This is a genomic window from Halobacillus sp. ABR2_026, assembly GCF_056158545.1.
Window position 1 is genome coordinate 173,015 of record NZ_JBSWTM010000001.1, and the last position, 115,343, is coordinate 288,357.

Below are 115,343 nucleotides of genomic sequence, written 5' to 3' on the forward strand. Positions count from 1 at the left end.
AGATTTTGGAATCAGTGACGGAGCCGTAAGTGCTATGCACGGAGTGGCGAATTCCGTCGATCACCGCTTATCGATCTTCGATTTAACGCATGATATACCCCCTTTCAATATATGGGAAGGCTCCTACAGGCTGTGGCAGACGATGGCTTATTGGGCAGAAGGGACCGTCTTCGTATCTGTCGTTGATCCCGGGGTCGGTTCAACAAGAAAAAGCGTCGGAGTCAGGACAGGCTGCGGCCATTTTGTTATCACCCCTGACAATGGAACCCTCACACATATCGCGCGCACGGAAGGAATTTTAGAAGTGAGGGAAATCGATGAAAACGTGAACCGTCTGCCAAGATCCGGTGAATCCTATACTTTTCACGGAAGGGACGTTTATGCATACACAGGCGCACGTCTCGCTGCCGGAGTCATTTCCTTTGAAGAAATCGGCCCCTCCCTCGACCCAGCGTCCATTGAACGAATGGCCGTAAAAGACCCGGAGGCAGAGGGATCTTCCGTTTCTGGGATGATTGATATCCTCGATATTCGCTTTGGTAACCTTTGGACGAACATTCCCCGCGACTTCTTCACGCAGCTGGATATACGGTACGGAGAGACACTGAATGTATCGATTCTGCACAACGGGGATGAAGTCTATCATAATTCCATGACCTTCGGCAGGTCGTTTGCCGACACCCATAAAGGAGAGCCGCTCGTATATGTAAACAGTCTGGACAACCTCGCTGTAGCTATCAACCAAGGATCTTTTGCACGAGCCTATAATATTCGAACAGGATCAAACTGGACCATCCATTTTGAAAAATAATCCAGTTGCGGTGAGCAGAATAAAAGCTTATCCCCAAACGCTGTGCTACACTTACCATTGTGAAACCTTGATAAGAAAAGGAGAATGATCAATGAAAACAGTTACACTACACAGCACTATTGAAATGCCTCAACTAGGCTTCGGTGTTTGGCAAGTGGAAGAGAAAGATGCGGTACCAGCCGTTACAAAGGCCATTGAAACCGGCTACCGCTCCATAGATACAGCCGCCATTTACGGGAACGAAAAACAGGTCGGTGAAGCAATCCGCCAGAGTGGTGTATCTCGTGACGAATTGTTCATTACGACGAAAGTTTGGAATACAGACCAAGGCTACGAGAACACATTGAAAGCCTTTGAAACGAGTCTAGATAAGCTGGGTCTCGATTATGTGGACCTTTACTTGATCCACTGGCCGACCCCGGAATATGATGATTATGTAGAAACATACAAAGCACTTGAACAGCTGCAAAAAGACGGAAAAGTCAAAGCGATCGGCGTATGTAACTTTGATATCGATCATCTGCAGCGTCTGCTAGATGAGTGTGAAGTGAAGCCTGCGGTCAACCAGGTCGAATGCCACCCTTATTTGGCACAAAATGAACTGAAAGACTTCTGCCGCGACAACGGCATTCTATTGGAAGCATGGAGCCCATTGATGCAGGGTGGCGAAGTATTGAAAAACGATACCATCCAGTCCATCGCTGAAAAACACGGCAAAACACCAGCGCAAGTGATCATTCGCTGGCACCTGCAAAACGACACGGTCGTCATTCCAAAGTCTATTACACCATCCCGCATCGAAGAGAACTTCGACGTGTTCGATTTCGATCTGACAGCTGATGACATGGCTGCCATTAACAAACTAGACCGCGGAGAGCGCAAAGGCCCGAAACCATCTGAAATGAACGTACGATAAATAAAGAAAGACTGCCCTGAGCGGCAGTCTTTTTTGGTGGGGAAAGGTAGAGCCGCGCCAAAGAGAACAGATTCACGCCAAAACGCAAGAGACCAGGGAACAAACCAACTCTTATGTTATTCAGATCAAATATGGGGAACATAAAGGTATCACTTTTTCGGTAAAGGAGCTTTTTTATGATCATCCGGTTCGGTTACGTATCGCATGCGCTTAATTTGTGGGAAGCAACGCCTGCGAAGACGATGACGTTTGCGCGATATAAGAAGTTGGGGCGTGAAGCGGCACTTGAGCAGCTGCATAACATTGCTGAAATGAACTTGCAGCGAACGATTCGGACCATCCATTACAACATTGCTAGAGAGATCCATTTGTACCGTTTCTCTTCTTCGCTCATTCCACTTGCAACGCACGATGAGGTGGAGTGGGATTACATTGAGCCTTTCCGGCACTTATATGAAGAGATTGGGGAACTGGTTCGGGCTCATAAGATGCGTACGAGTTTTCACCCCAACCAGTTTACGCTGTTTACGAGTGACCGTCCTCATGTAACGGCTAATGCGGTGCAGGATATGGAATATCACTATGCGATGCTTGAGGCAATGGGTCTTCATAATGAATCGCATATCAACCTCCACGTGGGCGGGGCTTATGGGGACAAGGAGGTGGCCATCGCACGCTTCCATGAGAATATCAAAGAGCTTCCTAAGCCGATCAAAAAGCAGATGACACTTGAAAATGATGATAAAACCTATACGACCTCTGAAACGCTGGATGTTTGTGAAAAAGAGGACATCCCCATGATGTTTGATTACCATCACTACATGGCCAATCACACCGACGATGAGCCGCTTCGAGACCTTCTTCCGCGTTTTTATAAAACGTGGGACCGGTTGGGGATGCCCCCTAAAATTCACGTTTCATCCCCAAAGTCTGAGGATGCTTACAGAAGTCATGCTGATTTTGTAGACGCGGATTTTATCCGGCCTCTTTTAAAAGAGTTGAAGGAGCTTGGTACGCCGGTGGATTTTATGATTGAAGCGAAAGAAAAAGATCGGGGGCTTTCGAAGCTTGTGGAAGATTTTGCAGGCATCCGAGGGGTCAAACGAGTGGGCGAGGCCACTTTAGACGTTTAGCTTTGCATGCTAGTCTCCCAATCACGTATATTGTTGGTAATGGAAGGGGTGGAACGATGGACAAACAGACCTTCTTATCCCAAGTGAATTTATTTGAAGAGCTGACAAAAGAAGAATTGATGGAAGTAGACGCCATCAGCCATATGAAAAAGGTGGGGAAGGGAGAAATCATTCTTTCTCCTGATCATCCAGCTGAACATTTATATGTTCTAAAAAAAGGGCAGGTTCGCCTTTATCGAACGAATCAAGAAGGGAAACAGTTTACGCTCGACATCCTTAAGGATGGGAACCTATTCGGTGAGACGTCCACTTTGACGTTAACGGGCTATGATATGTATGTGGAGACCATGACCGATACGTATATATGTTTGATGAGCAGGGAGGAATTTGAACAATTGATGGAAAGACATCCGAAAATTTCCTTCCGACTCATTCAACTACTATCTGCCAAGCTGAATGACTTTTACAGCATGAGTGAAAAAATTGCGCTCGGCGAAGTGCAGGAGAGGATCCTTTATTTACTGCTCATGCTCAGTGAAAAGACTGGTCGGCGTCATCAAGAATGGCAGACGATTGAAATGAAGCTTACCCATCAGGATATCGCGACCATGATTGGCGCGACGAGAGAGACGACGAGTGCGGAAATAAGCCGTTTGACGAAGGAAGGCTTTTTGAAGAGAAAACAAGGATTATCCATTCATGCAGAAAAATCAAAAACCCATCTCGGCTTAGTCGCAACGTAAGCCGGGATGGGTTTTATGTTAAGATTCGTTTTGCTTCCATGAACCGCTGAACACCCGTGAACAATTCTACAGCAAAGAAAAACAGGGTCGACCAGAGAAGGAAGTCGGGGAATAAGAGCATCACACTGAAAAGTAAAAAGCCTTCGGTGCGCTCGGCGAGTCCTGCCTGGTAATAAAAAGATTTGATACCCGCTTTCTCGGAAACAGCACCTACAACTAAGAAGATCGTCATGGAAACGACGATGGAAACGCTGAGGAGAAGCAGTGGCCATAAGACCTCCGGGTGTACATAGGCGATCGCCACGATCATTGCGATTTCAACGATTCGGTCAAAGGTAATATCCATCACCGTACCGAAGGGAGAAGATTTGGTATTTCGAGCCATCGTCCCATCGACAGCATCCAGGAAGCCGGATAACCATAAAAAGACTACGGCAAGAATCGGAAATCCTGCTACATAAAAAACACTGGTGGTAAGTCCTATGAATAACGCAAGGACTGTAATTTCATTGGCTGTGCGCCCCCTTTTTAAGAAGTAGGAAGCGGTTCGTTCTATGGAAGGTTGAACGATTTTCCGTGCGTGCGTATCGAGCATAAAAAACACCTGCTTTAACGAAAAATAACTACGTCTTGTTATCAATTTACCCTAATCCGTATCCCTTTAGACGATAGCATAGGCTGCGAGGGAAAAGAATTATTCTGCCTTAAATGTAATCCAGATTACATTGGCGAGCACATCACGTTTGTGTGAATAGGTGAGGGTGTATAGTAACCGTGTAAACATCAACGAGGAGGAATCAACGATGTCTCAACATAAAGTAGCGATTACTAGTAAATCCAAAGGAATGAAATCAGAAATTGAAGCAGGAAAGCATTCCTTGATGATCGATGAACCTAAACAAATGGGTGGCACGGACGAAGGTGCGGATCCACTAGCAACCATGCTCGGTTCCCTCGCAGGTTGTGAAACGGTAATTGCCAACATGGTGGCGAAGGAAATGGAATTCGACCTTCAAAGCATCGACTTTGATATTAATGGAACGCTTGATATGCGTGGCTTGATGGGGACCGCCGATGTAAAGCCATACTTTGATATGGTCAACATCACTGCCGATGTGAAAACATCTGAAACACAGGAGCGTGTGGAAGAATTGCAGACAACGGTCGATCAACGCTGCCCGGTTTTCACAACATTGAAGGCTGCAGGTGTGACCTTGAACGTAGAGTGGAAGAAAGCTTAAATCGAGAAGAGGTCCTGAATGGGCCTCTTTTTTTATACTGGAAACGTTGGAAAGAATTAATAATGAATCTCTTCAACTCCCTATGTTAACTTATTAGAGAACAAGATAAGGAGGTAGATGAAGAATGTTCAAAAAATTCTTGTTTTCAGGGATAGCCGTAGTAGGCTTGTTTGCTTTTTCCCTGCCTGTTGAAAGCTTTGCCAATGTAAGTACTCATACCGTCCAGAAGGGCGATTCCATTTATAAAATTGCTCAGAATCATGGGGTCTCTGCCCAGCAAGTGCAGGCCATGAATAATAAATCTGGTGCTGAGATCCATCCAGGAGAGCAGTTGAAGCTTCCTGCAGCCCTGAGTGAATCTGAAAAAGATCTTTTGGCGCGTCTTGTAGAAGCAGAAGCTAAAGGGGAGAGTTATGCCGGGAAAGTAGCTGTTGCTACGGTTGTCTTGAACCGTGTGGAAAGTGATCTTTTCCCTGATACCTTGAAAGGTGTCATTTATGATGGCATTCAATTCTCACCTGTATTGAACGGAACGATTAATCAGCCGGCTGGGGAAGAATCGAAACAAGCGGTCCATGAAGCCCTTGCTTACCAAGGATACGACCGTGAATCGCTATTTTTCTATAACCCTGATAAAGCTCAAAGCAGCTATTTGAGCAGTAAAGAAGTGACAACTGTCATCGGTGATCACGTATTTTTAAGATAAAATCATAAAAAGAGCAGCCACCTGGATAAAGGTGGCTGCTTTTTTTAGCTGGCATCTTCTTCTTCGTGAAACAGTTGTACCTTTCTTTTTTTCGTCTTTTTCTTGTATACCCGGTTGATGTAATCATCAGTGAGCGCTGCAATTTCTTTGTGAAGGAAAAGCAATGGAATGATGTTTGCCAAAAGGACAAAGGCTAACAGCAGATCAAGGAACTGCCAGACAAATTGCAGTCCGCCGAGAGCTCCGACGAATACGGCTGCAATATAAACGATCCGCATAATTTTTGCTGCCCGTAGGCTGAACAAGTATTCGGCTTGTTTTTCCCCGTAAAACACGAGAACCCCGATAGTCGTTATAACGAAAAACAGTAAAAATACAGTGATGAAACTACTGCCGAAGGCGTTTCCGAATTCTGATCCAATCGCTACGTTGATCATATTCGAAGCATCGCTTCCCCCGACTTCTCTCCAGGCGCCGGTGACGAGCACGGTCAATCCGGAAACTGTACAGATGACGATTGTATCAACGAACACGCTGAAGATTCCCCATAAGGCTTGACGGGAAGGGTGATCGGTCTTGGCGGCTGAGTGAGCGATTGAAGCTGTGCCGAGCCCGGCTTCGTTGGAATAAAGGCCGCGGGCAATCCCCCAGCGGAGGGCTTGAGCAACAGCAGCACCCGCAAATCCTCCCGTCGCGGAAACAGGTGTGAAGGCATGGGTGAAAATCAATCCGAACACGTGAGGAAGTTGATCAATGTTGGCGAAAATAACATACAAACAGACGGCTAGATAAATAAGAACCATCCCCGGGACCATTTTATCCGTCACTTTTGCAATCCGCTGAATTCCTCCGAACACGACAACAGCGATTGCCGCACACATGACCAGTCCGGTAATTTCAACCGGCCAGCCGAATGCGCCTTCTGTTTGAGTGGCAATGGAGTTGGATTGAACCATTGTACTTGGAATCAGCTCAATCATTAAGAAAAACGCAAAGGCTGTAGAAACCCACTTCCATCCGAGGGCTTTTTTTATGTAATATTGCGGTCCCCCGACCCAGATGTTTTTCTCATTGGTTTCCCTATATTTCATTCCGAGCAGGATTTCACTGTATTTGGTTGCCATACCGATCAAAGCGACAAGCCACATCCAAAATAATGCGCCAGGTCCGCCCAGGGAAATGGCAATAGGAACCCCTACGATATTTGTAGCCCCTGCCGTTGATGCCAAAGCTGAAGTGAAAGCCTGGAAGGGGGTGATCGTTCCGGTTTTCTTTGTTTTTTTGAAAATCTGCCCTATGGTTTGATGAAGGATGTGTCCAAAGAAGCGGAATTGAAAAAATTTAATGCGGAAAGTAAGGAAGATTCCGCCGAGAATTAAGATAATCGCAAGTGGATAGGTCCACAGGAAATCGGAAACTGTTGTAATTCCTTCTTTAAAAGTACTCCATAAATCTCCCAATGAATGATCTCCTTTCGTTGTGTGCGAGATACCCATATATTCCCTTTTTGTGAAATGTTAAACGTTTGCATCTGGAAGGAATGGGAAGTCATATAGGAGGATAACGCTTCTGAAAAACGAAGGGAGAGTAATTTTATGAAAATAGCAGAAGAAGATTTTTATCAGCACTCGATGAATAAGTTAATCAAAGGTGCTGTGGTTCCAAGACCAATTGCATGGGTATCAAGTGTGAGTGAGGAAGGTGTTCGCAACATCGCTCCCTTCAGCTTTTTCACTGTGGCCTCTATGAATCCGATTACTTTGTGCTTTTCTATGGGGCAGGGAGATCGTCGTGAAAAAGACACCCTGCGTAATATTAGAGAGACCAAGCAATTCATCATAAATGTGGTCTCTGAATCCCTCGCTAATCAGATGCATGAGAGCAGTAAAAGCTATGAACCGGGGGTTGATGAATTTGAGAGGGCAGGAATCGCATTTGAAGAAGGCGATTATGTGCCGGTTCCGCGAGCTATAAACTCCCCGGTCCATATGGAATGCGAACTCGATCAGGTAATGGAAATTGGTGAGGGGAACCTCGTGTTGGGAAGGCTGGTTGGATATCATATCGATGATGAAGTCTATGAAAAAAACGATAAAGTCGACCCCCTCAAACTAAATCCGATCGGACGAATGGCTGAAGACTACAGTTACATCCGCGAATTCTTCCCTCTCCCCAACAAGAACCTCCCAAAATAAACAGAAGCAGCCCGGAGCAGGCTGCTTTTTTTACATTTTCTGGCGTACCAGGTCATACATAAATTGGAAAATTACTCCACGCGTGGTTTGGTCGGGTCGCAGGTGGGATATTCTCCGTTTGTGGTTTCTGCCAGTTTGTAGAGATAGTAGCATTCCTCTCTAGCCATATGGTCCACCATGAGAGGAGATAGTGCATCAGGTGACAGTTCCATTTCTACCAACTCTTTGAGAAAGGTGTGGAAAATCTGCCTTTCCAGTTCGAACTCATTCGTGAATTTTCTTAAAGCCGGAAAAGCGTACCGGTGAGTGGTTACGTAATTTTTCATTTCGACAGCGTTTATGTAGAGCCGGTGGAAGTGTTCCTCGAATTCTGCACTTTTCTCTTTCCATATTTGTTCTGCTTCGTCGATGTCATGATGGATGGCGCCTGCATGCTCGGATGCATCCATCAACCACAGCAAATGATGATGGAGTTCATGGAAAAGAGGAGGGACATCTCCTTTTCCTAAAAATCCGAGGACGAGCAGATACTCTTCCACCTCCTCCATCATATGTTCCAAAAAAACAGGACTCAATGAGATCGTTCCCTCTCCGTTCATAGAAAGATTCATCAACTTTTGTGTAAACGTGCGAAATTCACGCGCTTTCTCTGCTACCCTCGTGGAAAATACGGCCATATCATCAACCGCTTCCTCTCTGACTGCCGTTAAAAGTTCATCCCATTCGCTAACATAACGATTCACCATACGTTCTGTCGACTTGTCGGAAGTGTTTAGAGCCTCACGTATAAACCGGGCATGATCACCGAGGATCTGCAGCCAGAAACGGTGTTCAAAGTTCGCTTGATTCAAATAATCGTTCACAATCATCCTCCTCTTTGTCGAGTCATCTTTTCCATTCTATTCCGGCTGTGTTTACGTCATGAGAAATCCTTAATCAGTGATTCATCTCCATCCGATTTGGAAAAAATTTCGAAAAAGGGCTTCTCAAATGGAAGATCCTCCTATATACTACTGTACTAGAAGTAATAATACAGTTAATACAGATAATACACACCTATGGAGGTGGACGGATGTTTGAATTGGACATCAGGAGCCGTAAGCCCATCTACGAACAGCTTGTGGAGAAGCTGAAGCAACTGATCATCAATGATGTGCTCAAGGAAGATGAAAAACTTCCTTCCGTGAGAGAACTTGCCCAGCAATTGACCATTAACCCGAATACGATTCAAAAAGCATACCGGGAACTTGAGTCCCAGGGGTACATCTATTCGTTGAAGGGGAAGGGGAGCTTTGTTCACCCTTCTGAGAAAGTCGACAATAAAGAGGAGCTGAAAAAAGTGAGGGAAGAGTTGAAAAAGCTGTTTGCAGAAGCGATTTATTTAGGAATGACTTCAGAAGAGATCGCAGCTCTTCTCCAAGAGGTTGAAGGAGGTCAGCAGGATGATTGAAGTCCATTCAGTAGATAAAGCTTTCGATCGCGCGAGGATTTTGAAGAATGTATCGTTCCGTGTAGACCAAGGGTCCATCTATGGTCTTTTAGGTTCCAACGGAGCTGGGAAGACGACGTTGATGAGAATTTTAGCGGGAATTCTCAGACAAAATAAAGGCGAGGTTCGTCTGTTGGAAGGGGATGTGTATGAAAATGAGTCCGTCAAACAACGAATGGTTTTCATTCCTGATACTTTGTACTTTCTCCCTCAGTACACGACTCGTCAAATGGCTGATTATCACCGCTCCATGTATGACCATTGGAACGAAGAGCGTTATCAGAAGTTGAAAAACGTTTTTCAACTGGATGAAAAAAAGAAAATCCATCAATTTTCCAAAGGGATGCAGCGTCAGGTCGCTTTTTGGCTGGCCATGTCAGCTATGCCGGATGTGTTGATTCTTGATGAACCTTTCGATGGATTGGATGCGGTCATGAGGCAGAAGGTAAGAAACTTGATCATCCAGGATGTCGCAGAGCGAGAGATGACCGTCCTGATCTCGTCTCACAATTTACGGGAAGTAGAGGACATCTGTGACCATGTCGGCATCCTACATAAAGGAGAGATCCTTCTTGAACGTGATTTAGACGATTTGAAGGCGGATGTTCACAAAATCCAGGTCGCTTTCAAGGATGATTCCTTTCGACCGGAAGATGCAGATCTGGACATTCTGCATAAAGAAAAACGGGGAAGTGTGTGGCTGTTGATTGTGCGTGGAAGAGAAGAGGGCCTTTCCGCGGAAATGGAGAAGCACCGCCCGCTCGTTTATGACAGGCTCCCTCTGACTCTGGAGGAAATATTCATTTATGAAATGGGAGGTGTAGGTTATGCGTTCGAAAACATCCTGGTTTAATAAAGAAATCATCAAACAGGATTTCCGGAATGTCGGGTGGATCAGCCTTGTGTACTTTCTTGGATTATTCTTTATCGTTCCGCTGCAATTGATGATGGAACTGAGCAGAAAAGAGCCGCGCATCATGAATGATCAAGGGTTGTTCGGCTATGTATTTACCTTTGAACTGCAACTCTTATTCCTGCTCATCATGCCTCTTTTGATGGCGGTATTCTTATTCCGTTATCTACATGTGAAAGGAGCATCCAATTTCGCCCACAGTTTCCCGATGAAACGGGCGAAGTTGTTTAATCACCATATACTATCCGGCATCATCCTTTTGGTCCTGCCGATTCTATTAAACTATTTCATTCTTTTAATCGCAGCAGGAATTACGGATGTAACCCCATACTATACGATGGGAAATGCCGGCTACTGGCTGTGGCTGTTTAGTACGATGTCTGTTCTTATTTTTGTAGCGGGTGTGTTTGTCGGGACGGTCACCGGTTTGTCCGCTGTCCAAGGAATACTCACGTATATTCTGTTGTTTTTACCAACAGGCTTGTATGGACTGATCGCTTTTCATTTGAGTTCCTACATTAATGGATATTCAAGTGACATCATATTGGAAAGTTCGTTTGAATACTTCTCACCAATCGCGGATCTCCTGCAGTATGGAAATAATACGGATGAAGAAATAATTCCTGTCAAAGGCATCGCCTTGCTCATTTACATCTTCGTCGCTGCCGCTTTTTATGCACTCGCTTTATGGATGTATAAGAAGCGCCCGCTCGAATCTGCCGGGCGCGCGCTCGCAGTTCGTGCATTGAATCCAGTCTTTACATTCGGTGTGACGTTCTGTTTTTCCTTATTCGGAGGCATGTACTTCAATGTCTCTCAAAATTCCTACGTCTGGATGACTGCCGGGTATATCATCGGCGGCACCTTCGGATTTGTTGTGGCATCGATGCTGCTTGAAAAAACATGGAGAGTATTCAAGTGGAAGAATGTGAAGCGGTGGGCCGGTTATGGTCTGGCGGCAGGAATTCTGCTCATCGTCATTCCTCTTCTTTGGAAAAATTACGAGTCTTATGTTCCTGCACAGGATGAAGTTGAGAAAGTTTATATCAGCGGTGGTTACTGGCAGTATAAAGAGCTTATGAATCAGGATGGCGAGGTTCCTTACATTACGTCGGAAAAAGCCATTCAATCCGCGCTCCACCTTCATGAACAACTCGTGGACGTCAGCCATCCATTGAGCCGTGGCGAAGAATCCTTCTTTGTGCTGTATGAGTTGAAGGATGGAAGTCAAGTCTCCCGTCAATATAGTGTAAATGAAGAGGCCGTTACGGAAGAGAAAAAGGCGGTCTATGAAACAGAAGAATATAAAAATATTAAGTATCCTGTACTGGGGCTCGACTCTACCGATATCAATGAGTTGATGATTCGCCGGTCATCCGGACCAGGGGGCGAAGAGTTGTATGACCCTCAACGAATTACAGGGTTACTGGAAGCAGTCCAACGGGACATTCAAGAAGTTTCCTACGAACAGATGACAGACCCGCACGGTCTGGGAGCAAGTCTATATTTCGTTGTTGAGGGCAACAGGGAAAATCCTTATCACCTGCAAATTTACTCAACTTTTGAAAACACCATGGAATGGTTAAAGGAAGAAGGTCTGCTCGATCAAGTCATGATCGATCCGGACGATATTGAACGAACAGAAGTCTATGAATGGCCGGAAGATCGGAATTTTCCGCACGAATATGTCGGCTATGTCTATGACCAGTTGAAGGATGAAGGGATCGAACCATTGGAAGTTGGCGATCACGACAAAGTGGAGGCCCTTCTCCAGGGGCGGGAAGGCCAGGAAGAAGGAAAGTACATCATAGCTTTCTATTTTGACGAAAGTAATACCAACAACTATGCGCTCTTAAGTTTCGATGAGGGAGAAGCACCGGATTTTGTTGAGGAACACTTCGAATAAAGGGGAGATACGGAAAGATGGACTTTTGTGAAATGTATGAACGGTATTATCACCGTGTCTATTATACGGCGTTGAAAGTGACGAAGTGCCCTAGTTCCGCTGAAGATATCCTGCAAGAAACGTTTATAAAAGCCTATGACAAACGGCGGGAAGTACGAGATGGTGAGAAGGTGGGGGCATGGCTCGCCACCATCGCCCATCGGAAAGCGATCGATTTTCTGCGCAAGGAAAGAAAAGCGGTCCATGTTCCCATCGAAGACTTGACGGTTTTACCTCCCGTCATGTCAGATGCCCCATCGGATGTCGAACGTATTTGTGAATGCCGGAACTTGGAGGAAAATATCAAAAAACGGATTAGTCTGTTATCTCCAAAGCTTCGTGTCGTTTTTCAGTTAAGTTATGATCGTGAATGGAAGGAGAAAGAAATTGCCCAGGTACTCGGAATCTCACAGGCCGCTGTCAAATCACGCCTGCACAGAGCCCGTCAGGAATTGAAAATGAAGATGCAGGTGGAAAAGCATCATTATTCGACAGCCTGAGGCAGCTGCAGAACCTTGAGTCAGAGGTTCTGCTTTTTTTATTGAATCATGGTATATTCTCTTGTAGGATTCGACTGAGAAAGGCGGTGATAGAATTGAAGAAAACCTTTAACATGTACATGCTGCTTTTGATGATATTCTTGACCGGATGCGCCGGGGGACAAAAGACGCTCCCTCTGCCTGAAAGAGAAGGGGACTTTCATTTCCAGGCCATTATAGAGAATGCTCCAAAAGAAGGGGAAGAAAACCCTGAATATGAGCGGATGTATGATCTTGTTGCCGAAATGCAGGCGAATGAAGCCATCGACCTTACGCAGGTGGATGTTCAGGTAAAGAAAGATACTCCGATTGTAGTGGAGGGCGAAGAAGTGGTTCAATTTCCGGTTTACTTCATTTTGGACCGGGAAGGAATTGTCCTCGAGACTACGAATTTGGATGATATAGCTAAATATATCAAACGTGCGGGGACAGGAGATTGATAACGGAAGGAAAGGGGAGAGAGAGATGACCATTTTAACTTTCCTTGCTGTATTAGCAGCGGGTGTAGCCGCTGGTTTCATCAATGTCATTGCAGGGGGCGGGTCTTTATTGACCCTGCCAATTCTCATCTTTTTCGGCCTGCCGTCCGCGGCAGCGAATGGAACGAACCGGATCGCTTTGATGGCGCAGAATCTTGTTGCTATTGCCGCATACCGCAAAGACGGCTATTTTGATGGGAAATTCAGTCTGCTTCTGGCTGTGCCGGCACTGATCGGCTCCATCGTCGGGGCTCAAATCGCAGTAAACATCCCTGAGGGTTTGTTTAATCGGATCTTGTCCATCGTGATGATTGTCGTTTTAATCATCATGATATGGAAGCCACATAAAAACTTATCGGCAGTGGCCCAACAAAATACGGGTGGAAAAAAGCTGCTGGTGGCAATCGTATTCTTTTTCATCGGTATTTATGGAGGGTTTATCCAGGCGGGTGTCGGATTTGTCATCATTGCAGCCTTAACCTTTATGACCGGCCTGTCATTGGTGAAGATAAATAGTATCAAAGTTTTCGTAGTGGCCGTGTATACGTTGACAGCTCTTATCATTTTTATTGTCAATGGCCAGGTCCATTGGGGGTACGGAATCACTTTGGCTATTGGTACTAGTCTCGGTGCTTATTTGGGAAGTAGATTTGCCGTGAAACACGGGGATAAATGGATCCAGAGAATCCTTATTGTGGCGGTCATCGCCATGGCGGTTAAACTCTTCTTTACATAGGGACCTCTCTGTTATTGGTTAAAAGGAGGATGAAAAAAGCGGCCGGATAAAATCCGGCCGCTTTCATACGTTTTAAAGGGATGGTGTCGGTGTTGGTTCTGCATAACCATTCTCGTACTGGGCATCAATTTCTTCGCGGATCTCTTCAATTGATTTGCCGTTCTGATAATCGACGATTGACTGGGCAGCAATTTCCATACATACGCCGCATTTCGTTCCATGGTCATCCCATACGAGGCTGCCATCTTCTTTCATTTCGTGGACAAAGCAGTCGTAATTATCACGGTGTCCGACACTTTCCCCGCATCCGCAATAACAAGGGATGTGTTCCAAAAGGTCTTTGCTCTTTGCAGCGGCCCTATAAATATCATGAACTTGTTCAGGTTTTTCTTCCATAAAGGAAGGGAGCGTGGCCACTGACGCCGTTTCTTCCCTGATATCTCCATTCACATGTTCGATGTGTGCTTCCTCTTCCGGCTCGGCTGAGCAGCCGGCAAGTGCCGTACCAATTACCAGCGTAAGGATAAGGAAAAATGACTTCTTCATAAACAAGGCACCCTCTTCTCATTGATAGTTTTATCATAAAGAGGGTGCCTTGAAGTTTCAATACTTTTCTAAAAAGTTCGTTCTTCTGTCACGACTATTTCCCAAAAGAGGAAAGGAATTTCACGCGATCGCCCATCGGCGGGACATTGTCATCGACGAGGGCCACTTCTAACACAGCGGGCCCCTTGGCATGGAAGACAGATGAAAGGTGTTCATCATTGAGGTCATCCATGGATTCAATCCGTGCATTAGGAACGCCGAGGGAATCAGCCATCCGTGAGATGTCGACAGCTTCTTGGCCGAAGCGTTTATGCGCCCGCTTGTATTGAAGGGTATGTCCGTGGTGGACCATGCCGAGTCTCGCATTGTTCATGACAATGAACAATACCGGGATGTCATATTCCTTTGCGGTAAGAAGTTCCATGCCGTGCATGAAGAAACAACCGTCACCGGTTATGCTGACTGTCGGCCGGTCCGGATCTGCAAGCCTGGCTCCAATCGCACTGCCAATTCCGCTTCCCATAGCACCGAAATGGACATTGATATCAAATGAATCTGCACTTTTCACTCCCATATAGTGGACGACATAAGCCATGAATTCACCAATATCGATGGTATAGCGCGTGTCCGCCGGGAGTTTTTCCTGTAGTGACCATAAGACGTTCTGGGAGTTGTACTCCTCCGAAATCTCAGGAAGCGGGCTTTTATGGATTTGACCTGGTTCACGCTTCACCCCTAACTGATTCAGTGCTGTAATCAAAGAGGAAACCGTCACATCAATATCTCCATGAAGTGGATAGTCAACGGGGTATTTTCTGTCGAACACCGTCGCGTCATAATCCATTTGAAGCAGGGTCCTGTTCTTAGCAAGGTTCGGGTTCCAATTGTTCGTAGCTGTTTCTCCCAGGCTTGATCCTAGAACCAGGATGGTCTCTTCTGGTCCGTGATTAATCAACTCAGAGGCTTCTTCGTGGCCGGCAAATCCGAAGATTCCGCGCTTCAATGGATGGTCATCCGGGATCAATCCCTTGGCCTGTGGAGTCGTTACGACCGGCCACTGAAGTGTTTCAGCCAGTTCAAGGACATCATCCACAGCTCCACGAATGCCTTGGCCGACAAATAGGAATCCACCGTCACTGGAAGCAAGTTGCCTGGCAGCTTCAAGGACAATTTCATCACTTGGGAGTAGAGGAATCCTTTGTGGGAAAGTCGGGATGGATGGTTCTGTAATATCTGTCAGTTGCACATCAATAGGCATAGCGATGTGTACAGGTCCAGGAACACCTGTCATAGCGATCTCCACCGCTTTATGGATTTCTGGAAGAAGATCCTCCGCGCGGTCCACCCTCTGACTGTATTTTGTGACCGATGTGTAGAGAGGATCCGCGTGAAGCTCCTGTGAAGCGTTCAAACCGACCGTTTCTACAGGGACAGCCCCTGTTAAAAACAGGACAGGAAGGTGCTCCCTCATAGCATTTGCTGCACCTGTGACAAGATTGGTCCCTCCAGGTCCGCTGCTCCCGATACATACACCAAGAGATTTGGAATATTTGGCATAAGCAGCTGCCATATAGGAGGCTGCTCCTTCGTGTTTAGTCACAATGGGTGTAATGGCTGGAGTGTCATACAACTCATCAAAAAAAGCATTCACTGAACCGGCCGGAATACCAAAAATGTAAGAAACATCACCTGCAACAAGATAATCCAATACCGCACGAACTGATTTCATGAACGTAACCCCTTTACTGAAGTGATTTTAAGTACTGCTTTTCAAACGCTTCCACTTGGAGTGGATGACTATAATAAAACCCTTGGATCCAATGACAGCCATGCTCTTCAAGGAAAGAGGCCTGGTCTGCTTCTTCCACGCCTTCTGCGATCACATGGAGCTGGAGGCTGTCTGCAAGGGTAATGATGGTCTTAGTAATCGCTGCATTGTTCCGGTTTGTCGTAACATCGTTGATGAAGGACTTGTCGATTTTCAAGGTGTCCACCGGGAAGTTTTTCAAGTACCCGAGAGACGAATAGCCGGTTCCGAAATCATCAATTGAAATTTGGATGCCAAGTTCTTTCAAGGAACTGATCGTTTTTAAAGTATGTTCTGTGTTATGGATGATCAGATTCTCGGTCAGTTCGAGTTCCAGGTGTTTCGCAGGCAGCCCGGTCTCTGTCAGGATTTCATCCACTGTACGTACGAGGTTCTGCTGGTTGAATTGCTGTGGCGATAAATTCGCAGAAACAATCCATTCTGTGTATCCATGATCCACCCATTTCTTCATTTGTCTGCAAGCGGCACGAATCACCCATTCCCCAAGACGGATGATCAAGCCGGTTTCCTCGGCAAGAGGAATAAACCGGCCCGGAGCAAGAGTGCCGAGTTTCGGGTGATTCCAGCGGATCAAGGCTTCCATTCCAATCACATCTTCTGTTCGTACATCGAATTTAGGTTGATAGTATAACTCGAATTCGTCTCCTTTCTCCAAGGCTTTGAATAAATCGTTTTCGAGTTCGATTTGTTCGATTGTACGGCTTTCGATTTCTGATGAAAAAAGCTGGAATTGATTGCCGGACAAATCTTTTGCTTTGTACATAGCCACATCGGCATGCTTAATCAATGTTTCCGCCGTCTCTCCATTTTCCGGGAAAAGGCTGATGCCGATACTTGTTTTGACTGCAATTTCCTGGCTACCTATCATAAAAGGGTCATGGAAAGCCTTAAGAATGGTTTCCGCGCATTTCACGGCCTCTTCCTGACGTTCAAGAGTAGGAAGGAGGATGATGAATTCATCTCCACCTTGCCGTGAGACCGTAGCCCCGCTCGGAACCGCTTTTTGCAAGCGTTCTGCCACTTCTGATAAAACCCTGTCTCCAAAGCTGTGCCCGAACGTGTCATTGATTTTTTTAAAGCGGTCAAGGTCAAGGAACAGAATCGCCAAAGGTTTGTTTGTCAGTTCGGCATACTGAAGAGCCTGATTGAGCCTGTCCTGAAACAGAACACGGTTCGGAATATTGGTCACGCTGTCATAATAAGCGTGATATTTAATCTTTTCTTCCATTTGCTTTCTTGAAGTGACATCTTTGAAGGTCACCACGTATCCGACGGTCTGTTTATTTTCTATTTTCGCTGTGATGACATATTCGACGGGGAAAGTGCTGCCGTCCTTTTTAAAGAACAAAAAATCTTTATCTGCATGATTTTCTTTCTGCTCATAATGCTCAAGGAATGTCATTTCATTATCGAATACTCGGGAATAAGGTGCTCCCTTAATTTCATTTTCACTTTCGTAGCCTAACAGCTCCGTGGCAGAGGGGTTGGCGAAGGTGATATGCCCAGTGAGATCAATGCCGAAAATACCTTCTCCTGCTGAGTTCAGGATCAGGTCTTTTTCGTGACTGATCTGGGTAAGTTCGGAGATGGCTTTTTCAAGTTCATCATTTTTTTCAATCAATTCAGACGTCCGGTCCTGGATGATGATTTCCTGTTTCTCCATGTATAACAAATTGAAGAGCACCGGTGCCGTCGTATCTACAATCGATTCAGCCAGCTGGCAGGAAGAATCAGGGTAGAGGTGGCCGGATTCTTTCAAGTTCACGATGGCGATCGCTCCGAGGACTTCCCCGAGCGAGACGAGGGGGATCATATACAGGCCTTTGATACCGAACTCCTCGCAAATTTTTTTGTTCGTCCGGTGATCTTCAAAAACGTCAGGGACCAAGATGGATGTTTTGGTATGAGTGACTTCCTGGAAGACGAGATCTTGACTAAGGTCGAACTGTGCTTTCTGGTGGGTTTCCTTCCAAGCTTCTTCCGTCCAATCACTTTCTTTACTTAAACTGGCAGGCTTCAACTTATGTTCAGCCACCGGATCGATGAAGTGGGCACCGATGTTGGGGTTGTCTAAGACTTCTCCGAGATAGTAGAAGCATTTGTCCAGAGCTTCCTGTAGGGAGGAACATAAAGAGAGGTCCCGGGTCACATTCAGCAGCAGTTGTTTTTCACTGATCAATTTTTCTTTTCGCTTCAGAATGTTTGCATTGCGGATCGCGACGGCCGCCATGTTGATGTACGCTTTGACGGATTCGATTTCTGATTCTGTTAAATTCATCGGAATGCCGTAATCAAACATGAAGACAAGGCCATATAATTCATCTTCATAAGAAATTGGAGCGACGAGAAGGGAATTGATTTTAAACGCTTGAATGGCCCGCTGATCCGGTCGATCATCTTTGGATGTGTCGGGGATGTAGATGGTTCTTCTCGTTTGAATAACCTCTTTGGCAAGCAGGTCATATTCCGGGTCGACGATATGCATATCAAGACTCATTCCATTGATCAAGGCCGGTTTTCCGACATAGCCTTGGTAGGTACCATCTTCGCGCGGCAGATAAATGCCGACCGAGTCGCACCGCATGATTTCTTCTGATATGGCTGTGACCACGTGTTCTAATACATCGCGTAAATCGTGCTCTGTATTGATGAGCTTCGTGATTTGAGCGAGACGAGAATATCTAGTTTGTTCTTCAGCCATTGAAAAACCTCCATAGTTGTCATATTTTGATAAAGTTCGACTATTATAATGAACTTCCTGCATCTGTAGTGGAATTTTTACAAAAAATCGAAGAAAAAAGGCGCAAAAGGAGGACTTTTGCGCTTTTTCTTACAATATATTCAAAATCGCACCCGCACCGACACCAATCAGTACAATCGCCCATGCAGGAACTTTGAAGAAGTGTAAGAGAGCGAAGAGGATGGCAGCAAGGGCAAAATCTGCGCCTTCCATGATCGAACTCTTCAAGACAGGGTCATAAAAAGCAGCAAGTAGAATTCCGACGACGCTTGCGTTGACTCCTGTAAGCACGCCTTGGAACGCAGGACGTTTTCTTAATTCATTCAAAAAGGGTAGTGCGGCCATCAAAAACAGGAAGGAAGGCAGGAAAATGCCTGCTGTGGCTACTAATGCGCCGCCGATTCCTTCGATCATGGTTCCGAGATAGCTCGCAAAAGTAAACAATGGTCCGGGGACGGCTTGAGCCATTCCATATCCAGCCAGAAACTCACCAGCATTCAACCATCCTGTCGGTACGACTTCACGTTCAAGCATAGGGAGAACAACGTGACCCCCACCAAAGACGAGAGATCCGACACGGAAGAACGTATCAAACAATTGGATGAGCATGTTTTCTGTATTCTTTGCAATCATCGGTAAAAAGGCAAGAAGCGCAAGCAGAACGCTAAGGGAAGCTACTCCGACTTTTTTTGAAAAGGTCACAGGGAACGGCTGGATCTTCGAATCCACCATACTCGAGAACATTTTCCAACCGAACAGGCCGGCCGCCAGTATGATCAATAACTGCATCCATGCGGATGGGTATAGCAGAAGAATGAGGGCGGATGTCAAGGCAATAGCAATCCGCGGGCGGTCAGGCGTCAGCTTTTTTCCGAGTCCGATCAAGGCATGAAGAACGACAGCCGCCGCCACGACCTTCAAGCTATGGATGAAGCTGGCATCCCCGAGGTCAAAAGATTGATAGAGTAGTGCGAAAAGCACTAAAACGATAATGGACGGTACCGTGAAACCGACCCAGGATATGAGTCCGCCAAGCAGTCCGCCGCGAAGCATTCCGATAGCGATTCCGACCTGACTGCTTGCTGGACCAGGAAGAAACTGACAGAGTGCAATGATGTCAGCATACGTTTTTTCATCCAGCCATTTTCTCCGGTCGATATACTCGTCTTTAAAATAAGCGAGATGGGCCACTGGTCCCCCGAATGAGGTGAGCCCAAGTTTAGTAGATGCTTTGAATATTTCTATGAGTGAACCTTTAGGTTTGCTCATCTTCCGGTTTCCTCCAATCTTTCCCTAAAATTTCTTCTGCAAGCTCGCGGACCTGTTTTCTTCCTTCTGCAAGTACTTGCTTTCCTTTATCCGTAATGACATAGTATTTTCTGATTTTACCCTCCACTTTTTCTTCATACTTCTCGAGCAGTTCATCTTGATGAAGTTGTTTCAGCGTAGGGTAGAGCGTGCCGGGGCTGATGTTATACCCATGGGAAGCAAGCTCTTCCATGAGGAATGCCCCATAAATGGGTTCAATGTTCGCATGATAGAGAATATGGATTTTGATCGACCCTAAGAAAAAGTCTCTCAGCACGACAAACACCTCCGATATCGAAGTTCGATATCAATATACGATACCGATGAGGGAAATTCAATAGATGACAGGTAACATTTACGAAGTCGATGCGTTTTTTTACATCGTGTTAATGTTTCATAAAGATGTTCGTGTGTAAGAAACTGTGGTAAGCTGATGATAACGATTATCAGTTAGGGTGGTTTAGCTTTCAAAAATAGGAAGACTGCCCTGATTTCAGGTAGTAAGGTTCGGATAAGGAGGAGTTCGTTCATATGGAAGAGTTGTATGACGTAACCGTAATCGGTGGCGGTACCACCGGTTTGTACGCGGCTTTTTATAGTGGAATGAGAGGATTGAAGACAAAGGTGATGGAATACCAGCCCGAGGTCGGAGGGAAAGTTTCCTTTTTCTATCCGGAAAAGAAGATTTATGATGTGGGAGGATTTCCAGGCATTACAGGAGAAGACCTGGTTACAAATGTGAAGGATCAAGCGGAAATGGTGGATCCTGCATTTGTTACAGGTGTGATGGTCACCTCTTTTGAACAGCGTGAAGATGGAACGATTGCTTTGAAAACGGAGGATGGATCTGTTCATTTGTCCAAAACGGTAATCGTGGCGTCAGGTCTTGGCACCTTCGACATGCAGCCGCTTCGAGTGAAAGGGAGTGAGGCGTTTGATGGAGCGAACATTCATTATACCATCCAGAATCTCGGACAGTACCGGGGACAGAAAATCGCGGTCATTTCACAAAACCGTGTGGGAATTGACTGGTCGCTCGCCCTGGAGGAGGTCGCTGAAGAGGTTCACCTGATCAATCGGAGCGCTGAATTCAAGGCTGTGTATGAACACGATATTGAAAAAGTAGAATCCTCTTCTGTACACATTCATAGAAATCAGACGATAGAAGAATTGCGCGGGGGAGAGCGCTTAGAAGAGGTCCTGCTGCAAGACGGTTCTGTGCTTGAGCTCGATCATATCCTTGTTTACGAAGGGCTGCAGATCAATAAAAGCCTTTATGACGAATGGGGGTTGGAGTCGGACAAGGGCAGGATCCCGGTTTCCACAGATATGCGTGCAAGTATGGATGGGGTGTTTGTAGCTGGGGACGCAGCCGTCTACCCGGCGAAGACGATGTTGATCGCTTCCGGTTTTAATGAAGCGATGGCTGCGGTTAACAGTGCAGCATCTTACTTGGATCCTAAAGCAAAATCACAAGTATACAGCACGGTCATCTATAAACATAAATGAATTAACCGGACTCAGCATCTGCTGGGTCCGGTTTTCTTTTTAGGAGAGGGTGGTGATAATAAATGTTTTGTATTCGCTAATAAAAGGTTACAAACCGCTAATAAAAATCTTGAAGTCGCTAATATACGCTCAAAAGCGCTGATAAAATCGGAAAACCTGCGAATATCGTCTTTTCCATCATTTAACCTTCGACTTGCAGATATTCATAAGATTCAAGATGGCTCAGTGCCTGGTGAAAATCATCCATCAAATCCTGAGGGTCCTCAAGCCCGACGGATAGACGGAGGAGTCCATCAGTGATTCCTCGCTTCTCCCGTTCCACTTCCGGCATGGAAGCATGGGACATGCGGGCGGGGTAGGAGAGAATCGATTCTACAGCCCCGAGGCTTACGGCGTAAACGGGAAGCTCCACATGATGGATAAACCTTCTTACCGCTTTTTCATCTCGCAAGCGGAAGGACAATACAGCCCCCGCTCCTTCTGCTTGATAGGTTTGCGTTGAATTTCCAGGGTGAGAGCGGAACCCAGGGTAGTAGACGTGTTCCACAAGCGGGTGTTCTTTTAATTTCTCTGCGATTTTGTAAGCTGAAGCTTGAGACTGTGTCATTCGGCAATGCAGGGTTTTCAAGCCGCGAAGCACGAGCCAGCAATCGTGTGCGCCAAGAATGGATCCGAATGAATTTTGCAAAAAGCTTAAACGCCCGGCGATCTCCTTATCTTTCGTAGCGGCCAGACCTGCGACGACATCACTGTGTCCGGCAATGAATTTCGTTGCACTATGAAGGACGAGGTCTGCCCCATTATCAAGGGGACGCTGAAGAGTGGGGGTCATGAACGTATTGTCGACAAAGGTCCAGCATTGGTTTGCTTTTGCCAGTTTTGTGACCGCCTGAATATCTGTAATTTCCAGGGTTGGATTGGACGGTGTTTCTATATAAATGAGTTTGGTATTCGACTGAATAGCGGTCGCCACAGCATGGAGGTCTGTCATATCGACGAACGTGTGGTCAATGCCAAACCGGGTAAGGACATCGTTGATCATCCGGAACGTCCCCCCATAAACATCTTGCGTAATGACGACGTGATCACCTTTGGAAAGAAGCATGAATGCGGTTGAAATGGCAGCCATTCCTGAAGCAAAAGCAAATCCGTCTGTTCCATTTTCAAGTCCGGCAATCGTGTCCTCTAAAGCTTTACGCGTCGGGTTACCAGAACGGCTGTAATCGTAAGTGCCCGGGTGGTCGAAATCCTGCTGGTGAAAGGTGGATGCCTGTTGAATAGGGACGCTGACAGCACCGGAATGGGGATCGAACTTATAATCATTGTGAAGCAGTCTCGTCTGCAAAGAATGGTCAGTCATAGTACAGATTCCTCCTTTGATAACTGGTTGAGGGTGAAATCCAAATCTTCAAGCAGGTCATCGATATGTTCGACTCCGACAGAGAAACGGAGCAGACGGTTGCAAACCCCGTAACGCGTGCGGTTTTCCTCAGGAATATCCGCATGGGTCTGGGTGGCGGGGTAAGTGATGAAACTTTCCACACCTCCGAGGCTCTCGGCGAAGCTAATGACATTCAACTTCCGTAGAAAAGGATCGACCCACGCTTCAGATTGCAATCGGAAAGACACCATACCTCCTTTGCCGGGATAAAAAGTGTCCGTGATGTGCGGATGATTTTCCAAATAGGACACGACAGCTTTTGCATTCGATTCGTGCTGGCGCATCCTTAGCGGAAGGGTCTTCATCCCGCGCATGACCAGCCAAGAATCAAAAGGAGAGAGCACAGCCCCGGTTGTGTTTTGATGAAAAGCAAGTTGTTTACTGATCGTTCTCCCTTTGCTCACCAGAAGACCGGCCAATACATCATTATGACCCGCCAAGTATTTCGTAGCACTGTGGATGACGATATCTGCTCCGTCCAAAATCGGCTGCTGAAGAACAGGTGTATAGAGCGTATTATCTACAAGAAGCAGGAGGTCGTGCGCTTTGGCGATGGCTGAGATTTCCTTGAGATCAGCCGTATGCATCAGTGGGTTGGTCGGTGTTTCGACGTATATCGCTTTCGTGTTTTCGTTCAAGTAGGAGGGAATCGATTCAAGGTTGCTGCTGTCCCAATAATGGAAACGAATCTCAAAGCGCTCCTCCATATGTTCAAATAAGCGGTAGGATCCTCCGTATAAATCTTCAGAAACGATGATTTCATCGCCTCTGTTGAAAAGAGACAATGCGGTTTGTACAGCTGCCATTCCGGAGCTGAAAGCGAACCCGGCTTCTCCGCCTTCAATGTCAGCGATCGAATTTTCAAGAATCTGCCGCGTCGGGTTACCGGTTCGCGCATAATCAAATCCGGTCGATTCCCCAAGTCCCGGATGCCGGTAGGGAGTGGAGAAATAGACGGGCGGGTTGATGGCTCCCGTCGGTTCATCCCGTTGGTTTCCAGTCTGAACGAATTTCGTCTCTGTGTGCGGACACATAACAACACATCCTTTATAGAAATAATCAGGGAAATAAAAAAAAGCCTTCTCTAAGAAGAAGACTTTTGTAGGCACGGTCCTTCTCCTTATCTTTCAAGTTGATGAAACAACTTGCTGGATTTAGCACCTTTCTGGTCGAACCAGTGGTTGCTGAGGCTTCGCAGGGCCAGTCCCTCTGCCTCTCTTGATAAGAAATTCAGTTGTATTTTTTTCTAATTGCTGATTACTCTACACTACTCAGAAAGTTTTGACAATATGATAACGAGAATTTTTCAAATACGTTCGGGGTAGAAGAGGGAGCCCTTCATGAAACAGGATTATAACACAGGGTTTTGAACTCCTGCCTCAATATAAGAACGGACGAGCTCCCAGTTTCCTTCACGTTTTTCAAAGGTATCGAAAAACAGGTTGGAGGTCGGCAAAAGTTCCCCATTCAGACGGACGGATACCCAAAAAGCAGCAAGGTAGCTCTTGTCACTGATTCTGGTAACCGAATGGTCGGTGTAGATCCAGGCCATTTCCTGGTCTTCAAAATGGTCAAAAGCTTGCTTCCATCCTTCAATGGATGCATCGTAAGAATAATCGACAGATTCTCCCTGGCGGATCTCACGGGCAATGAGATCCTTGGAAGTCACGGTCATCAAGTGATTCAAGTCATGCTGACAGGCTTTTTGTTTGTACTTTTCATAAAACGTATGAAAATCCATAACTATTCCTCCTCTGAAGAAATAGTTCAACAGTCGAGCTTGGAATCCTGTAAATTAATGACAAATGCCTAAGTTGTAGAGGATGGTTTTGATTTGCAGCGCAAGGATACCTATCCAGATCACGTGGTTGATCGTGACGATGCTGTATCCTAATGGTTTATTTTGGATCTGTGCTCGTTTTCTATAAAGAATTGCGGTTAAAGGGATGGTTACGAACGTAAAAATAGCGGTCAACCCAAGCAGGCCTTTATAGTCATGTATCCAGATGAAGTCATTGAAGATCGGGATGATAATCGTAGAAGTATATAGGACAGAAAGGAAGTAAACGCCTATGAACCACGAGGCGGTCATGAACAGAAGGTTAATAAGAAGTGGGTATGTTTTCACTAAAGCACTCCTCGTTCGATTAATCCGAGTTTAACACTCGGGTTAATGTTATCCTACGTTCATGGGAGAAGATTGTCAACGATTATCCAAATTGTTTTTGATGGGCTTTCTTTTTCTCCAGGTATTCTTCATCCTCCCGGACAGCGATCCACTTTTCTTCGAAAATCTGGGCGGATTGCGCCTTCTCCTCATCGATGTCCCGGTCATTCACTTCCCCGTCCTTATCATATTTTTTGCCCCCTTTGTAGTTGGCATATCTACGGGCGCGGGTATAGCCCATTTGAAGGAATTTCCTTGCCATATCCATACCGACAAAATCATCTGCTTCCTTGTAATCCAGGAACATCTGATAGATCTTATCAGAGGATTCTTTGGCGATTTCCGGTGTTTTAAATCGCCAGTGAGCAAGAATCTCGCTCTTATATGGCTCTACGAGTAATACCCCCTGCTCCCCCCGTCCTACTCGATATTTCTTCGGATTTTTGCGGAAATCAATGTTGTCGAAATCAAGATCATAATCAAACGCCATTTATATTCTTCCTTTCTGTGTTTTCCACACCAAACATGTTGAGGTGCAAATCCCGGGATAATTTCTTGATCAAAGCTCCGCCGGCCGTACTGTTTCCCTTCTCATCGATAGCTGGTCCGACAACCCCGATCCCCATCCGTCCTGGAGAAGAACCGATGATGCTACCGGAGACGCCGCTTTTACAAGGAAAACCTGCTTCTACGGCATAATGTCCTGATGAATTGTACATGCCGGATGTCATCATGATCGCCTTCACCGTTCGAAGGTGATGGGAGGGGATGAGTTTTTCACCGGTTTCAAGGTCGAGTCCACCTTTAGCTAAAAACAGTCCGACTCGCGCAAAGTCGTGGGTTGTCATCATGACAGAATTCATTCGGAAATAGAGGTCAAGTGCTTCTTCCACATCTGTGACGAGCGTACCGGTACTTTGCATGAAATAAGCGAGAGAACGGTTGCGGGCTCCATTTGCCTTTTCAGCTTCATATACTTCCTCACTCATTTCCAGCTGGTCGTTATTCGTGACTTTCCGTAAAAAATCCATGTAACGGGTGAAACGATTCTCGACATTCTGCCCTTTGATCAGAGCTGAAACGGCGATGGCTCCTGCGTTAATCATTGGGTTGAACGGCTTGCTCGTATCATAGGACTCCAGCTGGCTGATAGAATTGAAGAAGTCCCCCATCGGTTCCATGCCGACGGTCTGAAAAACGCGGTCTTTTCCAAAATCCTGTAGCGCGAGCATCAGCCCGAGAATTTTTGAAGTGCTTTGTATGGGAATGTAAGACCCTGTATCCCCTGCAGAAAAACAGTCTCCATCTGTCGTGATGATGGTAACGCCGAGCAAATCCTTAATCGTTTCGTCATATCCAGGAAGAATCATATTGACATTTCCGGCAGAAGCGTAAGGCCGGCTGTCTTCGATGGCTTCTTCAAGATAATCTTTCGTCAATTCCTTCATTCCACTCCTCCTTCCGTTAATCGAACTTCCTCTCTTTAGGACGTGCAGTTTTCGTAACATATCCCCTTCCTGATTTCTGAGATTCTCAAAAGGGTGAAATGAACTTTTTCCAGGAGCTCCTGAATGTATACAATCATGTCGATATGGAGTCTTTGTTAGTTTTAGCTTGTTTTTAACCTATTTACCTTTATTGAAGAGAGGGTAAACGATCGGATGTCCAATGAAAAAAGCATCCTGCGGCGAGGATGCTTTACGTTTATTCCTGTTTCAAATAGCGCCGGTCTTTAAGGAATAGACGCCAGAACAAGTAGAATGCGGGGATAAGAATGCCGAAACCGACGGCGTAAACGATCAGCATTTGGTAAAACGTATCCGGATTTGTAAAACCGTCTGCGATCGTAAGGTCCGGGTAAATCAAAAAAGGCAGATGAGCAGATCCGTAAGCATAAATGGCAACCGCATACTGCAGGCCGACCATGACGACAGCTGGACGGGCGAATCCGCGCCGGCCGTCTTTTTTTCGGATGAACAGGAAAGCATATCCAATAATGAAAAAGAGAAGGGAGAATCCGAAGGCCATCCAGTTTTCCTGGATATTATCAACAATCCAGGAGGCTTCTTCAGGAAAAGTGCCGATCGTCAACATGGCGATGGCAATACTGACAGGACCAAGCCATATGGAGTGCTTACGGAAAGTGTCGTAAGCATTCCAATCTTCAGCTTCCTTTGCATAGTCCATCAAAAAGATAGAGGAGATGAACAACTCCGTCGAGAGCCCGAACAAAATGTGCATGTACAAGGTAGGGTGCGTGAGAAGTTCTCCATACTGTAGACGCGGGTAGTCATCTTCAAAGCTGACGAACCCTCCCAGGGTAATAGGCAGGATACTGACGAGCAATGCTGGAATGACCAAGCCGGTGAAGCCGGAAGTCAGACGGAGCAAATCTCTGAAACGGTTGGCATGATGTTGGAAAACCATGAAAGTCGTACGGATGGTCAGTAATAAAATTCCCAGACCGACAGGGACGAGCAGAACGCTGCTGAGCAGAGTCGTAGCGAATGGGAAAAAGGTGACGACAGAAACAACGAAGATGACGAGAAAGACGTTGGTCACTTCCCATGTTGGAGAAAGAAAACGGTTCGCGATCTGGGAAGCACTCTTTTCTTCATTTTTTCCATAAATCATTCCCCAGAAACCGGCCCCGAAGTCGAGGGACCCGAGGATGGAATAGATGAAAAGCAGACTCCATAAAATCGTAATCGCTAAAGTTGATGCTTCCATAAGTTGTACGTCCTTTCCGGGATGTTGTTGGCTTATACTTCTCGAGTATTCAGATCTTTGCTCACCGGGTTTCGCTTAAAGTAATATCGCATGACGAAACCTGTTACGAAAAGCAGGGTGATATAAAGAGTCATGAACAAGTAGAAAAGGAAGCCCACACTCTTCGATTTAGTAGCAGCCTCTCCCGTCCGGAGTACGTCTGTAATCGTCCATGGCTGGCGTCCGATACAGCTGAAACACCAGCCTGCTTCAATGGCAAGCATGGCGAGGGGGCCGCTGACGACCAGTGTAGCCAGCAGCCATCCTGGCAGGTCTTTTTTTAGGACGTGTTTCCAGAATAGAGCGACGAACGCTACGATAATGAGAACAGAACCGATCCCTACCATGACATTGAACAGGATGTGGACATAGAGTGGGGGCCACAGTTCCTCAGGGAATTCGTTCAATCCTAAGACTTCCGTGTCCAACCGGTCACCTGCAAGGAAACTTAAAGCATAGGGAACTTCCACGGCATACTTTACACGCTGATCTTCTAATGATGTATATCCTCCGATCGATAAGGGGGCATAGCGCTGCGTTTCAAATAACCCTTCCGCAGCAGCAAGCTTTCTTGGATTATACTCGTGAAGCATTTGTGCCGTTTCATGACCATTAATAGCTGTCGCCAAAGACATAAGAGCCCCGAAGTATAGAGCAATCGTCAATGCTTTTTTATGATACGCACGTTCAGCTTTTGTGATGTGTCTCCGCATCAGCCTTAGGGCTGCAATAGACGCCACAAGGAAAGCCACTGTCATGTAAGCAGACAGGGTTACGTGGATGGCGGTGACGCCGAAGCTCGGGTTGAAAAAGGCTGCCCATGTATCCACGTCTGTCACTTCTCCGTCCGGCGTGATGTTGAACCCTGCCGGTGTATTCATCCACGCGTGGACATCTGTGATCAAGATGGCCGATGCCGTCGCACCAAGAGCCACGGAAATAATGCTGACAAGTCTCAGGGTGGGAGGTAGTCGGTCCGCTGCATACAGGTAGATGGACATGAACACCGCCTCGATCAGGAAGGCGAAAATCTCCATCTGGAACGGAAGGGCGATGACTTGGCCGACAATTTCCATGAAATCCGGGAACAATAGGGAGATCATGACGCCGACGATCGTACCAGAAGCAATGGAAACAGCCAACAGAATGGCGAACCCCTTCGTCCAGCGTTTCGCCATCAATGCGTAATCCGGGTCTTTCTTGATAAAGTGAAGGACTTCCGCGATGATGATCATCACGGGAAGTCCAACACCGATCGTTGCATAAATGATATGGAATCCGAGCGATGTACCGAATAACGCACGGGCCATGACGACGATATCCATTGATCTCCACCTCACATTTCAATACTTCGTTTATTTTTCCAATGTGATGGTGGAATATTCGTCAGGAGGAATGTTTTTCTACAACTACCATATACTCATCGATTTCGAAGGACTGGACATGTCCATTTTCTTCAAGAATGGAAAAGTGCTTTTTGGCTGCCGGGGGAGCTTGTTTGAATAGTTCTTCCACAGCTTCCTGTTCAGATTTCTCATCTAATGTGCGCTGAACCCAGCTCGGGAAGGGCATCGCTTTTTTTCGAGTGAGTTTTTTCTCAATGCTCATGTGGTTATTTTGGAATAGATGTTCCCATTCGCTGATTTTAAGAGCGCGGACGTGGCTGTAGTCCCGCGCCTTCTCAAAGCGGTTATAAAACAGGTCCAGCTCCTTGTCTTCGGGGGCCACGTTGTCGATCATTAAAAACCTGCCGCTCTCTTTTAATACTCGGGCCACTTCCTGGATGAAATCATGGGGGGAAGGGAAGTGGTGTGGTGCAATTCTGCATGTGACAAGATCAAAGCAATCATCCAGAAAAGGCAAGGACTCGGCATCTGCGACTACGAATTCGATGTTTTGCTGGGAAGTTAAGTGACGGGCTGTGTTTTGCAGCATGTCTTTTGTAAGGTCTGTAGCAAAAACAGTTCGGCAGTGGGGACTTAAAGCTTTCGCAACATGGCCGCCTCCTGTGGCGATATCCAATGCTTTGTGTGAAGGGTCGGGCTTCAGCCACTCAACAATCCCATCAAGGTCGGATTGTTTTTTATGTGTTGCACTATCGACATACGCTTGTTTGTTCTTTGAAAATACTTCCTGGACGTGACGCTTCACTTCATCTGACATACGTAATCCCTTCTTTCCTAATATTCCGTTTCTGTTAAATGTTTTGTGTTTGCATTTATTCAAGAATAAAGCTGTTTTCAAGAACCGGGAGTTTATCTTCAATAGTTAACAGGGCTTATTTTTATGGCTCTGTTAAAGTTCAGTGTTGATATTTGCATCAACGGAAATGGCAGGATTGTTGACTCCGTTTCGAGATGGTTCGGGGTTCGTTATTGTGTTGAGTGCCAGGGGTGTCTGGGAAGCTACTCGCTTTCTTGTGGGGGAGTGCCGAGCTTCCTCGGGCTTATCGCCTTGCGGGATCTCGCCGATCTCCTTTCTCCCACGGGAGTCTCGCAGCTTCCCAACCACCCCATTCGATCATGCGAGAAACGAACCCCTTTACCAACGTTGGATGGTCTTCCATTACCCCGGTTGTTGTAAGCATAAAACGCTATGTATCAAGCTTTTCGGGTTCGAGCCTCTCGGTTTGGGCGTATGATCCTTATCCTCTCACCAACTAGAATAGCTGATGATTCATGAAGGGGTTTCGAGACCCTGATCTAGCCAAGGGGCTGCGGGGGATGACTCGCTTTCCGCGGGAGCGCGGTGAGCCTCCTCAGGCTTACGCCTTGCGGGGTCTCACCCAGCACTCTTTTCCTCATAGATATCCGGTTTCTGCGCCTAGCGGCTAGTGAGACTTCCCTCGCTTCTGTACGATAAGTCAACATCGAATCCCTTCGTTCTTCGTGTTTCCTTTATCTCCTCCAGATCAGTCCAGTCCATACGCCGCTGAACGAGGCGCCCGCACACTTAAGATAGGAGTCTCGCCATTCCCCTCCGCCCCTTTGCCATATAAGTGTCTCGAAACCACTACTTAAAAAATCAGCTGTATGGGTAAGAGAAGGGAATGATATCATCTCTACCCCATGAACGTTTAGCATACGCAAATGCTTGATACTACGTATGATCTGCCCGTCTAGGGGAGAAGAATTGTACTAATCCATACAGATGTTCGAACCTCAACCATTCATGCTCACCCTTTTTAAAGTGGCTTCGAGACACTTATAAGGGAAAGGGGGCGGAGGGAAACGGTGGAGACTCCTATGGGACGTGTGGGACAGGTGAGACCCCGGAAGGCGTATCCTGAGGAGGCTCACCGCCCGCCCCATGGAAAGCGAACCTTTTCCCGGAGCCCCTAGAATCACACAAACATCTCGAAGCTGAGTCTTCAAGAAAAGGGAGCTTTCGTTGAATAAGCCAAATATAAAATTGGAATTTCCTTATTGCAGTAATATCAACACTAAACTTTAACAGAGCCATTTTTATTGTAAGCAAAACAAGTGTTTGGCGATAATATGGATTTTTTATAGGAAGCGATAAGATAAAGTGAACACGTATAAGCTTTTGAAAAATAGGCGAGGATGAAGGTAAGAAAGCTTTGACATACAAAAGATTACATTGTAGGATATGGAGAAGATACGTATAGTTTCGTTGACGAGAAGAGTAGGCTTTTATTTCTGTCTCAAGAGAGTCGCTGGCTGGTGTGAAGCGATGACAGGTAACAGCTGAAGATCATCTCTGAGAAGTTCTGCTGAAATGAGACAGAGTAAGTGGAACCGGCAGGCGGCCGTTATCCGTTTTGTGAACCGAGAGCCGTGCATGTATTGCGCGGAATATGGGTGGTACCGCGGAATCAAATCCGTCCCTGTGTATTCAGCAGGGGCGGATTTTTTTGTTCCTGTCGTCATTGTAAGTTCGTTATTATTTATCTATACAAAAAATCAAAGGGTAAGAGGTGGAAGAAATGCGCAGTGTCAATACGAAAGAAGCGGCTTTAGACCGCGAAAATCGTGTCAAAGATTACTGGAATAAAGAAAATGTCTTCCGTCGCTCCATGAATGAGCGCGAAGGTGCAGAAACATTCGTTTTTTATGAAGGGCCGCCGACAGCAAACGGCCTCCCTCACGCAGGGCATGTCCTTGGCCGGGTCATCAAGGACTTTGTCGGACGTTATAAAACGATGCAGGGCTATCAAGTCCTACGTAAGGGCGGCTGGGATACGCACGGTCTGCCGGTTGAGCTGGAAGTCGAGAAGCAGCTCGGCATCTCAGGAAAACAGCAAATCGAAGAGTACGGCGTAGAGAAGTTCATTGAGAAATGTAAGGAAAGTGTCTTTAATTATGAAAAAGAGTGGAGAGAGTTCACGGAATCCATCGGCTATTGGCTCGATATGGATGACCCTTATGTGACTCTTCAAGATCGTTATATCGAAAGTGTCTGGTACATCCTGAGTGACCTTCACAAGCGCAACCTGCTTTCTAAAGGTCACCGTGTAACGCCTTACTGCCCGAGCTGTCAGACGACATTGAGCTCCCACGAAGTGGCGCAGGGATATGAAGATGTCAAAGACCTTTCCGCAACGGCGAAGTTCAAAGTGAAAGGTTCTGAAAATGAATTTTTCCTTGGCTGGACGACAACACCTTGGACGCTTCCTGCCAACGTTACACTTGCCGTTCACTCGGATCTTGATTATATCAAGGCGAAGAAAGATGGCGAAGTGTACATCGTTGCGGAAGCTCTTGCCGAGAAGAACCTTGGGGAAGAGTACGAAGTCGTTTCCAAGCATAAAGGGAGCGAATTCAAAGATGTTGAATATCACCCGCCGTTCCCGTTCGTTAAGCCTGAACGTGGTCACTTCGTCGTCGAAGCAGATTTCGTAAACGCAGAAAGCGGTACAGGTGTCGTTCATATCGCACCTGCTTATGGTGAAGATGACTACAATTTGGTGAAGGGAAACAATTTGTCTTTCTTCAATGTTGTGGATGGTCAGGGTCGTTATACAGAGGATATCCCTCCATTTGAAGGTCGATTCGTTAAAGATTGTGACGTCGACATCGTGAAGTACCTTGCAAACGAAGGACTGCTTTTCCATAAAGAAAAATATGAGCACAGCTATCCACACTGCTGGCGTTGTGATTCTCCACTGCTATATTACGCAATCGAAAGCTGGTTTATCAAAACGACAGAACTGAAAGATCAGTTCATCAAGAATAACCAGGAAGTAACATGGCATCCGGACCACATCAAAGATGGCCGTTTTGGAAACTTCCTTGAAAACATGGTCGACTGGAACATCGGTCGTAACCGCTTCTGGGGAACCCCGCTGCCGATCTGGATGTGTGATTCCTGTGATCATCAATACGCCCCGCACAGCAAAGCGGACCTTCAGGAAAAAGCGATTGGTGATATCGGTGATGTTGAACTTCACAAGCCATACGTCGACCGCGTACAGGTAACGTGTGAAAAGTGTAATGGCACGATGAACCGCGTACCAGAAGTTATTGACGTTTGGTTCGATTCTGGTTCCATGCCATTTGCCCAGCAGCACTACCCGTTTGAAAACAAAGATCAGTTTGAGAAACAGTTCCCTGCAGACGTCATTTGTGAAGGGATCGACCAGACACGCGGATGGTTCTACAGCCTGCTCGCTGTCTCTACTTTGTTCACAGGTAAAGCTCCTTACAAGCGTGTCCTTTCCACTGGTCATATCCTTGATGAAGAAGGACGCAAGATGTCTAAGAGTAAGGGGAATGCTCTAAACCCTACAGATCTTGTTACAAAATTCGGTGCTGATGCTTTCCGTTGGGCGTTGCTTGCTGACAGTGCGCCGTGGAACAATAAACGTTTCTCGGAACGAGTGGTAATCGAAGCGAAATCTAAAGTCATTGATACGCTTGTAAACACGCACGGTTTCTACACCTTGTATGCCAACATCGATGGTTACACATTCAATAAGAATGAAGAAGGCGAAAAGACACTGCTTGACCGCTGGGTCCTTTCCCGGTTGAACAGTGTGACGGGTGTGGTAGAGGAAGCGTTGAATGACTACGACTTCACGAAAGCTGCAAAAGCTCTAGAGAAGTACATTGATGAACTAAGTAACTGGTATATCCGTCGTTCCCGCGACCGTTTCTGGGAATCAGGCATGACTGAATCCAAGAAAGCGGCTTACCATACACTTCATGAAGTGTTGGCACAGCTCAGTCAGCTCATGGCTCCGTACACGCCGTTCCTTGCTGATGACATCTATCAAAACCTGACGGGTGAAAGTGTGCACTTGGCGTACTTCCCGAAAGTGGACGATGCGGTGGTAAATACGCAGCTTGAAAAAGATATGGATGCTGTACTGCAAGTGGTTGAGCTAGCTCGTGGTGTCCGTAACACCGAATCGATCAAGACGAAGCAGCCTCTGTCAGAGCTTGTCGTCATCCCGGTCAACTCAGATCAAGGGAAGGCGCTTGAGGAATACAGCAGCATTATCCGTGATGAAATCAACGTCAAAGAAGTTGTCGTGAAGCAGTCCTCTGATGATCTCGTACGCTATGAAGTCAAACTGAACTTCCGTGCTGCAGGTCCTGTTCTTGGAAAGAATGTCGGGATTGTCAAAGGGTATCTCGAAAAACTTTCTGATGAAGAAGCAGCTAAAGTTGTTCAGGATGAAAAAGTCGTCGTGCCGACAGGAGACGGAGAGGTCGAGGTTACCCTGGACCTTCTGAACGTTGAACGTGTGGCAGATGCTGGATTGTCCATGGGATCCAATCAGGATTTCCATGTCATGCTGGATACGACGATCACAGAAGAGCTTCGTCTGGAAGGCCTTGCCCGCGAAGTCATCCGGGTGATCCAGGATGAACGTAAACAGCAGGATCTTCCAATCGATCTTCGCGTCGATATCGCTCTCGATGGAGATGCAGACGTTAAAGAAGCCATTCAACAGAATGAACAACTGATCCGTGAAAATGTTTTAGTTAACGATTTGACGGTCGGGGAAAAGGAAGCGATGAAAGAGTATACAGTCGGTGACCACCAACTGAAACTTGCGCTTCAACAATAAAGAACAGAGAACCGGAGCATAGTTTATGCTCCGGTTTTTCGCTTTGTCGATAGAGGATTTATAGATGTCATGTAGAAATAGTCAACGAATCCGAATATTCAGGAGGTCATGATATGTTCAAAAAAATGGCAAGTGATGCGTTAGGTTTAAGTGATATCGGAAAGATTATCCGGAAAGAAGATTTTGATAAAGCCCAGTCCGATGACTTTGTCCTGACAGAGGATGGAGAAAAGATTCATTTTCTAATCAAATCGAAAAGTGATGAATACTGTTTTACGAATCGTGCGCTCATTCACTTGGACGGCGAAAAAGCAACAAGCAGTAAACGCAACATCTATCGTTATGACTATTATCAGCATCCAATCAGAAGTGTATCAGTAGAAACAGCAGGGACAATTGATTTGGATTTAGAAATCAAATTCTACATCGGCGATCAATATATGAGCATCGATATTGCAAAGGACGAAGGAGAAGCGATTGCCGATTTGTATAAATCACTGGTAGCTATTTCTCATATTCAGGAAGAGAACCAGCGCCAGGCAGCTTTCGCTAAGGACAGTATCGGGGTGGCACAGGACATGATCCGTGATAACCGTTTCCATGACAATGACGTCTCCAAAGAATTCAGTGAAACGGCGATCTTTGCTTATGATTGGTTTACGAAGAAGTATGAGGAAAATACCCGCAAAGATTTTGATGATGTGTTTGAAAAGTACATTCAAAACTAGAGTTTGAAACAGGGAAAGACGCCTATTAAAGGAGAAATATCAAATATAACCCGGATCACAGCATATGATCCGGGTTTTTCAGGTTTATTCCTGCTCTTTCAATTCATATAACGGAACTTTTTGAACGATGTTCGGCTGATCTGTCGGGTGAATGCGTGCCATTTCATTGCGTTCAATAACTTCTTCAATGTAAATTTCACGGTCTTCATGCATGACCGATATCATATCCTCTGATTTAAATATTTCTTTTGCGCGTTCTTTGTTCATGTAAGCACCCTCCTTTTAAAAGTAATATTCGCAGGAATGGATGCGGATATTCTCCGCGCGGAGGTTCTTTTTCTTTGGCTCTGTTAAAGTTTAGTGTTGATATTACTGCAAAAAAAGGAACTTCCATAAAATTGGAAGTTCCTTTTTTATATTTGGCTTATTCAACGAAAGCTCCTGTTTGTGGAAGACTCAGTTTTGAGATGTTTGTGTGGGAGTTAGGGGCTGCGGGGGATGACTCGCTTTCCGCGGGAGCGCGGTGAGCCTCCTCAGGCTTACGCCTTGCGGGGTCTCACCCAGCACTCTTTTCCTCATAGATATCCGGTTTCTGCGCCTAGCGGCTAGTGAGACTTCCCTCGCTTCTGTACGATAAGTCAACATCGAATCCCTTCGTTCTTCGTGTTTCCTTTATCTCCTCCAGCTCAGTCCAGTCCATACGCCGCTGAACGAGGCGCCTGCACACTTAAGATAGGAGTCTCGCCATCCCCCTCCGCCCCTTGGCTAGATCAGGGTCTCGAAACCCCTTCATGAATCATCAGCTATTCTAGTTGGTGAGAGGATAAGGATCATATTCCCAAACCGAGGTGATCGAACCCGGAAAGCTTGATACATAGCGTTTTATGCTTACAACAACCGGGGGAATGGAAGACCATCCAACGTTGACAAAGGGGTTCGTTTCTCGCATGATCGAATGGGGTGGTTGGGAAGCTGCGAGACTCCCGTGGGAGAAAGGAGATCGGCGAGATCCCGCAGGGCGATAAGCCCGAGGAAGCTCGGCACTCCCCCACAGGAAAGCGAGTAGCTTCCCAGCCACCCCTGGCACTCAACACAATAACGAACCCCGAACCCTCTCGAAATCAAGTCTTCAACAATCCTGCCAGTTAGTGAAAGACTCCGTTTCGAAATAATAATCCAACAAGATTCAATGGTTACATCGTGAAAGTAGATCATCTAAAGGTTTCGACACTTGGAAATAAACTCCCTTTTATCATCCTATCATTCATGGTCACTTCCATCCGTTGATGCCAATATCAACACTGAACTTTAACAGTGCCTTTTCTTTAGTAGCTCCAACAGCTAAGCGGAATATAATCACACACGAGCCAACATCCTGTCCAGAGCTTTCTTCGCATTCACAGCGATGGAAGGGGGGACTTGGATTAGGTTTTGAGGATTACCCTCCATGACGGAATCGAGAGACCAGGCCAAATGGGGAAGGTCGATTCTGTTCATGGTCAGACATGGGCACATCCGCGGATTCAAGGAAATAATGTGTTGATCCGGATGTTCCTGGATGATGCGATTGACGAGATTCATTTCTGTGCCAATCGCCCACTCACTTCCTGGAGGAGCATGTTCAATCGCTTGGATGATTGCGTTCGTGGAACCGGACATATCAGACTTCTCTACAACTTCACGGCTGCACTCCGGGTGGACGATAATTTTCATGTTTGGATGCTCCGTACGAACTTGTTCGACATTGGAAACGGCGAAATTTTCATGAACGGAGCAGTGCCCTTTCCACAGAATTACTTGAATGTCTTCCAACGGTCCATCATAAAGAAGCTCTTCTATGATAGGATCCCAAACGGCCATGTGGTTGAGCGGGATGCCTAGATCGTATGCGGTATTTCTTCCCAAGTGCTGATCGGGGAGGAAGAGGATCCGCTCTTTTTTGGAGAAGGCCCACCTCAGCATATCGGCTGCATTGGAGGAAGTAACAGTCGCTCCGCCTTTTCTGCCTACAAATGACTTGATAGCTGCTGTAGAATTCACATAAGTAAGAGGCAGGATCGTATCGTCAAAAAGTTCCATTAGACGGGTCCATGACTCCTCTGTCTGTCGGATATTCGCCATATCAGCCATGGAACAGCCGGCTCTCATATCCGGGAGGTACACATGCTGATCTTCCCGAGTCAAGATATCTGCGGTTTCCGCCATAAAATGGACCCCGCAAAAAACGATCGCCTCCGCTTTATGTTGGCTCGCAGATATCTGAGCAAGCTTTAACGAATCCCCGCGGACGTCAGCAAATTGAATGACTTCATCTTTTTGATAATGGTGACCAGGAAGGAAGAGTCTTGCCCCCATGGATTTCTTTACGTTGAGAATTCTTTGCTCCAGTTCTGATGTTTCCATTGCCTTATACTTGTCAGGCAGCGTCGTTCTTTCAATCGTATCAAACAAATTCATTATACTTCCTCCTTTATGGTGATGGCACGGGCGCTTATATCCATGGCTTTCACAGAGTGGGTCAACATTCCGAGGGAAAGATAGTTGAGATCAAGCCCCTGGTAATCAGGCAGGGTTTCCAGAGTGATTCCTCCAGAAGCTTCGGTTGTGATCGAAGAGGGGACCAGTTGGGAAAGGTAGTGGATTTCATCTGGTGTGCGATTATCGAACATAATGATATCCGCTCCTGCTTCTACGGCTTCGAGGACTTGATCTTCTGTCTCTGTTTCGACTTCTATCTTCACAGTGTGGCCGATGGCTGCTTTTGTTCTGGTAATCGCTTCATGGACAGAGCCGAAGAATTCGATATGATTGTCTTTCAGCATGACCGCATCATAGAGGCCGAAGCGGTGGTTGTGTCCGCCACCGGTGCGGACGGCATACTTTTCAAAGGAACGAAGTCCGGGAGTCGTTTTCCTTGTGTCACAAATACGGATTTTTTCATCTCCTAAAGCTTCTACGGCACGTTTGGTCATGGTCGCAATCCCGCTCATACGCTGAACGAGATTAAGGATGACGCGTTCCCCTTTGAGAAGGTCACCAACAGGCCCTTGGGCTGTAGCTATGGCTTCTCCTGCGCTCACCTGATCTCCGTCATGGACATGAAGGTGGACGGCCACATCAGGATTCAGCACCTGGTAGCCATCTGAAATGATATCCGCCCCGCAGAAAATTCCTGCTTCTTTACAAGTAAAGGTCATCGTGCCCCTTAAATTCTTCGGGAATACAAAGTCTGAACTGTAATCATGCTCTCCGATATCTTCTATAAAAAAGGCTTCTAAGTGTTGTTTACGTCTCCAAAGGTTCATTGATTTCCCTCATTTCTGAAGTTCTGTGTCTGACGACCTGTTTGTTGAGCCAATCCATCTGCTCTTCAGGAAAATCGCTGCGATAATGCCCCCCGCGGCTCTCCTGCCGTTCCAGTGCCGATTTTGTGATGATCCAGCTTGTCTGCAGCATGAACATTCTCGTCATTTGTTCGAATGTGAGCATGCCTATGTCGTACCGTTCCCATTCCTCTGGAGGAGCGAAGGATTCCAACCACTTGCGGTGATCGTTTAATTTTTTTCCGTCTCTAACAATCCCGACGTTTGCCGTCATCCGCTCTTGAAGGATTTGCCTGGAAGGGATAACAGAAGGAGGATTCATCCGCTTGTGTCTTTTACTCCATGACGTTCTAGAGAGGCGAGGGGATGCATTCAGGTGAGCCGCGAGCCTTTTTCCGTAGACGAGTCCTTCAAGAAGGGAATTGCTGGCCAGGCGATTAGCTCCGTGAACGCCTGTACATGCCGCTTCGCCAATGGCATAAAGCCCATCGACCGTTGTTCTTCCATGGAGGTCGGTTTTAATGCCGCCCATTGAAAAGTGACAGCCAGGGGCTACAGGAATCCGCCCTTCGGTAATATCCACTTGGTACTGTGTGCAAAGGTTTGTAATATGCGGGAATCTCAGGTCAAAATTTTCTATCTTGCTTATATCAAGATAGATGTTGTCTCCGCTTTGCCTTCTTTGGTAAATCGTTTGTGAAACAATGTGTCTCGGAGCAAGGTCTTGAAGAGGGTGAATGTGTTCCATGACCGGCCGCCCGTTTTCATCGACCAGAAAGGCCCCCTCACCCCTGACAGCTTCAGAGATCAAACCTACAGCCTTATCTTTTATGTACAAAAGGGTAGGGTGGAACTGGATGAATTCCATGTCTACAAGCTCTGCTCCAGCCTGATAAGCGAGTGCCATGCCATCCCCGGTCACAGAGGGGGCGTTGGATGTGGACGCATATAACTGTCCGCATCCCCCGGTCGCGACCACGACATGAGGGGCCTGAAATTCGTGGGTGCCATAGGAATCCTTACTTTTGATTCCATAGCATTGATGGTTTTCATTCACCATCAGTTCGTATACATAGTGGTTTTCTATGATGTCGACATGAAGAGGGAGGGCTGCCGTCAAATGATTCATAAGAACTCTCCCTGTCTGATCCCCGCCCCCATGGATGATGCGGTGATGGCTATGGGCCCCCTCTTTTCCAAGTGCAAGGGTATCTCTGTCTTTATAATCAAAGGCACATCCTTCCGCTTCAAGTTCCCGAATGATTTGTGGAGCTTCCTGGGTCATCATCAGTGTGGAATGATGATAGTTCATCGATCGCCCGGCCAGGACAGAATCGACGAAATGATAAAAAGGATGATCTTCTTTTCCCAGGGCTGCAGCAATCCCACCTTGAGCTAATCGGGAATTCCCCTGACCGAGAATCGACTTTGTGATAATAATCACATTTCTATCCGTAGAAAGGTGACGGGCGAGCTGTAACGCTGCTGCTCCACTTCCGATGATGATGACATCTGCCGTCCTTATCATACTTCCACCCCTTTATATATACAAGTGTATTTACACTTATATTTACACACTGTTACACTATTGACAAGAGATTACTTAAAAAGGAGCGGGGAAATGTGGAGGGTTATTTTGATTTTGCAGCTGCATGTCCGATGGATGACGATGCCATGGAGGCTTATCTTCACGCAGCCAATCATTATTATGAGAATACACGGAGCTTGCACGATGGAGGTACAAAGGCGGCTGCCTTATTAGAGCACTGCAGGCAGACACTGGCGGACTTAATGGTTGTGGAGAAGGAAGGTCTGTATTTTACAAGCGGTGGATCAGAAAGTAATGAACGTGCGATCGAAGCCCTGTTAACAGCAAGGGAGGGCAAGCATATTGTCACCACTGACGCTGAACATTCCTCTGTTCGAAATATCATACGGAAATATGAAAGAGAAGGCTATAAGGTTACAAGGGTTCCCTTGACGGAGGAGGGACTTATAGAGGTAGAAGCTGTTGAAAAGGTGGTGGGTGAGGAGACCGTTCTTTTAGCTGTTCAACATGTCAATTCTGATATCGGAACGATCCAGCCTCTCCATCACTTATCCGCCATCTGCCGGAAGTACAACATTCTTCTGCATACCGATTGTGTCCAATCTTTCGGGAAGATTCGGTTAGATGAAATAGCTCCCTATGTAGACAGTCTTTCAGTGGCAGCCCATAAGCTATATGGTCCGAAGGGCGTGGGGGCTATGTATATTCGTCCTTCGCTTACGTGTACACCGCGTACGCCAGGCGGCGCTCATGAAAGAGGGATGAGGCCGGGGACCATCAATTTGCCTGGAATTGCCGCGTTCACTGTGTCCGCTGAAAAAATGGTGAAGGAAATAAGTGTTATTCAAAGGAGAATCATAACATTGAAGCAGGCTTTTCTTGATATGGGGGAGTGGCACGTGTTAGGAGATACGGTCGAAACCGCTGTTCCGATCCTTGGACTAATTCTCCCGGAAATAGAGGGGCAACTGGCTATGCTTGAAGGGAATCGGAACGGGTATTATTTTTCTACAGGAAGTGCCTGTCATGCAGATGATCAGAAACCAGCTGCGACATTACTTGCGATGGGATACAGTGCACAAGAAGCAAAATCCTTCATACGTCTTTCATTCAGTCATCACCACAAGGTTGAACAAGTGGTGAAACTCGCCGGATTTTTAAAAACGTTAAGAGGAAAAACCGTCGCTACCGGCCGTACCGGATACTGAAAATGTGTACCGGGTACCAGGTACGATCTGAGTTTTAATCCGTACCGGGTACCAAAAAGAGATCGATCCGTACCTGGTACCAGGTACGGATGATGTGGTGCCAGGTTTGAATTCATAGTTTGTCCCTTTCTTTCATAGGATGGTGAAGGAAGGGGGAGCATGATTTGGGGTTGTTACATGAATTCAAGCAATTCACCGTTCGTGGAAGTGCTGTGGACATGGGGGTTGGGATGGTTCTTGGTGCCGCCTTCAGTGGTTTCATCGATTCACTTGTCACGGATATTTTACTTCCGCCTGTTGGTGTTTTATATACGAAAATGAATTTTGAGAACATGTTCCTCAGTCTGGATGGAACTCTCTATCCTTCACTTACAGCGGCTAAAGAAGCCGGGGCGGCAACGATCAACTATGGTCTCTTCGTTACGGCCACCGTCCGGTTCCTGATTATTTTATTCGCCGTCTTCCTTGTCGTTCGTCAAATCAACCGCTGGAAAAAACCTCATCAGCATCCATTGCATGGGATGACCAAAAAGGAGTGTCCCTACTGTTGTATGCCGATACCGACCCAGGCTGTCATATGTCCAAATTGCTCTTCCTCTCTTGAAATTAAACCTTCTTCGCCACAGCAGGTGAAGACAAAATGGCGGATTAAATAAAAAGCTCCTTTCATACTTTTTGTAAGTGGGAGTGGCAGGAGCAGCATTCTGTGTGGAGCGCGTTAAGACTCCTGCGTGAACAGAGGGTTAGATCCCGAATCCCTAAACAAAAAAATCGTCACGGACCTTTTTACAACTTTGCCCTTTCCTTGAAACTTCGTGAGGTATCAATATTACCTGCAATCTTTAACCAAGGTAAAAAAAGGCGGATCCTTGAGTGGATCCGCCTTTTTTATAGTGTCGTGTATTATTCTTCTCCGCTGTCTTCACCTTCGCTATCACTTTGCTCCTGCTCTTCCGTCTGATCTTCTTCCATTTCACCGTCTTCTTCTCCACCACAAGCAGCAAGGGTCAAAACAGATACTAAACCTAAGGCCAACATCCATTTCTTCAACATATTAAAAATCCCCTTTCAAAGTGAGTTACGTGTAAAAGATACCCAAGCTTTGTAAAGAGAGAATGAATATTGTGTAAGTTTATGGTAATGAAAGGGTAAATGTACAAAAATAAGAATTTGGAACCATTCCAAAGGTGGTTCGTATTGGGGGAAGGAGTTTTATATGAATTAACATTGGGTATTCTTTTTTTTCGTTCGCTTTTAGTTACAATTTCGTTTCGTGGGGGGCGGCTTAGGGCTCACATCCTGCACGACGCCGATCGTCAAGGGCAAGAAATAGTGGGAAATCCGACGGTAATGGAGCAGGTCATGCCCGCGGTTGTATGGGTACTCCCTTTATTGCTGGCTGTTCTATTGACTACAGAATATTTGAAGATCCAGAAGAGAATCAGCAGGTATGGAAAGCGGGGGAGAGGGTCGAGGGCAAGATTTATCCAGATTTTTCTCCTAGTGTTTCAAATAGAACGGGGCATCCTACGTTTATGAAGACGTAGGAGGAATTGCCTTGGAAAACAAAGTCAGCCGGTGGTGTCTGGTCAGCATGGCGTCCATCCCTCTTGTCATGACCCTCGGAAACTCGATGCTGATTCCAGTATTGCCGATTTTCGAGAAAAAAGTAGGCATCACTTCTTTTCAGTCCAGTACAATCATTACCAGTTATTCGGTAGCGGCGATCTTTCTCATCCCGGTTGCCGGTTATTTGTCCGATCGCTTCGGGAGGAAACGAATTATCCTGCCGAGTTTGCTGTTGGCTTTTATCGGAGGGATTATCGCTGGTTTTTCCTCATGGAAATTGGAAGATCCATTCCTGTGGATTACGGTTGGCCGTATCCTTCAGGGAATGGGGGCAGCGGGAGCCACACCGATCATACTGCCTCTCGTCGGTGATTTATATAAGGATGATGATGAAAAAGCGAGCTCCTGTCTCGGAATCATTGAAACGTCAAACACCTTCGGAAAAGTATTAAGCCCGATTCTTGGTTCTTTATTTGCTGTGTTTTTATGGTTTCTGCCTTTCTTTTCAATTTCATTCTTCAGTTTAATATCCATCGTTCTCGTATTCTTTTTTATTAAAATTCCCAAAGGGGAGAAGGAAGAACCGAAACCGTTCAAACAGTTTTTGAAAAAGACAGCGGACATTTTCAAACAGGAGGGAAAATGGCTCTACCCAGTGTTTCTACTTGGAGCCTACGCGATGCTCATTTTGTTTGCTGTTTTGTTCTTTATGTCCGATATCCTTGAGAAAACGCATAACATTGAAGGGGTTAAAAAAGGCTTTGTGCTTGCTGTACCACTCTTCACTTTATGCCTGGCGGCGTTTATCACCGGTAAAACGATCAAGGGGAATACAACCGTTATGAAGTGGGTACTTGTCGTTGCTATGGGAATGGTATCTGCAAGTGTGATTTTTGTAGGGTATGTCAATGGAAAGCTGCTTCTTTTGTTAGTGGTAACAAGCATTCTTGGGACGGCCATTGGTGGAATGCTTCCGACATTAGATGCTCTTATAACCGAAGGGATCGAGAAAGAAGAGCGAGGGACGATTACCTCCTTTTATAGTTCATCCAGGTTCATAGGGGTAGCGGCCGGTCCACCATTGATGTCCCTGCTCATGAAAGAGTACTTGAATATCAGCTATATTACAGGTGGAGCTTTCGGAGCCATCCTCCTCATCGTGGTCCTCTTATTCATCAAACCTGAAAAAAATGAGAGTCAGACGAAAACCGCATGAAAAAACGCCTTCTATCACAGAAGGCGTTTTTTTTAACAGTATTGATCATAGGCATTTGTAAGGTTGGCAGTAATCTCTTCCACTTCATAATCTTCGATCTCCTCACGGGGGATGAAATGGAGAACTTGTCCATCCTTCATGAGTGCCATGGAAGGAGAGGAAGGTTCATAACCTTCTAAATAGTCACGCATACGGGATGTTGCCTCGCGATCCTGACCAGCAAAAACAGTGACAAGATGTTCAGGGTGTTTGTCGTGCTGGAGGGATACACGGGCAGAAGGACGCGCGAGCCCTGCTGCACATCCACAAACTGAATTGATCACAACCAGGGATGTCCCTTTTGTTTCACTGATGAATGTGTCGACCTCTTCTGGAGTCGTCAGTTCTGTAAAACCGGCGTTCGTTAGTTCATCACGCATCGGTTGAGAGATTTCTTTCATATATGCTTCATATGGGTTCATGGGTTGTAGCCTCCTATTGTTGTTTTTTTGTGGCTGCCTGAGTCATCTGGTGCCATACGGAACCTTTGGCTTCTTCGCCGCCTTCAATTCTTTCGATAGCCATGTTGATTTGCAGACGTACTTCGAATTCAGGGTCCTCGGCTGCCTCCTTCAAAGCGGGAAGCGCAGATTCGTCGCCGAGTTCGTATAAATACATGGCTGCGCGCCAGCGGACGAGTTTGTTGGAATCCGATAATGATTCAATCATACGCGGCATCGCTTCTTTAAACCCGAGATCAGATAAACAATCCCCAGCAGTACGGCGCACCGTGACCGATTTGTCACAGAGGGCTTTATATAAATACGGGAGCGTTTCAATCTCTTCAATCATTCCAAGATAAGCAGTCGCCAGGCGTCTGATGGAAGCTTTCTCATCATCCAATGCCTTATCAAGAACGCGGTAATCCTCTACCGTCGGATCCATTCGATCCAATGCCGCATAGCGGACTTTCCAATCCTCGTGGTCCAGAGTTTCTAAAGTGATGGATGCCTTTTCCTTTTGCGGCTCATCTCCTGCCGACTCTTGGTCAAACGCTTGTTTAACAAGCGTTTCGAGGCGCTCTGTGTCGTAACTTGCAGAAAGTTCTTCTTTCACTTGTTCACCGACCTCCGCTACGTCTCCGTACCGAGGGCTCTGTTCGACCCATTTCCTTTCCATGATCATGTTCGGTGAAGCAGGAGAAGCTTTCATAGCGGCTTCCATAAAACGTTCCGGAAGGCCGACCCGTGTTTCCTCGTCGCCTTCCTCCAGTTTCACCTGCATAGGCAGTCCCCGGAACATTTGGACAAATACTCTTACTTCTCCAAAGTGCTCATCCGGTTCTTCCTTTTCCGGAGAAGGGTATGCAGCCGTGTCTTCTGATCCGAAAACCTTTCTTACTTCAGGAAGAATCGCTTCCCAGGAGATACGGGCATTCCTTTCCAACGCGATGAAATCTGTGACGTGATATAAGCCTTTGACCCCTTCAATGGCAAAAAGATGTTGCACGAAATCGGGTGCATGACTATGATCATCTTCTTTTTTATAATTGTGAGTCTCTCCGTCAGACAACGTCTCATTCAAATTGACTTTCATTGAATTCGGACTGGGTGTCGGTTCAATGGATACGATTTTCACTCACTTCTACCCCCTTAACGAGCTGATGTTTCTTCTGATCCGATAGCGAGGGAATCTGCCCTCATTCCATGATTACATTTTATCAAAGATTCCCTAGTGCATCCACGAATGGAGTCCGTGTCCTGGGCGCCTCTTCCTGAAATAGCTTCGGGTGTGCGAAACAACTGTAAAAAATTTTCATAAAAAATGAAACCAGATTCATTTTTTGACGTACAGTAGGTGTGTTGAATTAAAGGAGGGTGGAGAATGACAGAGCCTGTCATGCAGTTGAAAAACGTAAAGAAAACTATTGGGAAGAAAACGATCATCAAGGGTTTGAATTTCAATATACAAGGCGGTGAAGTGTTCGGTTTTCTAGGGCCTAACGGCGCCGGTAAGACCACAACCATTCGTATGATGGTCGGATTGATGAAGATGACGGATGGGGACGTTATTATTCAGGGGGAAAGTGTCCGGCATAACTTCAAAGAGGCGATCCGCCATGTTGGAGGGATTGTTGAAAATCCTGAAATGTATCCATTCATGAGCGGTTGGAAAAACCTCATCCATTATGCAAGGATGATGCCGGAAGTTTCCCAAGAACGAATCGAAGAAGTGGCAAAGCTTGTCGGTCTTGAAAACCGCATGAAAGAAAAGGTAGGAAAGTATTCCCTTGGCATGCGCCAGCGTCTTGGAATTGCTCAAGCCCTTTTACATAATCCTTCCGTCCTAATTCTCGATGAGCCGACCAATGGATTGGATCCATCAGGAATTCGCGAAATCAGGTCTTACATACGTCGGCTTGCTGAAGAAGAAGGAGTGGCAGTGATTGTTTCCAGTCATATTCTTTCTGAGATGGAGATGATGTGTGACCGGATTGGTATCATCAAGAATGGTGAATTGATTTCCATTCAAACCGTACAGGATGCATTGCAACAGACGGAGGAGAAAGAAGTTTCCATCGAAGCGACACCTCTCGCTGAAACGCGAGCCGTACTGGAAGAAGTCACTGGTAAGGAAGTCCATCAAAAGGAGGCTCTCCTTACATTCACGGTCGAGAAAGAAAAGATTCCTGCGATTATAGCGGACCTTGTGCAAAAAGGGGTACAGATTTACAGTGTGAACGTCAACCGCTCAACGCTTGAAGACAAATTCTTGGATTTGATTGGAGAGGGAGCCATTGAGTAACTTTATTCAATTGATAAAAAACGAACAAATGAAGCTTTATAACCAAAAAGCGACATGGATCATGGCTATTTTAATGCTCGTGTTGATCATCGGCCTAGGTGTATTGTTTAAGATCGATGCAGCCATCACGGGGGGAGAAGCTCCGACCGGTGAGAACTGGAAGGAAGAGCTGCAACAGCAGAATGAAGAGTTGATGTCAGGAGGGGAACAACCACCTGAAATTGAATATCCAGGGTATACAAATGTGGAAATGAACCAGTATCGTATAGAAAACGACTTGAAACCGACAGATTATAATGTTTGGGATTTTGTAAGATCGAATAGAAATATCGTTGTATTGGTCAGTCTCTTTACAATTATTGTAGCAGCAGGAATTACGGCAAATGAATTCCGCTGGGGTACGATAAAGTTGTTATTGATCCGTCCAATATCTCGAGCGAAAATATTGCTGGCCAAGTATGTATCGGTCATCATCTACGCATTGACAATGCTCGTACTATTATACTTGGTTTCCTTCCTCACAGGGGCGCTGTTGTTTGGAATGGGCGGCCTTTCCGAACCCTATGTATATACCCAGGCGGGCGAAATCAAAGATGCCGGTGTCTTTTCATTTACTGTTTCACAATATTTGTTAAGTTTTGTAGAATTAATCATGATGGCTACATTCGCGTTTATGATCGCCTCTGTATTCAGAAATACGTCCCTCGCCATCGGTTTAGCGATCTTTCTGATGATGGCCGGAAGCTCTATTGTCGTTTTCTTCATGGAGAAATCATGGGCTAAGTATATTCTGTTCGCAAACACAGACCTTACGCTGTACATGTCGGGATCGCCATTTGTAACGGGGACATCTCTTTGGTTTTCCGTCGGTGTCTTAGCGGTATATTACATTATATTCATGGCTTTGTCCTGGGCATTCTTTACGAAACGTGACGTAGCAGGATCATAACAAAGGAGGAAAATGATATGAAACGAACGGTAGAAATCGTCATTACCATCATCGGTATTGTTCTTTTTGGACTACCTGTTGTATTGAGTGGTCTCTTATTGAATTCAGCTGATAATCCGCAGATACAACAAGAAATTGAAAACTTCATGAACTCACCGGAAGTACAGATGGAAGGTGAAATGAGTTCAACAGACATGACCCAGATGTTCGAAATGATGGGCTCATTCGCAATGTTTGTCCTCATTGCTTCTTTAATAGCCATGGGTCTTGGAATTCTTTCCGCCGTGTTCCTTAAAGGAGACAAGAAGCCGAAAGCAGCTGGAATCATTTTGATCGTTACAGGGGTTGTTTTCACATTTGCTACAGTTTTTATGGGATTGTTCGGAGGAGTGGCGTACCTGATTGCTGGAATCGTAGCGCTTGTCCGTAAATCAAAGAAGACGCCAACTGATGAAGCGATCAGTTATTAGAGAAAAAAGATGCAGCTAAAAGCTGCATCTTTTTTTGTGAGCCTGGGACTGTTCCTTCCCACACTATTATTCACAGGAGCAGAGGGATAGGAGTGGGAGTGAAATCCACTTGCAATGTCAGAGTCATTGAAAAGGAATCTGCTGGAGTTTGTCGAATAATAGAAGATAGAAATGATTTAAACGATAACAAGGAGTTTAGAGGATGGAGCCATTCGTATATTTTCAAAGAAGGATGCTGATGAATTACATAGGGGGATCTTTTGTGGCTGTGGGCGGTGTCGGAAGTTTGTTTATTTTTCGCACCCTTCAGTTGGACATGAATGAAATCCTCTATTTGCTCCTCATCATGGCCGCCTCTGTAGGAATGATGCTGACAGGGGAAATGGTGATGTACAGGTATCATGTTCGTCCGATCCGGCAGCTTTTCACTAGGTCATCCAACTCTCCTCAACAAGTGAAAGAAGCGTTAGGGAGGGCTCAGAAGTTCCCGCAGCTGACCGTTTTGAGAATTCTCGGTCCTCACTTATTAGGATTATCTATTCCTGCTTCATTGTTAGCATGGCTGGCTATTGAACGCGGCCTTATTCATCTCCCCCTTTACTATATTGGATTTGCCTGGGCTGGGGCTGTTTTAATTGCGGTCATGCATGCGTTGATTGAATTTTTCATGACAGACCGGGCCGTTCAATTGCTGATCCCTGCCATTTACGAAAAAGGTGGCTGGGTCGATTATAAGAGGGAGCGCTCCTTAAGTATAAAGGTTAAGTTATTTGCAAGTTCTATCTTTACAGCGATTTTTCCTGTGCTGCTTTTTCTGATGGCTTCCCAAGTGCGGCTGATTGAGGGGAGAGGGATGGACAGTTATTGGAATTGGGCATCGACGATTGCTGTAGTAGTCATGGCTGTGGGTGTTCTCTCGGCTCTTTTGCTTTACAGAAGTATCCAGAAACCGATGGAGCAGTTGAGTGAACGTTTTTCTGATGTCCGTCAAGGAGAACTCAATCCCATGGAAAACGTTTACGTCGACGAATTTTCCGAGTTGGTGACTGGATTCAACCATATGGTTACAGGTATCAAGGAGCGGGATGAGGAAAATGAACGGCTGATTGAGAGCTTTTTTACGGTTTTTGCAGCAACATTAGATGCACGCGATCCATACACTGCTGGTCATTCCAGGCGGGTAGCTGAATATTCGGATGTAATTGCGCGCCAAGCTGGATTTGATGCCAGGCAGTTGGATTTATTGAAAAAATCAGCCCTTCTCCACGATATCGGTAAAATAGGTGTGCGGGATCATGTGCTGCTGAAAGAGGGGCGTTTGACAGAAGAGGAGTTTGCCAAAATTAAAGAACACCCGGTGATCGGTGCCCGTATCCTCGAACAGGTGGAACTGCCCGATTCCCTTACTCCAATACTCCCGGGGGTGCGCTATCACCATGAGCGGTACGATGGCAAAGGGTATCCGGAGGGGCTCTCCGGTGTTGATATCCCAGTGTTCGGTCGTCTAATGGCCGTAGCCGATGCTTTTGATGCGATGACGTCCGATCGTCCATACCGGAAAGGGATGCCGGTGGAGAAGGCATTAACAATCATCGAAGAAGGCAGGGGGACACAGTGGGACCCGTATTTCGCTGATTTGTTTCTGGAAGCGATGAGGCAGAGGGTGAAAAAAGAAGCGCTCTCTTACATTTGAGCGCTTCTTTTTATCGAAACCCATTAATCCAAATATCTATTCATTTCATCCACGTCTGCGGTCTGGCGGTCGTATACATCCCCTTCCTGAGGACGGAGCCCACTCCCGCCGCAAATTTTGCAGATGTAGCGCCATTCCTCATCATCCATAAGCAGACCCTCTCCATCACAGGCCAGACAGAATTCATCTCTGGACATTGTCATTCCTCATTTCCTTGTTTTTCTTACCATCTCTCAAACGGTTCACGTTATACAGGGAGATTATCTTTTTCATGAATCGGGAATGTGAGAACCATTGGAGGGATGACCGTGGCAAATGAGGAAAATAACCAAGAACAGAACGCAAACGACACGAATCAAGGCAATCAGCAAATTGATCGACCAGGTCGACAATTTTACCTTCCTTCCCAAATTGTTGATGAGTTCGGGGAAAAAGGGAGAGATCACCTGAACAAACCTTTCCGTGCGCAGTTTTTATTGGCACTCACCGCCGGTTCTTTCATGACTTTCGGTGCGGTGTTTTCCGTATTACTGGCCGTAGGGGTGGAGACCAAAGGAATCTATCACCTGCTATCGGGGATCGGTTTCGCTGCCGGGTACTCGATGGTCTTCATTTCAGGGGCTGTCCTTTTTACGGAAATTAATGTTCTTTTACCCTCCTATCTTTTCAACAAATCAGGATTGATGAAGAGAAACATTTATAAATTCTGGCTCTCTTCCTATATTGGGAACATCATCGGGGCCTTCCTTGTGGCCGTACTCATACAATGGTCCGGATCATTTGCAAGCACCTTTTATCCAGAGCTTGACATGTATTTGGATCATAAAATGAAGTTCGTAGACCATGGGGTCAAAGGCTGGTTTCAGGTTCTCGTATCCGGAGTGCTTGCCAACTGGTTGATCGGGATGGCGGCCTTTTTGACAACGTCTGCCCGTGATTTGACAGGGAAAATCCTAGGAACAACCTTACCTGTAGTCCTTTTTGTAGCCGGGAACTTCCAGCACAGTGCCGCTAATATGGGATACTTCAGTATGGGGATTCTTGCCTCTGACAAATACACATGGTATGAATATATCTTTTTAAACCTCGTACCTGCGAGTATTGGTAACCTGATTGGTGGAGCGATTTTAGTGTCTCTCTTATTCTCATACGCCTATAAAGAAGACATTCAAACCTCTCTGGGTAAAAATAAGAGAAAGGGGAATCATTAATGAAACAGATTATTGCGCTGGGCGGAGGCGGCTTTTCAATGGAGCCGGAAAACCCGCTTTTGGATGATTATGTGTTGAACCAAGTAGAAAAAGAAAAACCGAAAATTTGTTTCGTCCCTACGGCTAGTGGAGATTCGGATAGTTATATCGAACGTTTCTATGAAGCGTTCGGGCAAAAAGCTGAAGCTACTCATCTTTCTTTATTTAAACCGCCGGCAAGAGACTTACGGAAGATGATCCTCGAGCAGGACATCATTTATGTCGGAGGAGGGTCTACTAAAAATCTTCTCGTCTTATGGCGGGAGTGGGGTCTTGATGTCATCATGAAAGAAGCGTGGGAAGAAGGTGTCGTACTTGCAGGAATCAGTGCGGGAGCCATTTGTTGGTTTGATGAGGGCATAACGGATTCGTTTGGAGACCAGCTGGAACCGCTGCCGTGTCTTGGTTTCATTCCTGGTAGCTGTTGCCCCCATTATGATGGAGAGGACGCGAGAAGGCCTGCGTATACTTCCTTTATTAAAGATGGATCAATACGTCCAGGTTATGCTTTGGATGATGGGGCTGCTGTTCACTTCATCCACACGGATGCTGTGAAGCAGGTCAGTTCCCGCTCTGAAGCTAAGGGATATTATGTAAGGGTGGAAAGTGGAGAACTGGAAGAAAATGAACTCGAAATGACCTACTTAGGATAAGGAAACACCCTCGCGCTAAAAATAAGCGTGAGGGTGTTTTTTTATTACTCAAACAAGAGAATTTCCGGATCTTTCTGATACCTATGCACAAGCATTGCGTGCAGTTGGCCGCGGTGGTGGTACATATGGGCGACGGTTTGGACGAGCCATTCGAACCTTGTATGAGTGACGCCCCACCAGGACATCGTTTCTGTATAGAGGTGATCTTCTGTATAGCTTTCAAATTGGGCTTTCAACTGCGCGAAATTCTCAAAAAGATGTTCAAGAATCTCATCTTTCGATTTCATAGAGACCGTTTCATAGAATTGCTCCATATCCTTCTTTGAAGCACCCTCAGCGATGTGACCATCCGCTGCGGGGATAGCTGCAATATGTTCCAGCAGTTCTCCAATGGAGTACTTGCCTTCCGTTGGTCTGAGGGTCAGATCTTCTTCTGATAACTGACCGACCATTTCGGAAATGGATGCTATGACGATTTCTAATTGGTGAAAAGCACTCTGACAGTACATATTCATAGGAACACAACCTTATTAAAATTGTTATTCCTCCTTTTATTCTCCGGCATTCCACTAAATTCCTTTTCTGAGCGGAAATCTACAGGAAACGACGAAATCCGCCTGCTGCTCTTTTGCTTCTCCACTAGAATTTTTTCGGCGATAGAGTTGACTCTGACGTTACGTTATAGCTTATCGTTGATTGTGAGGTGATCACCCAATGTACAAAGTGAAAGATATAGCTGCTGTGGCGGGAGTGAGTGTCCGTACGTTGCATCATTATGACCATATTGATTTGTTGTCACCAAGCTATACCAATGAGAAAGGGTACCGGTTTTACAGTGAAGAAGATTTGGCCCGACTACAGCAGATCCTTTTCTTCAAAGAGATGGATTTTCCGTTGAAAAACATTAAGGAAATCCTGGATGATCCAGGTTTTGATGAAGAGGAAGCGTTGCAGCATCATCGAGATCTTTTGAGAAAAAAGAAACACCGGTTAGAGCGGTTGATCCAATCGGTGGAACAGACTTTACGTTCATTGAAAGGAGAAGAGAGTATGGAGAATGAAGACCGATTCCGTCCATTTGATAAAAGTGAAATAGAAGCACACCAGAAAAAGTACGAAAAAGAGGTAGAGGAAAGATGGGGAGATACAGACGCATACAAAGAGTCCAAACGGAAAACATCTCAATATACAGAAGAGGATTGGAAGAAGATCCAGCAGGAAGGAAATGATATCGACCGGGAACTTGTGAAGTTAATGGATCGAGACTCTTCGGATGTAGAGGTTCAAAAATTAATCCATCGCAAACGTCAGCATATCACCGATTATTTTTATACGTGTGACCTCGATATTTTCAAAGGGCTCGCTGATATGTACGTCAACGATCCCCGCTTTACGAAGAATATGGATCAATGGAAACAAGGCTATGCCGAATTTCTGAATAAAGCCATGCACGCCTACTGTGATCAGCAAAGGAAGAAATAATCGTTGAATTTAGCTGACTCTTTGATCATACCTTTGGTCGGTTCTTTGATTGACTTTGATTGACTTTGGTTGACCACGTCATACAGTTATTTCCACAAAACAGCATCACCGCCAAGTGCGCGGTGATGCTGTTTTGCTTTTGAAGTTTTAGTGAATTCTGTTTTCCTTTTTCTGGTGTACCAGGTCATACATATTTATCCATTTCTAACGTGGCTGGCAGATGAGGCCGTTATGGACCTTAATGTAACCGTGCCTGAGGATGTCGAATCCAGCTTCATACATATAGAGGCCCATTTGTTCAACAGTCATGAGTTCTCTGTACGTGTGATTCATGACATCAGCCATCACATGATAATAAAGACGTGAGCGCAATTGGTTTCGGGGGGTGGTTAGAATGGCGTAGCCACCTTCCTTCAGAAAGCGCCGGTGCCAATCAGCCACTTCTGGTTTATATTCATCTGGAAAATGCTCAAGCAACCCTACAGAAAGAACGATGTCGAATTCCTTTCCGAAATCAAGGTTACGTATATCGTCTACGATATATTCAATCTTTAAATCATCTTTGTAAACGACTTTCCACTGCCCTGTCTTTGGGTTTTCACCTAAGAATGGATAGTGTTCAGGAAATTCTCCAAAACGGGTGGTTTTGCAAAATTCATCGTAATCGACCATAACGATCTCTGCTCCAGGATACATGGCTCCGAGCTGCATGGCTTCGTAACCTTCTGCTGCACCAAGAAAGAGAATGCGCGGCCGGTCTATATGAAGGCCTTCAAAAAGGGCTCTCTTTCCACGCGGATCCCAAATGCCATCCTGAATTCGATGAACATAATTCCATAATTGCAATTGGACGAGGTCCCCGAGTGCGTGCTTCACCAGACCGGGGCGAAAGGAAGAAAGGCTTCTCATGAAATTTTTCTTTTTCACATCTTTTTCAAGAGGCACATCTTTGGTGAACCACTCGTGGAAGGCTTTGTTGAAATAAGTCCAGGACGTATGTGGATCCATGACCTGTTGATGGTGCGCTTCCCAATTAGTTCTTTCTTTGGAGTAGTTTTTAACCTCAAAAGGTTTTCCAACATCTTTCCACGACAGAAGGGACCAGTCAGATACCGTGTTTAAACGGACAAATTTATTGTGTTCTTTTTCCGAGTAACGACGAAGGTCAATCCGGTATTGTGGGTGTGAAAAGGATTCATCCATATGTTTTTCCGTATAGGGGCGGGGCTCCTCTTGGACTTTTGCTTCCTTTAACATGAACCGATCACCTCTCCATAATGTTTAACCTTACTATAACTTTTAATGTAAACGTTTACAATTTAAGGTGCGCGAATGTTTGGTAATAAATGTATGACCTGGTGTCCCAGTATTTGGAGTACCAGGTCATACATTTATTACCAATACGCGATAAAAGGAGATTTTTGTAGGTGTTTGGCTTTGCGGGTGTGGATCGCACTTATTGGATTAGGTATATTTATCCATTACGACCGGATTATTACACCGTAGTAAAGATGATGTAATGTTTGAAAAGTTATTGTTGTATCCCTGTTATTGGCATATGAGCTGAGCGTGTTAAAGTAGATATTGTGATTTTGAAGACAGCGCTTAGCCGAGGGCTGAGCGAAAGCTGTTTACCAAGGAGGAAAAAAGACATGATGAAAAAAACAATCGTTTCTTTGGCGGCGGTCGCATCGGTTTCGGCAGTAACAGCAACAGCAGTAAGTGCAGATGAGATTACAGTAGAAAAAGGAGATACTCTTTGGAGCATCGCTCAAAACAACGGGGTCTCTGTGCAAGATATAAAAGATGAGAACGGCCTTCATTCTAATTTGATTTTCCCTAAACAGGTTCTTAACATCAATGAAGGGAATAGCACTGAAGCTAAAACTCAATCTGCCGCTAAGGTTCACACGGTAGTATCTGGAGATACGCTCTACAGCATTGGACAAGCTAACAAAGTATCTGTTCAGGAATTGAAAGCATGGAACAATCTTGATTCCAATATGATCTATCCAGGAGAAAAACTGTCCCTTGATGGAGCGGCAGTTTCTGAACCTTCCAATTCCAAAGAGAGCTCAAGCAATAATGAAGCAGATGTTGAACAGACATCCAGCGAATCTTCAGAAGATGGTGTCGTAAAGACACTGAACGTGGAAGCGACAGCATACACGGCATTCTGTGAAGGTTGCTCCGGTACGACAGCTACAGGAATTGACCTGAGAGCGAATCCGGATCAGAAAGTAATTGCCGTAGACCCTAACGTCATCCCGCTAGGATCTGAAGTATATGTTGAAGGCTATGGTAAAGCTATTGCTGCTGATACAGGCGGTGCGATCCAAGGAAACCGTATCGATGTATTCGTGCCAGATCGTAATGATGCCTTGGATTTCGGACGTAAAACAGTAGAAGTTAAAGTGTATGAATAATATAAATGGAGGCGGTCCTGATGGGGCCGCCTTTTTTATATTTTTGTGATGTTTCGACATAAATTCTCATTTTTCAACATAAATAGGTTTTAAAATCAACCTTCGCGGTTATTGTTAAGGAGCGATGTTCCTCTGTATATAAGCTTCAAATAGATAAAAACGGATAAAACATAATTTTTTCTTGCGTTATCTTAGTTTTACTAATAATATCAAAGGGAATCGTTTTATATACTAAGAAAGAAAGGAGGACACCACGATGACACTGCTATACTCAAAAGCTCGTGAGCTGTTTGATCAGGACTTTAAAAACAGTCCAGAAGCCCAGGTCCAATCAAAGGCTAAAGGCGTAAAACGCACACGTAGTGGGAAGGTTCTATTCTCTTTCCGTAAGCAGTCCAACAAGCGGAAATAGCATTAGAAGTCGTGGAGGCAGCTATGAGAAGTAACATGAAAAGAATAAATATGGCCGATTATTTAAAACAGGTCATTCCATGGATCAGCGTTTCATTGACAGAATCAGTCATGAAGCGCTGATTTTTATTTTGTAAGGTTTACATATAAACAGGTTCGGTTATCGTATCCGCTAAGGAGGCGAATCGAATGAACATTTTTTCAAGGGAAGCTCTTCAGGGGGAGCATGTACTAATTACAGGAGCGACAGGCGGTATCGGTTATGAAGCGGCAAAAGAAGTGGTCCGTGCCGGCGGTCATGTAACAATCACTGGACGGAACAAGGCTAAATTGGAAGCGCTGAATGAAGAGTGTGCTACGATAAATGATAGGCCGCATGTTTTTATAAGCGTCGCCGATTTAAATGATCCAGGTGATCGTGAAAAAGTTGTAAAGGAAGCTATACAGAATCAGGGACCTGTGTCTGGTCTTGTGAATTCAGCTGGAATCATCGGGGGCGGCCCGCTAAAAGATATGACAGAAAATGAATTGCGGCGAGTGATGGAACTTAATTATTTTTCCACGGTGCTATTTACACAAGAAGTCTATAAAAACATGAAAGCACAGGGCCGAGGAAGTATCGTAAATCTCTCCTCTCTATCTGGCTTGCGCGGGACCCACTCTGGGACAGCTTACAGTGCTTCCAAGTTTGCCATTATGGGATTCACTCAGTCCTTCGCCCATGAAGCGATCGAGCACGGTGTGCGTGTGAATGCTGTTTGTCCCGGCTATGTTGATACTTCCATGGGGAAGGAAGCCATACGATCAAAAGGAGAGCGTGAAGGCAGAAGTTATGAGGAACAAAGAAAATTTGCCGAACAAGGAATTCCTTCAGGTAAGCTGAGCGAAGCGGATGAAGTCGCCCGCACTATAGTTTACCTTTTAACGGAAGCTTCGACGAATGTTATCGGAGAATCTTTGAAAATATCAGGCGGGAGCGTCATGCGATAAGAGAAAGGGAGGGGCTTCGATGGATCAACGATATTCAAGGCAGCGGCTCTTCCAACCGATTGGAGCGAAAGGTCAGCAATGCTTGCAGGAATCACATGTGCTCATCATAGGGGCGGGAGCTCTTGGGACAAGCAGTACCGAACAGTTGGTCAGATCAGGTATTGGTAAGGTTACAATCATTGACAGGGATTATGTGGAATATAGCAATCTGCAAAGACAGCAATTGTTTACAGAAGAAGATGCTGAAAGGCGCACACCTAAAGCCATTGCTGCGAAAGCACGTTTGGAGAAAGTGAACAGTGACGTTCAAGTGGAGGCCGTAGTTGCAGATGTACAATTAGAAGAATTAGAACAACACTCAAAGCAGGTCCATCTTATTATAGATGGAACAGATAACTTTGAGACACGAATGCTCATTAATGATTTTACACAAAAACATAACATTCCATGGATCTATGGGGGGTGTGTGGGGAGTCATGGGATGAGTTATACGGTCATACCAGGAGAAACCCCATGCCTTACATGTTTGATGAATCGTGTGCCGCTTGGGTCTGCGACTTGTGATACTGTTGGTGTCATTAGCCCAGCTGTTCAGATGGTAGCTGCTCACCAAGTTACGGAAGCTTTTAAAATTCTGGTCGGAGACTTCCGCGCACTACGAAAAGGCTTGGTTACTTTTGATTTGTGGACGAACCATCATACATTTATTCGTACCAGCCGGATCCACAGAAAAGATTGTCCATCCTGTGGGGAGGACCCTTCGTACCCTTACTTAACCGAGGGTGGAATAAGTAAGGTGGCCGTTCTTTGCGGGAGGGACACCGTGCAAATAAGGCCGGGGATCGGCAGGGAGAGAGACTTGAAAGAGCTGAAAAAACGTCTGCCTGAAGGGGAAGTTTATGAAAATCCATTCTTACTTTCATATAAGAATTCAGACCATCGGATGGTGTTCTTCAAAGATGGACGCGTGTTGATTCATGGAATGAAAGATATCCAAGCGGCTAAAACACTTTACCACCAAATCGTCGGAGGTTAATCGTGTTTGTTGAAGAAGAGAAGAGGGAATAAGAAGAGTAACAACTAATAAGGAGAGTGCAACATGGGACGTCTTCTAAAAAGAGTGTTTAAATATGGCCCGATTGTATATCCGATCGTCAAAAAGTTTATGCGAAAACGACGCGGCCGTTATTAAATGCGAGCAGTTACTGCTCGCTTTATTTATTTTTTTCTCTATATAATAAGGAAAGGAAATGTTACACCCCGAAATCAGTTCTATAAAAACAAAAAAGTTATAGAAAACCTATTGCGTACCCTTGGATGCCGTGATATTATATTATTTGTCGCGTTAAGAGAGCGGCAAGCCGCAACGGCTTAACAAAATAAATCATTAAAAAGTTGTTGACGAAAACAACCGAAAATGATATATTAATTAAGTCGCTGTTTTGAAGCGGCAAACAACATTTTGATCTTTGAAAACTGAACGAACCAACCAGTACGTCAAAACATTTCTTCTTTATAGAAGAGATTTGAAACAAAGCACATTCGGTGTGCAAATGAGCAAGTCAAACTTAACTTTTATGGAGAGTTTGATCCTGGCTCAGGACGAACGCTGGCGGCGTGCCTAATACATGCAAGTCGAGCGCGGGAAGCGAGCGGATCCCTTCGGGGTGAAGCTCGTGGAACGAGCGGCGGACGGGTGAGTAACACGTGGGCAACCTGCCTGTAAGATCGGAATAACCCCGGGAAACCGGGGCTAATGCCGGGTAATACTTTCTTTCGCATGAAGGAAAGTTGAAAGATGGCTTCTCGCTATCACTTACAGATGGGCCCGCGGCGCATTAGCTAGTTGGTGAGGTAACGGCTCACCAAGGCGACGATGCGTAGCCGACCTGAGAGGGTGATCGGCCACACTGGGACTGAGACACGGCCCAGACTCCTACGGGAGGCAGCAGTAGGGAATCTTCCGCAATGGACGAAAGTCTGACGGAGCAACGCCGCGTGAACGATGAAGGTCTTCGGATCGTAAAGTTCTGTTGTTAGGGAAGAACAAGTACCGTGCGAATAGAGCGGTACCTTGACGGTACCTAACGAGGAAGCCCCGGCTAACTACGTGCCAGCAGCCGCGGTAATACGTAGGGGGCAAGCGTTGTCCGGAATTATTGGGCGTAAAGCGCGCGCAGGCGGTTCCTTAAGTCTGATGTGAAAGCCCACGGCTCAACCGTGGAGGGTCATTGGAAACTGGGGAACTTGAGGACAGAAGAGGAGAGTGGAATTCCACGTGTAGCGGTGAAATGCGTAGATATGTGGAGGAACACCAGTGGCGAAGGCGACTCTCTGGTCTGTTTCTAACGCTGAGGTGCGAAAGCGTGGGTAGCAAACAGGATTAGATACCCTGGTAGTCCACGCCGTAAACGATGAGTGCTAGGTGTTAGGGGGCTTCCACCCCTTAGTGCTGAAGTTAACGCATTAAGCACTCCGCCTGGGGAGTACGGCCGCAAGGCTGAAACTCAAAGGAATTGACGGGGGCCCGCACAAGCGGTGGAGCATGTGGTTTAATTCGAAGCAACGCGAAGAACCTTACCAGGTCTTGACATCCTTGGACCTCCCTAGAGATAGGGATTTCCCTTCGGGGACCAAGTGACAGGTGGTGCATGGTTGTCGTCAGCTCGTGTCGTGAGATGTTGGGTTAAGTCCCGCAACGAGCGCAACCCCTAATCTTAGTTGCCAGCATTCAGTTGGGCACTCTAAGGTGACTGCCGGTGACAAACCGGAGGAAGGCGGGGATGACGTCAAATCATCATGCCCCTTATGACCTGGGCTACACACGTGCTACAATGGATGGTACAAAGGGCAGCGAAGCCGCGAGGTGTAGCAAATCCCATAAAACCATTCTCAGTTCGGATTGCAGGCTGCAACTCGCCTGCATGAAGCCGGAATCGCTAGTAATCGCGGATCAGCATGCCGCGGTGAATACGTTCCCGGGCCTTGTACACACCGCCCGTCACACCACGAGAGTTGGCAACACCCGAAGTCGGTGAGGTAACCTTTATGGAGCCAGCCGCCGAAGGTGGGGCCAATGATTGGGGTGAAGTCGTAACAAGGTAGCCGTATCGGAAGGTGCGGCTGGATCACCTCCTTTCTAAGGATATTACGGAAACGTACTGTGTTGGTTGTTCAGTTTTGAGAGATCAAACGATCTTTCAACTTGTGAACCTTGAAAACTGGATAAGGAATCATTGTTTCATCTAACGATGAGGCAATTGATGACAAGACATCTAATTGAAATTGTAAACGTCTTTTCACGAAGATAGTTAAGTGAATAAGGGCGCACGGTGGATGCCTTGGTACTAGGAGCCGATGAAGGACGGGACTAACACCGATATGCTCCGGCGAGCCGTAAGTAGGCTTTGAACCGGAGATTTCCGAATGGGGAAACCCGCTGTTCGTAATGGGACAGCATCCTATACTGAATCCATAGGTATAGGAAGGCACACCCGGGGAACTGAAACATCTAAGTACCCGGAGGAAGAGAAAGCAAATGCGATTTCCCAAGTAGCGGCGAGCGAAACGGAATCAGCCCAAACCAGAAAGCTTGCTTTCTGGGGTTGTAGGACACTCCATTGGAGTTACCAAAGAGAAAGATAGATGAATCGATCTGGAACGATCAGCCAGAGCAGGTAACAGCCCTGTAGTCGAAATCTTTCTCTCTCCGGAGTGGATCCTGAGTACGGCGGAACACGAGGAATTCCGTCGGAATCCGGGAGGACCATCTCCCAAGGCTAAATACTCCCTAGTGACCGATAGTGAACCAGTACCGTGAGGGAAAGGTGAAAAGCACCCCGGAAGGGGAGTGAAAGAGAACCTGAAACCGTGTGCCTACAAGTAGTCGGAGCCCGTTAATGGGTGACGGCGTGCCTTTTGTAGAATGAACCGGCGAGTTACGACCGTATGCGAGGTTAAGCAGCAGAAGCGGAGCCGCAGCGAAAGCGAGTCTGAATAGGGCGAGTGAGTATGCGGTCGTAGACCCGAAACCGTGTGATCTACCCATGTCCAGGGTGAAGGTCAGGTAACACTGACTGGAGGCCCGAACCCACGTAAGTTGAAAATTACGGGGATGAGGTGTGGGTAGGGGTGAAATGCCAATCGAACACGGAGATAGCTGGTTCTCTCCGAAATAGCTTTAGGGCTAGCCTCAGAATAGAAAGTCATGGAGGTAGAGCACTGATTGGACGAGGGGCCCCTATCGGGTTACCGAATTCAGTCAAACTCCGAATGCCATCGACTTTGTTCTGGGAGTCAGACCGTGGGTGATAAGGTTCATGGTCGAGAGGGAAACAGCCCAGACCGCCAGCTAAGGTCCCAAAGTGTGTGTTAAGTGGAAAAGGATGTGGAGTTGCTTAGACAACCAGGATGTTGGCTTAGAAGCAGCCATCATTCAAAGAGTGCGTAATAGCTCACTGGTCGAGTGACTCTGCGCCGAAAATGTACCGGGGCTAAACACACCACCGAAGCTGCGGATTGATCTTATGATCAGTGGTAGGAGAGCGTTCTAAGGGCCGTGAAGTCAGACCGTAAGGACTGGTGGAGCGCTTAGAAGTGAGAATGCCGGTATGAGTAGCGAAAAAAGAGTGAGAATCTCTTTCACCGAATGCCTAAGGTTTCCTGAGGAAGGCTCGTCCTCTCAGGGTTAGTCGGGACCTAAGCCGAGGCCGAAAGGCGTAGGCGATGGACAACAGGTTGATATTCCTGTACCACCTCCTTTCCGTTTGAACGACGGGGGGACGCAGGAGGATAAGGAGAGCGCGCCACTGGATGTGCGCGTCCAAGCAGTGAGACGGTCGGATAGGCAAATCCGTCCGGCAACGTTGAGCTGTGATGGGGAGGGAAATATAGTACCGAAGCTCCTGAGTTCACACTGCCAAGAAAATCCTCTAGTGAGGAAAGAGGTGCCCGTACCGCAAACCGACACAGGTAGGCGAGGAGAGGATCCAAAGGTGAGCGGGAGAACTCTCGTTAAGGAACTCGGCAAAATGACCCCGTAACTTCGGGAGAAGGGGTGCTCCTCTGCCGAGGAGCCGCAGTGAAAAGGCCCAAGCGACTGTTTACCAAAAACACAGGTCTCTGCGAAGCCGTAAGGCGAAGTATAGGGGCTGACACCTGCCCGGTGCTGGAAGGTTAAGGGGATGCGTTAGCTTATGCGAAGCGTTGAACCGAAGCCCCAGTAAACGGCGGCCGTAACTATAACGGTCCTAAGGTAGCGAAATTCCTTGTCGGGTAAGTTCCGACCCGCACGAAAGGTGCAACGACTTGGGCACTGTCTCAACGAGAGACCCGGTGAAATTATACTATGTGTGAAGATGCACATTACCCGCGACAGGACGGAAAGACCCCGTGGAGCTTTACTGTAGCCTGATATTGAATGTTGGTACAGCTTGTACAGGATAGGTAGGAGCCTTAGAAGCCGGAGCGCTAGCTTCGGTGGAGGCGCTGGTGGGATACTACCCTGGCTGTACGGACATTCTAACCCAGGACCGTGATCCGGTCCGGAGACAGTGTCAGGTGGGCAGTTTGACTGGGGCGGTCGCCTCCCAAAAGGTAACGGAGGCGCCCAAAGGTTCCCTCAGAATGGTTGGAAATCATTCGCAGAGTGTAAAGGCACAAGGGAGCTTGACTGCGAGACCTACAAGTCGAGCAGGGACGAAAGTCGGGCTTAGTGATCCGGCGGTTCCGCATGGAAGGGCCGTCGCTCAACGGATAAAAGCTACCCCGGGGATAACAGGCTTATCTCCCCCAAGAGTCCACATCGACGGGGAGGTTTGGCACCTCGATGTCGGCTCATCGCATCCTGGGGCTGTAGTCGGTCCCAAGGGTTGGGCTGTTCGCCCATTAAAGCGGTACGCGAGCTGGGTTCAGAACGTCGTGAGACAGTTCGGTCCCTATCCGTCGTGGGCGTTGGAAATTTGAAAGGAGCTGTCCTTAGTACGAGAGGACCGGGATGGACACACCGCTGGTGTACCAGTTGTTCCGCCAGGAGCATCGCTGGGTAGCTACGTGTGGTCGGGATAAGTGCTGAAAGCATCTAAGCATGAAGCCCCCCTTGAGATGAGATTTCCCTTTGCTTTAAGCAAATAAGATCCCTCAGAGACGATGAGGTTGATAGGTCCGAGGTGGAAGCGTGGTGACACGTGGAGCTGACGGATACTAATGGATCGATGACTTATCTATCGAAATGATAGTGTTCGTGAAAAGCGTTTCTTCAAAAGATGTTTCCTTATCCAGTTTTGAGGGTTCACCTCAAACTTTATATTGATGTGGTGGTGAAGGCGAAGAGGTCACACCTGTTCCCATGCCGAACACAGCAGTTAAGCTCTTCAGCGCCGATGGTAGTCGGGTTTACCCCCGTGAGAGTAGGACGCCGCCACGTCATTTAGAAAACCTTCAGGATTATTCCTGGAGGTTTTTTTTGTATTGTGAGTTTTCTTTGCCTTTGGTAGAGTAAAGGAATATTGGTAGAAACGGAAGGGGAAGAATGCGTTGAAGTTATATGGTGCTCTATTGTCCTTAAGTTTAATTTGGGGGTTATCTTTCGTCTTTATTGAAACTTTAATTGACCATGCAGGGGTTTGGGGGACGGTGTTTTTACGATGCATGGCAGGAGCAGTCATTCTGCTTCCGCTGGTTCTTTTTAAATGGAGGACTAGACATAAGGATCGTCCGATTCCTTGGCTTTCGCTGGTTGTTGTGGGGATTTTTAATGCAGGTCTCCCATGGGGCCTGATTGCCTTGAGTCAGACCGTGGTAACCAGCAATACAGCGGCCGTACTTAATGCCACGACGCCAATCATGACGGGGTTGATTGGGTTTGCAGTATTTTCAGTAACGTTGAATAGATGGCAGTGGAGCGGTATTGCTCTCGGTTTTATCGGGATTATGATCTTGACTGGGTTTGAATTCACTTCTATTCTGGCAGAAGATTTTATCGGTATTGGCACGATGCTTCTCGCTGCTTGCTGTTATGGGTTTGCCGTTCAATTTACACGAAAATATTTAAGAGGGTTTGACGTCATTCTCCTTACCACCGTTTCCCTTCTTGTTGGAGCGTGCATTGGATTTGCAGGCTTAATGTGGACAGATCCAGGAGGCTTTTTATCTTGGGGGGACAAGATGAACCCCACATTCTTTGTTTGTATTATCGGTTTAGGGTGTGTAGGATCTGGGATTGCTCATTTGCTTTTCTACTATATGGTGGATCAAGGGAGTGCCGAATTTGCCAGTATGGTTACCTATCTAGTCCCTGTCACAGCCTTGTTATGGGGCAATATATTATTAGGGGAGCCGGTCACGAATCATTTAATCGGCGGTCTCGCTGTAATTTTTGCAGGCGTCTATCTCTCCACACGAAAGAAACGTGTGAACGAGAAGTATTTAGGGAAGAAGGCGGGGTAAGGATTGATGTATTTTGTGTGTGATAGAATGTAGATTAAAGAAGCAGTTGAGGGGAAATGTTTATGAATCGTTGGGATTCTACACCGGTCATCCGTTTCTTCGGAGGTCGGAAACTATTATTCATCTTAGGTGTTCTACTGTTGATCGGGCTGAATATCCTCGTTTTTTCAAGCGTGGGCTTCATTTTCGATCCTTTTCTTATCTTTGTGAAAACTGTAGCTTTGCCATTAATTCTTTCCGTAGTTGTATATTATCTTCTTAGACCAATCATCAATTTACTGGAAACGTGGCGGATCAAAAGGATTTGGGGTATCATGCTGACCCTTCTCGCTCTGGTGGGAATCATTACTTTGCTGGTCGTACTGATCATACCATTTCTTGAGAAGCAGTTATTCAGTTTGGCCGAGGAGCTGCCCCGTTACATTCAGGATTTAATCAATTCGACCGATGAATGGTTGAGGAATTCAATCTTTTCCGTTTATTACACGAACCTTTTTGAGGACGCTGATGGCATATTAAATCAAATCCCGGATTACATATCTTCGTATGCATCCCAGACCGTAGAAGGGATTACAAACATCATATCGACCGTTACGAACGTAGTCGTGGCGCTTGTCACACTTCCGTTCATTCTATTTTACTTGTTGAAAGATGGCCATCGTCTCCCTTCTTTTATTCTTCAGATGTTTCCACCGAAAAGCAGGCCGGAAGTGTCCAGTGTGTTTAAAGGGATCGATCATCAACTTTCCGCATATATCCAAGGTCAGATTATCGTCAGTTTTTGCATCGGAGTCATGATGTACATCGGCTTTTTGATCATCGGATTAGAATATGCCCTGTTACTTGCAGCTATTGCGAGTGTCACTAGTGTGGTCCCTTACTTGGGACCGGTCATCGCTATTACACCTGCGTTGATTATATCTATTGTGACTTCGCCTTTCATGGTAGTGAAACTTGTCGTCGTATGGACCGTTGTCCAATTGCTGGAAGGGAAGTTCATTTCTCCACAGATCATGGGAAAAAGTCTGCATATCCACCCGGTTACAATTATATTCGTTCTGTTGACAGCTGGGCATTTGTTCGGAATTGTAGGGATTGTCCTTGCCATTCCGGGTTATGCCATCTTAAAAGTGATCGTGTCTCATTTGTATTTCTGGTTTCAAAAACGGTACAACCAGTTTGTTGAGGAAGAGAATCAATATGACATTCAATAAAGAAGGAAGCGGTTGAACCGCTTCCTTCTTTATTGGCTGCTTCCTATTCTTTTGGCTTTATAACAGTATGGAAAGAATAATCTTATCCATCTATTTGCAGAAACGATCTTTCCCTTTCAGAATCTTATTTTTTCAGTTGAATTTCTCTCAGGCGTTGACGCTGTTCTTCCGGCCACCACGCACCACAGTCCTCAGATACTACACAGGCTGCGCATGTTTCCAGGTCAAAGACGCGCATGCCACGGATGGGTGGAGAATACACATGAAGGGTTACGAGAGGTGCGATCCCTTCTTTCCTCATCTTATGGATGCCTTTGCGTGGCGCAAAGAATAAACTCCTGTTCTGTTTGAATTCTGAAAAGAGCGGAGTAGGTAAAGCATTCCCGCTGGCTTGATAGATGGTTTGTTTTGTCGTTCCATTCATCACTTGAATCCAGCCGATTGACTGTCCATGATCATGTGGAGCACATTCTATGTCTGCCCAATTCATAACGATCATTTCCACATCCTCATCTTCGTAGATCATTTGTCGGTAATAAGGTTTACCTTCCGGGTCTTTGAGAAAAGGAGCCAATTCCTCAACCGTGATGTCAAGCTCCATCAATGTTCTTTTTAGTGTTTCAGGCTTATGGTCCTGTATATTTTGAAAGGCATCTTTGACACGTTCAATCATATCATGACCTCCTCTTAGTTTTTCCTTGAACGAGTATGACCCCGCCGATGATGAGTAAACCCCCGAATAAGGATGTAATTAAAAATGGCTCGTGAAGCAGAAGAATGGCCGCTCCCAAGGTAGCTAGTGGTTCGAAATATAAGAATACAGAGACCTGAGTTGCCTGCATAATCTCCAGAGCTTTCGCCCAATACCAGTAAGCGATGGCTGATACAAAAATGCCCAGAAATAGAAGGTGAGCCCAATGTTCGATTTGAAGTAATTGTAATTGCTTCATCCCCTCATTCCTAATGAAAAAGGGAAATGTCAGTATAAATCCGATGGTACTCATATAGAAAGTCAGGACGAGAGGGGATATGGGAACCGCTAATTTTTTTAATAGAACGGAATAGACCGCCCAGTTCATAGAGCTTGTGATCATCAGAAGGTATCCCATACTTAAAGAAAAAGAAATCGTCTGTCCGTATCCGATAGAAGTGATTAAAAGCACTCCGCTGACGGCGAGTGTAATACCGGAGACTTTTACGACATTAAGGGACTCCTGCAGGAAAATAACAGACAACAGAACGGTGAAAACAGGCGAAAATGAAATGAGCCATCCTGCATCGGACGCGTGAATAGTGAGGAGGGCCGTTGCTTGGATCACCTGGTGAACGAACACTCCAAGAATGCCTAAAGTGACAAGGTGCGGCAGGTACTTTTTATGTAATTTCAACGGATACCTCAGTAAGAGAATGAGGATCAATAAAAAAATGGAACCAATACCGAACCTGACTACAAGCAGGGAAAAGGGATCGAGCTTTCCTAAAACAGCTTTGGTGGAGACGAAGGAAACTCCCCAGAAGGTAATGGAGAGAAACGCATAGATGGAGGCGTGTATTCGCATGGGACGGTGTCCTTTCCTGATCTAGTCTCCCTTCATTTATATGCAGAAAAAGGACAGGCATGAGAAATCGTCTTGTTCAATCCTATCCTAACAGAAGAACGTATGTACAACTCTTCTTCGACGAAACTTCCGAAATTATTACATAAGAAGAATGGTTTCATGGAGACTAAAACTCGAGATCACATCTATGAACCATATACATTTACAGAGTTTACAAAAAAAAGTCCAGGTTATGCCCTGGACTTTTTTTAAACCAACCAATAGGTGAATAAAGAGAGAAAAAGGGAAGTGACAATCAATAGGAGCATTGGTTTTAAAGCCCGCTGTCTTACATCGTGTAAACTGACATTCAGGCCGAGGCCGACCATCGCCATTGTCAAAATGAAAGAAGTGAGTGACGAAATTGTGCCCATGGCGGCTGCCGGGATGGTAAACCATGATCCGTTAACAAAACTTCCAAACAGGCTCATCAGTATAAATCCTACGAGAAACCAGGGGAAAGTTATCGATGAATGGCCATCCTTGCTTCCTTTTTTATTCATGAACCAAATGAGAAGCAGGCTGAACGGCACCAGGAGAAAAACACGGCTGAGTTTGGCGACGAGCGCCATACCTAAACCCTCATCACCAGAAGGTTCCCCAGCGAGCGCGACGTTTGCGACTTCATGGAGGCTGATTCCTGCCCACATCCCGTAAGCCTCGGCATCGACCGGCAGGAAAGGACGTACGATGGTATATCCGATGGCGAACAGGGTTCCGACTACAGATATGACCCCTGCGCTGATGGCGGTGTCTTCTTCTTTTGCTTTCAGGATAGGGGTAACCGCCGCAATAGCTGATGCCCCGCATATCCCTGTGCCAATCCCAAGCAGAGTCATCATTGATGGATCGGCGTTGAATAATTTAGCCAGTAATAGCATGAGGCCGATGGCAACAATGATGACGACTGTCCCTTTCACCAGGAGAGGAAAGCCTTCCTGTAGGATGATATTGATATTTAATTTTAATCCGAACAAAATAATAGCAAGGCGCAGCAGCTTTTTTGCTGAATAACGAATACCTGCACCGAGGTGTTCCGGGTAACCGAAAAAATGTCGATATAATACTGCAAGCAGAATAGCTACCGCCAATGGCCCCACTTGATTTAAAAGAGGCGCCATGGCGAGTAGAAATCCTGCTGCAGCGATAATAGCTGTTAATCCGATTCCTTTAAGCAGAGGTTTATAAGTATTGTCATTCATAGGTGAACCTCCTTTGATTCCTTCACCTATATTACGCCTCGCCTATCTATTCGTAAAATAAAACTTTATAATGTTTATTATAGAAAAAGCTGATGATTGGAGTGGATTCCATGGATATGGAAGCGTTGAAAACTTACATAACCGTCGTAGATGAGAAGAGTTTCACAAAGGCTTCTACAATTTTGAACTTATCGCAGCCTACCGTCAGTGCCCATATCAAGAATATGGAACGATTTTTTGAAACCTCTCTGATTGACCGTTCTCCCAAACATTTCGCAGTGACGGCAACAGGCGAGATGGTTTATCGGCGAGCGAGACAGGTGCTCGGTTTGATGGAAAAAACGAAGGATGAAGTGAAGAAGTTCCATAATGAAATCGGCGGAAGAATCCAAATTGGTGCGAGCTATACTGTTGGTGAGTATATCATTCCATCAATTTTAAAAACGTTTGATGAGGAGTATCCTTCCGTAGAAATGCAGGTAAGGATCGCGAACTCTGAAGTGATCAACAGGGAAGTGCAGCAGCATGAACTGGATATTGGTCTGGTGGAAGGAAAAGTGACAGAGCAGGGGTTAAGTTCCATGCCTTTTATGAAAGACGACATGGTCGTGATCGTCCCGGACCCCCATCCTTTGAGAAAAGGAGGGCATTTGTCATTTCATCATCTTCAGGACCATACGTGGATCACGCGTGAAGGAGGGTCAGGCACGCGTGCCATGCTGGATTACATGTTAGAGTCATCCAATATCCGGCCTAAAAAAACCATTACGATCGGGAGTAATCATGGAGTTGTCCAGGGAGTGAAAGAAGGGCTGGGCCTTTCATTCATTTCGAAAACGGTTGTTGAACACACTGATGCTGAAGGTTTGATCATGGATCTTCCTTATATTCAATCAAAAAGCCGTTATTTTTCAATCGTCACTCCTGCTAGTGAGGAAGAAATCACCGAAGAAGTTCAGGTGTTCATCACGCACCTTAAAAATTTGTATGAATTGTCATAAAACTATTACATGCATTGAGAGCGGGCTTTGTTATGATAGAAGGGAGAGAGAAGTTTGGTTTGGTTTATTGAACGACTCCAGAGAAAAGATGTAAGTCGTGTGATACGGATGATCAGCACATCTATACAGAACGTATCTTCCGAACTTTATAGTGAAGAGCAATTGAGGGCCTGGGCGGGAGAAATTCAAGAGAATCCTCTTGTTCATCAACGTTTTTATAAAGGTTACTCACTGGTGGCCAAAGAGGGTGACAACCAGCTGATTGGCTTTGGAACCCTGGATTTGGACTGCATCGATTTCCTGTACACAGCACCTGACTGGCAGGGGGAAGGTTTGGGAGGGGAGATGCTCCAAGCCTTGGAGGAACAGGCAGCAAAAGAGGGTGTGGAAGTTCTCAGGACAGAAGCAAGTGCTGCCGCCGAGCGTTTTTTTCAAAAGCATGGATACATGCTGAAGAAGCGGCAGGTGAAGTCGATTCAGGGGGTCTCGATAAAAAATGCACAAATGTACAAAAAGGTGCTTAAGTAACCGAAGGTCCGGGTATCGTCTTTTATAGAAATGTTGAAACGTTTTTACATCTTTGTCCGTATTGCAGGTGAATGTTATTTCTGTGCCAAATCTTATTTCATATACTGAGGTGAAAAAATGAAGAGACTAGACCAGATTGTCGACTATTTGAAGACGCTGGGAGTTGAGGTCGAGAAGGTTTACCGAGCACCGAAGGAAGAGACGAGATAAGCAGAGCTGAATCACACCATTAGAGGTATGCTCCTACATATAGAGGCATACCTTTTTGCTTGTGCTTTTTCAGGAAATTACATAACGTTCGTGATCCGTTTGAAGGCTGGCTGGTTGGATTGTACTTTGGCCCACAGGATTCCCCCAGCAACCGGTAGAAGAAGAATCAGAAAGACGGAGGATGCTCCATAAGAGGAGGCTGCGATTCCGAATAGGGGACCTGATAGAACGACAGATGTTTGATTGCAGAGCATACGCAGACTGGACATTCGTCCATGGAAGCGAGCGTCTGTAGCCATTTGCTGAACAGATTGCAAGAGCGCACGTACGAATGATGTTCCTGCACCGATGAAGAGAAATCCTAGAAAAGCAGCAGGAACAAAGGTAGTAAAACCGACAAGGGCAAGGCCGACTGCTGTCAGCATCAGAGACCATAGAGCTACATGGTGCCGGCTTCTGGCCCACCACCATGTTCCTAATAGACCGGCAAAGATGCCGCCGATCGAGAAAATGCCGTCCAGCATTCCGTATACTAGAGCGGATTGATTCAAATGAGAGCTCGTATATACACTTAGAAAACCCAGGGTAGTATGGAACGTAAGCTGCCCGAGCATGAGCATTACGAACAAACTATAAAGCATCTGGTGGTGATGGACATAGTGAAATCCTTCCTTCATTTCTCCCCAAAAAGAGCGCGTTTCCCTGCTTCCCCTGATTGTGGATTCCGTATACTGAAGCAGGTGAACCACCCATGTAGCCCCGGCATATAAGAGGATGACGCATAAAAGGGAGAATTCAATAGCTGTCACTCCTGCGAGCAGCCCTCCTGAAGCTGCGCCGGCAAGACTACCGGAAACAGTGGAAGACCCTGATAGCGAGAAGAGACGTGGAAGCGCCTCTTTTGGGAAAACTTCAGCCATCAACGCCTGTAAAGAAGGTCGGAAAAGAGACCCAGCCGTCTGCATGACCATATGGGCGGCAATCATCACCCAGGGATATTCCATTCCCATCTGAAGCGCTGAGGTTAACAACACAAGGCAAAAAATGCTGCAGCCGCCTGCCAATACTGCAAGTTTCTTTCGATTGCTCCGGTCAACGAGAACCCCGAAAATAACGTTGGAAAAGAGCCCCGGGATAAATCCGAAGCTTACAAAAAGACCGGTATAGAAGGCATCATTTGTCCATTGAAATAAAAACCATGTCATGAGAACGAAATACATCGCTCGTCCGCTCTCATATAAAAAGTACCCACTCATTAGTTTCCTAGTATTCGCGTGCCCCATTTCTCCTCCTCCTTTATCTGTCTTTATCTTACTCTCCTTTTAGTGATTTGAATAATATTGCATTATAATAAAAAGTGATAAATAATTTTTATCAGGGAGGGGTTCGTCATGAAAGTAGAAGATTACCAGTTGCTGATTGACCTTAATACATACGGAACTATTCGAAAAACTGCCGGATCTGTCCTTATTTCACAACCGGCTCTTACTCAGCGTCTGAAGTTCATTGAAGAACAATTGGGAGGAAAGATTTTTCTCCGAACTCCAAAGCGCTTGCTTCCCACTCCATTCGGGGAAGTTGTCCTTTCTCACGCTTCCGGTGTGCTTCAGCAAGAAGAACTGTTGAGAGAGAAGCTTGCTCAGGTAGAAGGAAAAGTGAAAGGAACACTCTCTCTCGGTGCATCCTCACTATACAGCCAGCATTTCCTTCCAAAAGTCCTTCAAACCTTTACAAAAGAATACCCTGAGGTGACTATAGATCTCGTTACGGGGGTGAGTGAGGAAATAAAACAGTCCGCTTCCTCTTTTCATATCGCGATTGTACGTGGCGACCCTATTCCTGACTATGAGTCTGTACATCTGCTTAGTGACGCTTTGTTCCTGCTGGATTCTGTCGCTCCCGGGAATCATCAGCGGCCGCTGATAGAATTCAAGAGTGACCCTGGGTTTCAAAAGCTGATTGAATCATGGATGATCAGGGAATCAAACCTCTTGGTCAAACGTTCAATCAAGGTCGATCACTTTGAAACGGCAAAGCAAATGATGAAACGGGGGTTAGGAATGACGGTCCTTCCTGAAAGTATTATTACGGAGGAAAAGAACACCTGCTTCTGTAGGCCACTGGAGACTGATGGGGAGCGGATGATGAGGGAAACGTGGGCCTGTGTGAAGCCTGGTGCAAAGGCTCTTCCTCAAGTACAAGCGTTTCTGGATCACATTCGAAAAGGGGCGATGGAATGATTGCAAGAGAAAAGGAACTAATCAAAATAATAGAACAATGGTCTCCCTACATAACACCATTATTTGACCTTGCTCAGCCAAATTTCAAAGAGTATTGGATTGGAGCCGGGGTGATCACGCAAACCATATGGAATTACCAGTTCGGCTATCCCCCAGCGCATGGGATTGGGGATGCTGATTTATTATATTTTGATCATTCAGGTACTATAGAAGAAGAACAAGTCATTGAAAAGAGGCTGAGGGATGCTTGTACGGGCCTTCCCTTTACACTCGATGTAACGAATGAAGCACTTGTTCACCTCTGGTATGAAAAGAAGTTCAAAAAGCCCATGACTCCTTATCAATCTGTCCAGGATGCCATCGATACATGGCCGACCTCAGCTTCAGCCATAGGTATGAAACGAAGGGGAGATGGGAGTTATGAAATATACGCACCTTTCGGTTTGGATGACCTTTTTGATGGGATCCTCCGCCCGAACAAGCGTCTCATACCAGAAGAAGTTTATTGGAATAAGGTTGAAAAATGGAAAAAACGCTGGCCGGAACTTACCGTTCTGCCCTGGTCGTAGAATGTGACTTGCGCGATGGGCAGTATTCATTTTATTATTAAAGTAATTCATTCCAATCTTGAAGGGGATGTTCCAACGTGTCTGAAGAACTCATGTTTGCTAGATTAGAAGAAATTCAACAAAATGAATTTATAAAGGCAGCGATTGACCATGTCGGTGCGGGTGTCGTCATCACAGACCCTGAACAAGAGGATAATCCGATGATTTACTGCAATCAGGGATTCAGGGATTTGACAGGATATGAATCGGAAGAGATTCTCGGTCACAATTGCCGGTTCCTGCAAGGGGAAGAAACGAGCCTGGTGCATGTCGAGAGGATTCGTGAGGGTCTTTCTAAACAGGAGCCTGTGCAAGTGGAAATCAAAAATTACCGGAAAGACGGATCGACGTTCTGGAATGAACTGCACATTTTTCCGGTTTACATTGAACAGATGGATCAATTGTATTTTGTAGGTGTCCAAAAAGATGTGACAAATCGCAGGGAAAAAGAAGAATTGATTGCTCATTATCTTTCTGAAGTAAAAAGACTATCTACACCAATTGTTCCAGTTCAGGACAACATATCTGTGCTTCCATTGGTAGGCACCATCGATGATGACCGACTTCAGCAAATGTTGGAAGCTGTCAGTCATCATGTGAAAGAGACGAAAGAAGATTACTTGATTTTGGACATGTCCGCCGTCCATTCTTACAATGAAGCTGTACACATGGGCATTTATCAGATGAACCAACTACTGGATCTAATGGGAACAAAGCTTGTCATTACCGGAATCAAACCATCATTTGCTATTCAGAGCACCCCGTATGCAGACTTCAGTGAATTGTCACTTCAAACTTACGCAACAGTGAAACAAGCCTTAAAAGTGTTAAGAAATCAAACATAACGACAGAACCCCCCAGCCACATGAGTGGCCGGGGGGTTTTTGACAGCAAAAATTTATCGGATCTTTGGCGATACAAGTCTTCAGGAGCGCTTCAATGGCAGTGTGCAACAACGGAATGACCCGCCGGATTTGATGATTTCTGAAAAGTCGATCGTTATGACTTGAAACCCCATTTTGTGCAGGTGGGCATTCAACTGTTGGTTTTGAGGCAGGCTGATGATTTTACGATTTCCGATGGAGAGGACGTTCGGCCCCATATTAAACCGTTCCCGGTCGGAGACTTCAATCAGGTTGTACCTGGATGACAAGATTTTTAAACCGGACCTGTTGAATGCAGGGGGGTAAAGCACCGCCGTCGATTCGTCCAGAATGTTAAATACACAATCCAGATGGAGTATGTCTTTCCTCAATGGGAGCGGGATGACGTGGTGGCCAGGTAATCGTTTGTCGAGTGCCTTAATCGCTTCAAAGGAGGTCCTGTTTGATTCCCCCATCCACACCGTCTCTTCATCTACTATTACATCGCCGCCTTCAATTGAACCTGGGAAAGACTCTTCGAAGGGGATGGCCTGACCCATTGCCCACTCCTGAAAAACTTCTATCTCTTTATGTCGTACGTTCTCATTCATCTTACTGATGAATAATCGGCCCCCGATTGTAAAGCCTATATCCCTCGTGAAAACCTGTTCATAGAGATCAGGCTGGCTTGGAATCTGGAACACTTCCACTCCCTGGTCTTCCAGTACTCGGATCAAATCATCGTGCTGCTGAAGCGCTTTGTCCACATTTATATTGTGGTTTTTGTAGTGTTTCTGTGTTTCATTAATGATTTCAGTGATTTTCATATAGGACGGTTTCGCAACGACGACTTTATTTAAAGGTGAATATTCCGTTTCGCAGTGAACGTTGGTTCCTGAAGTGGCTTTGACCATGTCGTGGCCTCCTTTTATTCATACCTTTTTCTACCCGGGTCGATCGTTGCTAAAACCAGGGAGGAGTATTAAAAAACGCCTTTACGTAAAGGAACCTTTACACTAAAATGGTAGATATTGGAGGTTTTTATGCGGAATAAGTTAATGGAATATCGGAAGAGACAAGGATTATCACAGGACCGGTTGGCAGAAAAGCTGCACGTATCGCGTCAGACCATTATATCAATAGAGAAAAATAAGTATTTTCCTTCGCTGCCGTTAGCTTTTCAAATAGCCCGCGTGTTTGATGTGCAGATTGAAGATATTTTCATAGTTGAATCAACAGAGGAGGAATAACCGTGAATATGACATCCAGGGCATTCACAATGACAGGCTCCTTTTTCCTTCTTATAGGAATATTTCTGATGGGAGTCGGGTGGATGGAGGGGGAGTGGCCATCCATGATTTGGACGATGATATCTTTAGGGGTGTTGTCTTTTTGTATGAGCTTTTTGTATCCACAGTTTAAAGAGAAAGATGAGCGGATGAAATGGATCCGAGATAAAGCTGTGTTTTATTCGTTTTTCATCATGATGGGGACTATGGGTGTTTTTCAACTCCTTCTATCCGTAAATGTGTTAGGAATGAACGCTGTTGATCTCCTCAGTATACTTATTGCGCTCAATATCACGGTCGTATTTCTTACCATGGTAGTTTTAGCGAAGAAATATTGACCCCGCACAATTGAGGGTTCTAAATGACCGACATTTCCCGGGAAATTATCTGTTCATCCGACGGTTTTCGGGATGATGGCTCCTGCCCTGGGGAAGTTAAATAGTAAAGAGTGCCTAAGGTAAGCAGGGAGTTGGCTTCATTCCGAGTTGTCAGGTATGATTTAGTTAAATAATGAATCGGGAGTGGTGGTTTTGTCAGCAGGTGTGTGGAAAGATCTGATCAAGAATGATCGTCATCAGGAATTGTATGAAAAAGCGTCCCGTATTGCGGAAGAGGCGCAGAAACATGTAACTGAAACGGACCGTGACGCATCTTTTTCTTATGAAACTCTTCAAGTCATCAAAGAAGAAAAATACCCCTCGATCCCCCTGCCGGAATCTGCCGGAGGAATCGGGTTGACCCTCTATGAATTCTTACTGATGCAGGAGAAAATAGCAGAAGGTGATGGGGCGGTGTCCTTGTCAATCGGCTGGCATGTAGGCGTCATGATGGAGTTATCTGATAACCAGTTGTGGGAGAAGGAAGCCTACGATCGCTTGGTTAAGGAAGTGTCTTCCGAACAAAAAGTAGTCAACCGAGCGGCTACAGAGCCTGCGACGGGAAGCCCGACCCGTGGGGGGATTCCTGAAACGAAAGCGGTGCGTAAGGGAGATGGGTATGTTCTGAACGGAAGAAAATCATTTACCTCGATGGCTGAGCATCTGGATTATTACATCGTTTCCGCCTTTGTAGAAGATAGGGATGAGGTGGGGTGGTTTCTTATCGACCGTCATCAGCCGGGGCTGTCTGTAGATAACACCTGGGATACGCTCGGGATGAGAGGAACAGCCAGTGACGACCTTGTTATGAAGGATGTGGAGTTACGTGAAGCAGACCTTGTGGAAATGAAAGGTGCTGGAAAATCCTCTCCTAAGGGGTGGCTGCTCCATATTCCCGCCTGCTATTTAGGAATTGCTGTAGCTGCTCGGAATGATGCTATTGCCTTTGCCAAAGAGTTTCAGCCGAATAGTCTGGATACACCAATATCCGAAGTTCCTCATATACAAGATAAGATTGGGGAAATGGAATGGAAATTAATGCAGGCTCACGCGTTTTTATATGCTGTCGCAAGGAAATGGGATGAAGAACCGGACGAGAGAGAGCTGATGGGAGAAGAGATGGCCGCTGTCAAACTGGCTGTTACAAATGCCGCTCAGGAAATCGTCGATCTTGCGATGAGAGTTGCGGGTGGACGCGGTTTATCTAAAGCCTATTCTTTTGAGAAGTATTACCGGGACGTCCGGGCAGGGCTGCACAATCCCCCTATGGATGATGCCGTCGTATCGCTGCTTGCTAAACGTGCATTCGCCGAACAATAAGGAAACCCCCAGAGTTTAATGGCTCTGGGGGTTGTTTGTCTATTATTGGTCAGCCAGAAGGTCAGCGAACGCTTTAGCATATGGGGGTAGATCAGGTGGGCGACGGGCAGAAACGATGTGTCCATCCTGAACGACCGCTTCGTCCACCCATTCTGCACCAGCATTCATCATATCATCTTTAATTCCTGGGGTGCTTGTCACTTTCCGCCCCTTAAGGATGTCTGCCGAGATAAGAACCCAGCCTGCGTGGCAGATCTGGCCGATGGGTTTGCCTGACTGGTCCATATGTTTGACCATCTCCATGACTTTATCGTAACGGCGGAGCTTGTCCGGCGACCAACCACCTGGTACAAGAATTCCATCATAATTCGCCGGATCAATATCTTCGAATCCATAATCCGCCGTTGCCGGCACCCCGTATTTACCGGGATGTTCTTCGCCGGCTTTTTCTCCGACGAGGTGGACTGTCGCCCCTTCTTCCTGCAGGCGCAAGACCGGGTACCACAGTTCAAGATCTTCAAAATCCTTACTGACCAGTTGGATGATTTTCTTTCCTTCTAATCGCATAAACAACCTCCTTGTCCTAAGTTCTATCATTATTTTAACAAACGGTTACTCCGGTTTCGAATTTTTGGACACGACGAGTACCCACCAAATAAGGAGAGGCTGAAAGAGGAGACGGATCCAAAGGACCGTTTGATCAGCTTCTTCGCTCCATGGGGGCGGGATATTATAGATCGCTGCATAAAAGTTGGCGGGCCACACGATGAAAAGAAAAGCTGCTGTCGCAAAACCTGCAGCCCTGCGAGTCTGGGGGAAAACAAGAAGGAGGGCAAGCAGCCATTCTGTAATTCCTGTCACATAGACGATGATTAATTTAAGAGGCATCCATGAAGGTAGCATGCGTGCGAATCCGTGGTCGTACATAAAATGTGTGATTCCTGCGTAAAACAAAGCGGCTGCAAATATATACAATCCTAGGAGGCGTGTGACTTTCATAAATCCATTCATCCTTTCTTTCAATAGTTTCCGTGGTCATGGGCATTGTCGATTCAAATGTGGGATTTTTCAGCTGTATTAAACGTTGGCCGTTATTTTTAGGTAGAAATGTTTCATAGAAATTGAAACCTTTTCTTGTCCTCAGACGTCTATAAGGACAACCCGTTCGTCTGTATCGGGTATAATAAATGGAAGGTTTCACAAAAAGGTGTCGAGATCTACCATTTTACAAGGGGTCGAGAACATGAAAACACGTGTCAGTTTGTGGATGTTGATCATTGTTTTGTTAACAGCTTTCGCATGGCCTTCAGGAATCTCTGCGTCCACAGGAGATCCAGGCATCAATGAAAAGCTTGGTCTTCCGATTGTTGTATACGGGGAAGCTTTGTCTGATGCACAGAAAGCAGAAGTCACTGAATTGCTTGAAGTTAGCCAGCATGATGAGGTCGATGAGTTTACTGTTACCGGCCAAGATCTTGCCAATTATATCGGAGGCAATCCGAATTCGAATATGTATTCATCTGTCAAAATCATTCACCAGGACAATGGAGCAGGTTTGAACATCGAAATCGTAACACCTGATAACATAACACAGGTGACGAAAGAAATGTACACAAACGCTTTACTTACAGCGGGAGTGGAAAACGCTGATGTTCTTGTTGCATCCTCTGTGAAAGTCAGTGGACACTCCGCTCTTACCGGGATCTATAAAGCATACGATGCCAAAGGTGTGAAGCTGGATGAAGACAGGATGAAAGTTGCGAGTGAAGAACTTGATATCGCTACCGATATTGCGGAAAACGAAGGTGTAGACCGTGATAAAATTAGTGAATTGCTGACAGAGATCAAGAAGCAGATTGCTGAACAGGATCCTGCGACAAGGGAAGAAGTCGAACAAATCGTCCAGGATCAGCTCCAGTCTTTGAATATTGAATTGAGTGAGGAAGATCGTCAACGTCTGATCGACTTGTTTGAACAAATGCGCAATTTGAATATCAATTTCGACCAAGTAAAAAATCAGTTAGAAGACTTAACAGGAAGTATCCAGGATTTGATTAATGATGATGGATTTTGGAACAGCTTAAGGAATGCGATCCAAAATTTCTTCAAGTCATTAAGCAACTTCATCAGTTCGCTGTTCAATTAAAATTCCATTTCTTATAAAAGAACCTCCCCTCCATCTTTCTGTGGAGTGGGAGGTTCTTTTTATTCAGCGATGGTTTTTGTGTCTTCCACGATCTGGTCAATCGGAACATCCGTATCGCCTTTATATTTCTTGACGACCATTCCGTCTTGGTTGATCAGGTAAAACGCGGAACCATGAATGACCTGATCGTTACCTTCGGACTTTACAGCGGATGTTTTAAAACTCTCTTGAGCGAAAGTTGCAATTTCTTCTTGTGTATATTCCGTCACGAACGACCAGTTGCTATGGTCCACTCCATATTTTTGACCAAATTCTTTTAAAACCTCAGGAGTGTCGACCGTCGGATCGACGCTAAACGATACGATTTTCGCATCGATGTCCTCTTCGGCTAATTGTTCCTGAACTTTGACCATATTTCTAGTCATAGGTGGGCAGACTGTATTGCAATTTGTAAAGATGAAATCCGCAAGCCATACCTTACCTTCCATGTCTTCTGTGGAAAAGCTCTCTCCATCCTGAGTCGTCCCTTCAAAAGACTGGACTTCCCAATCCAGGGTGTTTTCAAGCTCGTTCGAACCGCAGGCAGCCAGAAAGACAGCTAAGCAGGCAAATAGGCTAAGTAATAGAAAACGTCTCATATTGTTTCCCCTTCCGGCATGATGTTACACGTCTAGTTTACGCGTGGTGTAGTGTGAGGTCAATCAAACGTCGATTTGTTCGTTGAATCGACATACTTTATTTCTTTTTGGGCATGCTAAGGGTCCATGAATATCGGTTAGGGGATGAAGAACCATGCCTTATTTTACGGAAAAGTCCGGGGCGAAATTATATTACGATGATCGAGGAAATGGAGAAGCGATTGTCTTTATCCACCCTCCTGGTATGGGGAGGAAAGTGTTCAAAATGCAGCATACACTGGCCAGGGAGTTCCGTATCATTCTTCCGGATCTCAGTGGAAATGGAGATTCTGATGTGATCACTCATTCCCCGGATGTGTCCATGTACGCAAGAGAGGTCGTCCAGTTGCTCGATCGTTTGAGTCTTGAGCAAGTGGTGATTGTCGGTTATTCATGTGGAGGTATGATCGCCCAGGAATTTGCGCTCACTTTCCCTGAGCGGACGAAGGCGGTCATTTTGGCGGGCGGGTTTCCGAAAGTAGCGACAGGTGGCCTTCGGTTTGAATTTCTGGGGGGGATGTACTGGGTTGATAAAAGCCCGGAAACTTTGGCAAAGCTGCTCAGTCATTCGCATTTCAGAGATCGTGACATTAAACGGGAATTGAATGAGCACATGGCAAAATCCGATCCAGCGTGCTGGTATACGTACTATAATCGTGCGCTTTCCTTTGATTGCAGTGGCCGTTTGGATCAATTGAAAGCCCCGTTACTCCTTGTGTACGGTAACAAAGAATTTTGGATCAATGAACATGCTAAATATTATCATAGATGTCCTTTTGTGAAGATGGAAGTGATTGATCATGCCTACCATCAGACTCCTGCCACACATTATGATCGCTTCAATGATGCTCTGACTCGTTTCATACAAGAGGAAATATAAATAAGCAGAGGGATCCAATCCCTCTGCTTATTTGCTGGTTAAGCTGAATGTGTGACCTGTCGAATGAGCGTATACTTTCTTATCAATCGTTACCGTAATTTCTTCAGCACTTCTGAGCTCTGGGAATTGGAAGTGGATATCTCCATTCTGCCCGTGCCCCCATATATGTGCGTCCGTCTTTTCACCTTCATCCGTTACGATCTCGACGTAACTTTTCCTCTCTTCAGGAATTCCATTCATAGGCCCGATGGAATCACCAACAAGCTTGTTTTCTTGAGTTTCCTGATGAGGTTCATATTTTAATTTAAGGTTCATATTAGTTCGTGAGAACAGATCCGCTTGATCAAGAATAATATCCGTATCGTATGCTTCTCCAACTTTTTTTCCTAATGGTATCGTATTGTTGGAATGCTCTTTAAACTGATTCATATCGACGTTGAATGAGTAGGGAGTATCATCGATCAGATGAATGGATTCAAGGTCAAGGCTGGTGATGTCTCCATTGATGGAGTCGAGAGGCGGGTGAAACCATGATTGATAAACACCCTTCTCCTCTGTTTCATTCAGTAAAAAGGAAACAGGGTGGGAGGTGCCGTCGTCGGTTTTGAGAACGGCTTGCATGGTCTGCCCAATTTTTTCATGCTCCGCCTGGATTTTCACTTTCATATGACTCAATGTGATGCCCAGGTTCAACTCTAATGGTTCGATGGAGACGAGGTCATCTGAATACGTTTCGTCCGACGTGTAGGAGTTCAGTACGTGTTTATCCATATCATGAACGTACCGTACAGGCATTCCGGCGGTTTGTACGGTGCGATGATCGATACGAAGGTCGAAAGCGGTGGAAAATTCCTTGTCATAATCAGTGAGGGCATCTGGTTCGAAATTGTAGCCCCATTTTTCTGTTATAGGGGGAACCTGGACATAGCTGTACAGTCGATTTTCGTAAACAAGGGATTCTTGGGTGTTAAGCGGCCTTGAATGGGCTTGAAACGTCTGCTGGTCATTTCCGTGCGGGGATTTGATTCTTACGTTTTCCAAACTTGGAGGCCGGGTGATGTATTCGGTACCTTCTTCTTCATCTTCTACTTTAGTCAGAGCGGAAAGGTCTATGCTGAACAGCACATGAATCGTTGGGCCACTGTGCCATACTTCATGGATCTGCATCCGACCGTCTTTCTCGGGGATGGGGGTAGACACTTGCGGGCGAACGGTTAATCCCTTTTCCCTGGCTACTGTCAACCCACGGATCCGTTCTTCATAAAAATCTTCCACGTCCTTATGGCTTTCTGCTTCGTTCCATTGAATCGGGAAGTCATCGAGGTTCACGGATTTCGCCTTTCTCATAGGTTTTGAATCCGTGCTGAGCGCCATCTGGTCTTCACTTCCGCTGGTGTAGAAGTAGGCGCCCACAGCGAAAATCATGATCGATAATGTGATCAAGATCCATTTCTTTTTATTCGTACCTTTGTTCATATGTACAATCCTTTCATTTTATCTACCGATCTTGAAAAATTTGGAGTGTTCATGTGTAATGATAACAGAATTTTCGGTCAGTAAGGAGGGGATAACAAAAAAAGTGATCCCGTACTCGAGATCACTTCTTCAGTCTTCGTCATCTGAATAATGACGGTATAAGGCATCACTCTCAGAATGGACATCCGCACGATCCGTTTGATGGGAAAACGATTGGTTATAGTTCAACTTCCTGTTGAACACCTCTGCCATTTCATTCGTCTGTTCTACTGTAGCTCTTCTTGGTTTGCGGTCTTTCATAAATCCTTCCTCCTTTTTGGGTAGTTTTCCTCGTGAAGAAAGGATTAAACTTTAGTTCTAATTTTCCGATAGTTAGGTAGAGGGAATTAAAAATATTTAGAGTAGGTGAACGGAATGGCTCGGATCATTGAACATCCTTGGGGGACACTCAAGCAGCTTTCCATTCCTATATGGTTCTTTGACATTGAAAAAGAGAACATCTATGTGAGTGAGCGGTTAAAAAACCAATGGAATTTGGAAACGACGGTTTTAAACCGCAGGGATATCATGCGGCTTATACATAAAGAGGATATAGCCTATTTGGAAAATAGTGCGGGGACGGATGACGATTCTCGTTTTGTTTATATGAATTACCGCCTTTGGAAAGGCGAAGATTATGAATGGGTGAAAGATATCGTTACTCCCATTTTCGATGAGGATGGAAAGAAGATCGGTTACACGGGGATGAGTGCGCCCGAATCTGCCTACAGTGAAGAATTAGACAGAATAAAGAAAGCAATCGTGGAAGTAGGGGACGCGTTTCTATCCTATAATGGACAAGGTTTTTTTGATTTCCTGGTCGAATACCTCTCCTCCGTTCTCGGCGTAAATACGGTGCTCGTCGGGGAACTTAAGGGAGAAGAGAAAGAAAAAGTGACAGCCATCTCTATGTACCACAAAGGAAAGGTCAGCAAAGGACTGCACTTTTCCTTGCAGGGGACGCCTTGTGAAGAAGTGACAACGAAGCTTGGATGTTATTATCCTCATGATGTAGGGAGGCATTTTCCAGATGATGCTGTCATCAGAAACTATGGCGTGGAAAGTTATTTAGGCAAAGCACTGCTTAATGCAGATGGGGAAGTGATCGGAATTCTTGCCATTATGAATGATCATCCACAGACGAGCGGCCCACTCAGCAAGGCGTTATTTCAAATCTTCGCGGACCGGACAGCCAATGAATTGTCCCGGATGCAGGCGGAAAAGAAGTTGGAAATGTTGTCTCAATACGACCCACTTACAGGACTGGTTACAAGAAGTTACCTATCGGGGATCTTGGAAGAGGAAATTATGAAGGTGGATGGTAAGAAAAGCAATATTGCGCTTTTACTTATTGACATCGACAATTTCAAAATGATCAATGATTCCTGGGGGCATACAAACGGAGATGAGCTGTTGAGGCAGTTTGCCCGGTATTTAAGACAGACCTTTGCCCATAAGGGGGCGGTGATATCGAGGATCAGCAGTGATGAATTCATTGTTTTACTAAGGAATGTCGGGAATTTGGAAGAACTAAGGGGAATCAGTGATCATGTGATCCACTCGATGCGCCGTCCTTTTCTTATTGAGGATAAGGAATTCTACAATACGGTGAGTATCGGGGTTACGTTTACCCACGCTCAATTCTGTGATCACTGCAGCGGGGAAACACTTCTTCGACATGCAGATGCCGCCATGCATGAAGCAAAAAGGAATGGAAAGAACCGGTATGCGATATATGAAGAAAAGATGAGTCAGCAGATGAGAGAGGAGCTTCACTTGAAGCAATCTCTCCATCATGCCCTTGATAAACATCAATTTGAACTCCATTATCAACCTCAAATATGCGGGAGAACTTCAGAGGTGAGCGGATACGAATCGCTGATCCGCTGGAACCACCCCGATTATGGGCTATTATCTCCTCATTATTTCATCAGCCTTGCGGAAGAGTCCGGGATGATTATCGATATCGGGGAATGGGTGCTCAAGGAAGCTTGTCAGCAACTGAAAAAATGGCAGGTGGAAGACCAAAAGCCAGAGTTGAAAATTGCAGTGAACTTATCCGCTCAGCAATTCAAAGATATGAACCTGACCTCAAAAGTTTTTACAGCCCTAGAACAATCCAACCTTTCTCCTGAAAGTCTTATTATTGAAATTACGGAGACGATGGTTCTGCAGGATTTCGACAGAAGTATTGAGACATTGAACCGGATGAGGGAAAAAGGGGTCAAAGTTCATTTGGATGATTTCGGGGTCGGTTTTTCTTCTCTCAGTTACTTGAACCGTCTTCCGGTAGATGCGATTAAAATCGATCGTTCATTCATCAATCAAATCGGAGACCGCGTGGTGGATGTGCCGATTGTGAATGCAATTATCAGTATGGCGAAAAGTCTTGGACTCCAAGTGATTGCGGAAGGCGTGGAAACTGCCGAACATATCGCTTACTTGAAACAGAAAGGCTGTTACGAATACCAGGGTTATTATTTCAGTAAACCTGTTCCGGCAAGTCTTGTGCACAATCAGTGAATAGAATACTCAGATGTAATGATGCCCAGGGCTTATGCTCTGGGCATTTATTTCGTGCAGGTGACCGGCTTTTCAAGTAGTATGTTCACTAGAAAATAAGAAGGGTTGGCGATTTAAATGAGAGAAATGCTGACGATCTTTAGTGAAGCGGAAGAACCGATCGGTATCAAAGAAAGAGGAGAAGTCCATGTGGACGGGGATTGGCACGAAACGTTCCATTGCTGGATGTTTCAAGTTACAGAGGGGAAGATGTATCTTCTGCTCCAGCTCAGGTCCAGACATAAAAAGGATTTTCCTAGTCTGTACGACATAACCGCCGCCGGCCATATTGAAGCGGGAGAAGATGTATGGCAAGCAGGTGTTCGTGAAATAGAAGAGGAGATCGGGGTATCGGTGAAACCAGAAGAATTGATCCCACAAGGACATTATAAGGAGCAATTGCAGGTGGGGGACCTTTTGGACAGGGAAATCTGCCGTGTTTATTTTCTGCCTTGGACCGTGGGAATGGAGTTTTCACTCGGAGAAGAGGTGGAAGATGTCATTAAGGTTTCTCTCGAAGATATGGTGGCAAAGGATGAAGGCGTCCCGATGAAGGGTGTGTCCCTGCTCAATGGGAAAGAAAGAATCGTAAGGCAGGAGGACTTTGTCCCCCATGAAAAAGGGTACGAACGTTATATCATTCAATCTTTACGTGAATATGTCGAAAAACTTTGACAATATTCTGCTGTTTTCTATATAATTTCAGATTAAGTGAAGAGGGAGGAGATATGAGATGACTAATCCATCATTTGATACGAAAATTGTGCATCATAAAGCGGATCAGACTCTTGTGCCAAATAGCAAAAGTACACCGATTTATCAAACATCAGCCTTTACTTTCAAGGACCTTGACCATTTGGAAAGTTATTATGAGGGAGAGAGCCCTTATTTATATACGAGAGAGCGTAATCCGAATACGGATGAATTGGCAGGGACCGTGGCGGCATTGGAGAAAGCGCCTGCTGGTGTGGCTTCCTCCTCAGGGATGTCAGCTATCCTCGCAGGGGTGTTAGCGGTGGTAAAACCCGGGGAGCATATAGTGGCGGCAGAGGATGTGTATGGGGGTACCCATAAACTTCTCACCAAAGAACTTCCGACATTCGGTATCGATGTGACGATGGTTTCATTCGCAAATTTGCAGGAGGTAAAAGAAGCGATTACAGACAAGACGAAATTGTTGTATACGGAATCGATTTCAAATCCGTTCCTTCGGGTGGAAGATTTAGCGGGTATTGTTGACCTTGCTAAAGAAAAAAACTTGAAGACAATGGTCGACAATACGTTCGCTACTCCTTATCTGCTCCAGCCCTATGAACAAGGGGTAGATTTAGTGGTACATAGTGGGACGAAATATATCGGGGGCCATAGTGATGTAACGTGTGGAGTTTTGGTTGGAAGTGAAGATTCGATTCAAAAGGCATCACAAAAAATCGTCACGTTAGGTGCGAACCTCAGCCCGTTTGAAGCATGGTTAACACAACGCGGAGCGAAAACTTTAGGTCTGCGAATGAAAAAGCAATCATACAATGCAGAAGAAGTAGCGAAAGCCTTTGCTGACCATGAGGCCATCCGTACGGTTCACTATCCTCAGCGGGTATCCGAGCAGGGAAATGGAGCCATTGTCACGATTGAGCTTCTGGATTCCATTAATATTGAGACATTTTTCAAGTCCCTCGGGTGGATTAAAATAGCTCCTACCCTGGCCGGGGTGGAAACCACCGTTTCTTATCCTGTACGGACATCTCACCGTGCTTTGTCAGAACAGGAGCGAGAGAAAATCGGTATCAATGATTATGTCATTCGTCTATCGATCGGCATTGAAGACCATGAGGACATCATTGAACAGTTGAAAAAATCAATAGAAGCTTCAATATCATAAATATTCAAAAATGATTGACTTTTCTGATTGTTATCCGTTATACTTCACAACATAATCATTTAACTGAATACATCTCTTATCAAGAGTGGCTGAGGGAATAGGCCCTGTGAAGCCCGGCAACCTTCAAACATCGGTTTGAAAAGGTGCCAAGTCCTACAGATCATCATCGATCTGGCAGATAAGGGGAGGAATGTATAGGATCAACCCTCTTCTTATTTGGAAGAGGGTTTTTTGGTGTGGAGGCGGACATGAAGCGACTTATCGCTTTAAAGCCAACTTTATTTATACGGATAGTTACCATTTAAGGAGGAATAGAAGATGACCCATTCTTTTGAAAGCTATGATGTAGACACGATTTCCTTGCACGGAGGACAGTCACCGGACCCGACCACAGGATCACGAGCTGTGCCGATTTATCAGACGACTTCTTATGTCTTTCATGACACGGATCATGCTCAAAGCCTTTTTGCTCTCGATGAACCCGGAAATATATATTCTCGAATTGGGAATCCCACCGTGGATGTCTTTGAAAAACGGATGGCCTTACTGGAAGGGGGCGTTGCTTCTGTAGCTACAGCATCCGGGATGTCAGCTATTGCTTTATCGATCTTGAATATTGCCGGTTCCGGGGATGAGGTCGTTGCAGCATCGAATCTATATGGAGGGACCTATAATTTATTCGCAAATACTTTACCACGATATGGCATTAAAGTTCATTTTGTCGACCCTGAGAACCCGGAAAACTTCCGCGCAGCCATTACGGAAAAGACAAAAGCTGTTTTTGCCGAAACCATTGGGAACCCAAGTTTACACGTGCTGGATATTGAAAAAATTGCCACTGTAGCTCATGAATACAAACTTCCATTATTAATTGATAACACATTTGCAACTCCGTATACCTGCCGCCCGATCGAGCACGGCGCTGATATTGTGATCCATTCGGCAACAAAATGGATCGGCGGTCATGGAACAGCCATCGGGGGTATTGTTGTAGACGGAGGAAGGTTTGACTGGGGAAATGGAAAACACCCGGTTTTTACAGAGCCTGATGATAGTTACAACGGAATTGTCTATGCCGCTGATTTTGGCACGCTCGCCTATATCACTAAACTGCGTGTCCAGCTTCTTCGTGACTTTGGATCCTGTTTAAGTCCACAGAACGCCTTCTTGCTGCTTCAAGGATTAGAAACACTACACCTTCGCGTAGCGAGGCATGGAGATAATGCTCAGGAAATTGCTGAATACTTACAAGGCCATCCAGATGTCGAGTGGGTCGCCTACCCAGGGTTGTCCAACCATCCAGCTCATTCGCTTGCCAGCAAGTATCTTGAAGGAGGGTATGGATCAATCGTTAACTTTGGTATCAAAGGAGGGAGAGAAGCAGGAAGGCAAGTGATCAACAATATTTCCCTCTGGTCCCACGTGGCGAATGTGGGAGATGCAAAGTCATTAATCATCCATCCGGCATCGACGACTCACCAGCAATTATCCGTGGAAGATCTTGCAGCAAGCGGAGTGAAAGAAGAGTTGATCAGGTTATCCATTGGGCTTGAATCGAGTAAGGACTTGATCAATGACCTTGATCGTGCGATTGGGAAAGCGACAGGAAGAGAAGGAAGTCAAAAATCCATCACTGAAAATGATGAAGGTGTCATCAAATGGGCCCTGAGCTCTTCCAAAACGGAAGAGGATGGAACGACACGCCCGAAACGTTTAGCTGTAGTCGGACTAAGTGGAAAACCGTCCCGACCGAGTCATCGTCTGGCGAGAAAGATGCAGAGAATGGGGTATCAGATTGTGCCGGTCAATCCGAGGGAAACCGAGGTTCTCGGAGAAACTTCTTATCCGGATTTGAGATCGATTCCATTTAAAGTCGATGTTGTTCAAGTTTTCCGTAGTCCCGAAGCAGCGATTGGAATTGCTGAAGAAGCTGCTGAAATACGGCCAGGTGTGTTTTGGCTGCAGGAAGGAGTCATCGCACCAAAGGCTGCGGAAATTGCAAGTGAAGCTGGACTCGAAGTGGTCCATAACCGCTGCACGTATAAGGAAGCCCAGCGTTTAAGAGGAACCATCGATACGTACGCATGCGAACTATAAAGGAGGATTCGGCATGAAGTTGAAAAAAATAGCGATCACCATAGGATTGCTGACAACCTTTGGATTATTCGGTTGTTCGGATGCGGAAGGGGAGAGTGGGTCACCGGACAAAGTGACCCTGGATTATGCTTATTATTCTCCCACAAGTCTCGTATTAAAGGACCAGGGATTTGCTGAAGAAATATTTGAAGAAGAAGGGATCGAAGTGGACTGGGTCCTCAGTCAGGGAAGCAACAAAGCGTTGGAATTCCTGAATTCAAGCAGTGTGGACTTTGGTTCGACAGCCGGGGCGGCAGCGCTGATGGCAAAAGCGAACCATGCCCCTGTAGAATCCATCTATCTTTATTCTAAGCCTGAGTGGACAGCACTGGTCACAAATCCTGACTCTGGAATCGCTTCAGTGGAAGATTTAAAGGGGAAAAAAGTAGCGGCTACTCTTGGGACAGATCCTTATATATTCTTAGTTCGTGCCTTGAAAGACCACGGCCTTTCCACCGATGATATCGAACTTGTGAACTTACAGCATCCTGAAGGAGCATCTGCATTGAGCAATGGCAATGTCGATGCCTGGGCGGGGCTGGATCCTCATATGGCACGCAATGAATTGGAAGGTGGAGCAGAGCTTTTCTATCGTAAGCCCGAATTCAATACTTATGGAACATTGAATGTGCGCTCGGAGTATGCCGAAGAACACCCTGAAATCGTTAAACACGTGATTGAGGCTTATGAAAAAGCGAGGAAGTGGACGCTTCAGAACCCTGATAAGGCAGCAGAAATCCTGGCGGAAGAAGCTGGCCTGGACTTGGAAGTAGCGAAGAAGAGCCTGGAGAGGAACGATTTATCCAATCCGATTCCAGGGGATGATCTCCGGGAGACCATTCTTGGTGCCGGCCAAGTTTTGCAGGAGGAAGAAGTCATCAAGACTGACGTGGATATCGAACAAACGACCGAAGAACTTGTCGTCCCAGATTATGCCGAAGAAGTGATCAAGTAAAGGAGGGGATACAGTATGTCCAGTCGCTCAGAAGCGGCCGTAAGCCCGGCATCCAGCACAAATAAAACACGCGTTTTTAATAAAAGAAACCAGTCTGGTTCATGGCTGGGACTGATCCTTCCATTGTTCATTATTCTTTTGTGGGAGTATGCCTCGAGGCAGGGATGGGTGGCCCCTCACCTCCTGCCATCGCCTACGACCGTCGTTGAGGAAATGGCGGGTTTGGCAAAGGAGGGAGAATTGTGGGGCCATATCACAATTACTCTTTACAGGGTTTTTGCCGGATTTCTTCTCGGGTCTTTGGCGGCTCTCATTCTTGGAGCAGCGACAGGCTATGTGAAAGTCGTTCACCAGTTGCTTGACCCGATGCTTCAGGCTTTACGAGCGATTCCATCCCTCGCCTGGGTACCCTTATTCGTTTTATGGATCGGGATTGGAGAAGCTTCTAAAATTACCCTGGTGGCTGTGGGCGTTTTCTTTCCCGTGTATTTGAATTTAACGTCTGGAATTCAGGGGATTGACAGGAAGTTGATTGAGGTGGGCCGGATGTATCATTTCACGAACATACAGCAAATCAGGAAAATCATCTTTCCAGCCGCTCTCCCATCGTTCATCGTTGGTTTGAGGAGTGGACTGAGCCTCGGCTGGATGTTCGTCGTGGCTGCTGAATTGCTGGGGGCGAGCCAGGGACTTGGTTACCTTATGGTATATGGCCAGAACACATCTGCCCCGGCGCTAGTGATCGGAAGTATCATTCTATTTGCGGTCTTTGGAAAAATCACGGATGAAATGTTAAAGCGGGTTCAATCAAAAACGTTGAAGTGGCAGGACAACTTGGAAAATGCGTCCTGAAGGAGGGGTTTTATGTTAACCGTCAATCATGTCTCCCGGACCTTTCAAAATGGAAAAGCAGGGTTCCGGAACATTGATCTTCAAGTGCAGAAAGGGGAAGTCGTTGGAGTACTTGGTACAAGTGGATGCGGGAAGAGTACTCTGCTCCGTGTCTTGTCCGGGCTGGACACCAAGTTTGAAGGGGATATTCGGACGAATGCTGAACGGCCTGAAGAAGCTTTCGGCATGATGTTTCAGGAACCACGACTCATGCCATGGTTGACGGTCCTTGAGAATGTAACATTCGGATTCTCTAAAAGAGAAAAGAAACCGGAGGCGTTGCAATTGATTGAAACTGTAGGCCTTCAAGGGTTTGAAAAGCACTATCCGAAAGATTTGTCAGGTGGCATGGCCCAGCGCGCAGCGATTGCGAGATCCCTGCTCAGCAAACCTGATATCCTCCTGTTGGATGAACCCTTCAGCGCCCTGGATGCTTTTACGAAGATGCAGCTGCAGGATTTATTGTTGTCCATATGGGAAAAGCGGAGGACGACGACGCTGCTTGTCACCCATGACATTGATGAGGCGCTTTATTTAAGCGACAGAATCGTGATTATGAGAGGACAACCGGGGAGTGTGGAAAGTGAAATATTTATTAACCGCCCGAAGCCGAGGAAGCGCGGCGATGCTCACCTGGCGGAATTAAAAGAAGAAGTTTTGCAGGAACTGGATTTTACCAGATCATAAGGAAAAGGGGGGTCAAGCCGTATGGCACCATCCATCATCCCGCGACAACGTGGAAATTACAATATAGACTTAGAATGGACAGAAGGGGACTCCTTTAATTGGGAGACCGTCCATTCCCAATTTACTTGGAAGGAAACCGGAAAAGTCAACATGGCTCATGAATGCATCGACAGGCACGTTGAAGAAGGAAAGGGCAGTCAGATCGCTCTGCACTACCTTTCGGAAGAAGAAACAATAACCTATACGTTTTCTGAACTGAGTAAAGAAGTGAACCGATGGGCGAATGTTCTGCTCCATCACGGTGTGAAAAAAGGGGATTTCGTTTTCATCTTTCTGCCTAAACATCCGACTTGTCACATTGCCATGTTTGCTGCGATTAAAATCGGGGCAGTGGCTGCTCCTTTATTTGAAGCCTTTATGGAGGAAGCGGTGAAGGATCGAATCAATGACTGTGGCGGCAAATACCTCATCACAGAGAATTCTTTTTTGAACCGGGTCAACAGCGAGAAAATTCCTAGTTTGACTACAATTTTCACCACCACTCCATCAACAGATTCTACGATTTCTATTTCGAAGGAAGCAGAACTGGCAGACGATAAACTGGAAACGGTATGGGTAGACCTTGATGACGGGCTGAATATCCATTACACGAGTGGGTCGACAGGGAAACCGAAAGGAATTGTTCATGCCCATCGAAACATGATCCAACAATATCAGACTGGACGCTGGGCACTGGATTTAAAAGAAGGAGATGTCTATTGGTGTACCGCGCATCCCGGGTGGGTGACCGGTACGGTTTATGGTGTATTCGCACCGCTGTTAAACGGTGTAACCACTGTTATTCATGGAGGACGGTTTTCAGCTGAGGCATGGTATGACGTGCTGGAAAAAGCTCAGGTCTCTGTTTGGTACAGTGCTCCGACGGCTTTCCGTATGTTGAAAGCGCAGGCTGAAGATTTGCATACAAACTATGATCTCTCTTCGCTCCGACATGTATTGAGTGTAGGTGAGCCTCTCAACCCTGAAGTTATTCACTGGGCATATCAAACATGGAATCTAAGAATACACGATACATGGTGGATGACAGAAACGGGAGCCCAACTGATTGCCAATCTTCCCACTAGACCGATCAAACCTGGGTCAATGGGACGTCCTCTCCCAGGGATTGAAGTTGGAATTCTGAACGAAGAAGGAGAAGTTCTTCCTCCTTTCCAAACCGGGCACTTGGCTATACGTTCATCCTGGCCTTCCATCATGAAAGAAGTATGGAAGAATCCTGGCAAGTTCGCCTCTTATTTCCCCTTTGGAGACGATTGGTATTTGGCCGGCGATTTAGCTTATATTGACGAAGAAGGGTATTTGTTTTTCCAGGGGAGAAGTGACGACATGATCAATTCTTCCGGCGAGCGGATCGGTCCCTTTGAAATAGAAAGCAAGTTGCTAGAGCACCCGGCTGTCAGGGAATCAGGAGTCATTGGGAAGAAGGATCCTGTACGTGGGGAAATCGTGAAGGCATTCGTTGTTCTCCAGGATGGTTATGATTATGAGGCAACCCTTATGAACGAACTTCATCATTTTGTGAAGTCAGAACTAGCTGCTCATTGTGCTCCCCGGGAAATTGAGTTCATCAAGGAGCTTCCTAAAACACAAATCAGCGGAAAAGTTCTCCGGAGAGAACTGAAGAGGTGGGATGAGGCAGTTTCTTGATAAAGAACGGTTGTCTAAACGACAGCCGTTTTTTTATGCAGTTAGATAATAATATATACAGAAGTATGGAGGAAGGGTATATTTTGTAATAAATTCTAAACATTCTCATAATCTAAAGAAGACTATGAAACTCGCGGGTTCAATGGCCATTGAAAGTTGTACAACCCCGTTTGATTTATAGTTGGGTCAGAATGTGCGAGCAAATTCTATTCAAAATTCAATCATTCTATGATATAATTTATAAAGCACGATTCTACCCGCGCTGGTTGCAACCATCTATTACGAGCTGGATATTCAATCACACATAGCTCACAGGTACCGAACCCCATATTGTAGGCAAGGCTTTTTTTAATGCACTTTTTGGCATGGTTGGATTCATGTCGCTTTTAAGAATTCTATCTTTTCAAACAAAATAATAAGTAAGCGTTTTCATAATGTTGTAGGAGGTTACTTCATGAAACTAACAACCAAGATTTTTATAGGTTTAATTCTTGGTGCTGTTGTAGGCTTAGGTCTTCACATTGCTGCACCAGATTTGTTCAGCGGTTTAGATGCTTATGTTTTCAGTCCTTTAGGTACGGTATTCTTAAATCTTATTAAAATGCTGGTAGTCCCGATCGTGTTTTTCTCAATCACTCTGGGTACTGCATCTCTCGGTGATCCTAAGAAACTGGGAAGAATCGGAGGAAAGACAATTGCCTTCTTCCTTGTTACAACAACTATTGCCATTAGTATTGCTATTTCCCTTGCCTATATTCTCAAACCGGGAAATGTTGATATCAACCCTGCAGGTGCAGAATATGAAGCTCAAGAAGCACCTGGTGTCGTAGAAACCTTTACAAGCATTATTCCGACTAATCCGATTCAGGCGATGACAGAAGGTAACATGCTTCAGATTATCGCATTTGCAATCTTCATCGGTTTCGCATTAGCGATGCTTGGTAAGAAAACGGAAGGAATATACAAGCTTGTCGAACAAGGAAATGAGATCATGATGTTCCTTGTGAACTTGATTATGCGATTTGCTCCTTATGGTGCGTTCGGTCTCCTTGCGTCCGCTATTGGAACCATGGGAATCGACGGCATGAAAGGGATGGCGATGTACATGATTGTCGTTATCCTCGGATTGATTATCCATGGAGTCGTAACGTATGGATCGGCGGTCGCTTTCCTTGGAAAGATGAATCCGATTAAGTTCGTCAAAGGGTTCTTCCCTGCGATGACTGTTGGATTCAGTACGTCAAGCAGTAGTTCAACCCTGCCGATTTCTATGAAAACAGCTCAGGAAAACTTGAATGTACCGAAGCCTGTCAGTAGTTTTGTTCAACCTTTAGGGGCAACCATCAACATGGACGGGACGGCCATTATGCAAGGTGTGGCAACAATTTTCATCGCTCAAGTCTATGGTTCTGACTTGTCTTTTGCTCAGCTTGTCATGGTTGTGCTGACCGCTGTTCTAGCGAGTATTGGTACAGCTGGTGTCCCGGGAGTCGGTTTGATCATGCTTGCAATGGTCCTCAACCAGGTTTCCCTGCCGGTAGAGGGGATTGCGCTAATCATCGGTATCGACCGACTGCTTGATATGTTACGTACATCCTTAAACATTACAGGGGATGCAGCGTGTGCGGTAGTAGTCGCTGAATCTGAACGGAAACATGGCATAGAAGAAGATGCCAAACGTATGGAAGCATAAAACATAATGGAGAAAAGTGCAACCTTTCTGGTTGCACTTTTTTTATTTAGTCATTCCTCAATGATGAAAGGGATGGATGGAACAACATGTTAGTAAAGGGAAGTGGCAGATAGAGAAGTGGATAAGTCGGTTAGGTGAAGGGAGGGGCTGTTGGAGAATTCCCTGTTCACGGAGAAGGGGTTACGTGTATCGGGTGCTTCTCATGGGTATAGTAATAGATAGATAACTTAAAAGAGGTGATACAATGTTTTATTCAGTAACCTTTCAAAAAATTATTTACCTGACCGGAATCGGAATCATTATTGGAGCGATCGTCGGATTTTCTTCCGTACTCGGATTCGGGCTGGATGGTTCGGTGTTCGTCCTGGCTATGTTTCTGAGTATCATCAGTGTGTATATAACCGCTATGTATGCGGAGCTTTACCATATCCGTGAAGCGATTAATAAACAGAATAAGAACCTTTAAGGAAGATCGTAAAAGAAACTAATGACCAGGACAACGATATATAAGGTACCGATCAAGCCCATCGTCCAATAGGACACCTTCGTCAATTTCTTGAAGATCACAAAGAATGTACCGAGAACGGCGGAGATAATAAAGATACTATAAAAAACACCCATTGGCTTTACTCCTTTATTAGTCGTTGTTGATATTGTAAGGCAATGCTCTCTGTTATGAAAGGAAGACATGAAGGAGGAAGTGGTTTTTCTTCCGCGGTTTAACGATATACCTAAAGGGGAAAGATGGAAGATAGTATCCAGGGAGGGCGTTTTTCCATGACCCTGTATGATGGATTGTTTCTATTGGTAACGGTGTTCTGGCTCGCTGAATTTTTCATTTTCAAAAATGATCGTTCCGCGGGAAGTGGTGCATATGAGCGGAAGTCTTTTCTGCTCATTCTGGCAACTGTAGTGGGGACACTCTTCTTGTCTCTGTTCATGCAGGAATGGAACATCGGCATTATTTACGCCAAATGGATTTGGTGGATAGGGTTATGTTTATATGCCCTTGGAGTTGGGTTGAGGTACTGGGGCATTCTTCATTTAAAAGAACAGTTCACCCGGAATGTATCCGTCCGAGAAGGGGACCGCCTTGTCAGTACCGGTCCCTATCTTTACTTGAGACACCCCCTTTACACGGGGCTTTTATTCATTATTATTGGATTTTGTTCAGGGCTCGGCAACCTTTATGCTGCTCTCGTCTGTGGATTTCTCATGACGGTCGCATTACTACATAGAATCAAGCTTGAAGAAGCGATGCTGGTAGAGCAGCATGGGGAACGATATAAAATCTGGTGCCAATCGAGGTACCGATTGATTCCTTTTGTCTATTAAACTTGGAGGTGGATGGTTTTGAATAAGAAAAAAGCGGTTGTTGTGGGAGCGGGTTTAGGTGGGATGTCGGCAGCAATCCGACTCGCTGGTGATGGATATGATGTAAAGATTATTGAAAAGAATAGTAATATCGGCGGAAAACTGAACCGCAGGGAAGGCAAAGGCTTCACCTTTGATACAGGTCCATCCATCCTTACGATGCCGTGGGTGCTGGAGCAGCTTTTCAATAGTGTTCATCGGCGTCTTGAAGATTATATTACCGTTGAGCGTGTAGAGCCGCAGTGGCGTACATTTTTTGAAGACGGTACCCAACTGGATGTGACGAGCGATCTTCCTGATATGTTGCAAGAAATGTCCAAAGTGACAGAAAGACCGAACCGGAAGCTTACGGATTTCCTTTCATACAGCCAGGACATGTATGAACTATGCATGAAGAGCTTTTACAAATATAGTATTGAAGACTTGAAAGATTTGAAAAAGCATCATAAATTAAGCGAATTATTCCAAATGGATCCTATGAATACAGTCGCAAAAGCCACCCATAAGCACTTTGACAACAAATACTTGGAGCAACTGTTCAATTATTTTGTTATGTATGTGGGATCCAATCCTTATGCGACACCTGCCATTCTAAATCAGCTCGTCTATGTGCAGCTGGGTCTTGGCATTCATTATGTTAAAGGCGGGATGTACAAGATTGCTGAAGGTATGGGCCGGCTTATGGAAGAATTGCGGATAGATGTGGAGTTGAATACACCTGTCCAGCGATTCGTCGTTGAAGGAGACCGGGTCAAAGGTGTAGAAACGACAGAAGGTGTCATCCATGAAGCTGATGTTGTCGTGTCTAACCTGGAGGTCATTCCGGCTTATCGTAAGCTGGCTCCGCAGACATCCAAGGTGAAAAAAGAAACGAAAGCGCTCGAGAAAAAATTCGATCCTACGGTATCCGGGTTGGTTCTGCTGCTGGGGACAGATCGGAAGTTCGATAAACTGAAGCACCATAATTTCCTATTCTCCGAAAATCCGGAGAAAGAATTCAAGCAGATTTTCGAAGAAGGGAAACCGGCAGATGATCCAACCATTTATATTGGAATTTCCGCGCGCTCTGATGACACGCAGGCGCCAGAGGGTAAAGATAACCTTTTCGTGCTGACACACGTACCACCACTTGAAAATAAAAAGCGCAAACCAATCGATTGGGATGCCTACCGTGAAACCGTGTTAAATAAGTTGGAACGTATGGGGATGGAAGGACTTCGTGATTCTATTGAATTCGAATACCGCTTTACACCCGAAGATCTGGAATCCTTGTATGGTCCTAATGGCGGCTCCATTTATGGCATTGCTGCCGACCGCAAATCCAATGGAGGTTTCAAAGTTCCATCGAAGAGCCGTATTTATGATGGTCTCTATTTTGTCGGTGGATCCACTCATCCGGGTGGGGGCGTCCCGATGGTCACGCTGTCTGGACAATTGACGGCAGACTTAATTAAAGAAAAAGAAACAGAGGCTGTTCATCAATGATAATAAAGCTCAGTTCCAATCCGGGACTGAGCTTTCTATTTGGGAGGGGGAGTACGTTCTCCAGGTGCCATTCATTTACTGTTTATTCCTAAGAAGGGAAGGGAATGGGTGATAAATGTCTTTCCGAAGTAGATTTGAAGGAGTTTTATAATGAGTGACTGGATAATTTTCAGCTTGTTTTTCCTATCAGGAATTTTAACATTTTTCATAGCATCAAGACTGGCGATATTCGGGGATGCTGTGAAAGAAAAAACGAGTGCCTCCTCAGCTTTTATGGGCGCGATGATCGGAATTGCCATTTCCCTTCCTGAATTGACGTCGAGCGTAACGGCGATTGTTATAGACAGTCCAGACCTTGCTGTCGGTAATTTAATCGGTAGTAACCTTTTTAACATTATGGGTCTGGCGATCTTTGATATCGTTTATCGCCGTTACCAAATATTAACCCATGCAACGGTGGAAAGTAAGTTATATGGGTGGCTCGTTATTTTTATGACGCTCATTGTTATGGCCGGGTTAAGTTTGACTCTGCCGACGCACATTTTTCATATCAGTTATACATCCATCGCCATAGTGATTCTTTACTTTGTCGGTTCCAAGTACATCAATGATCGGACGGATTATCAGGGAAGGAAAGTCAAAAGACAGAACGAGAGATATAAAGAGTATTCCTATCAACAGGTGCTGTGGCGCTTTCTTCTATATGCATTTTTGATTATGGTCATTGGCAGTGTGCTGACGATTACGGCAGAGCGTATATCTGCCATCACTGGTATCGGGGCATCATTTATTGGTGCTTTCCTAGTGGCAATCAGCACGTCCCTTCCTGATGCTGTAAGTGTAGGAACAGCCCTTAAGCTTAGAAACTTTAATATGGGCATCAGTTCACTGCTCGGCAGTAATGCATTCAACCTGATGATCCTTGCTCTGACGGACCTCATATATTTTAGAGGGAATCTCCTGCAGGAATCGTCCCCGGCGAACATGGTCACAGGAGTGACGTCCGTGTTGTTCATCCTATTGATCATCTATAGTATTACAAGGAAGCATGCAAAGTCGTGGAATTACTTGGTTCCATCATTTCTCATTATTGTGAGTTATTTTGTCACCACATACTTTGCATTCCAAATGAAATAAGGAGCTTGCTGGATTTTTTGTTAAGGAAGGTGGGAGAGCAGATGGAATGGCCGGAAAGTCTTGTGAACGAATCGAAAAAAAGAATGGAACCTTATGATGTAGAAGGTTTCGTGCTTGGTAAAGGGGACGAACAGGGCAGCGTCATGATTGTCGGGGAAGCCCCTGGAGAAAATGAAGCAGTCAAAGGAGTGCCCTTTATCGGGCGTGCGGGTGATGAATTGGATAAACAACTGGAATACCTTCAGTTGTCCAGAGAGGATGTTTATATTACAAGTGTCGTAAGAAGCCGTCCTTATAAGTGGGTGAAAACCAATAAAAAGGGGAGCGGTGGGAAGCGTAAAGCGAATCGCAAACCGAATCAAAAGGAAATCTTCGCTCATGCCCGGCTGCTTGACTATCAAATTGAGCACATGAAACCTGACTTGATTATCGCCCTCGGGGGCGTAGCCTATGAGCGGCTTACGGGAGACAGAGGGAAGATCAGTGATGTTCTCGGAAAACCTATCCGTACGAAGCTGCTTAAAGAAGAAGGGGGAGGGTATGGGAAGACGGTAGCTGAATATACCGTCATCCCTCTTTATCATCCGGCTGCCATTTTTTATAACCCTAAAATCAAAGAGGATATATATAACTCCCTGGACCGGGTGAAAGAATATTTGGGGCAGGGGATGAGGGGCAATTCTGGATAAGGCAGGTTTGAAGGCAGTCAACTCTCATTGTTTGGGGCATCCGCTAACTTTTCGAAAACGAAATACCCTTGGGTGCTGGCGGTGGAGGAACCGACACCTGTGCTTCTCCAACTCCGTATGGCTATTCGGTGGTTATCTTCTTCTCCTTTAATTTTGTATATTTTCGTCTCAGGCAGAAAAGCGGCGACACTCTCTAACTCGACAGTGTTTTCTGCCGGCTGCTGATGATTGATGGTCCCGATCACTTCTCCGAGTTCTTGCGGATGAACTCTTTTTCCGGTTTGATAAAATTGTTCATCCTCGTGAATGACATACGTTTCTCTGACCATCATCGAAGATTTTTGTGTTTCTTTATGATCAGCCTTCGCAAATGTTGAGGAAGGATCAGTGTCTGTTGTCTTCAGTTGAGGATAGCTGTCTTTTTTGGTAAGGAAACTAGCGGATTCAGGGCCCGGTTGTGTTTCTGTTAAGGGCCAACTTGTTATAAAAATGACCACAGCTGCAGGGAAGAGAAGGGTTTTCATTTTTGCAAATGATCGTTTTTGTGGCCTTTTCTGTAGCGATTTTAAAACGGTCTTCTTCATGTATCTTTCATCAAATGGAACCTGCTCATATTTCTTATCCTGATCCATTTTTTTTAACTTACGATCAATCAAATCACTCACTCTGGGAACTCCCTTCCGATGTTAACCGTTCTTGTAAGAGTTGGCGTGCGCGCCTTAATCGGGTTTTAACGGTGTTCGGGCTCATATTCAGCACTTGCGCCAATTCATTGATGTCGAACTCTTCAAAGTAGTATAGGATGATGATTTCTCTATATTTGTCCTCCAGCTTCAAAACCTGAGCAAGAAGGGCTTCATCTTCGTCCTGCTGCAATACGAATTCTTCCGGGGTTTCCCGTGGGGATGGGATGGACCGGAAAAGTTCCGTACCTTTTTTTACAACTCTCTTCATATAAGAACTCTTCAGATGATCTTTACATAAATTGATCGTGATTTTGTACAGCCATGTTTTAATCGTCGATTCTTCTTTGAAAGTGGCATATTTCTGATAGGCTTTAATAAATGTCTCCTGGGTGATATCTTCTGCAATCGCGTAATCTTTCACGTACGAATAAGCGAGCCATTTTAAGTCGTGTCCGTAGTTTTGAATCCACTCTTCTATTCGTTTCTCGTCATGTTCTTCGGGTTCATATGTAGATTGTGAGCGTTGGTTTCGTATCAATTTTTCCCACCTCATCTGTTTAGACGACACTCCCCGAAAATAAGTTTTCATTTTTCTTTTAATTCTCACCTTGTCATCTATATATTCGATAGAATTTACAGATTTCCTTTACGAAGAGATTTTGTCCATGTTTAGAGTTTGGTTATTATGGGTTGTAATAGGATAAGGAACTATTGGCTCATCTGTGTGTGGATGAATCTAAAATGCTCCTTACTGTACGCATATTCCTATGAAAACTCAATAACAATAGATAATAATACGCTGTGCTAAGCATGGGAGGCAATGCGGGGAGGAGAATGGGATGAAATGGCCAGGACGGTGGCTTGCAGTAGCAGGTTTTTTCTTGTGGGTGATGTGGAAGGCGTTCTTCTCTGTTGGATGGCTTGAATTCTCGATCGGTTTCAGTATATTCGTTCTCGTTCCTTTGTTAATGGAAGAGGCTCTTAAAAACGACCAGGAAAAACGGGCGGGCGCCTGGTTGTGGCAGTGTCTTTCGGGGATGCTTCCGTTTTCCCTTGCGGGAGCTCTTTCGTTGACGATGCAGGCAGGGTGGAACGCTGCTATTTGGGGAGGGATGTGGTTTTTATATACAGGAGCTGTAGCTGTCGGAGGTGTGTGGCGTCTTCGTTCTCACGAGAAGGTTAAGGTGGAGGAGCTGTGCATTGATATAGGGTTTATATATTTAGTGGCTGCTGGTCTTTTCCTTTTTACTTCGCGGCTCCCTATTAGCCATATCGGACCTTTCTCTACAAGGGAAATGATGGTTTTAGCTTTATTGTTTCATGGTGTGGTTTTTCTGCTGGCTTTGATCACAGGCTTTTTTGGTCGATACCGAATAGGGCAATCGGATAAAGATAGGCAGAAGGTTGATCATCCTTATCGTTTACTGGTGGGCTCTGTACTCATCAGTCCAATGGTCGGGTTTTTTAGTCTTTTGTATGGGAAGCAGGCGCTTGTACTTTCCGTAGTCATTTTCACCTTATTGATTGTGTGGATGTGTGGTTGGTGGTTCTGGTTGCCGATTGAATTTAAGCCATGGGTGCGAAAGGCATTGGTTCTGTCTATTATCCTGGGGTTCAGCATGGTAGGGGGGGCTTTGTGGAAGGGGCTCGAAGTTAATCATCTAAGTAGTGTGGGGATCCTGGCAACCATTCCGCCGTACGGATTCTTTTCTGCGATGCTCTTTTCGTGGCTTGTAGTATTTGCGTGGAGAGGTGTAAGCGACTCTCAACCGGGGATTCGCGAGAGTGAGTAAGGGTTTGGGAAATGTTTCACGTGGAACTTGTATCTTTTTGTCATTTGCCAAGTTCATTGATCTCTATGGAGCAAGAATAGATGAACCTGCCTCTTCAGTTCTCTTAAATTTGTGCTATAATAAAAGTGAAAAGGCGGCAGCTGCTACTGCCGCCAAGATACCGTTCGTATTTCGTGGATTTTTGACCTTCACTAAGAGTGGAGGTCTATTTTTTATTGTTCATTTTTATGATGAGCGCAAGGAGCGTAATGATGAACGTTCCGAACGCTAGCATGATCATAAGAGATTCATATGTGCTCATCGATGGCCTCACACCCTTTCTATCACAGTCTTTTCTAATAATAGGGAACGGTATCTATCTACAAGGATACCATATTTTGCGAAAAATAAGAACGTGTGTTCGTAAAATAGACAGAAGGAACTAAAAAACCCCGGTACACCTTAAGGTGTATCGGAGTCTTTATTATGGCGAACTTCGGGATGATAGGGGGGCGAAGGCATCCATGATCCTTGTTACTGCGCTGTTTTTGTTTCTGTAGTCGTTTTTGGTTTTGTTTCTGAATTCAAGCCATCCAGTCGGTGGAGCAGTCCGACTCCGAAGTCCCCGTCCACGCGTGGATTCATATTTTCATTGAATATTCCACGACTGGATTCGTAAGCCTGGGACCCGTGCTCTGAAAAATCAAGCCCGGAAATTTCCTCTTGTCTCGATACGCGGATACCGACTGTGCTTTTGACAATGAAAACAACGACAGCCGTCGTTAACATTGTCCAGGCGATAACGGACAGGACACCAATTGCCTGGATACCTAGAAGGGTTACGCCGCCCCCATAGAAAAGACCACCTTCGACAGCGAAAAGACCGACAGCGATCGTCCCCCATATTCCGCAGATGCCGTGAACAGCGATTGCGCCCACCGGATCATCGATGCGGACAACTCGATCGAGGAACTGAACGGCTTCAACCAGTATGACACCAGCTATTAAACCAATAGCAAGTGCACCTGCCAAAGAAACATTCGCCGTTCCTGCTGTAATACCAACTAAACCAGCCAGTGCTCCATTCAATGTAAGGGAAGCGTCAATGCGTTTGAACTTTGCGTAAGAATAAAAGGCAGAGCTGATGATTCCCGCTGATGCAGAAAGAAGCGTTGTAGCAATAACCGACGGCACGAGGGACGGATCTGCGGCCAGTGTGCTCCCGCCGTTAAATCCGAACCAACCAAACCAGAGGATGAAGACACCAAGTGCGCCTAATGGGATATTGTGACCAGGGATTACATTTACTTCTTTACCACTGTATTTTCCTAGGCGAGGTCCTAAGAACATCACGGTGACGATGGCTCCAAGTGCTCCTGTTAAGTGAACGACAGTAGAACCTGCGAAATCGACGAAGCCGAGTTCCGATAACCATCCGCCGCCCCATACCCAATGCCCGACAACTGGATAAATGAAGCCGGTCATAACAACGGTAAGGAGGAGATAGGAACCTAGTTTCATACGCTCGGCCACGGCTCCGGAGATGATCGTAGCACAAGTAGCGGCGAATACAGCCTGGAATACGAAAAATCCGATTTGGTCTTCCTGGCCGTTTAAAAGGAAACCGTCGATGCCGATGATTCCGCCACCGGATGTGCCGAACATAATTCCGAAACCGACAACAAAATAAAGAACAGCGGCTATGGACATGGTCATGAAGTTTTTCATCAGAATGTTAAGGGCGTTCTTGGAACGAGTGAAGCCGGATTCGACCATAGCGAAACCTGCATGCATAAAAAATACTAAAAAGGCGGCGATCATGACCCAGACCATGTCAACGGATTGGAGGACAGATTCGGCGGATATCGCTGTTTCGGCGTTTGCGACTACCGGGAATCCGAGGAGAGCAAAAAAGAATAAAGGAACGATTTTTTTCATAAATAAATTCTCCCTTTCTAAATGAAATGTTAGATGAGTGCTTGTTTACCGGTTTCTCCTGTGCGAATCCGGAATACTTCATCAATGGTTGATACAAAAATCTTTCCGTCACCGACTTCGTCAGTAGCACACACATTGATGATCGTATCGATCACAGGACCCAATTCAACGTTTTCAATAACCATTTCGACTTTCACTTTGGGATAGAGTTTAATTTCATAGCGGCTGCCTCTGAATATTCCTTCCTGACCTTTCTGCTGCCCACACCCAGCGACTTCCGATACCGTCAGTCCTTTCACTCCCAATTTATCGAGACTTTGTCTCAAATCCTGGAAAGCTTCCGGGCGGATAATTGCCTCCACCTTTTTCATGACTATTGTCCTCCTTTTTATTACGTGTTAACTTTTCTAACACAAAGAGTTAGTAATTAAAATTAACTATAAAGTAAAAATTCAGAAAAATCAATACAATTTTTGAGGTTATGTTAGGAAAGGTGACATAAAAGCGCTTTCCATATAAAAGAAGACCAGGTCATCCATATTTTGGATGACCTGGTCAGGTATAAAATGGAAAGTGTATTTATAGTTCGTCGAAGCCGTTGGTTTCGGATACTTTTGTGTATTGGCGGGATTTTTGTTCAAAGAAATCTGACTTTCCTTCATCGACTTCTTGATACGCCCGGATCCATTTCAGTGGGTTTTCCGTGTAGGAAGGGAAGGGCTTTTCTGCCCCTAGCAATCGGCATCGCTTGTTGGCGATATAACAGATGTAGTCTTCCAAATCCTGAATCGGAATACCTGGGAATTGGTTGCCGATCAAATGGCGCGCCCATTTGATTTCCAACTCCGCAGCCTGTTTGAATGTATCGGTTACGAATGTGCGGTAGTATTGGGCGTCCAGGTCAGGGTTTTCATTGAGAGTTTCGTTAAATATATGTCCGAATAGACTGACGTGGATTTGCTCATCCCGGTTAATGTAGTTGATCATGGTACTTGTGGATACCATCTTTTGATTTCTTGCCAGGTTGTAGAAAAAGGCAAATCCCGCGTAGAAAAAGAGACCTTCAAGTACAACATCGTAAACGATCGATTTCAGAAAGCTGTCTACAGAAGGGTGATCGTCGAATGCCTGATACCCATCTGTAATGAAGGTATTACGTTCTTTGAGTACTTCATCATGCTTCCAGTAATCGAAAATTCTCTCCTGCTCTCCTTGATCGACAAGGGTTGATAACACGTAAGAATAGGATTGGTTGTGTACAACCTCCTGGAAAGCAAGCACCTGCATTAAGGCAGACAAGCTTGAATCTGTCAGGTAATCAGAGACTTTACCGGAATAATCCGTTTGGATAGAATCCAAAAAGGCGAGCAGTCCGATGATTTTTTTGAATGCTGTCTGTTCTTGATCTGATAACTCCGGCCATTGTTTCAGATCATTGCTCATATTAATTTCATTCGGAATCCAGAAATTTGCCAGCATCGTCTTATACATTGGATAAGCCCATGAGTATCGGGTATTATCCCAGTTCAGGATGTTTGAACTTCTTCCATTGATCACACCTGTGGAGGCATTTGGAGCTTTGTAATCTACCAGCTTTCTTTTTTGTATGGATGCAGTCATAATGAACTTCCTCCTTTATTAAGATGAGCATACTTCACAATCGTCAAACTCTCCCTGGCTTGAGGTCGATCGCGTATAGTAGGTGGTTTTGAGACCACACTTCCACGCAGACAAGTGGAGATCCAACAGTTCTTTTGCTTGAATATTGTTCCTCACATAGAGATTGAATGAGACGGATTGGTCGATAAATCTCTGCCGGATACTGTTCTGCCGAATGCTTGCTTTCTGATCGACGTCATATGCTGATGGATAGTATGCATACGTTTCATGAGTGAGGTCCGGTGCCGTCACAGGAATTTTATAATCTTTCTTTTCTTCAGAATAGAACTTCTTGAATATTGGATCGATGCTGGCGGTGCTCCCAGCAATGAGTGATGTACTGGAATTGGGCGCAACAGCCATCAAGTATCCGTTTCTCATGCCGTTTTCAGCTACCTTGGTTTGGAGCGCTTTCCAGTTCCAAGTGCCGTGTTGGTCAAACGTTCGTTTAAGAAAATAATCTCCTGTCTGCCAATCGGATCCTTCGAATAATGGATAGCTTCCTTTCTCTGCAGCAAGTTCGGAGCTTGCTTCAATCGCATAATAGGAAACAGCCTCGTAAACTTCTTTTGTGTAGTCGAGCGCGGCTTCTGATTCCCAATCGATTTTCTTCCTCGCAAGTAAGTGCGCCCACCCGAATGTTCCGAGTCCTACCCCCCGGTAAGATTGATTGGTCATTTGGGCTTGAAGAACTGGAATCGTATTGCGGTCGATGACATTATCCAGCATGCGGACTTGAATCGAAGTCAGACGTTTCAATACTCCGGCAGGGACGGCGCGCCCGAGGTTGATACTCGATAAATTGCAAACGACGAAATCACCGGGTGATTTCACGGTAATGATTTTTCCACCTTCTACATACTGCTCATCCTGGGTGGTCGCTTTCTGATTCTGTGCAATTTCTGTACACAGATTGCTGCAGTAAATCATTCCGGAGTGATTGTTCGGGTTCATGCGGTTGACTTCATCTCGATAAAACATATAGGGTGTGCCTGTTTCCAGTTGTCCGATCATGATCCGTTTCATAATATCAATCGCCGGTATTTTTTCTTTGGATAACTCAGGGTGTGCAATACACTCTGCATATTTTTCCCGGAAGGAGCCGTTCCCTTTCTTCTCATCAAAGTGATCTTCAAGAGAGTATCCCATAATTGTGCGGACTTCATGTGGGTCGAACAAATACCAATCTTCTCTTTTTTCAACGGCTTCCATGAAGAGGTCGGGGATGGACACCCCTGTAAAAAGATCATGAGTCCGCTGACGCTCGTCTCCATTGTTCAGCCGGCTGTCAAGAAACGGGAAAATATCTTTATGCCAGACATCCAAATAAACAGCTATTGCTCCCTGACGTTGCCCGAGCTGGTCCACACTGACAGCCGTGTTATTAAGTTGTTTCATCCAAGGGAGAATTCCAGAAGATACGCCTTTGAATCCACGAATGTCACTGCCGCGGCTTCGAATCTTCCCGAGATAGACTCCGATCCCTCCGCCGTGCTTGCTAAGGTTGGCTATATCGGTATTGCAGTCATATATGGACTGCAGGGAGTCGTCAATGGTGTCGATGAAGCAGGAACTCAATTGTCCATATCGTTTGCCGGCATTGGAAAGTGTCGGGGTTGCTACTGTCATATATAATTGGCTGAGCGCCCAATAGGCTTCTTTGATAAGAGGGAGTCGTTTGGATGTTTTTTCTTCCGCCATCAGCACCATCGCTATGATCATGAATCGTTCTTGAGGAAGCTCAAAAATTTCCTTCTTTTTGCTTTTGGCCAGGTAGCGGTCGCTCAGCGTCTTCAGTCCAATATAGGTAAATAAATGGTCACGCTCAGGGACAATCGTTTTTTCCAGTTCATCAATCTCCTCTTTGGAATAGTATGTAAGAAGCTTCGTGCTGTAAATGTTTTTCTCGATCAATGTTTGAATCATTTGATGGAATTGTTCATAAGGCCTTGTCGTTGAGCGGTTGACTGAAGCTTTTTTATATAAATCCTCCAAGTGGATCCGGCTTGCTACATATGTCCAATCAGGACTTGCTTCATCTATTTCCGCCAGGCACTCTAGAATGAATGCGTGAGTATCATTCTTGAATGCGGGTGCTTTATCGAGCAGCTTCTGTAGATCGAGATGTGGGAATTCGCTCGTCCACTGGTGGATTTTCTTCTCCCAGGCGTTGGTTTTGGTCATGGTTTCCATTTGGTTCACTCCTCTAGAAATATATAGGTGAAAGGTCATTGCGGATACAAAAAAATCCGCTCAATGATAAATTGAGCGGATGAAACCATGAAACGAAGAGAACCTGCGAGCATGTTCGTTCCATCGCTTCATCTTCTCAATCCCCGAAGAAGTTGAAACTGCAACGAACACGAAGACAGGTCTCCTGGCTGACACTCGATCTTACTCTGGTCCTTCCCGTGCAGGTACACAGTGGAATGTCCATTTCGCGAGTGTTTACAGTTGCGGGGGCAGCTCCGGATTTGAACCGGATTCCCTATTAAGCCTTGTGGCATCTTCTATTCGTAGATACTATATATAGTGTATTTGTGATTTTAAATTAGCTTATCTTGTGTTTCTATCATAACGCTGCAAAAGACAACTTGCAACTATTTATTATGGAAATACATCAAAAATAGGGGGCGGATGCTTTCAGTCTTCCGCTATAATGGGGGAGAGAAGTTTTTCGGAAAGGGATGATTTTATGGCCGAGACATTTAACTGGCATAAGGAAGCAGAGAAGCAATGGAATGATCGTGCGGAAATGTGGAACGCAAAAAGCCGTTCGATGTGGGAGGATGGGAGCAGAAGCACGATTCTTCCTTTTTTGAAAAAGCATGTGCCTAAAGGAAAGGTCGCGGATTTGGGATGTGGCGATGGATATGGCTCTTATCTGCTTTATAAACACGGTTATGACGTGACAGGGCTTGATTTGTCGCAGGATATGGTAACAAGAGCGAATCATCGTGTGAGTGATGAACGAATCCGGTTTCTTCAAGGAGACTTAACAGACCTGCCTTTTGAGGGCGGTTCCTTTGATGCGGCAATGGCAATCAATTCTTTGGAATGGATAGAAGTTCCGTATAAAGGACTTGAGGAGATGAAGCGGATCTTGAAGCCTGGCGGACGTTTATGTATCGGACTACTTGGACCAACGGCGATGCCGAGAGTAAACAGTTACCGTAGAGTTTATGGAGAAGAAGTTATTTGCAATACAATGATGCCTTGGGAGCTTAAGAAAATGGCAGAAGAAACCGGGTGGGCATGCATCGATGGAGAGGGTGTATACAAGCGCGGCGTAAAGGACCATCACATCACAGAGTTGGAGGAAGAATTAAAACAGTCCCTTACTTTCATGTGGATCTTCATCTTTGAAAAACAATAAAAAAGCCCCTCTTGTCGGGGGTTTTTTATTTGGGAATAAATGTATGACCTGGTGCACCAAAATATTCCAGATAATTCAAGGGGTGCTCTCTACGTTCTCGGTCCAGAGAAATTCTTTAAGGAGATGATCGACTTCTTCGAGTTCGTGCAGGCCGGAGTGGGTGGCCAAAGGGTTGTAAAGCCGTTTTTCTCTATATTGTCCAAAAGGAACAATTTCTTCTAATCCGCTGACACTTGAGGCATGGACGAGCCCATCCCAGTGCTCGGTTTCTGGTTCTTCCCCATTGACCACACCGGCGATGGCGAATACTTTCACATCATTTGGAAATTGGTCTTTCTTCTGTACCATCTGCTGTAAGGCTTCCGACTGTGGTTGGAGGTCAGTAGTGGCTGCTCCGTAATTGGAAGCGAAATACCCTTTCTTTTCAATTCCCCGGAATGGGCTCGCTATCACAGACAACCGCTCCACTCGAGGGACTGAATATTGATGGTCATTCAATAAGAAATTGACCGATGCCAATCCTCCCATGGAATGGCCGACGAGATTTACCTGTTGAATATTGTAGTCCGCTTTGAGGCGGCGCATGATCTCGGACAGCCAATGGGTTTGATTATGAATACTGGCGCGGTTGTTTTCAAACAGCACTTGAATAAAGGGGTTATGTGTTTCTGTGAAGTCACCACGAATCGTGACATGTCCCCGGCTTGAAACATAAATTGTCATATGTTGACGGCCCCATTGCAGGTTCTGCATGCGGTCGATCATCGTCTCAAAACTCCTCGGCCCTCCTTTGAAACCATGGACGAACAAAGTAGGGACAAGATCTTCACGAGGGACCGGCTCAGAACTCCCGGGTCTTGAATTTATCATAAAGAAAAGTAGTCCAATGAGCAGGGAACCGAATAGGATCGGTGCCCACTTTTTCCAATTCATAAAGGGTTCCTCCTGAAAAAAAGATCTATGAACAGTGTAAAGGGAATTGCGCGCTGCTTCTGGTATATTTATGAAAAAAGAATGACAATATGTCGAACATACCCATAGCATACCCGGATCGACCAGTGGGCATCGAAGGGTTTATCTCCCATATTTCAGGGAAAACTGAAATTGTAAAAAGATTGGATAACGGAAAGGAGCTTTCCATTGAATCAAGAAGAATTGAAGAAAAAGATCCACGAAGTCATGGAAAATCACAAAGTCGGTACCCTTGCCACCGTGAAAAACAATAAGCCGCATACACGTTATATGACCTTCTGGAATGATGAAGAATTCACGTTCTATACACCGACAAACAGAGAGACCCATAAAGCGGATGAAATTGAAGCGAATCCTCACGTTCATATTCTCCTTGGATATGAAGGAGACGGATATGGCGATACGTACTTAGAGGTAGAAGGTCAGGCGAAAATCCGGGAAGATCAAAAAATTAAAGATAAATTGTGGAATGACCATATGGATCGATGGTTTGACGGAAAAGATGATCCTGAATATGTCGTCCTTGAAATCTTACCAGAAAGTATCCGCTACATGAACCAAGGGGAGAAAACCCCGGAACAATTAGAGTTATAAATACGTCAATGGCCAGCTGAATATAGCTGGCCACTTTTTATTGAAGAGAACAAGGCTCATCTTCATATTCAATTTCAAGTGTAATGTGTTCCAGCGGGATAGGACGTAAAAGCTCTTTCACGTCTTCTTTCACCTTACATATTTCATCTTTATCTGCTTCCGCACGGACGACAATATGAGTGGAGAAAGCGTGGTTTTCTCCATCCATTGACCATAGGTGAGTGTGGTGGCTCGATTTGACCGCTGTCAATGTGTTTATTTTCTGAACGAGCTGTTCAAGGTCCACGCCTGCAGGTACTCCCTCTAGGAATAACCGCATCGTTTTCACAAGGTTTTTCACAACATTATACAAAATAAACAGGGTGATACCGATGGAAGCAATCGGATCGAGTATCGGTAGATCAAAAAATAAGAGCGCGATACTGACAATCAAAACCGCCACCCAGCCAAGGACATCTTCGAGCATATGCCATGTCATGACTTTCTGATTCATGGAATCTCCGCCCTTGAGACGGAAAACAGCAGCCCCGTTCACAAGGATGCCCAGGATGGATAAAGCAATCATTCCTGCGGCATTGGGCTGCTCAGGATTTAAGAGTCTTGGGACAGCCTCTGTCAAAATAAATACAGAACCGACGATCAAAACAACGCTGTTGATCAACGCTGCTAAAAGAGAAAAGCGCCGGTATCCAAAGGAAAAATCATCGGTATGGCCTTTATTTGAGAATTTTTGAAGAAACCAGGCAAGACCGAGTGAAAGCGAATCTCCAAGGTCATGTAGAGCATCAGAGAGAATCGCCATGCTGTTTGTCATAATCCCACCGATGAGTTCAATAATGGTAAAAAAGAAATTTAAGAAAAAAGCGGTTTTGATTTTTCCTGTTGTGCCGTCCACGTGGTGATGGTGGTGATGGCCCATGGTTTCGACCTCCTCACAATATATGATTATATGTTCATATATATAATGTATGAAAAATCCCTTCATATGTCAAACCATTTCCGAGGAGACGGTGCTGATCAAGTCTCCTCGGGAAGGCTTTTTCTGAACTGATTTCAGAGTTGGTTAATCAACAGGATAAAACTTTCTGTAAATAGCATAATAATCCAGTTGGTTTCCGGTGATATCCGCCAATCTTCTCATGGCTTCAAGCAGGAAGGTTTTGTCCAATTGATAGATGACGCGAGTTTCAATATGATCGATCGTATTACAGGCGAAATCCCATAACATTCCATGTTTTGAATCGTCGATCGATTCAGCGACCATCCGGATCGCATCGACCAATTCTGTGATGATGAGGTGGTTATCACGAGCATAATGACGAATGAATCCGAACCCTCGGTATATATAGGACTCGAAGGATTCAGAAAGAAGGATGACACGTACTTGTTCTTCATCATCCATCAGGTAAGGGGTAAAGGTGATGTAGTTCTCTACGGTAAGCATCAGTTCAGCCATCCGGTGAATCGTGTTGGTGGCTGTTTTGGGGTCGTCGTTCCCCAACGATTTGATCGCTATTTCTGCCAGTTTGTGCATGCCCATTTGTATATCCTGAAGCTCTGTTTGTTTGTAATCGAGCATGACCATCCTACAATACTTTTCTTCATCAATGTCATTGGCTCCCTGGCCCCAGTAACTGATGAGGGTATTGTTTTTTAAGACATAATCTCCCACTTTCGCGTGGAAGTGAATGATGACATTATCTTTTTGTGCTTCGGCAATCATCCTTTTATAATCCACCAGTTGGATATATCCTGATTTTACAGCCCCCACTTGTTTCGCATAGGGGCGGAATTCATCCATCAAGTCCCCGGGGTCTTCTTTCCTGTATTGTTCGAGGTCTTTTCTCAGGGATTGGTTGATGATGCTTTCGGATGATTTTTTCATAGTATCTGTGATGTTGTGGACCTGCATCCACGTCGTAGCATGGTTGATAAAATAAATGAAAGTTACCGCAGAGCTGAAAGCAAGAAATATAGTAACAATCGGCACAGCAACGAAGACCTCGTGCTCGGTATTGCCAATAAACAGGAAGACCAGGAGAACATAAACGAAGTTCCCATTAAAGATTCCAAGTGCATGCTGTGTTCTTCGGTCAGAGACGAAGTTGAGCAGCATTCTCGGTGAGAATTGTCCGCTGAAAGTCGTTAAGACGACGAGCAGGGAGTTTAATGTGAAAGCGCTCAGTGTCAGGACACCTCCGATGAGTGTGCTGACCAGCATGCGGGTGATTTCGGCATTAATTGTGAAAAATTCATACGTGTATTGTTCAATTTGAAAAACGATATCCAATAATAAAGTAAGGATTACAAAGACAATAGCCATTATTATATAGAAAAAAGGCATGTACCATAAGGTCATTTGCATTTCGTGTTTTCGTTGACGTTTAGTCATTTGCATATATCTCTTTAAAGATACCGGCATCAATTTCAAAAACATACGTTTCCTCCTTTCTTTCCAAAAAGTTTCCTACCGTAGTTTCCCCTTAGCCAAGCGGACTAAAACGAATGCTGAAAACTTTCTTAAAAAAGTTTTAGTGGAAACTGCGGAAATTTTGTCCCGATATGAACAGTAAGGTATATTGAAAAGATAACGAACAGAAAAGGGGAGCTGGAGATGGAATGGGTAAAGAAAACATTCGCTGAATTATCTAAAGAGGAATTGTATGACATTTTACAAACGAGAGTCAGGGTCTTTGTTGTTGAACAGGAATGCCCTTATCCGGAAGTCGATGGCAGAGATATGGACTGTCTTCACCTATGGATGGAACAGGGAGGAGAAATGGCGGCTTATTGTCGTATTGTGCCCCCGACAGAAGGGGAGGGGCATTACAGCATCGGTCGTGTCCTTGTCAAAACCGAACACCGGGGGAATGGGTATGCACGTCAGGTGATGGACCGGGCGATTGACCTCCTAAAAGAGGAATTCAATGTGAAAAAGATTGCTTTGCACGGACAGGAGCATCTGCGTTATTTTTACGGGTCTTTCGGATTTAAGGAAGTATCAGAGGTTTATCTTGAGGACGGGATTCCACATGTCGATATGCTGATGACCATTTGAATTGGTTTTGATTGGACCTCTGCCGGGAATTATAGCTTTGTGAAAAAGTTTCCGAATGGAGGTAACACCATGAGCCCAAAAACATTTACGAAACAATACATTAATGGACAATGGAAGAACGGGTCCAGTGAAAAATATGTAGAAAATATGAACCCCTATACACAACAAACGATCGCTTCAATCCTTTCAGCGAATGAAGCAGATCTTGATGAAGCTTATGAGGCAGCTGTTAATGCCCAGGAAAACTGGGCAGCGGTTTCCCCTGCTTCCAAGCAATCTTATTTTGATCAATTATTGAAGGTTGTGCACGAGAGGAAAGATGAAATCGTAGACTGGCTCGTGAAGGAAGCGGGAAGTACGCTCGTCAAAGCTGAAGTTGAATTCCAGGCAGCGATGGGAATCATCCGGGAATCTTCCAGCTTCCCGACACGGATGAATGGACAGATTCTGCCATCCAATACACCTGGAAAAGAAAACCGTGTGTACAGGTCTCCAAAAGGCGTGATCGGTGTGATCGGTCCATGGAATTTCCCTTTCCATTTAGCCTTGAGATCTATTGCGCCGGCAGTGGCTACAGGAAATACAGTCGTCGTGAAACCAGCCTCTGATGCCCCGGTAACATCCGGATTGTTGATTGCAGATCTTTTTGAAGAAGCAGGTTTTCCTGAAGGAGTCGTCAACGTCGTTGTTGGTCGTGGGTCTGAAATCGGAGATGCTTTCGTCAAGCATCCGGCTGCAAAACTTATCTCTTTTACAGGATCGACCGAAGTTGGAAGTCACATCGGTGAACTGGCAGGAAAACACATCAAAGATACCGCTCTTGAGCTGGGCGGGAACAACGCCATGATTGTCCTGGATGATGCAGATGTCGATCAGGCTGTAGAAGCAGCGGCTTTTGGTAAGTTTCTACACCAGGGTCAGATCTGTATGTCTCTAAATAGAATCATCATTGATGAAAGTGTTCATGATACGTTTATTCATAAATTCAAAGAGAAAGTAGAGAGCTTGAAAGCTGGGGATCCTTCGGAGGAGGACACTGTAATTGGCCCGCTTATCAACATGGATGCGATAGAAAGAATTCAGGAAGA

At 45.6% G+C, this 115,343-nt stretch carries 109 protein-coding genes, 3 rRNA genes, 3 riboswitches and 1 other annotated feature (2 of these 116 running past the window's edge); of the genes, 64 read left to right on the top strand and 48 right to left on the bottom strand.

Annotated elements, in window-relative coordinates; all coding sequences use genetic code 11:
- The 4 genes from ACXADE_RS01005 to ACXADE_RS01020 form a co-directional block, all read left to right on the top strand.
- Positions 1-811, top strand: partial view of an SAM hydrolase/SAM-dependent halogenase family protein gene (locus tag ACXADE_RS01005; protein ID WP_474978658.1) — the 3' portion only. 26 nt of this gene lie to the left of the window's left edge; 811 of the gene's 837 nt are visible here — the last part of the coding sequence; its start codon lies off the left edge, out of view; it ends in the stop codon at positions 809-811.
- A 91-nt stretch (positions 812-902) separates the two neighbouring features.
- Positions 903-1,727: an aldo/keto reductase gene (locus tag ACXADE_RS01010; protein WP_474978659.1), complete on the top strand. Its 825-nt coding sequence runs from the start codon at positions 903-905 to the stop codon at positions 1,725-1,727.
- Between the two features lie 176 nt (positions 1,728-1,903).
- Entirely contained in the window at positions 1,904-2,860 is a 957-nt protein-coding gene (uvsE, locus tag ACXADE_RS01015; protein WP_474978660.1) for a UV DNA damage repair endonuclease UvsE, read from the top strand.
- Positions 2,861-2,916: 56 nt separating this feature from the next.
- The gene (locus ACXADE_RS01020) at positions 2,917-3,603 is read left to right on the top strand and encodes a Crp/Fnr family transcriptional regulator (RefSeq protein ID WP_474978661.1); all 687 of its coding nucleotides are present in this window, start codon (positions 2,917-2,919) and stop codon (positions 3,601-3,603) included.
- 13 nt (positions 3,604-3,616) lie between these two features.
- Here the strand turns inward: ACXADE_RS01020 and ACXADE_RS01025 are convergent, their stop codons facing one another.
- Entirely contained in the window at positions 3,617-4,198 is a 582-nt protein-coding gene (locus ACXADE_RS01025; protein WP_474978662.1) for a CDP-alcohol phosphatidyltransferase family protein, read from the bottom strand.
- A gap of 208 nt (positions 4,199-4,406) precedes the next feature.
- Between ACXADE_RS01025 and ACXADE_RS01030 the strand changes: the two genes are divergently transcribed.
- A complete protein-coding gene (locus ACXADE_RS01030; RefSeq protein WP_474978663.1) occupies positions 4,407-4,844 on the top strand; it encodes an OsmC family protein in 438 nt (145 codons plus the stop codon).
- A gap of 124 nt (positions 4,845-4,968) precedes the next feature.
- Positions 4,969-5,550: a cell wall hydrolase gene (locus ACXADE_RS01035; RefSeq protein WP_474978665.1), complete on the top strand. Its 582-nt coding sequence runs from the start codon at positions 4,969-4,971 to the stop codon at positions 5,548-5,550.
- Between the two features lie 44 nt (positions 5,551-5,594).
- On the opposite strand, the gene ACXADE_RS01040 is transcribed toward ACXADE_RS01035, so the two are convergent.
- Positions 5,595-7,010, bottom strand: a complete 1,416-nt coding sequence (locus ACXADE_RS01040) for an alanine/glycine:cation symporter family protein (protein WP_474978667.1) — start codon at positions 7,008-7,010, stop codon at positions 5,595-5,597.
- Between the two features lie 135 nt (positions 7,011-7,145).
- Here ACXADE_RS01040 and ACXADE_RS01045 point away from each other — a divergent pair, with 135 nt between their 5' ends.
- Positions 7,146-7,745 carry a flavin reductase family protein gene (locus tag ACXADE_RS01045; RefSeq protein WP_474978668.1) on the top strand — a complete coding sequence of 200 codons (600 nt, stop codon included), beginning with the start codon at positions 7,146-7,148 and terminating at the stop codon, positions 7,743-7,745.
- Between the two features lie 71 nt (positions 7,746-7,816).
- Here ACXADE_RS01045 and ACXADE_RS01050 read toward each other — a convergent pair whose 3' ends face one another.
- On the bottom strand, positions 7,817-8,608 hold the full coding sequence (locus tag ACXADE_RS01050; protein ID WP_474978670.1) for a DUF2935 domain-containing protein: 792 nt from the start codon (positions 8,606-8,608) through the stop codon (positions 7,817-7,819).
- Positions 8,609-8,817: 209 nt separating this feature from the next.
- Between ACXADE_RS01050 and ACXADE_RS01055 the strand changes: the two genes are divergently transcribed.
- The 6 genes from ACXADE_RS01055 to ACXADE_RS01080 all read left to right on the top strand — a co-directional run bounded on the left by ACXADE_RS01055 (position 8,818) and on the right by ACXADE_RS01080 (position 13,846).
- On the top strand, positions 8,818-9,195 hold the full coding sequence (locus ACXADE_RS01055) for a GntR family transcriptional regulator (RefSeq protein WP_474978672.1): 378 nt from the start codon (positions 8,818-8,820) through the stop codon (positions 9,193-9,195).
- Positions 9,188-10,087 carry an ABC transporter ATP-binding protein gene (locus ACXADE_RS01060; protein ID WP_474978673.1) on the top strand — a complete coding sequence of 300 codons (900 nt, stop codon included), beginning with the start codon at positions 9,188-9,190 and terminating at the stop codon, positions 10,085-10,087. The genes ACXADE_RS01055 and ACXADE_RS01060 overlap by 8 nt, the downstream gene beginning before the upstream one ends.
- A complete protein-coding gene (locus ACXADE_RS01065; RefSeq protein WP_474978674.1) occupies positions 10,062-12,053 on the top strand; it encodes a DUF6449 domain-containing protein in 1,992 nt (663 codons plus the stop codon). The genes ACXADE_RS01060 and ACXADE_RS01065 overlap by 26 nt, the downstream gene beginning before the upstream one ends.
- Positions 12,054-12,070: 17 nt before the next feature.
- The gene (locus ACXADE_RS01070) at positions 12,071-12,592 is read left to right on the top strand and encodes an RNA polymerase sigma factor (protein WP_474978675.1); all 522 of its coding nucleotides are present in this window, start codon (positions 12,071-12,073) and stop codon (positions 12,590-12,592) included.
- A gap of 95 nt (positions 12,593-12,687) precedes the next feature.
- Entirely contained in the window at positions 12,688-13,071 is a 384-nt protein-coding gene (locus ACXADE_RS01075) for a hypothetical protein (protein ID WP_474978676.1), read from the top strand.
- A 25-nt stretch (positions 13,072-13,096) separates the two neighbouring features.
- Positions 13,097-13,846 (top strand): sulfite exporter TauE/SafE family protein, encoded by a 750-nt coding sequence (locus tag ACXADE_RS01080; protein WP_474978677.1) that lies wholly within the window; start codon positions 13,097-13,099, stop codon positions 13,844-13,846.
- Positions 13,847-13,918: 72 nt separating this feature from the next.
- Here ACXADE_RS01080 and ACXADE_RS01085 read toward each other — a convergent pair whose 3' ends face one another.
- From ACXADE_RS01085 to ACXADE_RS01105, 5 genes are all read right to left on the bottom strand, one after another.
- Positions 13,919-14,392, bottom strand: a complete 474-nt coding sequence (locus tag ACXADE_RS01085) for a PCYCGC motif-containing (lipo)protein (protein ID WP_474978678.1) — start codon at positions 14,390-14,392, stop codon at positions 13,919-13,921.
- A 94-nt stretch (positions 14,393-14,486) separates the two neighbouring features.
- Positions 14,487-16,121, bottom strand: a complete 1,635-nt coding sequence (locus ACXADE_RS01090; protein WP_474978679.1) for a thiamine pyrophosphate-binding protein — start codon at positions 16,119-16,121, stop codon at positions 14,487-14,489.
- Positions 16,122-16,134: 13 nt separating this feature from the next.
- Complete coding sequence (locus ACXADE_RS01095; protein WP_474978680.1) at positions 16,135-18,921, bottom strand: sensor domain-containing phosphodiesterase; 2,787 nt, start codon at positions 18,919-18,921, stop codon at positions 16,135-16,137.
- Positions 18,922-19,050: 129 nt separating this feature from the next.
- The gene (gene chrA / locus ACXADE_RS01100) at positions 19,051-20,229 is read right to left on the bottom strand and encodes a chromate efflux transporter (RefSeq protein WP_474978681.1); all 1,179 of its coding nucleotides are present in this window, start codon (positions 20,227-20,229) and stop codon (positions 19,051-19,053) included.
- Positions 20,216-20,545, bottom strand: coding sequence for a PadR family transcriptional regulator (locus ACXADE_RS01105; protein WP_474978682.1), 330 nt, complete (start codon positions 20,543-20,545; stop codon positions 20,216-20,218). The genes chrA and ACXADE_RS01105 overlap by 14 nt, the downstream gene beginning before the upstream one ends.
- Before the next feature lie 254 nt (positions 20,546-20,799).
- Between ACXADE_RS01105 and ACXADE_RS01110 the strand changes: the two genes are divergently transcribed.
- Positions 20,800-21,777 carry an NAD(P)/FAD-dependent oxidoreductase gene (locus tag ACXADE_RS01110; RefSeq protein WP_474978683.1) on the top strand — a complete coding sequence of 326 codons (978 nt, stop codon included), beginning with the start codon at positions 20,800-20,802 and terminating at the stop codon, positions 21,775-21,777.
- A 181-nt stretch (positions 21,778-21,958) separates the two neighbouring features.
- Here the strand turns inward: ACXADE_RS01110 and metC are convergent, their stop codons facing one another.
- The 9 genes from metC to ACXADE_RS01155 form a co-directional block, all read right to left on the bottom strand.
- Positions 21,959-23,137, bottom strand: a complete 1,179-nt coding sequence (gene metC, locus ACXADE_RS01115; protein ID WP_474978684.1) for a cystathionine beta-lyase — start codon at positions 23,135-23,137, stop codon at positions 21,959-21,961.
- A complete protein-coding gene (locus ACXADE_RS01120) occupies positions 23,134-24,252 on the bottom strand; it encodes a methionine biosynthesis PLP-dependent protein (RefSeq protein ID WP_474982171.1) in 1,119 nt (372 codons plus the stop codon). The genes metC and ACXADE_RS01120 overlap by 4 nt, the downstream gene beginning before the upstream one ends.
- 83 nt (positions 24,253-24,335) lie before the next feature.
- A riboswitch (SAM riboswitch) is annotated at positions 24,336-24,446 on the bottom strand.
- A gap of 123 nt (positions 24,447-24,569) precedes the next feature.
- Positions 24,570-24,959 carry a hypothetical protein gene (locus tag ACXADE_RS01125; protein ID WP_474978685.1) on the bottom strand — a complete coding sequence of 130 codons (390 nt, stop codon included), beginning with the start codon at positions 24,957-24,959 and terminating at the stop codon, positions 24,570-24,572.
- Positions 24,960-25,013: 54 nt separating this feature from the next.
- On the bottom strand, positions 25,014-25,346 hold the full coding sequence (locus tag ACXADE_RS01130; RefSeq protein ID WP_474978686.1) for a hypothetical protein: 333 nt from the start codon (positions 25,344-25,346) through the stop codon (positions 25,014-25,016).
- Positions 25,347-25,428: 82 nt separating this feature from the next.
- Positions 25,429-25,875 (bottom strand): DUF4385 domain-containing protein, encoded by a 447-nt coding sequence (locus ACXADE_RS01135; RefSeq protein ID WP_474978687.1) that lies wholly within the window; start codon positions 25,873-25,875, stop codon positions 25,429-25,431.
- Positions 25,865-26,833 carry a glutaminase A gene (gene glsA / locus ACXADE_RS01140; RefSeq protein WP_474978688.1) on the bottom strand — a complete coding sequence of 323 codons (969 nt, stop codon included), beginning with the start codon at positions 26,831-26,833 and terminating at the stop codon, positions 25,865-25,867. The genes ACXADE_RS01135 and glsA overlap by 11 nt, the downstream gene beginning before the upstream one ends.
- 256 nt (positions 26,834-27,089) lie before the next feature.
- Positions 27,090-28,115 carry a cytochrome d ubiquinol oxidase subunit II gene (locus ACXADE_RS01145; RefSeq protein ID WP_474978689.1) on the bottom strand — a complete coding sequence of 342 codons (1,026 nt, stop codon included), beginning with the start codon at positions 28,113-28,115 and terminating at the stop codon, positions 27,090-27,092.
- A 32-nt stretch (positions 28,116-28,147) separates the two neighbouring features.
- Positions 28,148-29,479 carry a cytochrome ubiquinol oxidase subunit I gene (locus ACXADE_RS01150; RefSeq protein WP_474978690.1) on the bottom strand — a complete coding sequence of 444 codons (1,332 nt, stop codon included), beginning with the start codon at positions 29,477-29,479 and terminating at the stop codon, positions 28,148-28,150.
- Between the two features lie 61 nt (positions 29,480-29,540).
- Positions 29,541-30,317 carry a class I SAM-dependent methyltransferase gene (locus ACXADE_RS01155; RefSeq protein ID WP_474978691.1) on the bottom strand — a complete coding sequence of 259 codons (777 nt, stop codon included), beginning with the start codon at positions 30,315-30,317 and terminating at the stop codon, positions 29,541-29,543.
- 1,461 nt (positions 30,318-31,778) lie between these two features.
- Positions 31,779-32,006, top strand: a binding site (T-box leader).
- Positions 32,007-32,100: 94 nt separating this feature from the next.
- On the opposite strand from ACXADE_RS01155, the gene ileS reads away from it, so the two are divergent.
- Positions 32,101-35,190, top strand: a complete 3,090-nt coding sequence (gene ileS / locus ACXADE_RS01160; RefSeq protein WP_474978692.1) for an isoleucine--tRNA ligase — start codon at positions 32,101-32,103, stop codon at positions 35,188-35,190.
- Between the two features lie 113 nt (positions 35,191-35,303).
- Entirely contained in the window at positions 35,304-35,918 is a 615-nt protein-coding gene (locus ACXADE_RS01165; protein WP_474978693.1) for a PH domain-containing protein, read from the top strand.
- Positions 35,919-36,002: 84 nt separating this feature from the next.
- Here ACXADE_RS01165 and ACXADE_RS01170 read toward each other — a convergent pair whose 3' ends face one another.
- The 4 genes from ACXADE_RS01170 to nadB form a co-directional block, all read right to left on the bottom strand.
- The gene (locus ACXADE_RS01170; protein ID WP_226594567.1) at positions 36,003-36,185 is read right to left on the bottom strand and encodes an H-type small acid-soluble spore protein; all 183 of its coding nucleotides are present in this window, start codon (positions 36,183-36,185) and stop codon (positions 36,003-36,005) included.
- 1,089 nt (positions 36,186-37,274) lie between these two features.
- Entirely contained in the window at positions 37,275-38,375 is a 1,101-nt protein-coding gene (gene nadA, locus ACXADE_RS01175) for a quinolinate synthase NadA (RefSeq protein WP_474978694.1), read from the bottom strand.
- Positions 38,375-39,223, bottom strand: coding sequence for a carboxylating nicotinate-nucleotide diphosphorylase (nadC, locus tag ACXADE_RS01180; RefSeq protein WP_474978695.1), 849 nt, complete (start codon positions 39,221-39,223; stop codon positions 38,375-38,377). The genes nadA and nadC overlap by 1 nt, the downstream gene beginning before the upstream one ends.
- A complete protein-coding gene (gene nadB, locus ACXADE_RS01185) occupies positions 39,204-40,769 on the bottom strand; it encodes an L-aspartate oxidase (protein WP_474978696.1) in 1,566 nt (521 codons plus the stop codon). The genes nadC and nadB overlap by 20 nt, the downstream gene beginning before the upstream one ends.
- A 95-nt stretch (positions 40,770-40,864) precedes the next feature.
- Here nadB and ACXADE_RS01190 point away from each other — a divergent pair, with 95 nt between their 5' ends.
- On the top strand, positions 40,865-41,998 hold the full coding sequence (locus tag ACXADE_RS01190; protein WP_474978697.1) for an IscS subfamily cysteine desulfurase: 1,134 nt from the start codon (positions 40,865-40,867) through the stop codon (positions 41,996-41,998).
- A 164-nt stretch (positions 41,999-42,162) separates the two neighbouring features.
- Positions 42,163-42,654: a large conductance mechanosensitive channel protein MscL gene (gene mscL, locus ACXADE_RS01195; RefSeq protein ID WP_474978698.1), complete on the top strand. Its 492-nt coding sequence runs from the start codon at positions 42,163-42,165 to the stop codon at positions 42,652-42,654.
- A 247-nt stretch (positions 42,655-42,901) separates the two neighbouring features.
- On the opposite strand, the gene ACXADE_RS01200 is transcribed toward mscL, so the two are convergent.
- Positions 42,902-43,051: a hypothetical protein gene (locus ACXADE_RS01200; RefSeq protein WP_474978699.1), complete on the bottom strand. Its 150-nt coding sequence runs from the start codon at positions 43,049-43,051 to the stop codon at positions 42,902-42,904.
- Between the two features lie 541 nt (positions 43,052-43,592).
- On the opposite strand from ACXADE_RS01200, the gene ACXADE_RS01205 reads away from it, so the two are divergent.
- Positions 43,593-44,783: an MFS transporter gene (locus ACXADE_RS01205; protein ID WP_474982172.1), complete on the top strand. Its 1,191-nt coding sequence runs from the start codon at positions 43,593-43,595 to the stop codon at positions 44,781-44,783.
- A 32-nt stretch (positions 44,784-44,815) separates the two neighbouring features.
- On the opposite strand, the gene ACXADE_RS01210 is transcribed toward ACXADE_RS01205, so the two are convergent.
- Positions 44,816-45,244: a BrxA/BrxB family bacilliredoxin gene (locus ACXADE_RS01210; RefSeq protein ID WP_474978700.1), complete on the bottom strand. Its 429-nt coding sequence runs from the start codon at positions 45,242-45,244 to the stop codon at positions 44,816-44,818.
- 13 nt (positions 45,245-45,257) lie between these two features.
- Positions 45,258-46,400, bottom strand: a complete 1,143-nt coding sequence (locus ACXADE_RS01215) for a conserved virulence factor C family protein (RefSeq protein ID WP_474978701.1) — start codon at positions 46,398-46,400, stop codon at positions 45,258-45,260.
- Between the two features lie 246 nt (positions 46,401-46,646).
- Here ACXADE_RS01215 and ACXADE_RS01220 point away from each other — a divergent pair, with 246 nt between their 5' ends.
- From ACXADE_RS01220 to ACXADE_RS01235, 4 genes are all read left to right on the top strand, one after another.
- Entirely contained in the window at positions 46,647-47,567 is a 921-nt protein-coding gene (locus ACXADE_RS01220; protein ID WP_474978702.1) for an ABC transporter ATP-binding protein, read from the top strand.
- Positions 47,560-48,516, top strand: a complete 957-nt coding sequence (locus ACXADE_RS01225; protein ID WP_474978703.1) for an ABC transporter permease — start codon at positions 47,560-47,562, stop codon at positions 48,514-48,516. The genes ACXADE_RS01220 and ACXADE_RS01225 overlap by 8 nt, the downstream gene beginning before the upstream one ends.
- Positions 48,517-48,533: 17 nt before the next feature.
- Positions 48,534-48,986 carry a DUF4064 domain-containing protein gene (locus tag ACXADE_RS01230; protein WP_474978704.1) on the top strand — a complete coding sequence of 151 codons (453 nt, stop codon included), beginning with the start codon at positions 48,534-48,536 and terminating at the stop codon, positions 48,984-48,986.
- 202 nt (positions 48,987-49,188) lie between these two features.
- On the top strand, positions 49,189-50,679 hold the full coding sequence (locus ACXADE_RS01235) for an HD domain-containing phosphohydrolase (protein ID WP_474978705.1): 1,491 nt from the start codon (positions 49,189-49,191) through the stop codon (positions 50,677-50,679).
- 23 nt (positions 50,680-50,702) lie between these two features.
- Here ACXADE_RS01235 and ACXADE_RS01240 read toward each other — a convergent pair whose 3' ends face one another.
- Positions 50,703-50,876 (bottom strand): hypothetical protein, encoded by a 174-nt coding sequence (locus ACXADE_RS01240; protein WP_474978706.1) that lies wholly within the window; start codon positions 50,874-50,876, stop codon positions 50,703-50,705.
- Between the two features lie 111 nt (positions 50,877-50,987).
- Here ACXADE_RS01240 and ACXADE_RS01245 point away from each other — a divergent pair, with 111 nt between their 5' ends.
- Complete coding sequence (locus ACXADE_RS01245) at positions 50,988-51,890, top strand: formate/nitrite transporter family protein (RefSeq protein ID WP_474978707.1); 903 nt, start codon at positions 50,988-50,990, stop codon at positions 51,888-51,890.
- The gene (locus ACXADE_RS01250; RefSeq protein WP_474978708.1) at positions 51,890-52,582 is read left to right on the top strand and encodes a Type 1 glutamine amidotransferase-like domain-containing protein; all 693 of its coding nucleotides are present in this window, start codon (positions 51,890-51,892) and stop codon (positions 52,580-52,582) included. The genes ACXADE_RS01245 and ACXADE_RS01250 overlap by 1 nt, the downstream gene beginning before the upstream one ends.
- A gap of 44 nt (positions 52,583-52,626) precedes the next feature.
- Here the strand turns inward: ACXADE_RS01250 and ACXADE_RS01255 are convergent, their stop codons facing one another.
- Positions 52,627-53,097, bottom strand: a complete 471-nt coding sequence (locus ACXADE_RS01255; protein ID WP_474978709.1) for a DinB family protein — start codon at positions 53,095-53,097, stop codon at positions 52,627-52,629.
- Between the two features lie 199 nt (positions 53,098-53,296).
- Between ACXADE_RS01255 and ACXADE_RS01260 the strand changes: the two genes are divergently transcribed.
- Positions 53,297-54,064 (top strand): MerR family transcriptional regulator, encoded by a 768-nt coding sequence (locus ACXADE_RS01260; protein WP_474978710.1) that lies wholly within the window; start codon positions 53,297-53,299, stop codon positions 54,062-54,064.
- A 204-nt stretch (positions 54,065-54,268) separates the two neighbouring features.
- Here ACXADE_RS01260 and ACXADE_RS01265 read toward each other — a convergent pair whose 3' ends face one another.
- On the bottom strand, positions 54,269-55,321 hold the full coding sequence (locus tag ACXADE_RS01265; protein WP_474978711.1) for a class I SAM-dependent methyltransferase: 1,053 nt from the start codon (positions 55,319-55,321) through the stop codon (positions 54,269-54,271).
- A 398-nt stretch (positions 55,322-55,719) separates the two neighbouring features.
- Between ACXADE_RS01265 and ACXADE_RS01270 the strand changes: the two genes are divergently transcribed.
- From ACXADE_RS01270 to ACXADE_RS01310, 9 genes are all read left to right on the top strand, one after another.
- A complete protein-coding gene (locus ACXADE_RS01270) occupies positions 55,720-56,490 on the top strand; it encodes a 3D domain-containing protein (RefSeq protein WP_474982173.1) in 771 nt (256 codons plus the stop codon).
- A gap of 256 nt (positions 56,491-56,746) precedes the next feature.
- Positions 56,747-56,902, top strand: coding sequence for a hypothetical protein (locus tag ACXADE_RS01275; protein WP_474978712.1), 156 nt, complete (start codon positions 56,747-56,749; stop codon positions 56,900-56,902).
- Between the two features lie 188 nt (positions 56,903-57,090).
- The gene (locus ACXADE_RS01280; protein ID WP_474978713.1) at positions 57,091-57,891 is read left to right on the top strand and encodes an SDR family NAD(P)-dependent oxidoreductase; all 801 of its coding nucleotides are present in this window, start codon (positions 57,091-57,093) and stop codon (positions 57,889-57,891) included.
- Positions 57,892-57,910: 19 nt separating this feature from the next.
- Positions 57,911-58,927, top strand: a complete 1,017-nt coding sequence (locus tag ACXADE_RS01285; RefSeq protein ID WP_474978714.1) for a MoeB/ThiF family adenylyltransferase — start codon at positions 57,911-57,913, stop codon at positions 58,925-58,927.
- A 538-nt stretch (positions 58,928-59,465) separates the two neighbouring features.
- A 16S ribosomal RNA gene (locus ACXADE_RS01290) occupies positions 59,466-61,030 on the top strand.
- A gap of 170 nt (positions 61,031-61,200) precedes the next feature.
- Positions 61,201-64,116 (top strand): 23S ribosomal RNA (locus ACXADE_RS01295).
- 85 nt (positions 64,117-64,201) lie between these two features.
- Positions 64,202-64,315 (top strand): 5S ribosomal RNA (gene rrf / locus ACXADE_RS01300).
- Together the 16S, 23S and 5S rRNA genes form the textbook arrangement of a ribosomal RNA operon.
- 110 nt (positions 64,316-64,425) lie before the next feature.
- Positions 64,426-65,337: a DMT family transporter gene (locus ACXADE_RS01305; protein WP_474978715.1), complete on the top strand. Its 912-nt coding sequence runs from the start codon at positions 64,426-64,428 to the stop codon at positions 65,335-65,337.
- A 62-nt stretch (positions 65,338-65,399) separates the two neighbouring features.
- Positions 65,400-66,551, top strand: a complete 1,152-nt coding sequence (locus ACXADE_RS01310; protein ID WP_474978716.1) for an AI-2E family transporter — start codon at positions 65,400-65,402, stop codon at positions 66,549-66,551.
- A gap of 124 nt (positions 66,552-66,675) precedes the next feature.
- Here the strand turns inward: ACXADE_RS01310 and ACXADE_RS01315 are convergent, their stop codons facing one another.
- From ACXADE_RS01315 to ACXADE_RS01325, 3 genes are all read right to left on the bottom strand, one after another.
- Entirely contained in the window at positions 66,676-67,224 is a 549-nt protein-coding gene (locus ACXADE_RS01315) for a cysteine dioxygenase (RefSeq protein ID WP_474978717.1), read from the bottom strand.
- 1 nt (position 67,225) lies between these two features.
- Positions 67,226-68,110, bottom strand: a complete 885-nt coding sequence (locus tag ACXADE_RS01320) for a DMT family transporter (protein ID WP_474978718.1) — start codon at positions 68,108-68,110, stop codon at positions 67,226-67,228.
- Positions 68,111-68,358: 248 nt separating this feature from the next.
- Positions 68,359-69,351: a YeiH family protein gene (locus ACXADE_RS01325; protein WP_474978719.1), complete on the bottom strand. Its 993-nt coding sequence runs from the start codon at positions 69,349-69,351 to the stop codon at positions 68,359-68,361.
- A 110-nt stretch (positions 69,352-69,461) separates the two neighbouring features.
- On the opposite strand from ACXADE_RS01325, the gene ACXADE_RS01330 reads away from it, so the two are divergent.
- A complete protein-coding gene (locus ACXADE_RS01330) occupies positions 69,462-70,352 on the top strand; it encodes a LysR substrate-binding domain-containing protein (protein WP_474978720.1) in 891 nt (296 codons plus the stop codon).
- 54 nt (positions 70,353-70,406) lie between these two features.
- Complete coding sequence (locus ACXADE_RS01335) at positions 70,407-70,880, top strand: GNAT family N-acetyltransferase (protein ID WP_474978721.1); 474 nt, start codon at positions 70,407-70,409, stop codon at positions 70,878-70,880.
- A 287-nt stretch (positions 70,881-71,167) separates the two neighbouring features.
- On the opposite strand, the gene ACXADE_RS01340 is transcribed toward ACXADE_RS01335, so the two are convergent.
- On the bottom strand, positions 71,168-72,373 hold the full coding sequence (locus ACXADE_RS01340; RefSeq protein ID WP_474978722.1) for an MFS transporter: 1,206 nt from the start codon (positions 72,371-72,373) through the stop codon (positions 71,168-71,170).
- A gap of 108 nt (positions 72,374-72,481) precedes the next feature.
- Here ACXADE_RS01340 and ACXADE_RS01345 point away from each other — a divergent pair, with 108 nt between their 5' ends.
- The 3 genes from ACXADE_RS01345 (at position 72,482) to ytvA (ending at position 74,783) form a co-directional block, all read left to right on the top strand.
- On the top strand, positions 72,482-73,330 hold the full coding sequence (locus ACXADE_RS01345; protein WP_474978723.1) for a LysR family transcriptional regulator: 849 nt from the start codon (positions 72,482-72,484) through the stop codon (positions 73,328-73,330).
- Positions 73,327-73,899, top strand: a complete 573-nt coding sequence (locus ACXADE_RS01350; protein WP_474978724.1) for a nucleotidyltransferase family protein — start codon at positions 73,327-73,329, stop codon at positions 73,897-73,899. The genes ACXADE_RS01345 and ACXADE_RS01350 overlap by 4 nt, the downstream gene beginning before the upstream one ends.
- A gap of 92 nt (positions 73,900-73,991) precedes the next feature.
- Positions 73,992-74,783 carry a YtvA family blue-light photoreceptor gene (gene ytvA, locus ACXADE_RS01355; RefSeq protein ID WP_474982174.1) on the top strand — a complete coding sequence of 264 codons (792 nt, stop codon included), beginning with the start codon at positions 73,992-73,994 and terminating at the stop codon, positions 74,781-74,783.
- Positions 74,784-74,863: 80 nt separating this feature from the next.
- Here the strand turns inward: ytvA and ACXADE_RS01360 are convergent, their stop codons facing one another.
- Positions 74,864-75,715, bottom strand: a complete 852-nt coding sequence (locus ACXADE_RS01360; RefSeq protein WP_474978725.1) for a dimethylarginine dimethylaminohydrolase family protein — start codon at positions 75,713-75,715, stop codon at positions 74,864-74,866.
- Between the two features lie 129 nt (positions 75,716-75,844).
- On the opposite strand from ACXADE_RS01360, the gene ACXADE_RS01365 reads away from it, so the two are divergent.
- The 3 genes from ACXADE_RS01365 (at position 75,845) to ACXADE_RS01375 (ending at position 77,787) form a co-directional block, all read left to right on the top strand.
- Positions 75,845-76,051 carry a helix-turn-helix transcriptional regulator gene (locus tag ACXADE_RS01365; RefSeq protein WP_474978726.1) on the top strand — a complete coding sequence of 69 codons (207 nt, stop codon included), beginning with the start codon at positions 75,845-75,847 and terminating at the stop codon, positions 76,049-76,051.
- A gap of 2 nt (positions 76,052-76,053) precedes the next feature.
- Positions 76,054-76,428, top strand: coding sequence for a permease (locus ACXADE_RS01370; protein ID WP_474978727.1), 375 nt, complete (start codon positions 76,054-76,056; stop codon positions 76,426-76,428).
- 192 nt (positions 76,429-76,620) lie between these two features.
- Entirely contained in the window at positions 76,621-77,787 is a 1,167-nt protein-coding gene (locus ACXADE_RS01375; protein ID WP_474978728.1) for an acyl-CoA dehydrogenase family protein, read from the top strand.
- A 42-nt stretch (positions 77,788-77,829) separates the two neighbouring features.
- Here the strand turns inward: ACXADE_RS01375 and ACXADE_RS01380 are convergent, their stop codons facing one another.
- Together ACXADE_RS01380 and ACXADE_RS01385 are read right to left on the bottom strand one after the other, a co-directional pair.
- Positions 77,830-78,354, bottom strand: coding sequence for a type 1 glutamine amidotransferase domain-containing protein (locus tag ACXADE_RS01380; protein WP_474978729.1), 525 nt, complete (start codon positions 78,352-78,354; stop codon positions 77,830-77,832).
- Positions 78,355-78,399: 45 nt separating this feature from the next.
- On the bottom strand, positions 78,400-78,786 hold the full coding sequence (locus ACXADE_RS01385) for a DoxX family protein (RefSeq protein WP_474978730.1): 387 nt from the start codon (positions 78,784-78,786) through the stop codon (positions 78,400-78,402).
- 244 nt (positions 78,787-79,030) lie between these two features.
- On the opposite strand from ACXADE_RS01385, the gene ACXADE_RS01390 reads away from it, so the two are divergent.
- On the top strand, positions 79,031-79,933 hold the full coding sequence (locus tag ACXADE_RS01390) for a DUF1002 domain-containing protein (protein WP_474978731.1): 903 nt from the start codon (positions 79,031-79,033) through the stop codon (positions 79,931-79,933).
- Positions 79,934-79,992: 59 nt separating this feature from the next.
- On the opposite strand, the gene ACXADE_RS01395 is transcribed toward ACXADE_RS01390, so the two are convergent.
- Positions 79,993-80,571 carry an SCO family protein gene (locus ACXADE_RS01395; protein WP_474978732.1) on the bottom strand — a complete coding sequence of 193 codons (579 nt, stop codon included), beginning with the start codon at positions 80,569-80,571 and terminating at the stop codon, positions 79,993-79,995.
- 154 nt (positions 80,572-80,725) lie between these two features.
- Between ACXADE_RS01395 and ACXADE_RS01400 the strand changes: the two genes are divergently transcribed.
- Positions 80,726-81,490 (top strand): alpha/beta fold hydrolase, encoded by a 765-nt coding sequence (locus ACXADE_RS01400; RefSeq protein ID WP_474978733.1) that lies wholly within the window; start codon positions 80,726-80,728, stop codon positions 81,488-81,490.
- 27 nt (positions 81,491-81,517) lie between these two features.
- Here the strand turns inward: ACXADE_RS01400 and ACXADE_RS01405 are convergent, their stop codons facing one another.
- Positions 81,518-82,966, bottom strand: coding sequence for a hypothetical protein (locus ACXADE_RS01405; protein WP_474978734.1), 1,449 nt, complete (start codon positions 82,964-82,966; stop codon positions 81,518-81,520).
- Positions 82,967-83,095: 129 nt separating this feature from the next.
- Positions 83,096-83,266, bottom strand: coding sequence for a hypothetical protein (locus ACXADE_RS01410; protein ID WP_474978735.1), 171 nt, complete (start codon positions 83,264-83,266; stop codon positions 83,096-83,098).
- 114 nt (positions 83,267-83,380) lie between these two features.
- Here ACXADE_RS01410 and ACXADE_RS01415 point away from each other — a divergent pair, with 114 nt between their 5' ends.
- The 10 genes from ACXADE_RS01415 to ACXADE_RS01460 all read left to right on the top strand — a co-directional run bounded on the left by ACXADE_RS01415 (position 83,381) and on the right by ACXADE_RS01460 (position 95,981).
- Entirely contained in the window at positions 83,381-85,528 is a 2,148-nt protein-coding gene (locus ACXADE_RS01415) for a sensor domain-containing protein (protein ID WP_474978736.1), read from the top strand.
- A 117-nt stretch (positions 85,529-85,645) separates the two neighbouring features.
- Entirely contained in the window at positions 85,646-86,242 is a 597-nt protein-coding gene (locus ACXADE_RS01420; RefSeq protein WP_474978737.1) for an NUDIX hydrolase, read from the top strand.
- Positions 86,243-86,300: 58 nt separating this feature from the next.
- Positions 86,301-87,446, top strand: a complete 1,146-nt coding sequence (locus tag ACXADE_RS01425) for a trans-sulfuration enzyme family protein (protein WP_474978738.1) — start codon at positions 86,301-86,303, stop codon at positions 87,444-87,446.
- A 73-nt stretch (positions 87,447-87,519) separates the two neighbouring features.
- Positions 87,520-87,631: riboswitch (SAM riboswitch) on the top strand.
- Positions 87,632-87,764: 133 nt separating this feature from the next.
- Positions 87,765-89,543, top strand: coding sequence for a PLP-dependent aspartate aminotransferase family protein (locus ACXADE_RS01430; protein WP_474978739.1), 1,779 nt, complete (start codon positions 87,765-87,767; stop codon positions 89,541-89,543).
- A 13-nt stretch (positions 89,544-89,556) separates the two neighbouring features.
- On the top strand, positions 89,557-90,537 hold the full coding sequence (locus tag ACXADE_RS01435; RefSeq protein ID WP_474978740.1) for an aliphatic sulfonate ABC transporter substrate-binding protein: 981 nt from the start codon (positions 89,557-89,559) through the stop codon (positions 90,535-90,537).
- A gap of 15 nt (positions 90,538-90,552) precedes the next feature.
- Entirely contained in the window at positions 90,553-91,389 is an 837-nt protein-coding gene (locus ACXADE_RS01440) for an ABC transporter permease (protein WP_474978741.1), read from the top strand.
- Between the two features lie 12 nt (positions 91,390-91,401).
- Entirely contained in the window at positions 91,402-92,115 is a 714-nt protein-coding gene (locus ACXADE_RS01445) for an ABC transporter ATP-binding protein (protein WP_474978743.1), read from the top strand.
- 21 nt (positions 92,116-92,136) lie between these two features.
- Positions 92,137-93,822, top strand: coding sequence for an acetate--CoA ligase (gene acsA, locus ACXADE_RS01450; protein ID WP_474978744.1), 1,686 nt, complete (start codon positions 92,137-92,139; stop codon positions 93,820-93,822).
- A gap of 454 nt (positions 93,823-94,276) precedes the next feature.
- The gene (locus ACXADE_RS01455) at positions 94,277-95,515 is read left to right on the top strand and encodes a dicarboxylate/amino acid:cation symporter (RefSeq protein ID WP_474978746.1); all 1,239 of its coding nucleotides are present in this window, start codon (positions 94,277-94,279) and stop codon (positions 95,513-95,515) included.
- Between the two features lie 244 nt (positions 95,516-95,759).
- Positions 95,760-95,981 carry a hypothetical protein gene (locus ACXADE_RS01460; protein WP_474978747.1) on the top strand — a complete coding sequence of 74 codons (222 nt, stop codon included), beginning with the start codon at positions 95,760-95,762 and terminating at the stop codon, positions 95,979-95,981.
- Here ACXADE_RS01460 and ACXADE_RS01465 read toward each other — a convergent pair.
- Positions 95,978-96,136 (bottom strand): hypothetical protein, encoded by a 159-nt coding sequence (locus tag ACXADE_RS01465; protein WP_474978748.1) that lies wholly within the window; start codon positions 96,134-96,136, stop codon positions 95,978-95,980. The two genes, ACXADE_RS01460 and ACXADE_RS01465, sit on opposite strands and share 4 nt — an antisense overlap.
- A gap of 156 nt (positions 96,137-96,292) precedes the next feature.
- Between ACXADE_RS01465 and ACXADE_RS01470 the strand changes: the two genes are divergently transcribed.
- The 4 genes from ACXADE_RS01470 (at position 96,293) to ACXADE_RS01485 (ending at position 100,200) form a co-directional block, all read left to right on the top strand.
- Complete coding sequence (locus ACXADE_RS01470) at positions 96,293-96,850, top strand: methyltransferase family protein (RefSeq protein ID WP_474978749.1); 558 nt, start codon at positions 96,293-96,295, stop codon at positions 96,848-96,850.
- 18 nt (positions 96,851-96,868) lie between these two features.
- Positions 96,869-98,374, top strand: coding sequence for a phytoene desaturase family protein (locus ACXADE_RS01475; protein WP_474978750.1), 1,506 nt, complete (start codon positions 96,869-96,871; stop codon positions 98,372-98,374).
- 150 nt (positions 98,375-98,524) lie between these two features.
- Entirely contained in the window at positions 98,525-99,511 is a 987-nt protein-coding gene (locus ACXADE_RS01480; RefSeq protein WP_474978751.1) for a sodium:calcium antiporter, read from the top strand.
- A 41-nt stretch (positions 99,512-99,552) separates the two neighbouring features.
- Entirely contained in the window at positions 99,553-100,200 is a 648-nt protein-coding gene (locus ACXADE_RS01485) for a uracil-DNA glycosylase (RefSeq protein WP_474978752.1), read from the top strand.
- A gap of 17 nt (positions 100,201-100,217) precedes the next feature.
- On the opposite strand, the gene ACXADE_RS01490 is transcribed toward ACXADE_RS01485, so the two are convergent.
- Positions 100,218-100,865: a hypothetical protein gene (locus ACXADE_RS01490; protein WP_474978753.1), complete on the bottom strand. Its 648-nt coding sequence runs from the start codon at positions 100,863-100,865 to the stop codon at positions 100,218-100,220.
- Entirely contained in the window at positions 100,858-101,424 is a 567-nt protein-coding gene (locus ACXADE_RS01495; protein WP_474978755.1) for a sigma-70 family RNA polymerase sigma factor, read from the bottom strand. The genes ACXADE_RS01490 and ACXADE_RS01495 overlap by 8 nt, the downstream gene beginning before the upstream one ends.
- A 301-nt stretch (positions 101,425-101,725) precedes the next feature.
- Here ACXADE_RS01495 and ACXADE_RS01500 point away from each other — a divergent pair, with 301 nt between their 5' ends.
- Entirely contained in the window at positions 101,726-102,679 is a 954-nt protein-coding gene (locus ACXADE_RS01500; RefSeq protein WP_474978756.1) for a YndJ family transporter, read from the top strand.
- 205 nt (positions 102,680-102,884) lie between these two features.
- Here the strand turns inward: ACXADE_RS01500 and ACXADE_RS01505 are convergent, their stop codons facing one another.
- The 5 genes from ACXADE_RS01505 to ACXADE_RS01525 form a co-directional block, all read right to left on the bottom strand.
- Positions 102,885-102,980: a putative holin-like toxin gene (locus tag ACXADE_RS01505; RefSeq protein ID WP_075037849.1), complete on the bottom strand. Its 96-nt coding sequence runs from the start codon at positions 102,978-102,980 to the stop codon at positions 102,885-102,887.
- Positions 102,981-103,192: 212 nt separating this feature from the next.
- The gene (locus ACXADE_RS01510; protein ID WP_474978757.1) at positions 103,193-104,596 is read right to left on the bottom strand and encodes an ammonium transporter; all 1,404 of its coding nucleotides are present in this window, start codon (positions 104,594-104,596) and stop codon (positions 103,193-103,195) included.
- Between the two features lie 29 nt (positions 104,597-104,625).
- A complete protein-coding gene (locus tag ACXADE_RS01515; RefSeq protein WP_474978759.1) occupies positions 104,626-104,967 on the bottom strand; it encodes a P-II family nitrogen regulator in 342 nt (113 codons plus the stop codon).
- A 208-nt stretch (positions 104,968-105,175) separates the two neighbouring features.
- A complete protein-coding gene (locus ACXADE_RS01520; RefSeq protein ID WP_474978760.1) occupies positions 105,176-106,216 on the bottom strand; it encodes a ribonucleotide-diphosphate reductase subunit beta in 1,041 nt (346 codons plus the stop codon).
- Positions 106,217-106,234: 18 nt separating this feature from the next.
- Positions 106,235-108,448 (bottom strand): ribonucleoside-diphosphate reductase subunit alpha, encoded by a 2,214-nt coding sequence (locus ACXADE_RS01525; protein ID WP_474978762.1) that lies wholly within the window; start codon positions 108,446-108,448, stop codon positions 106,235-106,237.
- 157 nt (positions 108,449-108,605) lie between these two features.
- A riboswitch (cobalamin riboswitch) is annotated at positions 108,606-108,780 on the bottom strand.
- A gap of 170 nt (positions 108,781-108,950) precedes the next feature.
- Between ACXADE_RS01525 and ACXADE_RS01530 the strand changes: the two genes are divergently transcribed.
- Positions 108,951-109,631, top strand: coding sequence for a class I SAM-dependent methyltransferase (locus ACXADE_RS01530; RefSeq protein WP_474978763.1), 681 nt, complete (start codon positions 108,951-108,953; stop codon positions 109,629-109,631).
- Between the two features lie 75 nt (positions 109,632-109,706).
- Here ACXADE_RS01530 and ACXADE_RS01535 read toward each other — a convergent pair whose 3' ends face one another.
- Complete coding sequence (locus ACXADE_RS01535) at positions 109,707-110,564, bottom strand: alpha/beta hydrolase (RefSeq protein ID WP_474978764.1); 858 nt, start codon at positions 110,562-110,564, stop codon at positions 109,707-109,709.
- 207 nt (positions 110,565-110,771) lie between these two features.
- Between ACXADE_RS01535 and ACXADE_RS01540 the strand changes: the two genes are divergently transcribed.
- Entirely contained in the window at positions 110,772-111,197 is a 426-nt protein-coding gene (locus ACXADE_RS01540; protein ID WP_474978765.1) for a pyridoxamine 5'-phosphate oxidase family protein, read from the top strand.
- 37 nt (positions 111,198-111,234) lie between these two features.
- On the opposite strand, the gene ACXADE_RS01545 is transcribed toward ACXADE_RS01540, so the two are convergent.
- Together ACXADE_RS01545 and ACXADE_RS01550 are read right to left on the bottom strand one after the other, a co-directional pair.
- The gene (locus ACXADE_RS01545) at positions 111,235-112,116 is read right to left on the bottom strand and encodes a cation diffusion facilitator family transporter (protein WP_474978766.1); all 882 of its coding nucleotides are present in this window, start codon (positions 112,114-112,116) and stop codon (positions 111,235-111,237) included.
- Positions 112,117-112,260: 144 nt separating this feature from the next.
- Positions 112,261-113,634 (bottom strand): DUF2254 domain-containing protein, encoded by a 1,374-nt coding sequence (locus tag ACXADE_RS01550; RefSeq protein WP_474978767.1) that lies wholly within the window; start codon positions 113,632-113,634, stop codon positions 112,261-112,263.
- Positions 113,635-113,811: 177 nt separating this feature from the next.
- Between ACXADE_RS01550 and ACXADE_RS01555 the strand changes: the two genes are divergently transcribed.
- A complete protein-coding gene (locus ACXADE_RS01555; RefSeq protein WP_474978768.1) occupies positions 113,812-114,255 on the top strand; it encodes a GNAT family N-acetyltransferase in 444 nt (147 codons plus the stop codon).
- A gap of 69 nt (positions 114,256-114,324) precedes the next feature.
- A protein-coding gene (locus ACXADE_RS01560; protein WP_474978769.1) for an aldehyde dehydrogenase family protein crosses the window boundary here: on the top strand, positions 114,325-115,343 show its 5' portion. 436 nt of this gene lie beyond the right edge of the window; the window shows 1,019 of its 1,455 coding nt (coding positions 1-1,019); its start codon is at positions 114,325-114,327; the stop codon falls past the right edge of the window.

What these genes read in the sequence shown, in the direction of transcription:
- ACXADE_RS01010 (WP_474978659.1), top strand. Translation starts at nt 903, where the DNA reads ATGAAAACAGTTACACTACACAGCACTATTGAAATGCCTCAACTAGGC.
- uvsE (WP_474978660.1), top strand. Translation starts at nt 1,904, where the DNA reads ATGATCATCCGGTTCGGTTACGTATCGCATGCGCTTAATTTGTGGGAA.
- ACXADE_RS01020 (WP_474978661.1), top strand. Translation starts at nt 2,917, where the DNA reads ATGGACAAACAGACCTTCTTATCCCAAGTGAATTTATTTGAAGAGCTG.
- ACXADE_RS01025 (WP_474978662.1), bottom strand. Translation starts at nt 4,198, where the DNA reads ATGCTCGATACGCACGCACGGAAAATCGTTCAACCTTCCATAGAACGA.
- ACXADE_RS01030 (WP_474978663.1), top strand. Translation starts at nt 4,407, where the DNA reads ATGTCTCAACATAAAGTAGCGATTACTAGTAAATCCAAAGGAATGAAA.
- ACXADE_RS01035 (WP_474978665.1), top strand. Translation starts at nt 4,969, where the DNA reads ATGTTCAAAAAATTCTTGTTTTCAGGGATAGCCGTAGTAGGCTTGTTT.
- ACXADE_RS01045 (WP_474978668.1), top strand. Translation starts at nt 7,146, where the DNA reads ATGAAAATAGCAGAAGAAGATTTTTATCAGCACTCGATGAATAAGTTA.
- ACXADE_RS01055 (WP_474978672.1), top strand. Translation starts at nt 8,818, where the DNA reads ATGTTTGAATTGGACATCAGGAGCCGTAAGCCCATCTACGAACAGCTT.
- ACXADE_RS01060 (WP_474978673.1), top strand. Translation starts at nt 9,188, where the DNA reads ATGATTGAAGTCCATTCAGTAGATAAAGCTTTCGATCGCGCGAGGATT.
- ACXADE_RS01065 (WP_474978674.1), top strand. Translation starts at nt 10,062, where the DNA reads ATGCGTTCGAAAACATCCTGGTTTAATAAAGAAATCATCAAACAGGAT.
- ACXADE_RS01070 (WP_474978675.1), top strand. Translation starts at nt 12,071, where the DNA reads ATGGACTTTTGTGAAATGTATGAACGGTATTATCACCGTGTCTATTAT.
- ACXADE_RS01080 (WP_474978677.1), top strand. Translation starts at nt 13,097, where the DNA reads ATGACCATTTTAACTTTCCTTGCTGTATTAGCAGCGGGTGTAGCCGCT.
- ACXADE_RS01085 (WP_474978678.1), bottom strand. Translation starts at nt 14,392, where the DNA reads ATGAAGAAGTCATTTTTCCTTATCCTTACGCTGGTAATTGGTACGGCA.
- ACXADE_RS01090 (WP_474978679.1), bottom strand. Translation starts at nt 16,121, where the DNA reads ATGAAATCAGTTCGTGCGGTATTGGATTATCTTGTTGCAGGTGATGTT.
- ACXADE_RS01095 (WP_474978680.1), bottom strand. Translation starts at nt 18,921, where the DNA reads ATGGCTGAAGAACAAACTAGATATTCTCGTCTCGCTCAAATCACGAAG.
- chrA (WP_474978681.1), bottom strand. Translation starts at nt 20,229, where the DNA reads ATGAGCAAACCTAAAGGTTCACTCATAGAAATATTCAAAGCATCTACT.
- ACXADE_RS01110 (WP_474978683.1), top strand. Translation starts at nt 20,800, where the DNA reads ATGGAAGAGTTGTATGACGTAACCGTAATCGGTGGCGGTACCACCGGT.
- metC (WP_474978684.1), bottom strand. Translation starts at nt 23,137, where the DNA reads ATGACTGACCATTCTTTGCAGACGAGACTGCTTCACAATGATTATAAG.
- ACXADE_RS01120 (WP_474982171.1), bottom strand. Translation starts at nt 24,252, where the DNA reads ATGTGTCCGCACACAGAGACGAAATTCGTTCAGACTGGAAACCAACGG.
- ACXADE_RS01125 (WP_474978685.1), bottom strand. Translation starts at nt 24,959, where the DNA reads ATGGATTTTCATACGTTTTATGAAAAGTACAAACAAAAAGCCTGTCAG.
- ACXADE_RS01135 (WP_474978687.1), bottom strand. Translation starts at nt 25,875, where the DNA reads ATGGCGTTTGATTATGATCTTGATTTCGACAACATTGATTTCCGCAAA.
- glsA (WP_474978688.1), bottom strand. Translation starts at nt 26,833, where the DNA reads ATGAAGGAATTGACGAAAGATTATCTTGAAGAAGCCATCGAAGACAGC.
- ACXADE_RS01145 (WP_474978689.1), bottom strand. Translation starts at nt 28,115, where the DNA reads ATGGAAGCATCAACTTTAGCGATTACGATTTTATGGAGTCTGCTTTTC.
- ACXADE_RS01150 (WP_474978690.1), bottom strand. Translation starts at nt 29,479, where the DNA reads ATGGATATCGTCGTCATGGCCCGTGCGTTATTCGGTACATCGCTCGGA.
- ACXADE_RS01155 (WP_474978691.1), bottom strand. Translation starts at nt 30,317, where the DNA reads ATGTCAGATGAAGTGAAGCGTCACGTCCAGGAAGTATTTTCAAAGAAC.
- ileS (WP_474978692.1), top strand. Translation starts at nt 32,101, where the DNA reads ATGCGCAGTGTCAATACGAAAGAAGCGGCTTTAGACCGCGAAAATCGT.
- ACXADE_RS01165 (WP_474978693.1), top strand. Translation starts at nt 35,304, where the DNA reads ATGTTCAAAAAAATGGCAAGTGATGCGTTAGGTTTAAGTGATATCGGA.
- ACXADE_RS01170 (WP_226594567.1), bottom strand. Translation starts at nt 36,185, where the DNA reads ATGAACAAAGAACGCGCAAAAGAAATATTTAAATCAGAGGATATGATA.
- nadA (WP_474978694.1), bottom strand. Translation starts at nt 38,375, where the DNA reads ATGAATTTGTTTGATACGATTGAAAGAACGACGCTGCCTGACAAGTAT.
- nadC (WP_474978695.1), bottom strand. Translation starts at nt 39,223, where the DNA reads ATGAACCTTTGGAGACGTAAACAACACTTAGAAGCCTTTTTTATAGAA.
- nadB (WP_474978696.1), bottom strand. Translation starts at nt 40,769, where the DNA reads ATGATAAGGACGGCAGATGTCATCATCATCGGAAGTGGAGCAGCAGCG.
- ACXADE_RS01200 (WP_474978699.1), bottom strand. Translation starts at nt 43,051, where the DNA reads ATGTTGAAGAAATGGATGTTGGCCTTAGGTTTAGTATCTGTTTTGACC.
- ACXADE_RS01205 (WP_474982172.1), top strand. Translation starts at nt 43,593, where the DNA reads ATGGCGTCCATCCCTCTTGTCATGACCCTCGGAAACTCGATGCTGATT.
- ACXADE_RS01210 (WP_474978700.1), bottom strand. Translation starts at nt 45,244, where the DNA reads ATGAACCCATATGAAGCATATATGAAAGAAATCTCTCAACCGATGCGT.
- ACXADE_RS01220 (WP_474978702.1), top strand. Translation starts at nt 46,647, where the DNA reads ATGACAGAGCCTGTCATGCAGTTGAAAAACGTAAAGAAAACTATTGGG.
- ACXADE_RS01230 (WP_474978704.1), top strand. Translation starts at nt 48,534, where the DNA reads ATGAAACGAACGGTAGAAATCGTCATTACCATCATCGGTATTGTTCTT.
- ACXADE_RS01235 (WP_474978705.1), top strand. Translation starts at nt 49,189, where the DNA reads ATGGAGCCATTCGTATATTTTCAAAGAAGGATGCTGATGAATTACATA.
- ACXADE_RS01240 (WP_474978706.1), bottom strand. Translation starts at nt 50,876, where the DNA reads ATGTCCAGAGATGAATTCTGTCTGGCCTGTGATGGAGAGGGTCTGCTT.
- ACXADE_RS01250 (WP_474978708.1), top strand. Translation starts at nt 51,890, where the DNA reads ATGAAACAGATTATTGCGCTGGGCGGAGGCGGCTTTTCAATGGAGCCG.
- ACXADE_RS01255 (WP_474978709.1), bottom strand. Translation starts at nt 53,097, where the DNA reads ATGAATATGTACTGTCAGAGTGCTTTTCACCAATTAGAAATCGTCATA.
- ACXADE_RS01260 (WP_474978710.1), top strand. Translation starts at nt 53,297, where the DNA reads ATGTACAAAGTGAAAGATATAGCTGCTGTGGCGGGAGTGAGTGTCCGT.
- ACXADE_RS01265 (WP_474978711.1), bottom strand. Translation starts at nt 55,321, where the DNA reads ATGTTAAAGGAAGCAAAAGTCCAAGAGGAGCCCCGCCCCTATACGGAA.
- ACXADE_RS01270 (WP_474982173.1), top strand. Translation starts at nt 55,720, where the DNA reads ATGAAAAAAACAATCGTTTCTTTGGCGGCGGTCGCATCGGTTTCGGCA.
- ACXADE_RS01275 (WP_474978712.1), top strand. Translation starts at nt 56,747, where the DNA reads ATGACACTGCTATACTCAAAAGCTCGTGAGCTGTTTGATCAGGACTTT.
- ACXADE_RS01280 (WP_474978713.1), top strand. Translation starts at nt 57,091, where the DNA reads ATGAACATTTTTTCAAGGGAAGCTCTTCAGGGGGAGCATGTACTAATT.
- ACXADE_RS01285 (WP_474978714.1), top strand. Translation starts at nt 57,911, where the DNA reads ATGGATCAACGATATTCAAGGCAGCGGCTCTTCCAACCGATTGGAGCG.
- ACXADE_RS01310 (WP_474978716.1), top strand. Translation starts at nt 65,400, where the DNA reads ATGAATCGTTGGGATTCTACACCGGTCATCCGTTTCTTCGGAGGTCGG.
- ACXADE_RS01315 (WP_474978717.1), bottom strand. Translation starts at nt 67,224, where the DNA reads ATGATTGAACGTGTCAAAGATGCCTTTCAAAATATACAGGACCATAAG.
- ACXADE_RS01320 (WP_474978718.1), bottom strand. Translation starts at nt 68,110, where the DNA reads ATGCGAATACACGCCTCCATCTATGCGTTTCTCTCCATTACCTTCTGG.
- ACXADE_RS01325 (WP_474978719.1), bottom strand. Translation starts at nt 69,351, where the DNA reads ATGAATGACAATACTTATAAACCTCTGCTTAAAGGAATCGGATTAACA.
- ACXADE_RS01330 (WP_474978720.1), top strand. Translation starts at nt 69,462, where the DNA reads ATGGATATGGAAGCGTTGAAAACTTACATAACCGTCGTAGATGAGAAG.
- ACXADE_RS01340 (WP_474978722.1), bottom strand. Translation starts at nt 72,373, where the DNA reads ATGGGGCACGCGAATACTAGGAAACTAATGAGTGGGTACTTTTTATAT.
- ACXADE_RS01345 (WP_474978723.1), top strand. Translation starts at nt 72,482, where the DNA reads ATGAAAGTAGAAGATTACCAGTTGCTGATTGACCTTAATACATACGGA.
- ACXADE_RS01350 (WP_474978724.1), top strand. Translation starts at nt 73,327, where the DNA reads ATGATTGCAAGAGAAAAGGAACTAATCAAAATAATAGAACAATGGTCT.
- ytvA (WP_474982174.1), top strand. Translation starts at nt 73,992, where the DNA reads ATGTTTGCTAGATTAGAAGAAATTCAACAAAATGAATTTATAAAGGCA.
- ACXADE_RS01360 (WP_474978725.1), bottom strand. Translation starts at nt 75,715, where the DNA reads ATGGTCAAAGCCACTTCAGGAACCAACGTTCACTGCGAAACGGAATAT.
- ACXADE_RS01365 (WP_474978726.1), top strand. Translation starts at nt 75,845, where the DNA reads ATGCGGAATAAGTTAATGGAATATCGGAAGAGACAAGGATTATCACAG.
- ACXADE_RS01380 (WP_474978729.1), bottom strand. Translation starts at nt 78,354, where the DNA reads ATGCGATTAGAAGGAAAGAAAATCATCCAACTGGTCAGTAAGGATTTT.
- ACXADE_RS01385 (WP_474978730.1), bottom strand. Translation starts at nt 78,786, where the DNA reads ATGAAAGTCACACGCCTCCTAGGATTGTATATATTTGCAGCCGCTTTG.
- ACXADE_RS01390 (WP_474978731.1), top strand. Translation starts at nt 79,031, where the DNA reads ATGAAAACACGTGTCAGTTTGTGGATGTTGATCATTGTTTTGTTAACA.
- ACXADE_RS01395 (WP_474978732.1), bottom strand. Translation starts at nt 80,571, where the DNA reads ATGAGACGTTTTCTATTACTTAGCCTATTTGCCTGCTTAGCTGTCTTT.
- ACXADE_RS01400 (WP_474978733.1), top strand. Translation starts at nt 80,726, where the DNA reads ATGCCTTATTTTACGGAAAAGTCCGGGGCGAAATTATATTACGATGAT.
- ACXADE_RS01405 (WP_474978734.1), bottom strand. Translation starts at nt 82,966, where the DNA reads ATGAACAAAGGTACGAATAAAAAGAAATGGATCTTGATCACATTATCG.
- ACXADE_RS01410 (WP_474978735.1), bottom strand. Translation starts at nt 83,266, where the DNA reads ATGAAAGACCGCAAACCAAGAAGAGCTACAGTAGAACAGACGAATGAA.
- ACXADE_RS01415 (WP_474978736.1), top strand. Translation starts at nt 83,381, where the DNA reads ATGGCTCGGATCATTGAACATCCTTGGGGGACACTCAAGCAGCTTTCC.
- ACXADE_RS01420 (WP_474978737.1), top strand. Translation starts at nt 85,646, where the DNA reads ATGAGAGAAATGCTGACGATCTTTAGTGAAGCGGAAGAACCGATCGGT.
- ACXADE_RS01425 (WP_474978738.1), top strand. Translation starts at nt 86,301, where the DNA reads ATGACTAATCCATCATTTGATACGAAAATTGTGCATCATAAAGCGGAT.
- ACXADE_RS01430 (WP_474978739.1), top strand. Translation starts at nt 87,765, where the DNA reads ATGACCCATTCTTTTGAAAGCTATGATGTAGACACGATTTCCTTGCAC.
- ACXADE_RS01435 (WP_474978740.1), top strand. Translation starts at nt 89,557, where the DNA reads ATGAAGTTGAAAAAAATAGCGATCACCATAGGATTGCTGACAACCTTT.
- ACXADE_RS01440 (WP_474978741.1), top strand. Translation starts at nt 90,553, where the DNA reads ATGTCCAGTCGCTCAGAAGCGGCCGTAAGCCCGGCATCCAGCACAAAT.
- ACXADE_RS01445 (WP_474978743.1), top strand. Translation starts at nt 91,402, where the DNA reads ATGTTAACCGTCAATCATGTCTCCCGGACCTTTCAAAATGGAAAAGCA.
- acsA (WP_474978744.1), top strand. Translation starts at nt 92,137, where the DNA reads ATGGCACCATCCATCATCCCGCGACAACGTGGAAATTACAATATAGAC.
- ACXADE_RS01455 (WP_474978746.1), top strand. Translation starts at nt 94,277, where the DNA reads ATGAAACTAACAACCAAGATTTTTATAGGTTTAATTCTTGGTGCTGTT.
- ACXADE_RS01460 (WP_474978747.1), top strand. Translation starts at nt 95,760, where the DNA reads ATGTTTTATTCAGTAACCTTTCAAAAAATTATTTACCTGACCGGAATC.
- ACXADE_RS01465 (WP_474978748.1), bottom strand. Translation starts at nt 96,136, where the DNA reads ATGGGTGTTTTTTATAGTATCTTTATTATCTCCGCCGTTCTCGGTACA.
- ACXADE_RS01470 (WP_474978749.1), top strand. Translation starts at nt 96,293, where the DNA reads ATGACCCTGTATGATGGATTGTTTCTATTGGTAACGGTGTTCTGGCTC.
- ACXADE_RS01480 (WP_474978751.1), top strand. Translation starts at nt 98,525, where the DNA reads ATGAGTGACTGGATAATTTTCAGCTTGTTTTTCCTATCAGGAATTTTA.
- ACXADE_RS01485 (WP_474978752.1), top strand. Translation starts at nt 99,553, where the DNA reads ATGGAATGGCCGGAAAGTCTTGTGAACGAATCGAAAAAAAGAATGGAA.
- ACXADE_RS01500 (WP_474978756.1), top strand. Translation starts at nt 101,726, where the DNA reads ATGAAATGGCCAGGACGGTGGCTTGCAGTAGCAGGTTTTTTCTTGTGG.
- ACXADE_RS01505 (WP_075037849.1), bottom strand. Translation starts at nt 102,980, where the DNA reads ATGAGCACATATGAATCTCTTATGATCATGCTAGCGTTCGGAACGTTC.
- ACXADE_RS01510 (WP_474978757.1), bottom strand. Translation starts at nt 104,596, where the DNA reads ATGAAAAAAATCGTTCCTTTATTCTTTTTTGCTCTCCTCGGATTCCCG.
- ACXADE_RS01515 (WP_474978759.1), bottom strand. Translation starts at nt 104,967, where the DNA reads ATGAAAAAGGTGGAGGCAATTATCCGCCCGGAAGCTTTCCAGGATTTG.
- ACXADE_RS01520 (WP_474978760.1), bottom strand. Translation starts at nt 106,216, where the DNA reads ATGACTGCATCCATACAAAAAAGAAAGCTGGTAGATTACAAAGCTCCA.
- ACXADE_RS01525 (WP_474978762.1), bottom strand. Translation starts at nt 108,448, where the DNA reads ATGGAAACCATGACCAAAACCAACGCCTGGGAGAAGAAAATCCACCAG.
- ACXADE_RS01530 (WP_474978763.1), top strand. Translation starts at nt 108,951, where the DNA reads ATGGCCGAGACATTTAACTGGCATAAGGAAGCAGAGAAGCAATGGAAT.
- ACXADE_RS01535 (WP_474978764.1), bottom strand. Translation starts at nt 110,564, where the DNA reads ATGAATTGGAAAAAGTGGGCACCGATCCTATTCGGTTCCCTGCTCATT.
- ACXADE_RS01545 (WP_474978766.1), bottom strand. Translation starts at nt 112,116, where the DNA reads ATGGGCCATCACCACCATCACCACGTGGACGGCACAACAGGAAAAATC.
- ACXADE_RS01550 (WP_474978767.1), bottom strand. Translation starts at nt 113,634, where the DNA reads ATGTTTTTGAAATTGATGCCGGTATCTTTAAAGAGATATATGCAAATG.
- ACXADE_RS01555 (WP_474978768.1), top strand. Translation starts at nt 113,812, where the DNA reads ATGGAATGGGTAAAGAAAACATTCGCTGAATTATCTAAAGAGGAATTG.